The sequence below is a fragment of the Micromonospora sp. NPDC048898 genome (assembly GCF_043198035.1).
Taxonomy (GTDB): Bacteria; Actinomycetota; Actinomycetes; order Mycobacteriales; family Micromonosporaceae; genus Micromonospora.
The window spans coordinates 1-111,397 of sequence record NZ_JBICUF010000002.1 but is presented as its reverse complement, the minus strand read 5'-3'; the positions used below and the strand labels follow the sequence as shown (position 1 = coordinate 111,397).

Sequence of the window (111,397 nt, the reverse complement as noted above, 5' to 3'; positions counted from 1 at the left end):
GGCGGACAGGTCCTCGACACTGATCACCACCCCGACGAACCCGTACGACTTCGTCGGGTCGTGCGCCGGGCGCAGCTCCAGCGGCATCTGGTACTGGTCGCCCAGGTCGACCCGCTGCACGTGGCGACGTTTCGCGAGGTCCCAGAAGTGGATGGCGTGCCCGTAGCGTCGGCCCAGCAGCAACTCACCGACGATGCCGTCCTCGATCATCGACGGGGTGCCCCACTCGCTGGTGACCAGCACGTCCTGGGTCAGGTGCCACCACACGTCGTACGCCAGGAACTGCGGACCCCGGTCGGCCTCCCACGCCCCGCGGACCTCGAACGTGGTGTGGTCCAGGATCGCGATGCCGCCAGGGCCCTCCGCGCCGTCCGCGCCACCGAGGGCGGACAGGTAGATGCCGTCCGGGCCACAGTGCACGGTGTGCGGCCGGGAGTAGCCGGCCCGCTTGGCCAGCTCCTCCGGCCCGATCACCTTGACCACCTGCGGCTGGCGCGGGTCGGGTTGGGTGTCGAGCACGTGGATGCGCGACGACCGCAGGCCGGGCACGATCAGGTAGCGCCGCTCGACGTGTGGGTGCGGTGCGGTCGGGCAGAGCGCGCTGCTGCACGCGTTCCAGCCGAAGTGGTGCAGCTCGTCGCCGAGGTGCGGCAGGTCGGTCCAGCCCACGACCCGGCCGTAGTCGGGGGAGTCGGGGTCGGTGTCCAGCACCACGATGGCGTCCGGGCGGCTGGCCGTCCGGTCGAAGGCCGCCACGTAGGCCAGCTTCTCCGCCGGTGCGGTCACCGCCTCGCGGGGCGAGGGATAGAACGTGGGGTCGGGGGTCCAGCGGGTCATTCGCGGCTCCGCTCGTCAGGTGGTGGGAACGCCGAGTCGGTCGAGCAGGTGCCGGCGCAGCGCGCCGAAGGCCGGGTCGTCCGGCGTACGGGTGGGGGCCAGGTCGACGGGAAGGTCCGCCGCGATGCGGCCCTCGTCCAGGAGCAGGATCCGGTCGGCGAGCAGCAGTGCCTCCTCCACGTCGTGGGTGACGAGCAGGGCCGCGAAGCCGTGCTCGGCGCGCAGCCGGCGCAGCAGGACCTGCATCCGCAGCCGGGTCAGCGCGTCCAGTGCGCCGAAGGGCTCGTCGAGCAGCAGCAGGTCTGGTTCGCGGACCAGGGCCCGTGCGACGGCGACCCGTTGCGCCTGCCCACCGGAGAGCTCGGCCGGCCAGGCGCGGTCTCGTTCGGCGAGCCCGACCTCGGCCAGCGCCCGCTGGATCCGGCCGGAGGTGTCCGCTCCGGACAGCCCGAGCCCGACGTTGGGTGCCACCCGTTTCCAGGGCAGCAGCCGGTGCTCCTGGAAGACCACCGCGGCGGTGCCGTGCACGACGATCTCGCCGCTGGCCTCGCCGTCGAGCCCGGCGAGAATCCGCAGGAGGGTGCTCTTGCCGGAGCCGCTGCCGCCCAGCAGGGCCACCACCTCGCCCCGGGCGATGGTCAGGTCGACCCCGGCCAACACGACTGTCGGCCCGAACGCCCGGTGCACCGAGTGCGCGGTCAACACCGGCGTCGTGCCGGTCAGGTGGCCCGCAAGCCGCGACGCCATGTCAACATCCTCCTCTCCAGGACCCGCAGCGCAAGGTCGGATATCAGCCCCAGCAGCGCGTAGACGACCAGGCCGAGCACCACCACGTCGGTCTGGCTGAACTCCCGCGCCTCCATCATCAGAAAGCCGATCCCGGTCTGGGCGTTGACCTGCTCGCCGACGACCAGGCTGAGCCAGGCCGCGCCGATCGCCAGGCGTAGGCCGAGGAACAGGGAGGGCAGCGCGCCGGGCAGCACCACGTGCCGCAGTCGGGCGGCCTGCCCCAGTCCACAGGTACGGGCGGCCTCCACCAGCCGCTCGTCGATGTCCCGGATGCCGGCGTAGGTGTTGAAGTAGATGGGGAAGAACGCGCCCAGGGCCACCAGGCTGATCTTGAGTGACTCACCGATGCCGACCCAGATGATCAGCAACGGGACCAGGCCCAGGTGCGGCAGCATCCGGGCCATCTGCACCGGTGGGTCGGCCAGGTCGTCGCCGAGGCGCAGCAGACCCGCCACCGTGCCCAGGACCAGCGCCAGGACGCCGCCGATCAGCAGTCCCGCCCCGGCGCGGGTGAGGGAGTCCAGCAGGTGCACGAAGAGCGTCCCGTCCCGCGTCAGCCGCCAGCCGGTGGCCAGGACGTCACTGGGCGCGGGCAGCTTCTCCGGTGCCAGCAGCCCGGTCCGGGCGGCCAACTCCCAGCCCAGGACCAGCGCCACCGGGCTGATCAGCCTTCGGTAGCGTCGGGCCGCCCCCGGGCGTCGCGGCGCGGCGGGCGCGGCGGTCACCACCTCGCTGGGTGCCTCGGCGAGGCCGGTGCGGCTCACTGGAAGACCGCGCTGAATCGGTCGTCGACCCGGGACCGCAGGTCGACCGGGCCGGGAATGAGCTCCAGGGCGACGAAGCTGTCGGTGATCGCCTGGAGCTCGTCGCCGATGGCCGGGGTGACCGGGGCGAGAGGCTTGGCGCTGCGGGCCAGGGCACGGCTGGTGACGTCCTGCGGGATCTTCAGCTCCGGCGCGAGGGTGCTGGCTCGCTCCTCGGGGTGGGCGATCCCCCAGTCGGTCACCTCACGGTAGCGCTGGAGGAACGCCCGGATGTCATCCGACCGCTTGTCGACCGCGCCGGGGGAGGCCAGGACGTACTCGCGGTTGCTGGCCAGACCTGTCGCGTCCGCGAGCACCTGCACCCCCGGCTGCTCGGCCAGGGCGAAGTACGGGTCCCAGATCACCCAGGCGTCGATCTGCCCGCCGTCGAACGCGGGCCGCCCCTCGGCGGGCTTGAGGTACTTGACCTGGATGTCCTTCAGGGTCATGTTGTTCGCCTTGAGGAGCTGGACCAGCAGCCAGTGCACGTTGGAGCCCTTGTTGAGGGCGACCGTCCTGCCCTTCAGGTCGGCGAAGCTGCGGTAGCCCCGATCGGCCTTGACCAGCACGGCCTCACCCTGCGGGATCGGCGCGGAGGTGCCGATGACGGAGAACGGGATCTTCCCGGCCGCGGCGAAGACGGGCGGGGCCTCGCCCACCTGTCCGATGTCGATGGACCCGGCCTTGAGCGCCTCGGTGAGCGCCGGGCCACTCTCGAACAGCGACCACTCCACATCCGGTGCCGCGCCGCGCGCCTTGACCAGGCTGAGGCCACCGAAGCGCTGGTACCCGATCCGGAGTTTGCCCTTGGTGCCGCCCGCGTCGGCGGTCCCGCCGCACGCGCTCACCGCGACCGTGGCGAGCAGCGCCACGGTGGTGAGCGCGGCCGTCAGGAGGCGGCGACGCGGAGGGCGGCTCGTCGACGGGGTGGGCATGGCGGCTCCTCGGGTCGGGCAAGCGGGGGTGGTGGCGCGTCGACAGGCGACGGCACCGGAAGTAGCCTACTAACCCGATAGGTTTTATGGGTAGGCTGTCGGCGCGATCGTCCCACCCCTCAGGAGGTGCCCGCCTCGCCGCGTGCGCCGACCGTCCCCGCTGGAGGAAAGAGCCGCGATGACCCTCACCTTCCACTGGTTCCTGCCCACCAACGGCGACAGCCGGGACATCGTCGGCGGCGGGCACGGCGTGCCGACCGGCGCCGCCGGGGGAGCCCGTCCGGCCAGCGTGGCGTACCTGGGGCAGATCGCCCGCACCGCCGAGCAGCTCGGCTTCGTCGGCGCGCTCACCCCGACCGGCGCCTGGTGTGAGGACGCCTGGCTGAGCACGGCGATGTTGACCGAGGTGACCGAGCGCCTCAAGTTCCTGGTCGCCTTCCGACCCGGCCTGACCTCACCCACCCTCGCCGCCCAGATGGCCTCCACCTTCCAGCGGCTGTCCCGGGGCCGGCTGCTGCTCAACGTGGTCACCGGCGGCGAGTCGCCGGAGCAGCGGGCCTACGGTGACTTCCTGGACAAGGACGCCCGGTACGCGCGGGCCGACGAGTTCCTGCACGTGGTGCACGCGCTGTGGCGCGGCGAGACGGTCGACCACGCCGGCCCCCACGTACGCGTCGAGCAGGCACGGCTGCACCGCCTGCCCGACCCGGTCCCGCCTGTCTACTTCGGTGGCTCCTCCGCCGCCGCGCTGCCGGTGGCGGTGCGGCACAGCGACGTCTACCTCACCTGGGGCGAGCCCCCGGCGCTGGTGGCCGCCAAGCTGGCGCGGGTCCGGGCACTGGCCGCCGACGCCGGGCGCGAGGTGCGCTTCGGCATCCGGTTGCACGTCATCGCCCGGGACACCGCCGAGCAGGCCTGGGCGCAGGCCCGGCGACTGCTCGACGGCATCGCCGAGGCCGACATCCGGGCGGTGCAGGACGGGCTGCGCCGCAGCGAGTCCGAGGGGCAGCGCCGGATGCTCGACCTGCACGGCGGGTCCCGCGACGGCCTGGAGGTCGCACCCAACCTGTGGGCCGGCGTCGGGCTGGTCCGCGGCGGCGCCGGCACCGCGCTGGTGGGCAGCCACACCGAGGTCGCCGACCGGATCGCCGAATACCACGCGCTCGGCATCGACGAGTTCATCCTCTCCGGCTACCCGCACCTGGAGGAGGCGTACTGGTTCGGGGAGGGCGTGCTGCCGATCCTGCGCGACCGCGGCCTGTGGCGACACCCCGACGGACCGCCCGGCGTGGCGGAGAGCAACGATGTGCCGTTTGCCGCGATGCCCACGCCGCAGCCGGCCGCGGCCCACTGACCGGCCGGCCCGGCTGGGTTCTGGCTCGCGGATCATGAAGGTCGCTCGTCAGACCCGTTGTGGCACGAGGGATCTGACGCATCACGAGTGGGCTGTGCTGGCACCGTTGCTGCCGACACAGCCCGTTCGCGGTAGCCAGTGACATGACCTGCCCGACGGCCTGCAGATCGCCGGCCGACCCGTGACCTCTGCCGTCACGGCCACATCCACGCCCTGATCGGGCCCGAGCGGGAGTGGCGGCTCACGGTACGAGATTGACCGTGTGGTTGTCGCTGGGTATGTAGACCTCGCGGAGCCCGACGACCCGCGAGTTGGTACTGCCGGTATTCGAGCACCAACTGAAGGCGGTCTGCGGGACGTAGATGGGTCCGTACTGGCCAGTCCACACCGCGCCGTCGGCGGCCTCGGCATAGTAGTAGGCGTAGCGATTGTTCGTGTTCAGCACGTACGCTTGGCCGCCGTTGTCAATGGTCCACCAGCCCCGGGTTCCCCACGAGGAGCCGTCGGCGTTGCAGCCGGTGTCGTAGTACATGATCGCGACCCAGATCCGAGGGCCGTAGCTGTTGCGGAAATGCAGCTGCATCGCTCAGCCCTCCACGGTCCACGGCGCCGGGCGGCGGCTCAGCGGGGTGTTGATGATGCGGCTGTGGTTGGGGGCGAGACGGGCCCCGGAGGCGGTGGCGGGTGCGGGCCCCGTCGCCTGGCCCGGCCGGACGTTGGTAATGCTCCCGGTGCGGGCCCGGTTCGCCTGCTGGGGGGCGATCCCCGGTGCCGGCGGGGCGCCGAAGCCGCCCGGCGCGTCCGGGACAGTCGGCGCACTGGTGTCATTCGCTGACGCGCCGGCACCGACCGCGGCGATGCCGGCGGCAGTCAGGCCGAGCACGCCGCCGATGCGTAGGAGTACGCGCCTGGTGAACGACGCGTCGGCGGGATCGGGTGGATTAGGATACGGGGAATCTGGCATAAGTTGATCCCTTTCTGACTGCCTTCTCCTGCGGGGCGGATCTGGCCGTTTCGGGCGGTCGTTGATCCGACAGGAGATAAGGATATTGGCGCTTCCGTATCGAGAGTATGACGCCTGTTATGAGCCGGTCCAGAGCTTGGAAGAAAGGGCACAACCCGAAAAATCCCGAATGACCACACTGAATGCCTCAGGCAATTCGCGAACTGTCTGAAATTGGCCTCTCGCATCGTGCGCACGCTCGTCGATCAAGGGCAGAGCGCATGCTTCGATCTCCGATCGGCGCGCTTTTGCTCAAAGTCGCGGCAAATCCCTCGATCGACGCACATTCCGGAGCTAGTGGGCGGGTCGTCGTTGCGGCATTCGCCGCGGCTGTGTGGGCTCGCGGCTAGCCGGGCCGACCGGCCCGGCGTTGGGCGAACCGCCGCGCCAGGAAACTGACCGCGATGCTGCCGGCCGCCATGCCCAGCAGCACCAGAGTCCCGCCAACCACCCACAACCCGCTGTCGTCGGTCGACGCGGCCCGCCACGACCAGGCCGCCGTGAACGCCACGGCCATCACCGGCGCCACCAGCCACGGGCTGAGCCGCGTCCCGGCTAGCGCGGCCAGCAGCACGAGCGTCAACACACAGCCGATCACCTGCCACGGCTCGTACGGGCCGCTGGTCGCGCCGGTCTGCTCGTCGACCGTGTACCGGGTGTCCCAGCCCAGCCAGAGGAGCCACGCCGCGACCGTGGCCGTCGCCAGGAACAGAGCACCGAGCAGTGCCCGGGTACCCCTCGTCGCCGTCATCCGGCGATCATGCCCTGCCCGCCACCGCACCGGTATCCGGCCACCGGCGGCGCTCGGGCGCCGGTGGCGTCCCAGACCAGGACATGGACGACGAACACCTGATCCTTGCCGGGCGGGGCGATGGTCGCGAACCCGACGCGGCCCTCCGAGGTGCGGAAGCAGAAGTCCGCTCCGGGCGTGAACGACGCCCGCGGTGATCCGGAGCCGCCGACGGCGCAGTCTGCGTACGCCCGGCGGGGGCGGTCATGCTCTCACCAGCCCGCACGTCGCCGATGCCGCAGACACGCGGGGACGGCCGACGATCCGTGCCGGACTGTTGCCTTGGTCGGTGGCGATCCTCTACGGTCTGCTCAGCGGTGGGCGGTGCGGTCCGCATCCGACCGGATACCGCCGGTTGCCCGTCGTTCGGGCCGGGATGGTGGAGTCCCGGGTCGACCCGTCGGCGGCGGCTCGGCGGTCGTGTGACTCCAGCTCGTAATCCCGGGTGCGTTGCTGCCCGGCCTGGCTCACTGCGGAGCCGACGACGAGCGGGCACGCTTACCCCACCGGGAGAGCCCCGTGTTCCTCAGTCCGCACGAGCAGGACCGCCTGCTCGTCCACGTCGCGGCCGATGTCGCCCGCCGCCGCCGCGAGCGCGGCCTGCGCCTCAACTATCCCGAAGCGGTCGCGCTGATCACCGCGTTCCTGCTCGAAGGCGCCCGCGACGGCCAGTCGGTGGTCGACCTCATGTCGGCCGGCCGGACCGTGCTCGGCCGCGACGACGTCCAGGACGGCATCCCCGAGCTGCTGAGGGAGGTGCAGGTGGAGGCGACGTTCCCGGATGGCACCAAGCTGGTGACGGTGCACCACCCGATCCCGTGATCCCGGGGGAGATCCTGCCGGCCGCCGGCCCGGTGGAGATCAACGCGGGTCGTCCGGTGACCACCCTGCTCGTGGTCAACACCGCCGACCGACCGGTGCAGGTGGGTTCGCACTACCACTTCGCCGAGTGCAACCCGGCGCTGGCGTTCGACCGGGCTGCCGCCTGGGGGCAACGGCTCGGGGTGCCGGCGGGGACCTCGGTCCGCTTCGAGCCGGGGATCAGCCGCAGCGTCGACCTCGTCCCGTTCGGGGGAGCGCGCATCGTGCCAGGGCTGCGCGGGGAGTGCGCCGGCCCGCTGGACCCGCCGGCCGACGGGTCCCCGGAGTGAGCGCCGTGCGGCGGGACCGCTACATCGACCTGTACGGACCCACGACCGGTGACCGGATCCGGCTGGCCGACACCAACCTGCTGATCGAGGTGGAGACCGACCACTGCGTGGGCGGCGACGAGGCGGTCTTCGGCGGCGGGAAGGTGATCCGCGAGTCGATGGGGCAGTCCCGGGCGACCCGCGCCGAGGGGGCGCTGGACACCGTCATCACCGGTGCCGTGGTACTCGACCACTGGGGTGTCATCAAGGCCGACGTGGGGCTGCGCGACGGGCGGATCGTGGCACTCGGCCGGGCCGGCAACCCGGACACCATGCCCGGCGTCCACCCCGACCTGGTCATCGGCCCGGCCACCGAGGTGATCGCCGGCAACGGGCGGATCCTTACCGCCGGCGCCGTGGACACCCACGTGCACTTCATCTGCCCGCAGATCGTCACCGAGGCGTTGGCCAGTGGCATCACCACGATGGTCGGCGGCGGCACCGGGCCGGCCGAGGGGACCCGGGCCACCACCGTCACCCCGAACGCCTGGCACCTGGCCCGCATGCACGAGGCCCTGGACACGCTGCCGGTCAACGTGCTGCTGCTCGGCAAGGGCAACACCGTCTCCACCGAGGCGCTCTGGGAGCAGTTGCGCGCCGGCGCGGGCGGTTTCAAGCTGCACGAGGACTGGGGCACCACGCCTGCGGCGATCGACGCGTGTCTTCGGGTGGCCGACGCGTCCGGGGTCCAGGTGTCGATCCACACCGACACGCTCAACGAGGCCGGTTTCGTCGCCGACACCCTGCGCGCGATCGGCGGCCGGGCCATCCACTCGTACCACACCGAGGGCGCCGGCGGCGGGCACGCACCGGACATCATCACCGTGGCCAGCGAACCGAACGTGTTGCCGTCGTCGACGAACCCGACCCGGCCGTACACCGCCAACACCCTCGCCGAGCACCTGGACATGTTGATGGTCTGTCACCACCTCAACCCGTCCGTGCCGGAGGACCTGGCCTTCGCGGAGAGCCGGATCCGGCCGTCCACGATGGCCGCCGAGGACCTGCTGCACGACCTCGGCGCGATCTCCATCATCGGCTCCGACGCGCAGGCGATGGGCCGGGTCGGCGAGGTGATCATGCGGACCTGGCAGAGCGCGCACGTGATGAAGGACCGGGTCGGCGCACTGCCGGGCGACGGGGCCGCCGACAACCACCGGGCCCGACGGTACGTCGCGAAATACACCATCTGTGCCGCCATGGCCAACGGGTTGGAGGACGAGGTCGGCTCGGTCGAGCCGGGCAAGCTCGCCGACCTGGTGCTCTGGGACCCGGCGTTCTTCGGCGTACGACCGCACCTGGTGCTCAAGGGCGGCATGATCGCGTACGCCCAGATGGGTGACGCCAACGCGTCGATCCCCACGCCGCAGCCGATGCTGCCGCGGCCGATGTTCGGTGCGTACGGCGCGGCGGCCGCCGCCACCAGCCTGGCCTTCGTGGCACCGGCGGCCCTGGACGCGGGGCTGCGCCTCGACGTGCGACGGCGGGTGGTGCCGGTGCGCGACGTGCGGTCGCGGGGCAAGGCCGACCTGCCGGAGAACAACGCGATGCCGCGCATCGAGGTGGATCCGGACACGTTCACGGTCCGGATCGACGGGCAGGTGGTGGAGCCGGACCCGGTGACCCGACTGCCGATGGCCCAGCGGTACTTCCTGTTCTGATGGCGACACCGAGCATGCTCTTGCTGTTGGCCGACGGACGCTTCCCGGCCGGGGCGCACGCGCACTCCGGCGGTCTGGAGGCGGCCGTCGCCGCGGGCCGGGTCACCGACCTGACCTCGTTGGAGGCGTTCCTGGCCGGGCGGCTGGCCACCGCCGGTCTGGTCGGCGCGGCCTTCGCGGCAGCCGCACACCGGGCAGCGAAGCCCCAGGTCGCCGACGTGTCCACACGGTCGGGCATGCTTGCCCAGCTCGACGGGGAGCTGGACGCGCGTACCGCGTCGCCGACCCTGCGGGCGGTTTCCCGCCGGCAGGGCCGGGCGCTGCTGCGTGCCGGACGGGCCATCTGGCCGGATGCCCCGTTCGGCGACCTGCCCGCGACGCCGGGCGGCGCACACCAACCACTGGTGCTCGGGCTGCTCTGCGCGTCGGCCGGGCTGTCCCGTCTCGAAACCGCCACGGTCGCCGCGTACGGGACGCTGACCGGGGCGGCCAGTGCCGGCGTACGGCTGCTCGGCCTCGACCCGTACCAGGTCCAGGCCCTGCTGGTCGGTCTTGCCGACGCCTGCGACGGCACGGCCGCCGAGGCGGCCCGCGCCGCCGACGATTCACCGGAGCGGCTGCCGGCCGCTGCCGCTCCACTCGCCGACATCCATGCCGAAATCCATGCCACCTGGGAGGTGCGTCTCTTTGCGTCCTGAGACTGTTGTGCCGAGCGCTGTGCCCGCCGTCGAGCCGACCACGCCGCCGGCCGACCCGTTCCACGACGAGAGCGTCCCGCACACCCATCCCGAACCGGGGGTCGACCCGCACCCGCCGCTGGCCCGGGCGGGGCGTGCCCTGCGGGTCGGCATCGGCGGCCCGGTCGGGTCCGGCAAGACGGCCCTGGTGGCCGCGCTCTGCCGTGCCTTCGCCGACGAGCTGCGGCTCGGCGTGGTGACCAACGACATCTACACGACCGAGGACGCCGACTTCCTCAGGCGGGCCGGAGTGCTGGACCCGGCCCGCATCCGCGCGGTGGAGACGGGCTGCTGCCCGCACACCGCGATCCGCGACGACATCGGCGCCAACCTGGACGCCGTGGACGAGTTGGCCGAGGCGGTCGGCCCGCTGGACCTGGTCCTGGTCGAGAGCGGTGGGGACAACCTGACCGCGACCTTCAGCCGGGGCCTTGTCGATCGGCAGATCTTCGTGGTCGACGTGGCGGGAGGGGACAAGGTGCCGCGCAAGGGCGGACCCGGCGTCACCGCCGCCGACCTCCTCGTGATCAACAAGACCGACCTGGCGCCGATGGTGGGGGCGGACCTGGCCGTGATGGACCGCGACGCGCGGGCCCGACGTGGCGACCTCCCGACCGTCTTCCTGTCCATCGTGGGCGACCCGACGGCGAGCACGGTCGCCGACTGGATCCGGCACGAGTTGGCCCACCACGCCGCCTCGCACCCCCTCGCCGTACCGGTCGGCCCGCTCTGATGCGGGCGTCCGCCCGGATTGTCGCTCGGGCCGACGGTCGGGGTGGGACGGTCCTGGTCGAACTACACGGCGAGACGCCACTGCTGCTGCGCCAGACCCCGACCGACGGCGGTGTCGCCACCGTGCACCTCGTCGGCGGGGCGGCCGGGCCGATCGCCGGTGACGATCTGCGCCTGGACATCGAGGTGGGACCGGGCGCGGCCGTCCGGGTGCACACCGTCGCCGCGTCGATCGCCCTACCGGGCCGACCGGGCGCGGTGTCCCGGATGGCGGTGCGGGCGGTCGTGCGGGCCGGGGCCATGCTGACATGGCTCCCCGAACAGTTGGTCGCGGCGGCCGGCTGCGCGCATCTCGCCGAATCCAGAATCGACCTGGCGGCCGGTGCGAGCCTGCGCTGGCGTGACGAGCTGATCTGCGGCCGGTACGGCGAGACGCCCGGCGGGGCCGTCGTGCACACCCAGGTCGACTACGCGGGCCGGCCGCTGCTGCGCCAGTCCCTGGCGGTGGGCCCACAGGCACAGGGCTGGGCCGGGCCGGCGGTGCTCGACGGCGCGCCGGCCACCGGCTCGCTACTGGTGGTCGACCCGTCGCGACCCGCCGAGCCGCCGCACGTCCGGCCCGACGCGGCCGTCGCCCGGCTGCCGCTGGCCGGCGGGCCGGCGACACTGTGGACCGCCACCGCTCCCGACGCGCACACCCTGCGCGCCCACCTCACCGTGTGAGGCGAGGGCGGCCCCACACACGGTGAAGGGCCGGTCAGTCGTGACCGGCCCTTCACCACGTGCGTCGTGGTTGGTGTGTAGCAGGGACCACGTCAGCACGGGATCACAGGGAGAAGGTGCCGATCGCCTTCCAGTTGTACTCGTTGATCCCAGGCTCCCACAGGGTCACCTCGCCGTTGATCTGCGTCGTCCCTGGCGCGTACACCATCATCGAATAGCTCGACCCGTATCCGGAATCCCACTCACTGTTCCACCCGCCCAGTGACGAAGAGATGTACTTGGTCGTGTTGCCGCCGTACGGGTTCCCGGTCACCCGAATCCAGTTCGAGTGGCAGGACCAGGAGTAGAAGATCTGGATGGTGGCGACCTGCTGACCGGTGTAGCGGTCGGTGACCGGTCGCGTGGCGATCTGTGAGGCGTTGGCGTTGCAGCCGGTGGTCGCCGGATCCTTGCCGTCGTAGTAGTTGCCCCCACCGCTGGTGCCGTCGGCCTGGGCGGGTGTCGCGACGGACATCACGAGCGCCACGGTCGTTGCGAGCGCGGCTACGAGCCGATGCGGCACCGTGGCCTTCCTGATCATTGTCAACACGTCGCTTTCCTCTCTGTCCTACCCCGGGGTAGTGGTGCGAACGGGGACGCTGGGCTTGCCTGTCCAGCTTCGGAGAGAGGCGGGTGCGCCGCTATTGACCCGGTGCGTATCTGTGCTCGTGCGGCCTGTGCGACAAAGTCGTACCCCGCTCGTTCAGAACGGCCTGAGCTTGGCGGCGACGGCTGAACGTTGTCGGACACCGAACTTCTTGAGGATGCGAGTCACGTGCGTCTTGGCCGTCTTCTCGGAGATGACCAGGCGGGTGGCGATCTGTTCGTTGGTCAAGCCGTCGGCGATGAGCCCGGCGATCTCGCGCTCTCGGGGAGTGAGCGTGATCAGCAGATCACCGCCCTCGGTGGTGGGCATCAGCAGGATCTCGGCGATGTCGGTCTGTAGGCGCTCACACTGCTCCAGTAGGTCGCGGAGGACGCGGTCGGTGGAGTCGGCGCCGTCGCCTGGACCATGGATCACCGAAGTGATCTTCTCCTTCATGGAGCCCAACGCGTGGCTCACCATCTCGACGACACCGGGAACGGACCCGTGAGTCAGCGAAGTTCGCTCGCCTCGATCGGCGAACCCGGCCATCTCGTGCGCGTCCTCCCGTTCGCGGGCCAGGGCTCGCATCGTCCGACGGGCAAGCCACTCGAACGCCCGGACAACCTCGTCGCCGTAGGCGTCGGGCTGGTAGGTCAGCATCGACGCGAGCCCGGCGACCCGCTGTCCGCCCTCGACGGACTCGAGCAGGGGGACGACGATGGCGTCGCTGGAAAGGCGTTCGTGGTCACCGAAGGTGTGGCCCTTGTGAAGCAGGCGACCGTGGTCGGACGCGTACCGGTAGGCTCGCGCGTTCTTCTTGATCCACGCGGTGAGGCCGTCCGGACCGTAGGCCTGGAAACCGGCGTGCTCGTGCTCGTGCCCGTCGTAGACGTAGGGGATCACCAGCATGTGCTCGTCGCGGAGGAAGGCGATGTAGAAGCTGTCTACCGGTGCGATGGTGGACATCGTGACTCGGACGAGGTTGTAGAGCTTCCGGTGATCGCGCGGAGCGAGATGTCGGATCGAGAAGTCGGCGGTCTCCAGTGCTCGGGCCACGACGAGTGAGAAAGCCCTGCTTCCATCGGTCACGCATTGAGTATGGATGCCCACTCAAAGCGACCAGTCCGCTCCGGCTGCCGGCGAGCGCAGGACGCCGGCGTGCGGGATGATCGTGCCGCGCTGCCCCGCGCTGCTGGTCTGGGTTGGGGCCAGAGGTTGGTCAGGGGGGGTCAGCGGCGGGGGCCACCGGCCGGGCCGGCGTTGGCATGGACGCGTTGGCGGGCCGGGTCGAGACGGCTGATCAGGTCGTCGAGCGCGCCGACCAGGTCGCCGTCCTGCGTCCCACCCGGCTCGGTGGCCTGCGCGATGCCCAGCTCGGCGAGGCTGGCGCGGACCCGCTGGTCGAGGCGGTCGTGCTCGCGTCGGCCCCGGGCCGTGAGGTAGGCGCGGATCCGTCGGCGGTCGATCGGATCGATCCGGCGGAAGACGAGGTTGCGGTCGACCAACTGGTCGACGAGCTTGGTGAGGGTGCCGGGAGGCAGTGACGCCTCGGCGGACACCTCGCTCATCGGGTGGCCCTGGCCGTCGGCGAGCAGGCAGAGCACCCGCCACGCCTCGATGGTCAGCGCGTCGTCGGCCAGGACGGCGCCCAGCCGGCGGGAGAGCAGCCGTTCGGCGCGGGTGAGCGAGCGCAGCAGGTCAGCTGGCGCCCCGGGCACATCTGACATGAAACTCCCTGGTCCGGTGGCTCTGTCATGCTACCCAGTCGTCCCGGTCCGTGGTGAGCTCTGGCCTTCCGTCGTGGGCCGGGCAATCATGTGCACATGTCCGCGCCGGCACCGCCGTGGCTGACCGTCGACCGTGCCGTGGTCAGCATCGCCCTGGTCTACCCGATGCGCGGGCCGGCCGGCATGTTCGGCCCGACCTGCGAGCTGTGTGCGCAACTCGCGGTCGAGGAGATCAACAGGTGCGGCGGGGTGCTGGGCCGGGAGGTGCGGCTGGTGCCGGTCGACGGGGGTGCGCCGCCGGCCGAGGTGGCCGCCGAGGTCGAGGCACTGGTGTCGGTGGGGGCCGTGCAGGGTGTGACGGGGTGGCACATCTCCTCGGTGCGCCAGGCGCTGGCGCCCCGCGTCGCGCATCGGGTGCCGTACGTCTACACCGCACTCTACGAGGGCGGTGAGCGTACCGAGGGGGTCTTCCTGACCAGCGAGACGCCGGACGCCCAACTGTGGCCGGCGATGCGGCTGCTCGCCGGAGAGCAGGGGGTGCGTCGCTGGTTCGTGGTCGGCAACGACTACGTGTGGCCGCGGCGTACGGCGCGGGCGGCCCAGCGGTACGCGCTGCGGTGCGGCGGGCAGGTGGTGGGCCAGCACTTTCTGCCGTTGGACGCGCACGACTTCGACGAGGTGCTGCGCCGCATCGAGCACAGCGACGCCGACGCGGTGTTGATGCTGCTGGTCGGTGCGGACGCGGTGCGGTTCAACCGGGCGTTCGCCCGCTCCGGGCTGGACCAGCGTTGTCTGCGGCTGAGCACCCTGATGGACGAGAACATGCTGCTGGCCAGCGGTGCCGGTGCGACCCGGCGGCTGTACAGCACCGCGGGCTTCTTCGCCGGGCTGGTGACCCAGGAGAACCTCGACTTCCACGGCGAGTTCGCCAGTCGTTTCGGGATCGAGGCGCCGCCGCTGGGCAGCCTGGGGGAGTCCTGCTACGAGGGCGTGATGCTGCTCGCCGCGCTGATCGGCCAGGCCCGCACCCTCGACGTGCGGGCCATCGAGACGGCCGCCGACACCGTGGCGTACCACGGGCCCCGCGGGCGGTTGCGGCTGCGCGGGCGGCACGTACGTCAGCGCATCTACCTCGCCGAGGCCGACGGGCTCGACTTCAGCGTGCTCGCCCAGCTCTGACCGGCGACCGGACGCGACCCTTGACAGCCGTACCCGCTACGGCCCTAAGATACTTCCTGCGTGAAGGATCTGCCCCTGCGGGCAGTCACCACCAATGTGTGTCCCCGATCGGCGAAAGCATTCGCCGACCATTGTGGTGGCAATTTATCCGAGATTTCCAGCGGCCGACACCGTCTTTCCCTGACGGTGTCGGCCGTTTTTTGGCGACCGTGCCGCGCGGCTGGCGGGAAACACTCAATTAAGGGCTGGGAAACACGATCGCAATGATGTCGGTCGACGCTTTCCCTGCCCGTATCCGCTGCGGTGCCCCGGTGGCGTCCACCCGTCGACCCCGGCATCGCCCACCTCAGATCCACCGGACCGCACCGACCGTCCATTCGCCACTTGAGCGCACCGCAGGGGAGAATTGATGTCATTATTCCGGGGCCGCCGCATCCTGGCGGGTGCCATGACCCTGGTCGCCGCGGCCGCGATGACCGCGTGCGGCAGCAAGACCACCGACGCGGGAAGTGCGACAGGCGTCACCGCCGACGTCTCCGGCGACACCGTCAAGGTCGGCCTGCTCAACTCGCTCTCCGGCACCATGGCGATCAGCGAGGTCACCGTCCGCGACTCCATCATGCTCGCCGTCGATGAGATCAACGCGGCCGGCGGCGTCCTCGGCAAGAAGATCCAGCCGGTCGGTGAGGACGGCGCCTCGGACTGGCCCACCTTCGCCGAGAAGGCGGAGAAGCTCATCTCCGAGGATCGGGTCGCCGCCGTCTTCGGCTGCTGGACCTCGGCCAGCCGTAAGGCGGTCAAGCCGGTTTTCGAGAAGAACAAGGCGTTGCTGTTCTACCCCGTGCAGTACGAGGGACTCGAACAGTCGCCCTACATCTTCTACACCGGCGCGACGACCAACCAGCAGATCGTTCCCGGGCTCGACTACCTCAAGGCGCAGGGTGCGAAATCGGTCTATCTGGTCGGCAGTGACTATGTGTTTCCCCGGACGGCCAACAAAATCATCAAGGCGTACGCGGCCGCCAACGGGATGACCGTGTCCGGCGAGGACTACGCACCGCTCGGGTCCACCGAGTTCGGCACGATCGTCAACAAGGTCAAGTCGTCCGGTGCCGACGCCGTCTTCAACACCCTCAACGGTGACAGCAACGTGGCCTTCTTCAAGGAGTACAAGTCGGCGGGCCTGACCGCCACCGCGATGCCGGTGGTGTCGGTGTCGATCGCCGAGGAGGAGGTCAAGGGCATCGGCACCCAGTACCTGGAGGGTCAGCTGACCGCCTGGAACTACTACCAGACCACGCCCGGGGCGGCGAACTCGAAGTTCGTGGCCGCGTACAAGGCCAAGTACGGGGCGGACAAGCCGACGAGTGACCCGATGGAGGCCGCGTACGTGGCGGTGCACCTGTGGAAGGCGATGGTCGAGAAGGCCGGCGCCTTCGACGTGGAGAAGGTCCGCACCGCGTCCGGGGGGATCACCTTCGACGCGCCGGAGGGCATGGTCACTGTCGACGGACCGACCCAGCACATCGCCAAGACCGCCCGGATCGGCAAGATCGGCGCGGACGGTCTGATCACCGAGGTGTGGAACTCCGGCAAGCCGGTGCAGCCGGACCCGTACCTCAAGACCTATCCGTGGGCGAGTGGCCTGAGCTGACGATGCCGGCCCGGGCGGGGCGCGTTGCCGCGCGGTCCGCCCGGGCCACCCGACCAGCAGTACGGAGTACCCACCGTGACAGTCCTCTTCGGTCAACTCTTCACCGGCATCAGCATCGGCGCGGTGCTGCTGCTCATCGCTCTCGGCCTCGCGCTGACCTTCGGCCAGATGAACGTGATCAACATGGCGCACGGTGAGTTCATCATGGCCGGCGCGTACACCACCTATGTCCTGCAACAGAGCATCACCGGGGCCGGTCTGTCACTGGTGGTCGCGCTGCCGGTGGCGTTCGTGGTCGCCGGCACCATGGGCGTCCTGCTGGAGATGCTGCTCATCCGCCGGCTCTACGCCCGGCCACTGGACACCCTGCTGGTCACCTGGGGTGTGTCGCTGATGCTGCAGCAACTGGCCCGCGACGTCTTCGGCAGCCCGAACGTGCAGACCCGCGCTCCCGACCTGCTGACCGGCAACGTGGCGCTGCCCGGTGGGCTGACCATCGCCAACAACCGGCTGTTCATCCTGGCCCTGGCGTTGGCCGCGGTCGCGGCGCTCACCCTGGCGCTGCGGCTCACCCCGCTCGGGCGTCGCATTCGGGCGGTGGTGCAGAACCGCGACCTCGCCGCGGTGTCCGGCATCCCCACCGCCCGGGTCGACCGGACGACCTTCTTCATCGGCTCCGGTCTGGCCGGGCTCGCCGGAGTGGCGCTCACCCTGCTCGGCCCGATCGGCCCCACCATGGGCACCAACCTGATCATCGACGCCTTCCTGGTCGTCGTGGTCGGCGGGATCGGCCAGCTCAAGGGCAGTGTGATCGTCGCCTTCGCCCTCGGCGTGCTGCAGGCCACCGGGGAGTACCTGACCACCCTCAGCGTCGCCAAGGTGATCGTGTTCGTGGCGATCGTCGCGTTCCTCCAGTGGCGGCCACAGGGCCTGTTCACCCTGCGGACCAGGAGCCTCGCATGACCGCCCTCACCCCCGCGCCGCCCAGCGCCGCCGTCCGCCCGGCACCCGCCGGAGCCGAGCCGCCGGGCCCGCCCGCGCGCCGCTCCCGGTTGCGGACAGCGGCCGGCTTCGCGTTCGGCGCGGCCCTGCTGTTCGCCGTGGCACCGCTCGTCCTGTCGGACTTCCGGCTGGCCCTGCTCGCCAAGTACCTCTGCGTCGCCATGGTGGCGGTCGGCATCGGGATCGCCTGGGGCCGGGGTGGGATGCTCACCCTCGGCCAGGGCGTCTTCTTCGGCCTCGGTGGCTACGCGATGGCCATGCACCTCAAGCTCGCCGACGCGGGCCCGGGTGGGATGCCCGACTTCATGCAGTTGTACGGGCAGCTCGACGAACTGCCGCTGTGGTGGCGGCCGTTCGCCAGCCCGTGGTTCGCGCTGCCCGCGACGGTGCTGCTGCCGATGGCTGTCGCGTTCGGACTCGGGTCGCTGGTGTTCCGCCGTCGCGTCCGGGGCGCGTACTTCGCGATCCTCAGCCAGGCGCTCGCCGCGGCGATGGTGATCCTGCTGATCGGGCAGCAGGGCACCACCGGTGGCACCAACGGGTTGACCGACATCAAGGGCTTCTTCGGCTACAACCTCGACGACCCGGTCAACCAGCGGATGGTCTACTTCATCATCGCCGGCACGCTGCTGGCGTTGCTCGCGCTGACCCGCCAACTCATCCAGAGCCGCTACGGGGAGCTGCTGGTGGCGGTCCGCGACGGTGAGGAGCGGGTCCGTTTCCTCGGCTACGACCCGGCGTCGGTCAAGCTCGTCGCGTACGTCGTCGCGGCCGGCATGGCGGGACTGGCCGGTGCGCTGTTCGTGCCGGCGGTGGGCATCATCTCGCCGGCGCTGATCGGCATCGTCCCGTCGATCGAGTTCGTCATCGGGGTGGCGGTGGGCGGCCGGGCCACCCTGCTCGGCCCGGTGCTCGGCGCGGTGGCGGTGGCCTGGGCGCGTACCGCGTTGTCGGAACGCTTTCCCGGCACCTGGACGTACCTGCAGGGTCTGCTCTTCGTGGTGGTGGTGGCGTTCCTTCCCGGCGGCCTGGCGTCGCTGTGGGCGTTGGCCCGCCGCCGCGACGGCGGCACGGACGCCCGCAGGCGTGGGTGGTTACCAACGACTCGGCGACGCGCCGAGCGGGCGGAGGTGCCGGCGGCATGAGCGACGAGCTGCTGGACGGGTTGTCCGTCCGTGACGTGCGGGTCAGCTTCGACGGGTTCACCGCCGTCGACGGGGTCTCGTTGGAGGTGCCCGCCGGTGACATCCGGTTCCTGATCGGGCCCAACGGCGCCGGTAAGACCACCCTGGTCGACGCGATCACCGGCCTGGTCCGGGCCACCGGCTCGGTCCGGTTCGGCGAGCACGAGCTGCTGGGCCGCCCGGTGCACCGGATCAGCCGGTTGGGCATCGGGCGCACCTTCCAGACCTCGACGGTCTTCGAGGAGCTGTCGGTCCTGCAGAACCTCGACATCGCGGCGGGTGCCCGGCGCAGCTGGGCGACCCTGGCCCGTCGTCGCCGGGGCATCCCGGACGAGGTGGCCGAGGCACTGGAGACCATCGGGCTGACCGGGCGGGCCGGGCACCTCGCCGGTACGCTCGCGCACGGCCAGAAGCAGTGGCTGGAGATCGGCATGCTGCTGGTGCAGGACGTCCGGCTGCTGCTGCTCGACGAGCCGGTCGCCGGGATGAGCCACGAGGAACGCGACGCCACAGGTGCCCTGCTGGAGACGGTGAGCCGGGACCGCACGGTGGTGGTGATCGAGCACGACATGGACTTCCTGCGCCGTTTCGCGCGCACCGTCACCGTGTTGCACGCCGGTCGGGTGCTCAGTGAGGGCACGGTGGCGCAGGTCCAGGCGGACCCGCGTGTGCAGGAGGTCTACCTTGGCCACCCGGTCGACGCCGGGTCGGCCCCCACGGTCCTGGAGGCATGATGCTGACGCTGAGCGGGGTGCACGCCGGGTACGGGCGTTCTCGGGTGCTGCACGGGGTGGACCTCACCGTCCCGCCCGACGGAGTGGCCGCCGTGCTCGGCCACAACGGCGCCGGCAAGAGCACCCTGCTGCGGGTCGCGGCCGGGCTGCTGCGCCCGAGTGCCGGCACCATCGAGCTGGACGGCGAGGACGTCACCCGTCTCGGGCCGCACGAGCGGGTGGCGCGGGGCATGGCGTACGTCCCGCAGGGGCAGCAGAGCTTCCCGCACCTGACCGCCGCGGAAAATCTGCAGCTCGTCGCCGACGGGCGGCGCGACGGTGCGGTGGCCACCGCGGAGGTGCTGGACCTGTTTCCGGCGTTGCGCCCGCTGCTGCGGCGCCGGGCCGGGCTGCTCTCCGGCGGCCAACGTCAGCAACTGGCCATCGCCCGCGCACTGATCACCCGGCCGAGGTTGCTGATGCTCGACGAGCCGACCGAGGGCATCCAGCCGTCGGTGGTCGCCGAGATCCAGGAACGGATCGTCGAGCTGACCCGGCAGGCCGGGTTCAGTGTGCTGCTCGTGGAGCAGCACCTGGGCTTCGCGTTGCGGGTGGCGAACCGCTACCACGTGCTGGAGTCCGGCCGGGTCACCTCGCACGGCGACGGGGGTGTCACGGCGGAACGGGAGGTCCGGGCGGCCCTGGCGGTCTGAGCGGCAGGTTTCGCGTCACCGACACACCGGCCTGAACCGGGTGTGGCCCCTTTGCTCCGCACCCGCGGATGCGCAGGGTGGCGCGCGCCGCCGTCCCCACCGGGTCAACCGCCGACCTGGCCCGCCGGACCCGGTCCGGTTCGTAGAATCCCTGCCATGCCGGAGATCGTCGAGTTGCTGGCCTCGCCCGTGCACCGCTTCCTGGGCCGGCCCGCCGACGGCCCGGCGCCGGCCCCACCCGGTGAGCTGGTCGACGCCGTCCGGATCCGGGCCCACCTCGGCATCGTCGGCGACAGGTACTTCGGCCAGCAGGCGCACCGCGACGCCAGCGTCACGGTCATCGCCCAGGAGTCACTGCCGGTCGGCATCGGCCTGGCCGAGGTCCGGCGCAACATCCTCACCACCGGGATCGCGGTGGACGAGCTGATCGGCAGGGTGTTGGTCCTGGACTCCGGAGACGGCCCGGTCAGCCTGCGGGTCAACCGGGCGGCCCGGCCCTGCGCCTGGATGGACGTCACTGTCGGCCCGGGGGCCTGGAAGGCGTTGCGCACCACCGGCGGCATCCGCTGCACGCCACTCACCGACGGGACCCTGCGCGTCGGCTCGATCGAGGCCGTGGTGAGCTGACGCCGTGGTGAGCTGAGGCGGCCGTGGTGAGCTGAGGCGGCCGTGGTGAGCTGAGGAAACGACTCGACGGCAGCGCCCCGGGACCGGCATGGTGTGCACCGGACACCGCCCGGTCGGGCGGCCACGCAGCGCCCGGGGGAAGCCGCAATGAAGCAACCGCCTACCGATCAGCAGATCGACGACCTGACGATCCTGCAGGTCGTGGTGGGCTCCCGGGCGTTCGGCCTGGCCGGCGAGGCCTCGGAAACCCGCGTCGCACCACGAGGGGCCGCTGCCGGAGCAGATGCGGTGGGAGGTGGCTCAAACCACTGCTGTACGCCTTTCGGGCGCGGCTCAACGACCTGGTGGCGGCCAGGCTGGCCGATTCGGCGAGCTGACGCCCCCGCGGCCCGGTGCGTGGTAGAACCAACACGCGCACCGGGCCGCGGAGCTGAGGGCAGCGCCGGGCCGTACCCGGAGGAGGACCTGATCCGAACAGAGGTGGGTGGATTGATTCCGGAGCTGCGGCAGCTCATCGAGGAGCTGCGGGTGGACCTGGCCGACCAGCCGGCGAGCGTGGCGTTCGCCGAGTTCGGCGAGGGTGCCGCCATCGACGCCGTTCCGGTCGGGTTGCCGGACGACCTGCGGGAACTGTTGCTGGTCGCCGACGGGCTGCGTGCCGGTCGGGTCGAGCTGGCGTCCACGGCGACCCTCGCGGGAGTCCAGTACCACCTCGACTACGCGCCGGACTTCTCCTCGATCCCGCAGGACCGGGCGGGCTGGCTGGTGATCGGGACCCGCAGCGACGAGCCGATCTTCATGGACCGTGGCACGGGCGCCATCTGGTATTTCCCACCGACCGGCACCGAGTGGTTCATGTCCGACGCGTTCGAGGAACTAGCCCCCGACCTCTGGTCTTTCGTGGACTACTACGTGCTCGGCCCGGGTTATGCCGAGCTGACCCCCGCCGACGACAGGTGGTTCGCGTTCCTCGACGAGCAGGGCCTGCTCGACATCGACGACGGGGCCTGACCGGGATCAGACCGGGCTGACGTGTGCGGCGAGGACCCGCCAGCCGTGTGGGTCGTCGTGCACCCAGGTCCGGGTGTAGCGCAGCCGCGCCGCGAACGCCGCCCCCTCGAACACACCGGACACCCGGCCCAGGAAGAACGTCACACCGGTCTTGCCGACGACGAGCAGGTCCAACTCCTCCTCGACCAGCTCCTGCACCACCGAGCGACGGTCCCGGTGGGCGGCCAGGTCATCCTGCTTGGTGTAGGCGCGGCCGTCCGGGCCGATGGCGATCAGCTGGTCGACGAGCAACTGGTCGAGGGCGGCCACGTCGCCGGCCCGCTGGGCGTCCTGCAGGGTCCGCTCGGCATCGAGCAACTCCGCCTCGCGTGCGCTGTCCGGCATCGTGCCGTCCTCCCGATCGGTGTCGGCCCGGTGTCACCGTCGGCCCGGGCTGTCCGCATTGTGACAGCCGGCGGGTGGATCGCCGGCGGTGTTCACAGGCTCAGGCGAATCCGTACGACGGTCTCGCCGGGACGGGTGAGCACGGCGACCTCGTCGCAGACCTGCTCCACGATCGCCAGCCCGCGCCCCCGTATCGCGTCGGCGGACGGCATGCCCCGGCCGAACGCCCGTGTCGGCCCCCGGTCGACGACGTCGCAGAACAACTGGCCCGACTCGGCCCAGAGCCGGACCCGGCCGCCACCGGTGGTGTGCTGCAACGTGTTGGTGGCCAGCTCGCTGACCGCGAGTGTCAGCAGCTCCACCCGCTCCGCTGGCAAACCCCGGGCCAGCGCCCCGACGCTGACGAACGCGCGCAGCGCCCGCACGTCCGTCGCGACCTGGTACGACATCGTGTCCGCGAGGCCGGCGGGGACGCTCTGCTCGGCGACGGCCTCCGGTCGCTCGGGCGGCATCAACCCACCATCCGCGGGTCGCCGGTGAACCGCACCACGACCGACCCGGGTGCGGTGGACGTGCGAGCCGCGAAGTGCGCCATCGGGCAGCAGCAACCCTTCTCCTAGCGACAGCTGTTTGTTCACACATCATGTCACCTGTTGGCCCAATGGCCGTCCCGCCCGTTCGGCGGTCGATCCGGCGACGCACGGACACACCGGCCCGTACCCCGGCCCGGTCGCCGCGTGGGTCGGTGAGCCGGGTGTCAATCCGGGGTCGCGTCGGTTGCACGGCCGTATCGGTTGCACGGTCGCGCCGGTTGCACGGCCGCGTGGGTCGGAGGGCCGTGTCGGTCAGGGGGTCGGGTCGAAGGCGATGGACTCGCTCAGCTCGCGCCACCGCGCGTCGGACGCGGCCAGGGCCTCGGCGGCGGCCGTGGCGCCCGCCACGGCGTCGGCGCCGAGCAGCAGCCGCAGGGGCGGGTCGTCGACCTGGGTGATCCGGATGATCGCCTGGGCGGCACGGGCCGGGTCGCCCGGTTGGTTGCCGCTGGCCTGGCGCAGCCGCTGCACGGCCGGATCGATGACCGGCCGGTACGGGTCGCTGATCGGCAACATACTCATCGACGAGCCGGCCCAGTCGGTCCGCAACGCGCCCGGCTCGACGCTGGTGACCCGGATCCCGAACCCCTCGACCTCCTTGGCGAGCACACCGGAGAAGCCGCTGACCGCCCACTTGGCGGACTGGTACGCGCCCAGGCCGGTGCTGGCGACCCGGCTGCCCACGCTGGAGATCTGCAGGATGTGCCCGTGCCCCTGGTCGCGCATCGCGGGCAGGGCCGCGCGGGAGAGATTGACCACCCCGTAGAAGTTGGCCTCGATCTGGGCCCGGAAGTTGTCCTCCGGCATGTCCTCGATCGCGGCGACGTCGGCGTACCCGGCGTTGTTGACGAGGATGTCCAGGCTGCCGAACGTGTCCACGGTGGTTCGGGCGACGGTGTGCGCGGCCGCGGCGTCGGTGACGTCGAGGGCCACCGTCCTGACCTGGTCGCCGTACCTGTCGCGCAGGGCGTCGAGCTGGGCCGGGTCGCGGGCGGTGGCGACCAGGTGGTCGCCGTCGGCCAGCACGGCCTCGGCGAGCGCCCGACCGAGACCCCGGGAACAACCGGTGATGAGCCAGACTCGCGGCACGTGGTCTCCTCCTGGCGGGTGGGCGGGCGCTACGGGCGGATGTCCAGAGCGCCGATCAGGTCGTCGCGCAGGGTGAACCGGTAGCGCAGCTCGATCGGGCTGCCGGGGAAGTCGCCGGACACGCGGGTGAGGACCAGGTACGAGTCGCCCGCCTGCGGTGTGGCCCGCACCGGCTCGGCGGTGTACGAGTAGGCATCCATCGTCTTCTGTCGCCAGGCGCGGATGGAGGCCCGTCCGTCGTAGAGTCGGTCCTCGTCGGCAACGCTCGCGGTGTCCGCGAAGCAGGCGACGAAGGCATCCAGGTCCCGGTCGTTGATGGCCCGGAAGTACCTGTCGAGCACGTCGGGTAGGTCCACCGCCATCTGCTCCTCCTGTGGCACACGGGCCGCCGTCGGGTTCCCGGTCCGACCTCACCGTACGAGAAGGGGACCGCCCCGCGCGGTGCAACGAACAGAACGATCGAGCGGGCGCGCGACGAGGGCTCACCGGCCGTGGCGCCGGTGGGCGTCCAGGTCGGCGGGCGGGGTTTGTCACCGGTCGGCCGGGGTAGGCACGCCTTTCCGAAGTGAAGGGCGGGGGCATGGCCGAGCTGGGGTTCGTCGACAAGGTTGCCGCGCGGGCGGGCATTCCGCCGGAGCAGGCGCGCCCACTGACCGAGGCTGTTCTGCGGACCCTCACCGAGCGCCTCAGCGGTGGTGAGGCGGGCGCGCTGGCCCCCCACCTGGCCGACGAGCTGAGCCCACTGCTGGTCAAGGCCGCGGAGCCGCCCGAGGCGTTCGGCTACGACGAGTTTCTGCGCCGGGTGGCCGACCGCGCCGGGATCGACCGACCCGCCGCCGAGCGGGGTGCCCGGGCCGTCCTGCAGACGATGCACCGGGTGGTCGGGCACCGGGAGTTCGAGGACGCCCTGGCCCAACTCCCGTCGGATCTGCGGGCGCTGGCCCAGCCACTGCCGCACGGCCCCTGACCCACGCGTGCACGGCCGGACGCCCAGGTATCGATGACCGTTCGGTCCCTGGCGTGCCGGGCGCCATGCCGGCTCTACTGTGCGTGACCGTTTGAACGCGCAGTGGTGAGGTCCGGTCGCGCCCGTCCGCGGGCCTTCGCCGCTCCGATGCGAGGAGCGTCCCCTTGGCGTCCGTGCTGTCCCCACGTTCCCTGCTGACCGTCGCGACGACGACGGTCGTCGCCCTGACCACCCTTGCCCCCGTTCCCGCCGCCGCGTCCCCGCGCACCTACCAGGTCGTCGACCTCGGCACGCTGAGCGGGGGAGACGGCGCCGCGACGGCGATGAACGACCGCGGCGACATCGTCGGCTGGAGCACCGTCGCCAGCGGGGCCCGGCACGCCGTGCGCTGGCGCCACGGCGTCATCAGCGACCTCGGCGTGCTGCCGGGTGACACGGATTCCGCCGCCGTGGACGTCAACGAGTTCGGCGACGTGGCGATCACCTCGTTCGGTCCCGACTACCTGACCCGGGCGGTGCTCTGGCGTGACGGTCACCTCCTCGACCTGGGCACCCTGGGCGGGGAGAACAGCGTGGCGATCGGCGTCAACGACCGGCGGCAGGTGCTCGGCACCAGCGAGCCCGCCGGCGACATGCCGCACCGGTTCCTGTGGCGCGACGGCACCTTCACCGACCTGGGTCAGCAGTACTTCTACGAGTTCACCGCCGACTTCAACAACGCCGGTGACGTGGTGGGCGGATGGAACGTGCCGCCGCAGGACTATCCGTGCACCTGTGTCGGCGGTCGCCTGCGCGACGGCGTGCTCACCCAGATCGGCAGCGAGGCCGTCGGCGTCAACAACCGGGGCCAGGTCGTGGGCGCGGCCAACGGGCGGGCCTTCCGCTGGCAGGACGGGACACTTACCGACCTGGGCACCCTCGGCGGCGACTGGAGCCGGGCCACCGCGATCAACGACCGGGGCGTGGTGGTGGGCCGGAGCACCACCACCACGCAGTGGCAGCCGTTTCTCTGGCGCGACGGGGTGATGACCGACCTGACCACCCGGGGCGTGCTGGAGAGCGACGTGATCGAGGACATCAACGTCCACGGTCAGCTCGTCGGCGCCCGGGGCAACCGGCCGGTGCTGTTGCGCTGAACGAGCGGGGCGCTCCGGCCCGGGCGCAGCTGGGCCTGGTCAATGCCATGCGCTGATCCGTAGGACGGAATCTGGAGCCGCTGTCGACGTGGTTGGGCGGAGCAGGCGGCCGCCCAGCGCATTGAAGAACAGCGCAATCCTCCCGCCTACCGCCGTCCGCGTCGGACCGGACCGCCGGATCGATTGCCCGGCCTGCGGGCCGGGGTGCCGCCCTTACCCGCCGAGCCGGCGGGCCGACGGTTCGGCGTGGTGGCTGCGCGCGCGGCGGGTCGACGGCGCGCCGCCACCAGCACGATCGCGGAGACCACGACGACGATCAGGGCCGGGACCAGCCAGGCCGGGAACCCGCCGGACCGCTCCTCGCTGGCGGCGGGCGGAGCGCCGGTCGGGGCCACCGGGCTGTCGGTCGCCGCCGGGGCGGCCGATCCCTCGCCCTCGGCCTGGGCCAGCAGCGCCGGATCCGGCCCCGCCGTGGGCGCCGTCCAGCCGGCCGGCGCGGCCGTGCTGCGCCCCTGGTAGTCGAAGGTGACGGTGCCGCGGACCGTCTCGCCGTCGGAGGCGACGGAGAGGTAGTTGGCGGTGTAGCGGCCCTTCGCTGGCCAGTGCGCGACGGTCACCAGGGCCGGGAAACCGGTGTGGTAGAGCCGTGGCTCGAACACGCCGTTGACCTTGAAGTATTCCGTGACCGGCTTGTCCAGCCGCTTCGGCTCGCCAGAGGACCAACCGCTGTCCACCCGTGAGCCGTTCGGCCCGGTGATGGTGAAGTGCGCGTTCGCGGCCGGCTTCTCGGTGAAGTACAGGGCCAGTTGGGTCAGCGGCTCGCGCACGACGGTGCCGGTCAACGGGGTGGAGGTTGCCAACTGGCCGTGCGCGGACGCCGGGGCGGCGGGCAGCAGCAGCGACACCACGAGCGTCGCGGCCAACGCCGCCACGGCACGGCCCAGGGTGTTACACGCAGTGACCGACCTCGATCGCATTCGTCCATCATGGTCATGTCGCAGCCGTCGAACAAGACGTAGAGTTCTCCTCCCCGACGATCACCTCGCCACCCGTCCCCCTCGCGTCGTTCGGAGCCCGCCCGTGTTCGTCCGCACCCCCACCCCCCGCGCCGCTGCCGCGCTCACCGCCGGTGTCCTCACCGCCCTGCTCGTCGCCGGTTGCGGGCACGACGACGACCCGTCCGCGGCCACCCCCACCGCGCCGACCACGTCCGCCGCCCCACCGAGCGCCGCCACCACCGCGCCCACCCCGACGGCCAGCCCGTCACCCAGCGCACCGGCGGTGGACCGCGAGATCGTCGTGACGATCGCCAAGCGGCGGATCAGTCCGCCGACCGGCCGGATCACCGTGGGTAAGGGACAGCTGGTCCGGATCACCGTTACCTCGGACGTGTCGGACGAGCTGCACCTGCACGGCTACGACCTGGGCGCTCGACTGCCGGCCGGCCAGCCCGGCTCGGTGGAGTTCCGGGCCGACAAGACCGGTCTGTTCGAGGTGGAGACGCACGAGACCGAGCTGGTGCTGTTCCAGCTCGTCGTCCGCTGAGCGAGATGAGCGACCCCGCAACGCTGCTGGCACACGGCGTCGGTGGCCGCCAGGACCTGCCGATCACCCTGCCGCAGCTGGTCGTTGCCGCCGCGCTGACCCTCGTCGTCACGTTCCTCGCGCTGGGCCTGCTCTGGCGCGAACCCCGACTCGACCGGGACGCGACTGGCGGCCACCCGGTGCCGCGACGACTTGCCTTGCTCGTCGACGCACCCACGTTCCGGTGGACGCTGCGCGGGCTCGGCCTGCTCGCCACGGTCTGGTTCTGCCTGGGTCTGCTGGGTGGGCCGGACACCGCGGACAACCCGAGCGCCGGCGCGCTCTACGTGCTGCTCTGGGTCGGGCTGGCCCCACTGTCACTGCTGCTCGGCCCGGTCTGGCGGGCGCTCAACCCGCTGCGTACGGTGCATCTGCTCGTCGCCCTGGCGGCGCGCCGCGACCCGGAGCGTGGGCTTCGGGAGCTGCCAGCCGGTGTGGGGCTGTGGCCGGGTGCCGCCACGCTGTTCGGGTTCGTCTGGCTGGAACTTGTCGCACCCGAACGGGCCACCCTGCCGGTCATCACCGCCTGGCTCGCCGCGTACGCGTCGGTCATGCTGATCGGGGCGGCCCTGTTCGGCGCCGGCTGGTTCGACCGCGCCGACCCCTTCGAGGTGTACAGCACCCTGGTCGGTCAGCTCGCCCCGATCGGCCGTGCCGCCGACGGCGTACTGGTCTGGCGCAACCCGCTCGACGGGATCGCCGGCCTGCGGCCCCGCCCCGGGCTGGTCGCCGTGGTGATCGTGCTGCTGGGCTCGACGATGTACGACAGCCTCTCCAACGCGCCGGGTTGGTTGCGCTTCGGCCAGGAGAACGGCCTGCACCCGGCGGTCACCGGCAGCGGCGGACTGGTAATGGTCATCGCCGCCGTCGCGGTGGCGTACCTGCTCGCCACCGCGGCCGCGGCCCGCATCGGCGGGGCCGACCCGGCCGACGCCCGAGCGGTGCCCGGCGAGATCGCCCACTCGATCGTGCCGATCGCGGTGGGCTACGTGGTGGCGCACTACTACTCGCTGCTGATCCTGGAAGGTCAACGCACCGTCGCGTTGCTCTCCGACCCGCTGGGCACCGGCGCCAACTGGCTCGGCACCGCCGACTGGGAGCCGCACACCGGGCTGGTCACGCCCTCCGGGGTGGCCAGCCTCCAGATCACCGTCATCGTCCTCGGACACCTGGTCGGCACACTGCTCGCCCACGACCGCGCCCTGTACCTGTTCCCCCGGGCCCGGGCGGTGGCCGGTCAGCTCCCGCTGCTGGCCCTGATGGTCGCCTACACCGTCGCCGGCCTACTGCTGCTCTACGCGGGGTAGTCCCGCCCGGCTCCGACCCGTGCGCCATGATGGCCCGTGGACTCCGCACTTCAGCACTACCTGGACGACCTGGTCGCCGCCGCCCGGGAGGTGCTCGGGGCCGACCTGGTCGGCGCGTACGCGGCCGGCTCGGTGGGGCTCGGCGCGTACCAGGCCGGCCGCAGCGACGTGGACGTGGCGTTGGTCAGCGCCGGACCGCTCACCGACGCCGCCAAGCGGACGTTGGTGGCGCGGCTACGGCACGAGGCCCTGCCCTGCCCGGCGCGCGGGCTGGAACTTGTCGCGTACCGGCGGGACGTGGCCGCCTCCGGCACCCCCGAGCCGGGCTTCGAGGTCGAGCTGAACACCGGGTCCGGCATGCCGTTCCGGTGCACCCTCGACCCCGCCGACCGGCCGGTCGGCGACGGCCGCTTCTGGTACGGGCTGGACCGCAGCATCCTGCACCAGAGCGGGCTGCCGCTGCTCGGCCCGCCGGCGGGGGACACCTTCGCCGACCTCGCCCCGGCCGACCTGCGCCGCCTGCTCGTCGACGCGCTGTCCTGGTGGCTGGCCCTGCCGACCCCACCGGACGACAGGCCCGCGCCCGGCACGGAGGACGCCGTGCTCGGCGCCTGCCGGTCGCTGGTGCGCCACCGCGACGGCGTCTGGCTGGCCAAGGTCGCGGCCGGTCAACGGCTGATCGACGCCAGCGACCCGGCCGAGGTGATCGGCCGGGCGGTCGCCGCACGCCACGGCGGCCCCCCGCCCACCGGGGCACAGGCCCGTGCCTTCCAACAACGGGTACGCGACGAGATCGCCGGCTAGGGCGTTGGCCATCGATAGTGGGGTGGCGGGTTGTCCGAGCCGGTACGGGCACGGCGGTTGACGCAGGAAGAAGGCCGTAAGCTGCAACAACTCGTCCGCCGGGGCAAGCACGATTCAGGCTGGGGCCGCCCCCGCAGGAAAGCCGCCTGCACATCAGGCCCTGTGACAGCCTCGACTACAAGACTCTGGTCATATGGACGCTGTTCGGGTCCTCTGGGTAGTCGGCGAACGGCTCGCATGGGGTGAATCCGTACTTCGCGTAGAGCGCCCGCGCCGGCGCGAAATGGTCATCCGCGCCGGTCTCCAGATATAGCCGGGTGAAGCCGCGCTGGCGGGCCTCTGCCAAGACGTGTTGGAGAAGCGCGGAGGCCACTCCCCGCCGCTTCGCGGTCCGGGTGGTCCGCATCGACTTGAGTTCAGCGCTCGTGTCGTCCAGCTTCTTGAGAGCTCCACAGCCCACGAGTTCGTCACCGTCGTAGACTGACCAGAAGGTCACTGCGGGCTGGCGCAGCCCGTCGAGGTCAAGGGCATGCTTACTCTCGGGCGAGCTGACCGCTCGCATTTCATCGAGGTGCTCCTGCAAAAGCGCCTTGATCTTGGGCCCGGACAGGTCATCCACGACGATCTTCATGCCGTGATGGTAGGACGGCCTATGCGGCAGGAGCGTCTCTCGCGCTGCGGAACAGCCCGCTCTCCGACGCAGCCTGAACGACCGGGGCCCTGCCGTCGACAGTCCCTGCCATAGTGGGCATATGCGCTTGATCAAATATGCCACGCGCAGCGGGCCGTGCGACGCTCAGCGGACCGGCGTCGGGTCGAGGTCGCGGACGAGCAGATCCATGGGCGGCCCCCACGGCAGGACCGACGTACCGACCTGCCGCCACCCGTTGCGCGCGTAGATCTCCCGTGCCCGGGAGCGGGGGTCGGAGGCGAGAGTGGCGTACCGCTCCGGCCGGTCGGCGAGCAGTCGGCGCATCAGCTCCGCGCCGACTCCCTCGCCACGGCGCAGCGGGTGGACGATCCACTCCAGGACCGCCAACTTCGGCGCCGCACGGATCCGCGCGGGCGGTTCGGTGGCGGCTCGGGACCACCAGTTACCGGCCGACATGGTCCATCCGTAGGCCGCACCGACCAGGGAGGCGCCTTCGGTGACGGTGACGAGGGTGAAACCGGGTCGGCCGGCCTCGCCGGGGAGGTTGTCGCGGAAACGGGCCACCTGGTCCGGGCCCTCCTCGTACGGCGGCTCGGCGTAGACACATTCGTACAGGTCGACAAGCGGCCCGAAGAAGCGGGCCGCGTCGTGGCCGTGGCTTGTCGCGTAGGTCAGGGCCATGCCCGGATGCTAGCCGCGCACCCGCTCCATCAGCTCGCCGTACACCGGGCGGTGCCGCTCGGTCTCGGGGACGGCATCGGCAACCTGTCGTGCGACTGCCCGGACGATCTCGTTGTGCTGTTCGGCGGGCAGGTGGTCGAGCAGGTCCGCCGCGAGGCGCAGCCCGTCGGGGATGGACCCACTGCGGCACAACGCCGCCGCCTGGTGCAGTTGCACCTGCGTGCGTAGCCGCTGCTGCGACGGCGGGTACAGCTCCAGGGCGCGCTGCTGTGCGACCGCAGCCGCCCGCTGCTCACCGGCGTGGGTGTACACCCACGACTCGGTGTGCCGCAGCCGGTGCTCCGGCCACCCCCACAGCGACTCCACCTCGGCGGTGACGGCGGCGGGCAGAGCTTCCACCTGCTCGGCGAGGGCCCGTACGGAGGCCACCGCGTCCGCATGTCGACCAGCCAGCGAAAGTGCCTGCGCCCGGCCGGCGAGCAGCCCACAGATAGCTGCCGAAGACCTGCCGTCGATCAGTGGTAGGACATCGTCGGCCAGCGCCACCACGCTGGCCGGCGTCCGGCCGTCGTAACAACCGTTCACCACGTCCCAGGCCCGGGTGAGGACCCGGGTCTCCACGTCGCCGGACGCGTCGGCGAAGCGGTGCGCGCTCGCCCGCCACCTGCCGGCGAGCACGGCCTGCCCAGACGCGTTCAGGCGGAGCGCCACGATGACCGCCAGGCGGGCAGCGGCGCGGAGCAGCAGTGGTCGGTGGTGGCCACGATCGGCGGCGATCTGGTGCCGCAACACGGTCAGGTCCCGCCCAAGCTGGGTCACAAGCTCGTCGTGTGGACGACGGTAGTAGCCGCGGCCGTAGTCTGCGACGATCTCAGCCCACTCGTCGAAGTCGAGATCGGCGGCGGCGCCGAGTCCCTGCCGCAGGGTTTCCCAGTCGACGAGCCGATCCACGGCGGGCGCCGCAGCGAGCGCGCCCACCGCCTGGAGGATCGTCCTTCTGCCCATGTCCCGGTCGCCTGGCGGCCTTGTCGCGTACTCCGTTTCCAGTGCGCCGCCAGCCGACAACGCGCGGTCGTAGGCGGCCACCACCAGGGCATTGGCGGGTCGGTCGCCGCGTTCGATCTGCCCGAGGTAGCCGAAGTCGTACGCCGTCAGCTCGGCGAACTTCCGTAGTGACCAACCGGCAGCCTTGCGGCGTTGCCTGAGGGTGTTGCCGAAACCGTCCATGTCACCCTCCGGCGTGTGTGCTGCCGTGTGGGCCCACTGCTCACGGCTGCCACACGCTCAGCGTAGCGGCCACGCTACCCAAGCCGGTCGATCTTCGGTCGGCGCGAATGGGCGCGGCGGATGGCTGCCGGACGGGGCGTGATCTGTCGTAGCCGCTGATTGTGGCGGCCGCCGGGATTTGTGTTCTTGTCGGCCACCACGCAACTCTTGGGGTGGACGCAATGTGCCGATCAAGCGAGGTCCCCGCCGGAACGAAGCTGTTCCTGCTGGCCGGGGAGTGGTTCCCCGAGCCCACCACGCCCGCGCGGCGGGACGAACTGGTGACCGTCGTGGCCATTCGCCCGGACGAGATCAGCGGCCGGGTGTGGGTCCAGGGCCACGCGTGCGTGCGGCACGACCCACCTGACTGCGGCACCGGATCCTGCTTCGAGCACCAGGTGCTCGCCTCGGCCATCCGGGCGAACCTCGCCGGTCAGCGGTGAGCGCTCGACCCGTACACCCGTCTGGCCGGCAGCCCGATGGCCCGGCGGCGGACGGCGAAACGCCGCACACCCCGCTGCGCCCCCTGTGGTCTTGCCGGGCAGACGGACAACACTGGCCCTGCCGCGAGGCACGGCTGCGGCTCGCGGCCGAGTTCGACGGCAACCCGTCGGGGTTGACCATCTATCTGGCCAGCATGTTCTGCGAGGCCGCCCAGGACATCCACCATCTGGACCCGTCGAACGGACCCAGCCCGCGCGAGTTGTTCGACCGTTTCGTGGGCTGGGCTCGAAGGGCCAGGCCGCCGGATAGGCAAGCTGTGTGAGCGCTCCGACGGAGGGCGCGGGGTCAGCGGACCGGGCGGGGCTTGAGCGAGGCGAAGAGCAGGTTGAGCCCCTCCGTCATGGTCGGGTGGGTGATGACCGCGTCGCGCAGGGCGGTCCACGGCATCCCGGCGAGCATGGCCAACTGCACCGAGGTGATCACCTCGCCGGCCTCGGCGCCGAGCAGCGCCGCGCCGAGGATCCGGTCGGTGCTGGTGTCGATGACCGCCTTCCACATGCCCTGGGTCTGGCGCAGGGTGCGCGCCCGGGGGATCGCGGCGACCGGCAGGTGGGCCACCTCGATGTCGTACCCGGCGCGGCGCGCCTCGGTTTCGGTCAGCCCGACCCGGGCCAGCTCCGGGGTGGTGAAGACGGTGTACGGGATGAGCCGGTCGGCGGTGCTGCGCTGTCCTCCCGCCAGGTTCGCCCGGATGATCCGGTAGTCGTCCAGCGAGACGTGGGTGAACTGAGGACTGCCGGCGACGTCGCCGGCCGCCCAGGTCCGCTCGGCGCTGGTGCGCAGGTGCTCGTCGACCTGCACGAAGCCGCGCTCGTCGAGGCGTACGCCGGCCACGTCCAGGCCGAGCCCGTCGGTGACTGGTTCCCGCCCGGCCGCCACCAGCACGTCGTCCCCGGTCACCAGGCTGCCGTCGTCGAGTGTCACCCGGAGGGTGCCGTCCACGTCACGGTCGACGCGGGCGACGGCGATGCCGACGCGGACGTCGATGCCGTCGTCGAGGAAGACCCGCAGCACCGCGTCACTCAGGTCCGGGTCCTCGCGGGGGAGCAGCCGGGGTCCGCCCTCGACAAGCGTCACCGCGCTGCCGAACGACGCGAACATCTGCGCGAACTCCACCCCGACAGTGCCGCCGCCGAGCACCACCAGCCGGGCCGGCAACCGGTCCAGGCGCAGCAGCTCGTCGCTGGTCAGCACCCCGGCCTCGGCCATCCCGGGCACGGACGGCAGATGCGGACGCGTACCCGTGTTGATCACCACGTCGTCGCCGCGCAGCAGCCGCTCAGCACCGTCGGCGAGCGACACCCGTACGGTCCGGGGGCCGACGAACCGGGCCTCGCCGATCACCAGGTGCAGGCCGGAGTCGAGGAACTGCTGCCGGTTGGCGGCCACCATCCCCTCGACGACGTCCTGCTTGTGCGCGCGCAGCAGGTCCACGTCGACCCGTCCGCCCTGCACGCTCAGGCCGAGCGCGGACGCGTCGCGCAGCAGGCGGGCCGCCCGAGCGCTGGTCACCAGGGCCTTCGTCGGAATGCACGCGACGTTGATGCAGCTGCCGCCGATCATGCCGCGTTCGACCATGGCGACCCGCTGCCCGGAGCGGGCGACGTCCATGCTCAACGTCTTTCCGGCCTTGCCGCCGCCCACGACGAGCAGGTCGAACTCCTCAGGTCGGTCGGTCACCGGGCGCTCCTCTCGGTCACCGGGCAGGCCGGCGGCCGCCGCTGGTGCGCGGCGGCCAGCCCAGCCTGCCAGTTGCGGGGAGACCGGCGACCCGGTTCCGGGCAGAATCTCAGCCCGGCCACCGCCGTGCCTTGAACGTGTGATGAAAAGTAGGTCTCCGGACCTTCTACAACCTACTTTTCATCACGTGATCACCGCTGGTCGGCCACGGTAAGGGATCATCGTTGGATGGGTGACATCCCGCTTCAGGTCCGGGCACGGGTCCGCCATGAGCCGGACCGCTCCTACGTGGTGCTTGTCGAAGGACCCGAAGGAAAGGTGCGGGTCGGCGTCACCCGCAGCACGAGGGAGGTGCGCACGGTGGCCCGCGAGGGCGCGGCTCGGCTGTTCGGCGTGCCGCCGGATCGGATCGCCGAGGAGCACCTGGACGTGGTGACCCCGCAGCCACCCTACGGTCGCGACGGGCAGTGGGTGCGGATCGTCTCGGCCGGTGGATCGGCCAGCGCGGACGACCTGGTCGACGTCGGGCGGGCCGGACAGGCGCACTGGTTCGGCCACGAGGGTGCCTGGTTCGTCACGGTGGCCGGTTCCGGCACCGCCATCCACCCCAGCGAGCACCTCGACTTCACCCCCGTCCTCACCGCCGAGGAGGTCGCCGAGCTGCGGAGCTATCTGGCTCGGTCGGCCCAACCTCCCTCGTGAGGTCGGGCCGTCGGCCGACGAGGGCACCGGCCTGGCCGAAGGGCATCCTGGGTTCATCGGCGGCCGGGGTGCGGCTCAGCGGAGCACCAGCAGGTCCAGCGCGTCGACGACCGGGCCGGACGGCGTTCGCGCGGCATCGTTCAACCGGGCGACGCCTGCCGCGTACGCCTCGTCGCTGATCAGCTGCAGAGGAGTGTGCGCCTCGCGGCGAAGCCCGGCGGCGGCGTCGGCGACCGACGGGGCGGTCACCTGTGGAACCGGCTCGCAGCCCGCCATGGTGAACCCGGCGGTGGCGAACGCGGCCTCGACGTCGGCGATGCTCGGGTAGCGGTCCAGCACCGCGACGGCCTCCGGGAACCAGTGGAACAGGCTGATCGCCTCGTGCCGACCGGCGAACGCGGACCGGATCAGCACCGGCGCGCCCGGTTTCAGCACCCGCCGGATCTCTCGGGCAGCCGCAGGGAGGTCGGGAACATGGTGGATCACGGTGGAGAGCCAGACCCCGTCGACACTTCCGTCCCGCAACGGCAGGTCGTCGGCGGCTCCCGGCACGACCGGCCGGAACACCGCACGCTCGCGCATGGCCGCCGAGGGGTCCACCGCCACCACGCCGAGCTCGGGCCACCAGGTGCGGAACGCGTGCGCCCAACTGCCGGTGCCGCAGCCGAGGTCGAGCAGGCGCATCCCGGGGCGGGGCTCGAGGTACCTGCTGATCGCCGTACGCCAGGTCCCGAGATCATCGTCCCGCAGGTGCCGGGACGCCCGGAAGGCGGCTGCGTCCACGTTGTCGTAGGCAATGAGAGCCATGCGCCTACCCAACCTGGCACACGGTGCGGCGAGCAAGGGGGCGAGCGCCGCTTCACACGGGGGCGTCCGCGCGGGGAGCGCGGGCGGTGACCAGATCGAACGTGCGGCCCGCCGGATCCGTGCCCGTCGGCCGGGCGGTCGTCCCGGGCCCGTGCGACTTCGCTGCGGGCCCGGGACGACGGTGGCCGCGTCAGTGCCGGGCCGCGCCGTTCTCGCTGACCGGCTGGCCGAAGGCCAGGAACGGCACAGGAGTCGGGGCGTCCGGCCGGGTGAAGATCCGCTCGGGCTCCTGGATGTGCCCCTCCGGGGCGGTCGTCCGGTCGGTGGGGGCGGCCGCTGGCTCGTCCACAGTGGTCGGCCCGTCGGCGCGTTCGCCATCGGAGCGTTCGCCGTCGGCCGGCTCGGCACCGGACCGGTCGGCCCTCGGCTGATCGGTAACGGACTGCTCGTCGCCGGACTGGTCGGCGTCGGCCCGCCCGTGACCGGTCCGGTCGACGAAGGGCCGGTCGGCGCTCGGCCGGTCGATGCTGGACCGGGTGCCCACCATCGGGTACTCGGCGGTCTCCGGACCACCGGCTGCCGCCGCCATGACCGCGGCGGCGGCGAGGTCGGCCACCCGCTTGGCCTCCCGCTGCACCCGGGCGCGTACCTCCTTGGCGTGCCGTTCGGCGGAGTCCCCGGCGCGACGGGCCTCGTCCAGCCGGGCGTTCTCGGCGGTGAGGTCCCGGCGGACCTCGCTGAGCCGCTGCTGCATCCGCGACAGCTCGTTCTCCAGCGTCTCGCCCTCCTGCTGGATCTCGGCGAGCTGCTGGCGGGCGGTGTCCAGCTCGGCGTGCAGCTCCTCGGCCTCCTGCCGGCGCTCGGCGATCTCCTGCTGAAGGGCGGTGAGCTGCTCCTGGTGCGTGGCGGCCTGCTCGTCGGCCCGGTTACGCAGCTCGGTCACGTGCTGCTGCGCCTCGGCCAGCAGCGCGGCGATCTGCTGCTCGGTGGCGCTGCGCTGCTCGGCCAGCTCCTGCTCGGCGGCGGCCTGCTGCTCGGCGATGTCCTGCTCGGCGGCCGTGCGCCGCTCGTTGACCTCCCGCTCCACGCTGGCCTGCCACTGGGCCATCTCCTGCTGGTTCTTGGAGCGGGCCGACTGGAGTTCCTGCTGGATCTGGGTACGGGCCGACTTCATCAGCGCGTCGGCGGCGACCCGGGTCTGGTTGAGCTGCTGGGCGCTCTGCTCGGTGATCCGTTTCGCCTCGTGCTGGGCGCGCTCGTGTGCGGCCTCACCGTCGGCGCGCAACTGCTCGGCGTGCTCGCGGATCGCGGTCAACTCGGCCTCGGCCAGGGTGCGCCGCTCCTCGTGCGCCTGCTCCTGTTCGGAACGCCGGGTCGCCAACTCCTCGGACAGGTCCTGCCGTGCCTGCGCGGCCCGTTCACGGGTGTCGGCGAGGATCCGCTCCGACTCGCTGCGCAGTTCGTTCGCCCGGTCGCTGGCCGACTCGATGATCATGGCGGCCTGCTTGTCGGCGAGCGTCATGATCTCGGCGACCATCGGGCCCAGATCGTGGATCGAGGCACGGTCCACCTGCACCGGTTGCTCCCGCATCTCGGCCAGCTCGGTGCGCAGGCGCTGCACCTCGGCGGTCAACTCACGGACCTGGACCGCGGAGCGACCGTGCTCGCCGCTCAGCATCGTGATCTGACCGTCGAGCTGCTCCAGGTGCCGATCCACCTGGCGTTTGTCATAGCCGCGCAGGGCGAGCTCGAAGCTCGGCCGGGAGGCCGCATCGTCGCGTGCTGCGTGCGGCTCAGCGCCGATGGACATGCACCATCCTCCGTACGATCGGGGGCGTGAGGGTCGGCGGTCGCCTGCCCCGCGGGCCGTCAGTGTGGCGCAACGCTACCGCCGAGCCGACCGCATGCGAAGTCCCGCCCCACCACGTCTCGCCCAGCCTTCCGCTCCCGCGTCGATCATGGAGTTGTGGTGGGTGACATAGGCCGTGGACCACCACCATTCCGGCACCACAACTCCATGATCGACGCGGTTCGACCGGGCTAGCGGCGGCGGGCCAGCAGGACCGCGTCGTGGATGGTTATCTGCTCGCCGGTCGGGGCGGTGGCTGGGCGGGGGCGGGCGTCGGCGGCCAGCACCTCCCAGTCGGACGGGTCCAGGGTGGCGGCTACGTCCTGCGCGGTGAACATCATGTCCGGCATGTGCATCCGGCGCGCCGACGTCCACAGGTCCGACGGGTGGTGCCCGACGATCAGCAGGACGCCACCGGGCGCCACCGCCTCGGCCAGCCGGGCGAACAACTCGCCCCGCTGCACCGGGGGCAGGTGCATGAACTGCGCGGACACCAGGTCGTACGCCTGCTCGGCCGGTGGCTTGTCGCGCAGGTCGGCGTGGGTGAACTCGATCCGGTCACCGACGCCGACGGTGTCGGCGTGCGCGCTGGCTCGGCTCAACGCGGTGGTGGAGATGTCCACCGCCGTCACCCGCCAGCCCCGCTCGGCCAGCCACACCGCGTCGGCGCCCTCACCGCTGCCCACGTCCAGCGCGCGCCCCGGGGGCAGGTCGGCGACCTCGGCGACCAGTTGTGAGTTCGGCTGGCCACTCCACACCGCGGGCTTGGACCGGTACCGCTCCTCCCACGCCGGCTCCTCGAACGCGGTGGCCACCACCTGCCGGTACGCGGCCACCGCCACGCGGGTGTCCTCGGCGATGAGATCGGCGTTGATCGCCGCGCCGGCGGTCAGGCCGGCGGCGGCGGACGTGATGACCTGACCGCGGATGTCGGCGACGTTGCCGGCCACCCAGACACCCGGCACGCTCGTCGCCCCGGTGGGGTCGGCCGGGATCTGCGCACCGATCACGTGCTCACCCATCGTCACCTCCTCCGGAGCGAGGCCCAGCCCGACCAGCAGGCCGGCGCGGGGAGTCAGCCGCGTCCCGACCACGACGGCGTCCAGCGCCACCACCCGCCCGTCGGCCAGCCGTACGCCGGTCAGCACGTCGTCGGTCACCTCCACGGCGGCGACCGGACCCGGCACCACCGCGATGCTGCGGGCGGCGAGCCGCTCGGCGGTCTCCGCATCCGGTGCGGGAGCGTCGTGCAGCAGGAGCAGCACGTCGGAACTCCACTGTCGCCACATCTCGGCCTGGTGGGTGGCCAGCGGCCCGGTGGCCAGGACGCCGATCCGCCGGTCCCGGACCTCCCAACCATGGCAGTACGGGCAGTGCAGGACGTCGCGCCCCCACCGCTGGGCCAGCCCGGGCACGTCCGGCAGTTCGTCGGTCAGCCCGGTGGCCACCAGCAGTCGACGGGCCCGCACCGAGCTGCTGTCGTCGAGGTCGAGCCGGAAACCGTCGTCGTCGCGGGTCACGGCCTCCACCAGCCCGGCGCGGAACTGCCCGCCGTACTCGGCGACCTCGGCCCGCCCGGCCGCGAACAGCTCGCCCGGCGGCGTCCCCTCGCGCCCCAGGTAGTTGTGCACGTGGCCGGCGGGCGCGTTGCGCGGCTCGCCGGCGTCGATCACCAGCACCGACCGTCGCGCCCGGCTCAGCGCCAGGGCTCCGCTGAGCCCCGCGGCGCCGCCGCCCACCACCACCACGTCGTATGTCTCGTCCACCGGTTCTCCCTCTTACCCTGTCGGCTGAGCCCACCATCCGTCGTCGCCGGAAAAGTGGCAACTATTCTTGCCGTTATGGCAAACGAGGACACCGCCGCGCTGGCGGCCGTCGGCCCACGGCTGCGTGCCCTGCGCCACCAGCGCGGGACCACGCTGACCCAGCTCGCCGACCTGACCGGCATCTCCGTGAGCACCCTGTCCCGGCTGGAGTCCGGCAGCCGCCGGCCCACCCTGGAACTGCTGCTCCCGCTGGCGAGGGCCTACCAGGTGGCGTTGGACGAGCTGGTCGACGCGCCGGCCACCGGCGACCCCCGGATACTCCCCAAGCCGATCGTCATCCACGGCATCACGTTCCTGCCACTGACCCGCCGACCGGGTGGCCTGCGGGCGTTCAAACAGATCTTCCCGCCGGATCCGAGGGCCGGGGAGCGGACCCCGCAAACCCACGAGGGGTACGAGTGGCTCTACGTGCTCTCCGGCCGGTTGCGCCTGCTGCTCGGCGACCGCGACCTGACCCTGACCCCGGGCGAGGTGGCCGAGTTCGACACCCGCGTTCCGCACCTCGTGCTCAACCCCGGGCCTGGGGTCGCCGAGGCCCTCAGCCTCTACGGGCCGCAGGGGGAGCGGCTGCACGTCCGGGCCCGACCGGCCTGATCAGCACGCGATCGGTGAAGTCGGGGCATCCAGGCCGCCGGGACACCCCGACTTCGGCGACCTCGTGGCGCGAGGGCCGGACCGGTTCCCCTCCGGTCCGACCCTCGCGACTGTTCCGCGCTAGGCGCGGGCCCTACGCTGCCGGACGAACAGCAGCAATGTGGCGCCGAGGAGCACCGCCAGCAGACCGGCGGTCATCCAGCCCCCGATCGGGAACGACTCGCCGGTCACCGGGAGCTTGCCCCGCACCGGAATGGTGATGGTGGACTCGGGGGAGACCGGCGCCGGGCCGTCCGGCGGGGTGCCGGTCGCGGTCGCCGTGTTGCGCACCGACCCGTGGTGGTAGTCGGCCCTGCTGACGGTGTAGGTCGCCGAGCAGGTGACGGCGGCGCCCGCCGCCAGGGTCACCGCCCCGTTGGGTGTCCGGTCCGGACCGCAGGTGATCGGGCCGAGGTTCGTCGGCGCGGCCGGCGCGGTGAGGGTGTCGGTGACCGTCACGCCGGTCAGGGCCACCTGACCGGTGTTGGTGACCACGAACTGGAACGGCACCTGCTGGCCCGGTCGACCGATCTTGTCGGTGCTGCTGGACTTCACCACGGTGATCGCCGCACCCCGGGTGGCCGTGACCTCGGCGGTGGCCGGATCGGAGCGTACCGGTCCCGGGGGTTGTTGCCCGGGGATGGTCGGCGGCGTGCCGGTGGCGACGGCGGTGTTGGTGATCCGGCCGGCCGCGATGTCGGCCGCGGTGACGGCGTAGGTCGACGTGCAGGTGGTGCTCGCCCCCGCCGTCAGCGTGACGCTGCCGCTGGCCACCGGCGGCGTGCCGCAGGTGATCGCCCCGGGCGTGCCGGTGCCGGAGAACTCGGTCTCGTCGACCGTCACCGCGCTGAGCGAGGTGTTACCGGTGTTGGTCACCACGAACTGGTATGTGACGGGGTCACCGGCGGCGGACACCACGCTGGGCGTGACCGCCTTGGTGATGGCGATCTCCGGGTGCGGGATGGGAATGTCCAGCGACGACGGCGGGGAGACCGGCGGCGCCCCGAACGGTGGTGTGCCGGTGGCGGTGGCGACGTTCATCAGCGCCGTGCCGGCGAAGTCCTCCGCGGTCGCCGTGTAGGTCGTCCGGCACTGGATGGAGGCGCCCGGCGACAGCGTCACCTCGCCGTTCGGGACGTCCTGCGGACCGCAGGTGATCGGCCCGAGGACGGCACGCTCGGACGGCGGCAGCACGGTGTCGGTGACTGTCACGCCGGTGAGCGTGAGGCCACCGGTGTTGACCACCAGGAAGGTGAACGGCACCTGCTGCCCCGGCGCGGTGATCGCCACCGTCGTGGACGACTTGATCACCTCGATGTCGGCGATGAGCCCCGCCTCGGGGATGGTCAGCGTCGAGGGCGGCGAGTTCACCGGCGTCCCCCCGCCCGGCGGCGTCCCGTGTGCGGTGGCGGTGTCGGTGACCCCGCCGTTGTCGAGGTCGGCCTGCGTGACCGTGTACGTGGCGGTGCAGTCGGTGGACGCGCCGGGGGCGAGTGTGGTGGTCGCACAGGTGATCGGTCCGAGGTTGGCGTTGGAGGAGGGCGGCGCCTGGACGTCTGTGACGTTGACGTTGGTCAGGGTGAGCCCGCCGGCGTTGACCACGTGGAACCGGTAGGGCACCTGCTGCCCGACCGCGCCGATCGTGACGGTCTCGGAGGCCTTGATCACCGAGATCGCGGCGACCAGACCGGTCTCCGGGATCGTCAGTGTGGACGGTGGCGAGTCGATGGGCGTGTCACTGCCCGGCGGGTTGCCGTGCGCGGTGGCGACGTCGACGACCGCGTTGTTGTCCAGGTCGGCCTGGGTGACGGTGTAGGTGGCGGTGCAGGCGGTCGCCGCACCGGGTGCGAGCGTGGTCTGTGGGCAGGTGATCGGCCCGAGGTTCGCGTTCGACGAGGGTGGCGTCTGCGCGTCGGTCACGGTGACGTTGGTCAGCGTGACACCCCCGTTGTTGATCACGAGGAACTGGTAGGGCACCTGCTGCCCGACCGTCGTGATCGACGTGGTGGTGGACGACTTGACCACCGAGATCGACGGGGTGACGTCGGCAGCCGGAATGGTCAGCACGGACTGGTCCGAGTCGACGGGCTCCTCCGTGCCCGTCGGGGTGCCGTGCGCGGTGGCGATGTCGGTCACCTCGTCGTGGTCGAGGTCGGCCTGGGTGACCGTGTAGGTGGCGGTGCACACGGTGGTCTCGCCGGGGGCGAGGGTGGTCTGCGGGCAGGTGATCGGCCCGAGGTTCGCGTTGGACGACGGCGGGTCCTGCACGTCTGTGACGTTGACGTTGGTCAGGGTGACGCCGCCGGTGTTGGCCACCAGGAACCGGTAGGGCACCTGCTGGCCCACCGCGTTGATGGTCGCGGCGGTGGACGACTTCACCAGCGCGATGGCCGGCGCGACCACGTCGCCCGGGATCGTCAACGTCGACGGTGGCGACTGCACGGGTGGGCGGCCGCCGGGTGGGGTGCCCTGCGCGGTCGCGGTGTCGCGTACCGCGCCGAAGTCCAGGTCGGCCTGGGTGACCGTGTACGTGGCGGTGCAGGTGGTCTGCACGCCGGGGGCGAGGGTGGTGGCGACGCAGGTGATCGGCCCGAGGTTGGCGTTCGACGAGGGCGGGGTCTGCACGTCGGTGACGCCGACGTTGGTCAGGGTGAACCCGCCGGTGTTGACCACCTGGAACGTGTACGGCACCTGCTGCCCGACGGTGGTGATCGTGGTGGTCGTGGACGTCTTCACCACCGCGATCGAGGGGACCAGGCCGGTCTCCGGCAGGGTCAGTGTCGAGGGCGGCGAGTCCACCGGCGTGCCGCCGCCGGGCGGGGTGCCGTGGGCGGTGGCGGTGTTGGTGACCTGGTCGTTGTCGAGGTCGGCCTGCGTGACCGTGTAGGTGGCGGTGCAGTCGGTGGACGCGCCGGGGGCGAGTGTGGTGGTCGTACAGGTGATCGGGCCGAGGTTCGCGTTCGACGACGGCGGTGCCTGGACGTCAGTGACGTTGATGTTGGTCAGCGTGAGTCCGCCGGTGTTGACCACGTGGAACCGGTACGGCACCTGCTGCCCGACCGTGGTGATCGACGCGGCGGTGGAGGTCTTCGTCACCGCTATCGACGGGGCCAGCCCCGCCTCGGGAATGGTCAGCGTCGAGGGTGGCGAGGTGACCGGCGGGCCACTGGGCGGCGTGCCCCGCGCGGTGGCGGTGTCGGTGACCGCGTTGTTGTCGAGATCGGCCTGGGTGACGGTGTAGGTGGCGGTGCAGGTGGTGGTCTGCCCGGGCGCGAGGGTGGTCTGCGGGCAGGTGATCGGGCCGAGGTTCGCGTTCGACGACGGCGGCGCCTGCACGTCGGTGATGCCGACGTTGGTCAGGGTCAGGCCGCCGGTGTTGGCGACCAGGTAGCGGTAGGGCACCTGCTGACCCACCGAGCCGATCGACGTGGTGGTGGACGACTTCAGCACGGTGACGGCGGCGGTGAGCCCCTGCGCCGGGATGGTCAGGGTCTCCGGCTCGGAGACGACCGGGGGACCACCGGGCGGGGTGCCCTGGGCGGTTGCCACGTTGGTGACCCCGTCGTTGTCGAGGTCGGCCTGGGTGACGGTGTAGGTGGCGGTGCAGTCGGTCTGCGCCCCGGGGGCGAGGGTGGTGGCGGCGCAGGTGATCGGGCCCAGGTTGCCGTTCGACGACGGCGGGGTCTGTGTGTCGGTGACCGAGATGGTGGTGAGCGGGACGCCGCCGGTGTTGACCACGTGGAACGAGTACGGGACCTGCTGACCGACGCTGGTGATCACCGTGGTGGTCGACGACTTGACCAGGTCGATGTCCGCCGGGGTGCCGCCCGCGCAGGCGAGCGTGGTGCCGAACGGGAAGTAGTGGATCTCGCCGCCGCGGTGGTCCAGCGTACGGGTGATGACGCTGCCCTCGGTGTTGCTGGCCGAGAGGTCGGTGAGGCTGGCGTTGGGGGCGTAGATAGTGCCCTCGACAGTGGCCGCGCCCGGAGTGAGGGTGAGCGCGGTGGCGGTCGGGAAGTTGAACAGGATGTAGGGCGCCTGCGGGCCGCCGATGCCGGCGAAGTTCGGGGCGGTCCAGGCGAAGTCGTTGCCGACGCCGCTGGTGTCCACGTTGACCAGCAGCGGGGTGTCCGCGGCGGGCTGGCTGGCGAAGGTCAGCGTCTGGATGTTGTTCAGGTCGCTCGCGGCGAGGTTGAGCACGTTCGTCACACCGGGGGTCAGGGTGACCACGGCGTTGCTTCCCGCCGGAATCGGCCGGGGCAGCACGTCACCGTTCGGTGTGCGCAGCACCACCGTGTTGTCGCAGGTGGCCAGGCCGATGGTGGTGTCGCGGAAGCTCGCGAAGGCGCCGGCGAAGTTGATCGGGGAGGCGGGCCCGACGCTGGCGACCGGCTGCCGGGTGACCAGCTCGACCCGAGGTGCGGCGTCGTAGTTGTCCGACGGCAGGGTCCGGGTGTTGACCTGGGCGCCGTTGTTGTCGGTGTCCCGGACGAACGTGCCGGTCAGGTCGCCGACCTTGGCGTACCCGCTGTTGAGCACCTGGAGCCGGCTGCCGCCGACGCTGCCGGCGAAGTTCACCCGTCCACCCACGACCAGGGCCGTCGGGTTCGCGTCGCCTGGCACGACGAACGCCCCGGCGGTCGCACCGGCCAGTTGGTAGTTGCCGAAGGTGAGGTCGCCGCCGACGGCGAGGGTGCCCTCGTTCTCGTTGTCGAACAACCCGGCGTCGCCCTCGGTCATCACCCCGAAGCTCAGCGCCTCGGCGACCGGGTTGACCGGCCCGATGGCCTCGGCCGCGACCAGGACCTGGTTCAGCGGGGGTTCGGCTGGCATCGGCGCCAGCAGGGTGTTGACCGCCAGCACGCCGGCGACGGCGACCAGCGCCGCGGCCCGTGACCTGCGGCCACCCCACGAAGAAATCCTCATCACGCCCCCGTTGTGTCCAGTGTGCGAGGGGAGCGTAGCGAGGAGTTTGAGGGCTTATGAGGTTTTTGTCCGAATAGGCCGCCGGTCTCGCGCCAGCGAGGCGCTCGGGCCCGATCGCGGACCACGTCGAACTGCGGGCGCCGTGGCGCCGTGTTTATGATCGACGACCCCGACAGGGGCAGGGCGAACGTGGCCGCCCGGTTCGGCCAGGAGTAAGAGGTGAGGTGCGCGACGGTGATCCGCGAGGCGTACGCCTGCTGGGTGCGCGAGCCCGGCGCGGCGGAGATCCGGCCGGTGTCGCTGCCGACGCCCGGCCCCGAGGACGTGCTCGTCCGGGCCCGCTACTCCGGAGTCAGCCGGGGCACCGAGACGCTCGTCTTCGCCGGCCAGGTGCCCCCCGACCAGTACGCCGCGATGCGCGCGCCGTTTCAGGAGGGTGACTTCCCCGGCCCGGTCAAGTACGGCTACCTCAGCGTGGGCGAGGTCGAACAGGGCCCGCCGGAGCTGCTCGGGCGCACCGTGTTCTGCCTGCACCCGCACCAGAGCGCGTACGTCGTGCCGGCCACCGCCGTGGTGCCCGTACCGGACGGGGTGCCGCCCGCCCGCGCGGTGCTCGCCGGCACGGTGGAGACCGCGATCAACGCGCTGTGGGACGCCGCGCCGCTCGTCGGCGACCGGGTCACCGTGATCGGCGCGGGCATGGTGGGTTGCTGCGTCGCCGCCCTGCTCGCCCGGTTCCCCGGCGTGCAGGTCGAGTTGGTCGACATCGACTCCCGCCGGGCCGGGGTGGCCGGCGCGCTCGGCGTCGGGTTCGCCCAACCGGCCGACGCCAGCGGCGACCGGGACCTGGTCGTGCACGCCAGCGCCAGCGGCGCCGGCCTGCAACAGGCCCTGGACCTGCTCGCGCCGGAGGGCACGGTCATCGAGCTGAGCTGGTACGGCGACCGCCCGGTGCAGGTGTCGCTGGGCGGGGCGTTCCACTCCGGTCGACTCACCGTACGCAGCAGTCAGGTCGGCATGGTCGCTCCCGCCCGGCGGGGCCGGCGCAGCTACGCCGACCGGCTGGCGCTCGCCCTGGACCTGCTCGACGACCCGGCCTTCGACGCCCTGATCACCGGCGCGTCCCGGTTCGCGGAGCTGCCCGACGTGCTCGCCAGACTGAGCACGGGTGACCTGCCCGCCCTCTGCCACCTCATCACCTACGACGACGGGGAGTGACCGTGTTCAGCGTGACCGTTCGGGATCACATGATGATCGCCCACAGTTTCCGGGGCGACGTGTTCGGTCCGGCCCAACGCCTGCACGGGGCGACGTTCGTGGTGGACGCGACGTTCCGCCGCGCCGACCTGGACGCCGACGGCATCGTCGTCGACATCGGCCTGGCCACCGAGCAGCTGCGGGCCGTACTGGGGGAGCTGACCTACCGCAACCTCGACGACGAGCCGGCCTTCGCCGGGGTGAACACCACCACCGAGGTGCTGGCCCGCACGGTCGCCGACCGGCTGGCCGAGCGCGTGCACGCCGGTGACCTGGGCGCGGGTGCCCGCGAGCTGGCGGGAATCACCGTCACCCTGCACGAGTCGCACGTCGCCTGGGCCAGCTACGAGCGGGCACTGTGATCGATGCGGGCCGGGCGGCGCCCTCCGCCGGCTCGGGTAGCACCGGCCGTACGGTGCACGTCGTCCTGCCCGGCGACATCGACGACCCGGCCACACCCAGTGGCGGCAACACCTACGACCGGCGCGTCTGCGCGGGCCTCGGCGAACGTGGCTGGGCGGTGCACGAGCACGCGGTGCCCGGGGCCTGGCCGACCCCCGAGCCGGCCGACCGGGCGGCACTGGCCGGGGTGCTGACCGCCGCGCCGGACGACGCCGTGGTGCTGCTCGACGGCCTGCTCGCCTCGGCCGTGCCGGACCTGCTCGCCCCGCACGCCCGCCGGTTGCGCCTGGTCGTCCTCGTGCACATGCCGTTGGACGACGAGGTGGAGGGCCGGGCGCTGGCCACCGCGCGGGCCGTCGTCACCACGAGCGAGTGGACGCGCCGCCGCCTGCTGCTGCGCCATCCGCTGCGGCCCGACCGCGTCCGGGTCGCCCGACCGGGGGTGACGTCGGCGCCGCCGGTGCCTCCCGGCCCGACCGCCGGGAACCGGCTGCTCTGCGTAGCCGCGGTCACCCGCCACAAGGGACACGACGTACTCGTCGACGCGTTGGCCGTGCTGCCCGAGGTGCCCTGGACACTTGTCTGCGCCGGCACCCTGACCCGGGAACCCGAGCTGGTGCGCCGGCTACGCGACCGGCTCGCCGGCGCGGGCCTCGCCGACCGGGTCCGGCTGGCCGGCCCGCTGACCGGTGCGGCACTCGACTCCGCCTATGCCGCCGCCGACCTGCTGGTGCTGCCCTCCCGGGCCGAGACGTACGGCATGGTCGTCACCGAGGCGCTGGCCCGCGGCCTGCCGGTGCTGGCCACCGAGGTGGGTGGCCTACCCGAGGCGCTCGGCCGCGGCGCCGACGGCGACCTGCCGGGGCTGCTGGTCCCGCCGGACGACCCGGCCGCGCTGGCCGGCGCACTGAGCTGGTGGTGGGGCGACGACGTGCTGCGGGCCCGGCTGCGGCGGGCGGCTCTCGCCCGGCGCGACACCCTGACCGACTGGACGGTGACTGCCGCGTCGCTGGCCGCCGTGCTGGAGGAGGTGGCGCGATGACCGTCGAGGAGACACTGCCGTTCGCCGACTGGCTGCGGCTGCGGGAGCCGGCCGACGCGGCGGCGCGTGCCGAGGACCTGGTGGACGCCGTCCGCCCCCGGCTCACCGGTGCCGCCCCGACGGTGGTCCACGACCTGGGTAGCGGCACCGGCTCGATGAGCCGCTGGCTGGCCACCCGCCTGCCCGGCCCGCAGCACTGGGTGCTGCACGACCGCGACGCCGACCTGCTCGCCCGTGCCGCCGAGGGCATGACCGGGGTGACCGCCGCCGACGGTGCCCCGGTCACCGTGACTGTCCGGTGCGGCGACCTCACCCGGCTCAGCGCCGCCGACCTGGCCGACGGGTCCCTGGTCACCGCGTCCGCGCTGCTGGACATGCTCACCGCCGAGGAGATCGAACGGGTGGTGGCCGCCTGTGTCGGCCGGCCCACCCTGTTCGCCATCTCGGTCACCGGCCGGGTCCGGTTCACCCCGACCGATCCGCTGGACGCGGCGGTCGAGGCCGCGTTCAACGACCACCAGCGGCGTACCGTCGACGGCCGACGACTGCTCGGCCCGGACGCCGTCGCCGCCACCGTCGCCGCGTTCGCCCGACACGGCGTGGACGTGTGGGAACGGCCCAGCCCGTGGCGGCTCGGCCCGGAACAGGCCGACCTGGCCGCCGAGTGGTTCCGGGGTTGGCTGGGCGCGGCCTGCGCGCAGCGCCCCGACCTGGCCGGCCCGGCCCAGGCGTACGCCGAGCGTCGGCTGGCCGACGCGGCGGCCGGCCGGCTCAGCGTGCTGCTCGAACACACCGACCTCCTCGCGGGTGGATGAACTGTTCACGCCCTGGGTACGTGCACTAGGACGTATGGACGATCTTCAAGGGGAGGGCCGGCGTCGATGTTCTGGGCCTGGGCACGAGTGGTCGGCGGGGTGGCTCTGCTCGCCGTCCTGTTGTGGCAGGTGGGCAGCGGCCCGTTCCTCGCCGGGGTGCGGTTGATCGACGCGCCGGCACTGGCCGCCGCGCTGGTCATCGGGGTGCTCACCACGGTCTGCGCGGCGTGGCGGTGGAGCCTCGTCGCCGGTGGCCTGGGCGTGCGGCTGCCGCTGGCGACCGCCGTGGCGCACTGCTACCGTGCCGTCTTCCTCAACGCCACCCTGCCCGGCGGGGTGCTCGGCGACGTGCACCGGGCGGTCCGCCACGGCCGGGACGCCGGTGACGTCAGCCGGGGCATCCGCGCGGTGGTCTGGGAACGTACCGCCGGGCAGGTGGTGCTTGTCGGCGTCGCGCTCGTGGTGCTCGCGGCCTTCCCGTCGCCGGTGCGGCCGTATCTGCCACTCGCCGCCGCGTTGCTGGTCGGGGGTGGGCTGGTGGCAGTGCTGCTGGTCCGGGCCGTGCCGAACGCCGGCCCGTCGCGGTGGGCGCGGGCGCTGCGCACCGCCGGGGCGGACGTGCGGTCCGGGCTGCTGTCCCGGCGCACCTGGCTCGGCGTGCTGATCGCCTCCGCGGTGATGGTCGCCGGTCACCTGGCCACCTTCCTGGTGGCGGCCCGCACCGCCGGATCCGACGCCCCACTGGCACGGCTGCTGCCGCTGACGCTGCTCGCCCTGCTCGCCATGGGCCTGCCGCTGAACGTCGCCGGCTTCGGTCCCCGCGAGGGGGTGGCCGCCTGGGTGTTCGGCGCGGCCGGCCTCAGCGCGGCCGAGGGCGTCGCCACCGCCACCGTCTACGGTGCCCTGATCCTCGTCGCCAGCCTGCCCGGAGCCGCGGTGCTGCTGGTGCGACGGAACCGACATCCGGTCTCCGCCCGGGAAGCCGTCCCCGACGGCGGCTGTTGAGTCGGTGGTGAGGAACACGCGTCGCCGCGCGTCGGTGGCGCCGGACAGAGGAGTCCCATGCCCGAAGCATTGCCGGTCGCCACGATCCGTACGCAGGTCACGGTGCCGTTGACGTTTCCCGATGGCTACACCACGACCGTTCGGGTGTTCTCCTTCAAGGGCCTGGTGGACGCTCGGGAGCACCTCGCTCTCGGCCTGGGCGACTGGGCGGGCGCCCTGGACCGGCTCGCCGCCGGGGGAGAACCGCCGCTGGTCCGCCCGCACAGCGAGTGCCTGACCGGCGACGTTTTCGGCAGCCAACGCTGCGACTGCGGGCCGCAGTTGCGCGAGGCGGTGCAACGGATCACCGAGGCCGGCGGTTTCCTGCTCTACCTGCGGCAGGAGGGACGCGGCATCGGCCTGTACGCCAAGCTCGACGCGTACGCGTTGCAGGACGCCGGGCTGGACACCTACCAGGCCAACGTGGCGCTGGGGCGGGGTGAGGACGAGCGGGACTACACCGGCGCCGCGCAGATGCTTGCCACGTTGGGCGTGCCGCGGATCCGACTGCTGAGCAGCAACCCGGACAAGGCCGTGCAGTTGACCCGACTCGGCGTGGACGTCGCCGAACAGGTGCCCACGAGCGTCTTCCTGTCCCCGGCCAACGCCGACTACCTGGCCGCCAAGGCCGCCAAGGCGGCGGAGATCGTCTCGGCCACGCCCGACCGGCCTGTCGACCGGTGAGCCTCTCGCCGGCGCCGACGCGGCCGTACGTGCTGCTCAGTTGCGCCACCTCGATCGACGGGTACATCGACGACGCCTCTGACCAGCGGCTGCTGCTGTCCAACGACGACGACCTGAACCGGGTCGACGCGGTGCGGGCCAGCTGCGACGCGATCCTCGTCGGGGCCGGCACCGTCCGCCGCGACGACCCCCGGTTGCTGGTGCGTTCCGCTGACCGCCGGGCCGAACGGGTGGCGTGTGGTCGGCCCGCCTCGCCCACCAAGGTCACCCTGACCGCCCACGGTGACCTCGACCCGACCGCCCGCTTCTTCACCGCCGGTGACCCCACCCGGCTCGTCTACTGCGCCACGAGCGCGGTGGAGAAGACCGAGGAACGCCTCGGTCGACTGGCCACCGTGGTGGACGCGGGCGAGCCGGTCGACCCGGCCTGGCTGCTGACCGACCTGTACGCGCGGGGCGTACGGCGGCTGATGGTGGAGGGCGGCGGGACGGTGCACGCCCAGTTCCTGGCCGCCGGTCTCGCCGACGAGCTGCACCTGGTGGTCGCCCCGTTCTTCGTCGGCGACGGCCGGGCGCCCCGGTTCGTCGGCGAGGGGCGCTTCCCCTGGCACCCGGGCCGGCGCGCCCGGCTGGCCGAGGCCCGCCAGATCGGCGACGTGGTGCTGCTGCGCTACGCCCTCTCCGACCGCTGCACCGAAACCTGACGCCACCGTCCTGGTTGATCATGAGGTGGGCGGGTCGTTCGATCTCCGGAGGACCCGCCCACCTCGTGGATCGTCGGTTGTGGCCGTTGGGTAGAGTCCGCCGACAGCCGGAATCGATAGCCTTCTACCATATCGAAGGCGCAGGTGTAGACCTGTCGTGGTGGAAGATCATGGACCCTGAATCAGAGCCGTGTTGTCTAGCATCGTCACCTCGCGCTTCCGTCTGGGTGGGGATGACATGACAACGGACTTTATGCAGTCACGGCTCTGGCTGCGAACACTGGGGGCGGAGGACGCGGGCGTAGGAAGCGAGCAGCGCGATCAACTTCGTGCCGCTTACCTACAATTCAGAAACGTCGTTCGTGATCTTGCCGGCGAGATCGCGGTCTCGATGCCCATGTTCACCGATCATTCAATTGAGCATATAGATGCACTCTGGGACACGGCATCGCTCTTGACGGGCGCTGACTTTCCGATCAATCCGGCGGAAGCTTTCGTCATGGGCGGTGCCTTTCTCCTGCACGACCTGGGAATGGGCCTCGCGGCTTTTCCGGGTGGGATTGACGATGTCGTGAGAGATCCGATATTTGATGACCTGTTTTCCATGGCACTGGCGAAACTGAAGAGTGTCAGTGCCGCCGACTCCGACGAGGATGCCTTACGCAAACTCGCTCGAGAGGACGCAGTGTCGACCGTCCTCCGGCTTCGGCACGCCAAGCAAGCTGAGCGCCTCGTCTCTCAGCGCTTTCGCACCGCTGGGGGCGGGGATTTCCCGTTGCTTGAGAACACGGAGCTACGCAGTGCCTTCGGTGCGGTGATCGGCAGAATTGCGCACAGTCACTGGTTTGATGTGGATGACCTTCCCAATCATTTTCCGAATGTCTTGGGCTCCTACGCGCGGCACCCCGACAGTTGGCATGTCGACGCGCTCAAAATTGCGTGTGTTCTGCGGCTGGCGGACGCCGTGCACATCGACAGCAGAAGGGCTCCCACCTACCTGCACGCGTTTCGTCGTCCCACCGGTGAATCCAGCAAGCACTGGTACTTCCAGCAACGCCTGACAAGGCCAAGGGTCACGGCCGATCGACTCGAATACACATCCAACCAGGTCTTCGAGGTGAGTGAGGCATCTGCATGGTGGCTGGCCTTTGACGCTATCGGCATGATTGATCGCGAGCTCGGCAAGGTCGATGCTCTATGTGCCGACCTGGATAGACCAAGATTCCTGGTAAGGTCAGTCGCGGGTGCAGAGTCCCCGGATCGTCTCGCGCGTTTCATCCCCACGTCAGGGTGGCGCCCCATCGATGCAACGCTACGTGTCTCACAGGTAAGCGATGTCGTCGGTCGGCTCGGGGGTAAGGAGTTGTACGGCAATCGTCCTGAGGTCGCCCTGCGTGAGGCCGTCGCCAATGCCGCCGACGCCGTCCGGGCACGATCGAAGATTTTCGGTGGCAGCGATCTTGCTGTCACAGTGCGCCTGAAAAAAGAGGGCGAGTCGTATTGGCTGACGGTGGAAGACCACGGCATAGGTATGAGCGCCGACAGGTTGGTTGCTGCGCTCACTGACTTTGGCTACTCCCACTGGCAGTCGACTGACATGGCCAGTGAGTATCCCGGACTTATCTCCCGCGGCTTCAAGTCCACCGGGCAGTTCGGAATAGGCTTCTTCTCGATCTTCATGATTGCGGACTACGTCGAGGTGAAGAGCCTGAAGCACTTTGAGGCGGCACACGAAACAAACGTGCTCGTCTTCCCGAACGGGCTGAACACCCGGCCACTGCTCCGGGTGGCGGAAGAATCCGAGCGGCTGCACGGCGGTGGGACCGTGCTCCGGGCGAAATTGAAACATGACCCGTTGTCAGAGGACGGCCTCTTCAAGACCGACATTCTGCACGAATCCAGAACGCAGATGCTTCGGACGCTCCTGCTGGAACTCTGTGCCCTTGCCGACGTGGATGTCCAACTGGATGGGCCGGACGAGGGAGCCGTTACTGAGACATTGTTGCGAGGCAACGATTGGAAGACGCTCCCGCCCCGGGACCTCTTCCGGAGACTGTATCAAAGTAGCGAACTACATCCGGCCGAGCAGGCGATGTACGACGCCTACGAAGAAGTCTTCGCTGAACATGTTCGTGATCTCCGAGACGAGAACGGGGACGTCATCGGGCGGGCTATTCTCGCGTCTGGTCTGGAGTCTGAGACAGTGAAGGATCTCTGGTGGTGGCCGTCCACAAGAGCCAAAATATACGTGGGGGGTTTCTATGCGGACCAGATCTGGGACTGCCTAGGGGCGTTTTGTGGAGCGCCATTAAAGGCAGATCGTTTCTCCGCGTTTCCGGTCGCGAAGACGGACGAACTGAGGCGGTGGGCGGAGTCGCAGGCGGAACTTGTGCGCAGAAGCAAGTTCGCGACCGCGCGAAGCAGGTACGGGGCAGGTGACCTCGCGCGATCGGTCGGAGCCGAGGTTCCGCTACTTCCTTGTGGCTTTGTGGACGGGGGCGAAATTCTCCCGGCTGATCTCGTCGCGATGCTCAGGGAACGCGATGAACTCATCATGATTCCGAGCTGGGAGTTGCACGTTTTCCATCGGGATGACGGCACGGCGGTATATATCGACCAGACCAGAGGTCGGCAGGTCGTCCTTCCTGCCCATGCGATCGTCTACGACTATCCGCACTGGTTTTTCCCGGAAGAGGTGCTCAAGCGGCCCAAGGACGAACGATTTTCTGAGTTTGGCCCGGTGGAGCGAGGGAAGTGGAATCCACGTCGGTGGTGGTATTACGCCGGAAAGGTGGGATCCACCAAGATAATTATCGAAGCTGCTGCGCTCGCCTGGAACTGCGAACCACTGGATCTGGTGGATAGTTTTGAATGCTTGGATCTCGACGAGTCGAGGGACAAGCGCCTCGTGCTCAGATCTGTGGATGGAGTGGGTGAGGCTCGGGTGGACGCGTACCGATTGCGTCGACCCGAGGCTGACGTCTCACCGTCAACGTAACCGCCCAATATCTTCGGGAAGGTCAGTATATGCGCGCCGATGCTGACGATGGACTCGCACTGGTGGACAGTGTGCGGTTGGAGCGATACCGCTACATCTTACGTCAGATTGAAGGTGCTAATCAGAACACCTATCGCTTCCTGGCGCTATATCAGGCTATCGCGACAAGTCTGGCCACCGCGTGTGTCGCACTCTTCCTCGGCTACGGTTCCTGGGGGATTCGGCCAGAATTTGCGCGGGCTGGCCTGATAGCCTTGATGTTTCTGCTGTCACTGGTTGCGGCCTTCTCTGTGGTGCTGATTGTTGCCGGCATATTTACCTGGGTGGACTACCGGCGTGAAGAGTGCCAGCTGGTCAACCTCGTCGCAGGTGACGGATTCCGTTCTCCGCCGCAGTGGAGGGGCTTCCTTCGGTGGTATGAGACATGGATTATTGCGTTTATATTTGCCTCGTTGGCGGCCATGTGGCTGGTAGTGGTGCACCTTCTGTTGCCGATGCTTGACGCAGCTTGACGCAGGCCGATGGGATTGAGGCTCGATGTACGAGGCGGGTTGACGGGACGGGCTCGATGACCGTCAGGCGAGGGTTTGGCGCCGGTCAGCGGCCGGGTGGGCGTACCGACAGGTCGTGGTGGAAGACGTCGCGGGGGTCCCACCGGGCCTTGACCTGTTGCAGTCGCGGGTAGTTGGGGCCGTGGTAGAGGGCGGGCCAGGCCCGGGTGTCGGTGCGGAGGTCGACGTCGGGGTAGTTGATGTACGCGCCGTGCGGGGGTACGCCGCCGGTGTCGGCGTACATGTCCCGGTAGAACTCGCGGATCCAGGCCATGGCGGCGGTGTCGGCGGCCGGGTCGGCCCAGCCCGCGAGGTAGAACAGCAACATCGACGTGTCGCGGTGGCTGGCGGCGGTGGCGGTCGGCGGCACGGCGTTGATCGCCCCGCCGTAGGTGTTGAGACTCAGCGAGCCGGTCAGGAGGCTGTCGTCGGCGCGGGTGAGGTGGCGGTAGGCGACGCGCAACTGGCGGTCGGTCAGGGGTGTGCGGTGGAAGGCGGACTTGACCTTCAGCCGCCAACCCTTGCCGTCGTCGTCACCGTGCAGTGTCGCGGCCAGCCAGGGGAGCGTCTGCGCGGAGACCGTCGGGGTGACGCCGACGCCGTCGCCGAGCGCCACCACCAGCTCGTCGAGCAGGTGTCTGCTGCCGTGCGGGACCTGGCCGGCGAGGGTGTGACCACCGGCCTGCGGGCGGAACAGGAGCAGCTCACCGTACAGGTGTCGTCCCCGCGAGTCGGGTGCGCTGTTGCGGGCGCACCACCTGCCGAAGTTGCCGGCGAGCCGGCAGAAGCCCGCCTCGTCCATGCCGGCCCACGGCCAGGTGACGGTGAAGTCCACCACCCGCGCGGGCGGGGTGGGCAGCGACCGGAACCAGTACCTGGTGACGACGCCGAAGGTGCCTCCGCCGGCGCCGGTGTGCGCCCACCACAGGTCGCGGTGCGGATCCGTCGGCTCCCGGGTGGCGACCACCGCACGGGCGGTGCCGCCGCGGTCCACGACGACCACCTCGATCGCGGACAGGTGGTCGGCCGCGAGCCCGTGCAGGCGGGAGAGCCGACCGTAGCCGCCGCCCGCGACGTGGCCGCCGACGCCCACACCCGGGCACGATCCACCCGGGATGGTCACCCCCCAACCGAGAAAGAGCCGGCGGTACGCCTCACCGAGCGTCGCGCCCGCCTCGACGGCGAAGCCGTACCGTCGCGGGTCGTGGTAGACAGCGGTCAGGCCGGACAGGTCGATCACCATCCGGACCGCCGGGTCGTCCACGAACCCCTCGAAGCCGTGTCCGCCGCCGCGTACCGCCACCCGCCGGCCGGTGCGGACCGCGTCCTGCACGGCGGAGACGACCTGTTCGGTGGAGCCGACCACGCGCACCTCGTCCGGTGTGCCCACGAACCGTCGGTTGCCGCGACGGACGAGGTCCGCGTACCGGGGGTCGTCCGGCACCACCCGGACCGGGCCGAGTGGGGGCGGGCAATCCGTCGGCGCCGCGGAGGCGGAGGCCGGGGACGGACAGAGGACGGCCGCGGACGTGACCGCGCCGGCGCGGAGCAGATCCCTGCGACTGGGCTGATTCATGCAGTCGATCCTGGGTGTCCGCCGTGGACGACGTGCAGTACTTTCGTCACACCGTGTGCCGTGACGAAAATGGGGGTGGCCGTGCTCACCGGCCGGTGTGTCGAGTGCGACGCTGACCTGCCCGGCGGTTCTGGCCGGGGCCGCCCCCGACGCTACTGCTCGCGCCGCTGCCAGGCCCGCGCGTACCGCCGGCGTCGCGACCACGGGCCCACCGCGACGCCGCGTCGCGACCATGGTCCCCCCGGGACCTCGCGTCGCGTCCCCGACCTGCCCGCGCCCAGCGGCGGCGACCCCCGCGACCGGCTGGTTGGCCTCGCCGTCGAGCTGGCCGACTCCGGGGGCCTCGACGCGGTGTCCATGCGGGTGCTCGGCCAGCGCGCCGCGATGCCCGTCCACACCCTGTACCGGCACGTCCGCAACCGGGGCGACCTGCTCGCCGCGATGGCCGAGCGGATCACCGCCGCACGGATGCCCGGCGACGCACCCGGGTGCGACGACCCGCGCCAACAGCTCGAACGGCTGGCCCGCGACGAGTGGACGATGTACCGGCGTCATCCCTGGCTGCTGGTCGTCCTCGCCACCGACCGGCCACCCACCGGGCCGGCCGTCCTCGCCATGGTGGACCGGTTCGTGGCCGCGTTCACCAGCGCCGGCTACGACGCCGCCGAGGCGTTCCGCTCCTACCTGGTGCTCAGCGGCTACATCCAGGGCATGGCCCTGCTCATCCGGCGCGATCCGACAGACACCACCTACCCCGCCTGGTGGTCGGCGACCCGCGTCCGGCTGGAGCGGACCGGCCGCACCCAGCGGCGACCCTGGCTGGTCGCGGCCGGACAGAGCAGCCCCGACACGGCCCTGGACACCTGGTTCCAGTTCGGCCTGCGCCGGCTGCTCGACGGCCTGCTGTCCGGCCCGGCCCGGTAGGGTGGCCGGCGTGCCGAGACTCGTGCAGATCACCCCGGACAACGTGGAAGCCGCCTGCCGGGTGAGCGTGCGACCGGATCAGGAGAAGTTCTCGTCTCCGGTCGCCTGGTCCCTCGCCGAGGCGTACGTGCAGCCCGACATCGCGTGGCCACGGCTGATCGTCGAAGGTGACGAGATCGTCGGCTTCCTGATGGGCTTCTTCGACATCGTGTGGGACCCGGCCCGCCCGGACGACAGGCGCTCGGGCCTGTGGCGGCTGAACATCGCCGCTGAGCACCAGGGACGCGGGTACGGCCGCTTCGCGGTGGGGGCCGTCGACGCCGAGGCGCGCGACCGCGGGCACGACCGCGTGTTCACGACGTGGGGGCCGGGAGCCGATGGCCCGGAGCGGTTCTACCTGAAGCTCGGCTTTCGGCCGACCGGGGAGACCAGCGGCGGCGAGGTCGTCGGGGTACGACACCTGACCGACTGATCAGCGGTGCGGCGTTGCCTGCGTACGATGCGGGGTCGAGTTTCCCTCGTCGCGGCGGAGGTATCGGGCAGATGGCAGGCCAGCACGAGGGTTTCGCCCTCGGCGTCGACCTCGGCACGTCCAACACGGTCGCGGTGCTGCGCTGGCCCGACGGGCGGACCCGCCCGCTGCTGATGGACGGTCAACCACTCAGCCCCTCCGCCGTGTACGCCGACCCGGACGGCACCCTGCACACCGGGTGGGACGCCCGGCGGTTGGCACAGACCGACCCGGGCCGGTTCGAGGCGAACCCGAAGCGTCGGGTGGACGAGCCGACGATCGTGCTCGGCGACCGCTCGTACCCGCCGGCCGACCTGCTCGCCGCGGTGCTGGCGGCGGTCGCGCGGGCCGCGGTGGGCGCCGTCGGCTTCCTGCCCCCGGCCGTGCTCACCTGCCCGGCCGCCTGGGACGCGACGCGGCGGCAGGTGCTCGCCGACGCCCTGCTGCTGGCGGGTTGGCCGCAGGTGGCCGAGCACACCCTCGCCGGGCCGACACCGCCGGGCACCCGGCTGCTGCGGGAACCGGTGGCCGCCGCCCGTTACTACACGCAGGTGCTGCATCGTCCGGTGCCCGTCGGCGACGCGATCGCGGTGTTCGACTTCGGCGGCGGGACGCTCGACGTGGCGGTGCTGCGCAACGAGGGCGCGGACCCGTGGGGTGACTCCGGGTTCAGCGTGGTCGCCGACGGTGGTCTGCCCGACCTGGGCGGGCTGGATCTCGACGCCGCCCTGGTGGGTCGGGTCGGCGAGCTGCTCGGGGAACGCCACGCCGCGCAGTGGGCCCGGCTGCTCCGACCGCAGGACCCGGCGCAGCGCCGCGACCAGGTGCGGCTCTGGGACGAGGTACGAGGCGCGAAGGAGACGCTGTCCCGTTCGACCGTGGCACCTGTCGCGGTGCCGGGGGTGGCCGAAGCCGTCCAGCTCACCCGAGCCGACGTCGAGCGGGTGGCCACGCCGCTGCTGCGCCGCGCGGTGGACCGGGCCCGGGAGGTGATCGCCGCCGCCGGGCTCAGCCCCGACCAGCTTGCCGGGCTGTTCCTGGTCGGTGGCTCGTCGCGGATCCCGCTGGTGGCCCGGATGCTGCACACCGAGCTGGGGGTGGCGCCGACGGTGCTCGACCAGCCGGAGTTGCCGGTGGCCGAGGGCGCGCTGACCGACCTGCCGCTGCGCCGACCGCTGCCGGCGTACGCCGGGCCGCAGCTCGCCCCACCGACCCCGGTGAGTCCGCCCGCGCCGGTCGGGCCGGCAGGGCCGGCTGGGCCGGCAGGGGACGTGCCGACCGTGCCGTCGCAGCCCTGGCCGGGCTCGCCCGCGCCGGCGGGACCGGGCTGGTCGGGTGCTGCGCCGGCGGGAGCGGGCTGGTCGGGTGCCACGCCGGCGGGACCGCCCGCGCCGGGTTGGGCGGGTGCCGTGCCGGCGGGCGCGGCCCGCTGGCGGCGGGCGCGCTGGGTGGTGCTGGGCGCGGTGCTGGCCCTGCTCGGGGTGGGCACCGCCGCGACGCTGTACCTGACCCGGGACCGCTACCCCGATCTGGAGTTCGCGTCGCTGCGCGAACTGTCCCGGCCGAAGGCCGGCGGCGAGCGGCCGGCCGGCATGTGGACGGCGGTGCTCGGCGACCGGGCCTACCTCGGGTTCCCGCTGCCGGACGACCGGCTGGAGGTGGTGGCGGTCGACACCGGCACGGGCGACGAGCTGTGGCGCAGGGCGACCGACGCGCGGGCCGACGACTGGGAGGCGATCATCGCCGTCCCCGGGGCGGTCGCGGTCCTCGCCGACGCACCGGGCGACAACACCCCGCGCCCGCTGGCTGTCCTCGACGGTCGGTCGGGCACGCAACGCTGGCAGCGCACGGTCCGGGGCGACGACGAGATCTACTTCGCCGACGACACGGCGGTGCTTGTGGATCGTGCCGGGGCCCAACTGGTCGGCCTGCGCCTGAGCGACGGCACCCAGAAGTGGACCCAGGCCAACCCCCGCGACCAGTACGACAGCAGCCGCACCGTGGTCCGGCCGGTGGGCAGCGACGAGGCGGCGGGTGGGCCGGCCTTCCTCGACGGCACGCCCCGCAACCCGTGGACGAGCAAGGATCGGCGACTCGTCCAGGTGGGTGCGGACCGGTCCGTGCGGCTGCTCGACATGACCTCCGGCAGGGTGCTGCGCCAGTGGGGCAGCGTCGCCGACCTCGACGATCTGGTGGTCGCCCACGAGGACCGCCTGTACGTGGTCGCCAACGAGGGCGGGTACCAGTTGCTGGCGTACGACCTGGGGTCGGCCGCGGAACCGGTGGTGCTCTACCGCTCCGGCAACGACGAGCAGCGCGCGAAGGCACTTGTGGCGTGCGGTGAGCGGCGGGCCTGCCTGTTGCAGGTGCCGAACAACGACGTCCAGCGCACCGAGGTGGTGGCGGCCACCGAGGGTGAACGCACGGTCCACTGGCCGGCGCCGGGGGTGACCGACCTGGTGCCGGTGGGGGAGCAGGTGCTCGCCCAGCGGGAGTACCCGGAGCCGACAGTCACCCTCTTCGACGCCGCCGGCAAGCCGGTGTTGCGCGACCGGGGTGGGGTGGCGGTCCGGCTGGACGAGGGCAACCTGCTGGTCTTCGCCAAGGCACCCGGCACGGTCGCGGACAACCGCGTACTGGCCGGCGTGTGGGCCGAGTCCGGCGAGGTCGACGAGTTGGGCGAGCTGAAGGAGGTCCGCAGCGCGTCCTGCTCGTGGAACACGCGTGTGATCGCCTGCGGCGCGGACGAGGACTTCGTCCTGTACCGCTTCACCAAGGACTGACCCGCACCCGTGCGGCGCTCACCTCGTACGATACTCCGGTGAATCTTCGGGGTACGGTCCGCGCCGATCGTCCGTTGGTGGTGCTCGCCGTCGGTGAGGAGGCCCGCTACCTCCCGCCCGAGTTGCCGGTGCTGCTGACCGGCATGGGCAAGGTGAACGCCGCCACCGCGGTGGCCGCCGTGCTGGCCGCCGGGCCGCGCCCCAGCCTGCTGCTCAACCTGGGTACGGCGGGTGCGTTGCGCCCCGGGTGGGCCGGCATCCACGAGGTCGCCACGGTGCTCCAGCACGATCTGGACACCGACCTGCTGCGGACGCTCACCGGCGAGACCTACGGTGCGCCGCTGGCCCTGGCCGCCGAGGGAGCGGTGCTGGCCACCGGCGACACGTTCGTGGCCGACGACGCGGCGCGGGACCGGTTGGCGCGCCGCGCCGACCTGGTCGACATGGAGGGGTACGCGGTGGCGTGGGCGGCCGCGCAGGCGGGTGTGCCGTGCCGGCTGGTCAAGCAGGTCAGCGACGAGGCGGGTGACGGCGCGGCGCGCACCTGGCGGGAGTCGGTGGACGCGTGCGCCCGAACCCTCGCCGAGTGGGCCGGCCAACACCTCGCCTGACCGTCGAAGGTCATCCGGTGGGCCGTCGCGGTCCGAGTCCTGCTTTGGTTTCCCGGCTGCCGCTGTGCGGGGCCAGGACGTGGACGGCCAGCGCGAGGGCCACGATCGCGGTGACCAGCACCGGTGGCCAGCCACCGGCCCAGGGCAACAGCAGCAGGGGTATCAGTTGCGACGCCACTCGCCCCCACGGCACGTAGGCGGACAGCAGATAGGCGAACAGCGCCCGGCCGAGCACGAACACCAGGGGTCCGCCGATGATCAGGACCAGCCACCGCACCGGTGTCGTTCCGGTGGGTCGGTCGACGACGAGGTCGAAGGAAGCCGCCGTGACGAGCACGCCGATCAGGAGCACCAGATGGGAGTACGGAGCGACCCGGGTGGACCGGCCGGGCACCGCCGAGGCCGCGCTTTCGAGCAACTCGCCGGCCCGATAGACGTAGATCTGCCACAGCAGCAGCATGATGGCGAACGCGCAGAGCAGCGCGGCGATCCTCAGGCGGTCGAAGTCGCTGCGACTGACTTCCAGGGTGGGCACCAGGATGATGTCGCCGAGGGCCAGGATGACGAACTGCTGGTACCGCTCGCCCAGGTGCGCGGTGGTCCGGTTGTACTGGTCGAGAGGCACCCGGCCGAGCCGCGGTGTGGGGTAGCGCGCCGCCGCGGAGAGCAGGTCGATGGCGATCGCGGTGGTCCAGATCCACCACTGCGCGGTGCCGGCCAGCGCCCCGACGATCCAGAGGACGCCGGACACCAGGAACCAGAACAGGAACCGGGTGGCTCGCGCCATGGCCGAGGGGTGCTGCTGCCGGTACAGGGCGCTGAGCAGGACGATGCCGCGCACCACGTGGGTGCCGACGTAGGCGAGCGCGAAGGCCAGCGACTGCGCTCCGTTGACCATCGGCAGCGATGCCGCCATCCCCACCGATCCGACCATGGCGACCATCAGGATGGCCTGGATGGGGCGCTGTTGCGGGTCGTAGAACTCGGTCGTGGTGGTGGTGACCGACCAGGTCCACCAGATCGCGACCAGCATCAGCGCCACCGTCGCGCCGCGGGCCCAGGATTCCTGGTCGGCGAGCAGCTTCGAGGTCTGTGCGAGCGCGGCCACGAAGACCACGTCGAAGAGCAACTCCAGCAGCGTCGCCCGGGACGACCCGTCCAGACGGCGTACCAACGCCGGGGTGCCTCCGGTGGTCATGCCCGGCCTCCCGCCGTGTCTCCGAGGATTATCGGCGGCCCCGGCGCGGACCGTCCCCGGATCGGGGATTCCCACCGGTCGGGGAGGAGGGCGGCGTCGGTGGACGGGTGCGCCCGGAATCTCGCCGATGGGCCGGTCCGCACCTCGTCCGAGGTCAGTCGTCGTCGGTTCGCCGGACGGTCAGCCCCGGCGTGGTCTCCCGGTCTCCGCCGGGTACGAAGATGTGACCGGCCAGCGCGAGCGCCACGACGGCGGCGACCAGCAGCGGCGGCCAGCCGCCGGCCCACGGCAGCACCAGCAGGGGCGTGAGCTGCCAGGCCTTCCGCCGCCACGGCACGGCACGGCCCACCAGCAGGGCGAACAGGACGCGACCGAGCACGAACAGCGCCGGGCCGCCGATGATCAACACGAGCCACCGCACCGGTGTCGTTCCGGTCGGATGGCGGACGACCATCTCGAACGAGGCCGCCGTGGTGACCACACCGGCCAGCAGGACCAGATGGGTGTACGGAGCCAGCCGTACCGGCCGGTGTGCCCTGGCCTCGGCCGCCACCACCAACTCGCTGGTGCGGAAGACGTAGATCTGCCAGAGCAGCAGCATGGTCGCGAATGCGCAGAGCAGCGCGACGACCCGGAGGAATTCGAGTTCGCCCCGGCTGACCTGCAGGATCGGCAGCAGGACGATGTCGCCGAGGGCCAGGATGACGAACTGCTGGTACCTCTCGCCCAGGTGCCCGGTGATCCGCTTGTACTGGTCGATGGGCACCTTGCCCAGCCGAGGGGTGGGGTAGCGGGCCGCCGAGGCGACCAGGTCGATCGTGATGGCGATGGTCCAGAGCCCCCAGTTCGGCCTGTTCGACAGTGCGCCGGCGACCCAGAAGACGCCGGACACCGTGAACCAGAAGAGAAACCGGGTGGCCCGCTCCCTGGCCGTCTGGTGCCCCTGCCGGTGCAGGACGACGACCAGGATGACGCAGCGGGTCACGTGCGTGCCGACGTACGAGAACACGAAGAGCAGCAGGTGCGCGACGCTGACCATCGGCAGCGCCACCGCCATCCCCACCGAGCCGACCATGGCGATCATCAGGACGGCCTGGATCGGGCGCTGCCGCGGGTCGTAGAACTCGGTGGTGGTCGCGGTGAGTGACCAGGTCCACCAGATGGCTGTCAGCATCAGCAGCACCTTGGCGCTGCCGGCCCAGGTGTGCTCCTCGGTCAACAGTGTCGACAGCAGCGCGAGGGCGGCCACGAAGACGACGTCGAAGAGCAGCTCCAGCAGCGTGGCCCGGGTCGACCCCTCCAACCGGCGTACCAGCGCCGCGTTTTCTCCGGTGGTCATGCCCGGCCTCCCGCCGTGTTTCCGAGATTATCGGCGGCGTCGGCGGGGCCCGTCCCCGGATCGGCGATTCCCACCGGCCGGGGAGGCGACGGCCCGAGGTTGCCACGGCGCCGGACCCGGGGCGATGCTTGGGGGCATCCATCGTGCTCGATTCTCGCGGAGGCTCGGATGCGCCGCTCCCCGCTCGTCGCCCTCGTCCTGACCACCCTCCTGCTCGTCACGCCCAGCACGGCGCGGGCCGCCGTCCCGGACCGGGCCGCCGATGCGGCGGCCACGCTGACCGGGGTACGCACCGCGGGCACCGCCTGGGGGCTCGACCCCGCCACCGGCCGGATGACCCTCACCGTCGACGACACCGTGGCCCCCAGCGAGCTGGCCGCGTTGCGGACGACAGCCGAGCGGGCCGGCGTGCTGCTGCGCCGCGAACCCGGAACGTTGCGCCCCCTGATCGCCGGCGGGCAGGGCATCTACGGCGGTGGCGCGCGCTGCTCCCTCGGCGCGAACGCGCGCAGCGGCAGCACCTACTACGTGATCACCGCCGGGCACTGCACCACCGCCGCCGCCACCTGGTACGCCGACAGCGCGCAGACCACCGTGCTCGGCACCCGCACCGCCACCAGCTACCCCACCAACGACTACGGGCTGATCCGCTACACCGGGCGGATCGCCCACCCGAGCGCGGTCTACACGTACCCCGGTCTGCTGACCATCCACGGGCCCGGCACCGCGTACGTCGGTCAGGCGGTCTGTCGCAGCGGTGTCACCACAGGCGTGCGCTGCGGCACCATCACCGGCCTCAACCAGACAGTCAACTACGCCACCGGCGTGATCTACGGACTGATCCGCACCAACATCTGTGCCGAGCCGGGCGACAGCGGCGGTCCGCTCTACGTGGCCTCCACCGGCACCATCCTCGGCATCCTCTCCGGCGGCAGCGGCAACTGCACCTCCGGCGGCACCACCTACTACCAGCCGATCGGGGAGGTGCTCGCCGCGTACGGGCTGACGTTGCCGTGAGCGTCGAGGTGTGACGTATGACGGGTTGCCCGTCTCGCGCCCGAACACCTAGGCTCGGCGGCGCCCAGGATCCCCGCCGCGAGGACGTGTGCCCCGATGCCGACCGACTCCCCACCTGACGACGCGACAGTCCCGGCGGGCTCCGCGCCGATCGAGGTGGCCGCGGTCGGGGAGACGATGGTGGTGCTCTGTCCCGCGCCGGGTGAGCCATTGGAGCATGCCGACCGGGTCGCCGTCTCGGTCGGCGGCGCGGAATCCAACGTGGCCGGCTACCTGGCGCGGCTGGGGCACCGGGCGGCCTGGGTGAGCCGGGTCGGCGACGACCCCTTCGGCCGGGCCGTCGTCCGGCACGTCGCCGCGACCGGCGTTCGTGTCGACCAGGTCAGCGTGGACCCGGCCGCCCCCACCGGCCTGTACGTCAAGGACCCGGGCCCGGAGGGCACCGCCGTGCACTACTACCGTGCGGGCTCGGCGGCCTCCCGGATGGATCCCGGCACGCTCGCCGCCCCGGGTCTGGCCGGTGCCCGTGTGCTGCACCTGTCCGGCATCACGCCGGTACTCTCCGCCTCCTGCCGGGCGCTTGTCGAGCACGCCGTGGCGGACCGGCCGCTGGCGGGGGCACTTGTCAGCTTCGACGTCAACCACCGGGGCCGGCTGTGGCCCGCCGAGCAGGCAGCCGGGGTGCTGCGCGACCTGGCCGACCGCAGCGACCTGGTCTTCGTCGGGCTGGACGAGGCGGAGACGCTGTGGGGCACCGTCGACCCGCTGGCCGTGCGCCAGCTGTTGCCCGGGCCGGAGACGGTGGTGGTCAAGGACGGCGCGGTGGGCGCCACCGAACTGTGCCGGGACGCCGAGCCGATCTTCGTGTCCGCGCCCCTGGTGACGGTGGTGGAGCCGGTCGGCGCCGGAGACGCGTTCGCGGCCGGCTACCTGGCCGGGCTGCTGCGCGGCCTCGACCCCGTGCGACGCCTGCGCCTCGGACACCTCGTCGCCGCACAGGCGTTGACCAGCAGCGGCGACAACGCCCCGATCCCGCCGTGGGCCTGGTTCGGGCGGCTGATCGACGCCCCCGTCGAGGCCTGGTCACCGCTCGACCTGACCGGCGCCCTGGCGACGACCTGAACCATGCCGTCGCTGTCCGACCGGGCCGGGTCGGTGTTCGACCGGGCCGGGTCGGTGTTCGATCGGGCCGGGTCGGTGTTCGATCGGGCCAGCAGGCAACAGATTCACCGCGATCTCGGATGGAGTGCACCATGACCACAGCGGACTTCGAGCACATCTTCGGCAACGCCCGGGTGATGGCGATCCTGCGCGGCCTGCCGGTCGCCGAGACGGTTCGGCTCGCCGAGCGCGCCTGGGACCTCGGCATCGACGTGGTGGAGGTGCCGGTGGCCACCCCGGACGCCGTACCGTCGCTGCGCGCCGCCGTCGAGGCGGGCACCGCGCGCGGCCGGATCGTGGGCGCGGGCACCGTGCTCGACGTCGAGCAGGTCGCCGCGGCCGCAGACGCGGGCGCCCAATTCACGGTGGCGCCCGGCCTGGACCTCGCGATCGCCGACGCGGCCGCCGCCCGTGGTCTGCCGCACCTGCCCGGTGTGGCCACTCCCACCGAGGCCCAGCAGGCGCTGCGGCACGGCCTCACCTGGCTCAAGGCGTTCCCCGCGATCTCTCTCGGGCCGGCCTGGTTCAAGGCGATGGCCGGCCCGCTGCCGCAGCTGCGCTTCGTCGCGACCGGCGGCCTGGACGCCAGCAACGCCGCCGCCTTCCTCCAGGCCGGCGTACGGGTGGCGGCCGTCGGCTCGGCCCTCTCCGACCCCACCCAACTCGACGCCCTCGCCAAGCTGACCGGCCCCTCCCTCTAACCCTCCCCGCCCCAGCCCCCGCGGGTGCGGGCTGTTGATCATGAGGTTGTAGTCACGACACGCCGCGACGGTCGGCTATAACTCCATGATCGACGGGGCGGCGCGGGGCGGGGAGGGTGGGGTGGGGGAGAGCGGGTGGGTTGATGGCGGGGTTGCGACATGGCGTAAGTGCGTCGGGGGTTGGTGGGCGGTGGGGGTGGGTGTTGCGTCGATGCTGTGCGGCGTACCACTTCTCGACGCAAAGAGGTCATCTTGGCTCTGTCTCGCCGGCGTCGCCGATCCGGGCTGATCGCCCTCGGCACCGCCCTCACCCTGGCGGCCGGGTTCACCCCACCCGCCGCGGGGGCGTCCGCCGCCCCGCCGAACACCCCCGACCGCCCGACCGGCCTTCCCCCGGCAGCCGCCGGACGGGCGGCCACCGTCACGCTGATCACCGGTGACACGGTCACGGTGACCACCGCGGCGGACGGCAGCACCGTGTCGACCGTGCGCCGCCCGGACGGCAGTACGCCGACCTTCCACCGCACCGTGCGCGACGGCGACACGTACGTCTATCCGGACACCGCGCTGTCGTACGTCACCAGCGGTGTGCTGGACCGGCAACTGTTCAACGTCACCGAGCTGATCGCCGACGGCTACGACGACGCCCACACCGACACATTGCCGCTGATCGTCACGATGACCGACGCCGCGGCCCGCGCCCGCACCCGTCCCACGGTCGACGGTGCCGAGCTGGTCCGCCCGCTCGACAGCGTGCAGGGCGCCGCGTTGACGCGCCAACGCGCCACCGCCGACCGGTTCTGGACCGCCCTCACCGCCGGCACCGCCCGGCGTACGGGTGCCGCCCCGACCCTCGCCAACGGCATCGCCAAGGTCTGGTTGGACGGTCGGGTGCGCGCCGACCTGGCCCAGTCCACCGCGCAGATCGGCGCTCCGGCGGTCTGGGCCGAGGGCAACACCGCCGCCGGTGTCGACGTCGCGGTCCTCGACTCGGGCGCCGACGCCGAGCACCCGGACCTCGCCGGTCAGATCGCCACGTCGAGCAGTTTCGTGCCGACGGAGCCGGACATCCTCGACTACAAGGGCCACGGTACGCACGTCGCCTCGACGATCGCCGGTAGCGGCGCGGCGTCCGGCGGGGTCGAGCGGGGCGTCGCCCCCGGCGCCCGGCTGCACGTCGGCAAGGTGCTCAACAGTGAGGGCAGCGGGCAGGACTCCTGGATCATCGCCGGCATGGAGTGGGCGGCCCGCGAGCAGAAGGCCCGGGTCGTCAGCATGAGCCTGGGCGGTGAGGCCACCGACGGCAGCGACCCGATGAGCCAGGCGGTCGACCGGCTCAGCGCCGAGACCGGCGCGCTGTTCGTGATCGCCGCCGGCAACGGCGGGCCGAACAGCATCGGCAGCCCGGGTGCGGCGAACTCCGCGCTGACGGTGGGCGCCGTCGATTCCACCGACCACCTCGCCGAGTTCTCCAGCCAGGGACCCCGTGCCGGCGACGGCGGGCTCAAGCCCGAGATCACCGCGCCCGGCGTGGACATCCTGGCGGCCCGTTCCCACTACGTACGCGGTGGCTCCGGGGACTACACGCTGATGAGCGGCACCTCGATGGCCACCCCGCACGTGGCCGGCACGGCGGCGCTGGTTGCCGCCGCGCACCCCGACTGGACCGGTCAGCGCATCAAGGAGGCGCTGGTCAGCACGGTCAAGGCCACGCCGGAGTACGCCCCGTACCAGGCGGGTGCCGGCCGGGTCGACGCGGTCGCGGCCACGCGGGCCACCGTCTTCGCCACCCCGAGCGCCTACTCCGGCTTCCAGGCCTGGCCGCAGCAGCCGGGGATGACAGTCGACCGGACGGTCACCTACACCAACCTCGGCAGCGCGCCGATCACGTTGAAGCTGGCCCTCGACGCGACCGCCGCGCCGGCCGGCCTCTTCGCTCTCTCCGCCGACCGGGTCACCGTGCCCGCCGGGGGCACCGCCACGGTGACGCTGACCGCCGCCTACGACAGGCTGCCGGCGGAGAAGCAGGTCAGCGGCATGATCATCGCCACCGACGAGGCCGGCGCGATCCGCGGCCGTACCCTCGTCGGCGCCGGCAAGGAGGGCCAGCGGCAGAACCTGACGCTTGTCGCCAAGGACCGCGACGGCAAGCCGCTCGCCGGCAAGGTCATCCTCACCACCGACGGGCTGTTCAGCGCCGTGGACCTGCCCGAGAGCGGCACCGCCACGCTGCGGCTGCCGGTGGCGAGTTGGACCGGCTGGATCTCCGCGGACGTGCGCGGCGCGCACGGGCCACGGTCCAAGGGCATGGCGATGCTCAGCTTCACCGACGTCAACCTGGACCGCGACCGCACCGTCACCCTGGACGCGCGGGAGGCCCGACAGGTGCGGGCCGCGGTGCCACAGGAGGCCACCGCCACCTCGCTGCGGATGGACATCCACCGGTCCACCGCGAACGGCCTCACCGAGAGCCAGGTGCTGCCCAACGACTCGTACGACAGCATGTGGGCCCTGCCGACGAGCCGCAAGGTCACCGACGGGGAGTTCGAGTTCGGTGCCCGGTGGCGGCTCGAACAGCCGGCGTTGACGATCTCGGCCGGCGGCCGCTCGTACGACGATCTGCTGGTCAAGCGGGCGACCCCGGCGCTGCCGGCCGGTCGTCGCCAGTTGGACGCGGTCTACGTCGCCGACACCTCGGCGGCCGGGCTGGCCAAGCGTCCGGTCCGGGACCGGGCGGTGGTGCTCCGGCGCAGTGACACCGTGGACATCGCCACCCAGGCGCGGGCCGTCGCGGCGGCCGGCGCGAAGTTGCTGCTGGTGGTCAACGACGGCGTCGGCCGGCTCGACCCCTGGGACGAGACGCCGTGGAGCCCGGAGAGCCCGGCCCCGGTGACCGTGGCGACGCTCGGTGCCGACGAGGGCGACCAGCTCATCGCGGCGCTGGGGCGTGGGCCGGTGCGGCTGTCCGCCGAGTCGCACCCGGAGACCACCTACCTGTACGACGTGGCACACCACTGGACCGGCACCGTGCCGGCCGACCCCACCTACCGGCCCGCGAAGCGGGACCTCGCCCGGGTCGACGTGGAGTTCCGCAACTACCGGCCGGGCAAGGCGCTGGAGTTCCGCACCGACATCTGGAAGGGCATGGCGTCGAGCAACCAGGAGATCGCCCCGGCGCAGGGCCGGCGCACCGACTGGGTGAGCGCCGACCAGCGGTGGATCGACGACGCGTTCATCGCCGGCGAGACCGGTCAGCACCTGATGGGCGTCACCACCTACCCGGTCGGCAGGCGGAGCAGCGTCGAGTGGTTCGGGCCGATCCAACGGCCCCGGATGGGTGGTAACTACGTGCCGGTCCGCTACCTGGACACGGTCTACCTGCCCGCGCCCGGGTGGGGCGACGGGGGCGGCCACATCGGTGAGGCGTACGCGAACTTCGACATGGTCAACCGGACCACCCTCTACCAGGGCGACAAGGAGTTGAACTGGGGCAACGCCGAATACCTCCAGGTCTCCGGGCTGGCCGCGCAGCGGCTGCCGTACCGGTTGGTGGTGCAGAACGACCGGGCCGCCTGGACCAACCCGTACTCCCGGCAGACCCGCACCGAGTGGGGCTTCACCTCGGCCGCCACCGGCGCGGAGTCGTCGGAGGTGCTGCCGATGATCCAGCTGGACTACCGGGTGGCCATCGACTCCACGGGCAGGGCGTCGCGGCGGGCACCGCTGACCGTGGTCGCCTCCCACCTGCCCGGCGTCCGGGGCACGGTCGGTGCGGTCACCGTCGAGGTGTCCTACGACGACGGGGCGACCTGGCAGAAGCAGCGCCTGACCCGGCACGGGGACGGCTGGCGTACCGCGCTGGCGGCACCGGCCCGGGCCGGCTTCGTGAGTCTGCGCACCACCGCGCGCGACGCCGCGGGCAACACCGTGAGCCAGAGCATCACGCGGGCGTTCGGCCTGCGCTGACGCTCCGGCTGGCCGTCGGTCGGGGTGCCGCGCGCATCCCGGCCGGCGGCCGGTCCGCGTCGGTCCCCGTTTCCCGGTGTACGCGTCGGAGCCGGCCCGACGTCTGGTCAGGACGCCCGCCAGCGGGTGCAATGGGGCCCATGGGATTCCTGAGTACCGCGAGCCTGTTCGTCGCCACCCTGACCACCGGCCTGACCGCCGGGCTGTTCGCCGCCTTCGCGTACGCGGTCATGCCGGGCCTGGGTCGCAGCGACGACCGGACGCTGGTGCTCGCCATGCAACGGATCAACGAGTCCATCCTCAACGGGTGGTTCGCCGTCTGCTTCGGGGGAGCGTTGCTGTTCACGCTGCTGGCGGCGGCGCTGCACCTGGGCGCCGAACGTCGGTCGGCGTTGCCGTGGATCGGTGCCGCGCTGCTGGTGTACCTGGTGGTGCTCGGCGTCACCGCCGTGGTCAACGTGCCGCTGAACAACACGCTGGCCCGCGCCGGCGACGTCGACCGGGTCACCGACCTCGCGGCCGTGCGGCAGCGCTTCGAGACCACCTGGGTACGCGGCAACGTGGTCCGGGCGGTCGCCTCGACCGGCGCCTTCGGGCTGCTGGCGTGGGCGTTGGTGGAGGCGGGCCGGCTGCCCGGCTGAGCCGGTCGTCGGCTCAGCCGGCCGTCTCGGTCGTCGCGGCGGTGTCGCTCGTCTCGGCCGTGCCGGCCCGCTGGAACGCGCGGGCCAGTTGGTCGAGGTCGAAGCCCTCGAAGTGCTGGAGGAACCGGCGGCGTACGGCGGCCAGGTGACTGGGCCAGGACTCCGCCAGGCGGGCGAACCCGCTGTCGGTGAGGACCGCGTTCCAGCCGCGCGCATCCTCCTCGCAGCGTTCCCGCCGGACCAGGCCCTGGGTCTCCAGCCGGATGATGGTGCGGGTCATGCCGCTGAGCGAGAGGTGGCAGGCCGAGGCGAGCTCGTTCATCCGCATCCGCCGGCCCGGCACCTCCGATAGGTTCATCAGGGCGGTGTATTCGGTGAGCGGTAACTGACGGTCTCCGACCATGTCGGTGTCGATCGCGCGGGGCAGCACGTGCATCACCTGACCCAGGGCGCGGACCAGGGCCTCCTCGTCACGATTGAGGGGTTGCAGAGGTTCTGCGGCGGGGTTGGACATCCTCCTATCTTAGTTGCTTGATTGAGCAATTGCTTACTAAGAGTGTGAGCGTGACTATGGGCACTCCATTTGCTTGACCAAGCAATCACCGGCTAGCGTCGGGCCGTCAGCCCAAGTCCCTAGGAAAGGCGCCACCATGACCAGGATCGGGATCATCCTCGGAAGCACCCGCCCGGGGCGTAACGGTGAAGCCGTCGCCCGCTGGGTGCTCGAGATCGCCAAGCAGCGCTCCGACGCGGAGTACGAGCTGATCGACCTGCTCGACTACCAGCTGCCGCACCTCGACGAGGCATACCCGCCCGCGATGGGCCAGTACTCCCAGCCGCACACGCTGCGGTGGGCCGAGACGATCGCCTCGTACGACGGGTTCATCATCGTCACCCCCGAGTACAACCACTCGACCTCGGGTGCCCTGAAGAACGCGATCGACTTCCTGTACGCGGAGTGGAACAACAAGGCCGTCGGCTTCGTCAGCTACGGCTCGGTCGGTGGCGCGCGCGCCGTGGAGCACCTGCGGTTGATCTCCGGCGAGCTGCAGATGGCCGACGTGCGGTCGCAGGTCGCGCTGTCGCTCTTCACCGACTTCGAGAACTTCAGCGTCTTCAAGCCCAACCAGTTCCAGCAGGACGCCCTGACCACCACCCTCGACCAGGTGGTCGCCTGGAGCGCCGCGCTCGCGCCGCTGCGCCAGGCCTGATCGTTTCGCGCACCACCGGAGACGGCCGTGGGATCACTCCCACGGCCGTCTCCGACTACCCTCGTCGCGATGAGCCGAGCCGCCACCGCTGCCCGGTCTCCGCTCTGGCGGGACCGCACCTTCGGCACCTACTGGATCGCGCAGTCGCTCTCCGCGGCCGGCGACTCCTTCGCCTACCTGGCAGTGCCGCTGCTGGTGATCCAGGCCACCGGGTCGGTGGCGCAGATGGGCCTGCTCACCGCCGTCGCGGGCGCGGCGTCCGTCGTCGCCGGGATCTTCGGCGGGGTGCTCGTCGACAGGTACGACCGCCGCACCCTGATGATCGCGGCGGACCTGGCCCGGTTGGTGCTCTACGGCCTGGTGCCACTGGCCTGGCTCGCCGGCCCGCAGGTCTGGCTGCTCTTCGTCGTGCTGCCGATCTGCGAGGCGGCCGGCATGGTGTTCCAGGTCGCGGCGGTGACCGCGGTCCGCAACCTCGTCGACTCCGACCGGATCACCGAGGCCAACGGCCGGTTGCAGGCGACGTACGCGGCGGCGGCCGTCCTCGGGCCGCTGCTGGCCGGCGTGGTGTCGGCCCGCTTCGGCCCGGCGCTCGCCATCGCCGTCAACGCGGCGAGCTTCGCTCTCTCGGCAGCCGGCCTGTGGCTGATCCGACTGCGACCCGCGCGCGCCGACACCTCCGCGCCGGCGACCCGGGAGCGGCCGCTGGCCGAGTTCCTGGCCGGGGCGCGGTTCCTGTGGCGGCAGCCCGTGCTCCGCGCGCTGACCGTCCTGTTGTCGGTCTTCATCTTCCTGACCTACGGCTTCACCGACGTGCTGATCTACCACGTCACCCACGATCTCGGCGGCTCCGAGGGCACCGTCGGCACGGTGCTCGGCCTGGCCGCGCTGGGCACGGTCGCCGGCGCACTGTTGGTGGCCCCGCTGCGCCGCCGGCGCGGCTTCGGCGCGACCTGGATCGGCGCGCACTCGGTCTGTGGGTTCGCGGTGGCGGGCGTCGGCCTCGCGACGAGCGTGCCGGCGGTCACCGCCCTGACCGCGGTGTACCTGTGCTGCCTGAGCATCGGCGGGATCTGTTCGATGTCGCTGCGCCAGGAGATCACCCCCGATCACCTGCTCGGCCGGGTCACCTCGGCGTTCTGGAGCACGCACTACGCCCTCGGGCCGATCGGCGCCGCCACACTGACCTGGGCCGCCGGCCGGTACGGCGTCCAGGCGGTCACGCTCGCTGCCGGAGCGGGATGCCTGCTGGTCGCGGTCGGCGGTCTCTTCACCCCGGTCCGCCGCGCCGGCTCCGTGGCGCGTCGTCAGCCGACCGCAGTCGTGCCGGGCACGGCCGGCCAGCCACCGGCGGACCATCCCTCGACGGCGTGAGGTGGAGCGGTTCGTACGAGCGGCGAACCGGTCGGACAACGGAATTCGGTCAGCGCGCGAGCGCGTCGAGCTCCGCGTCCAGCAGCGTCGCGAGCCGGGCGTGCCGCTGCGGATGGCTGCTCGGGGTCATGCCACGGCTGGGCATCTCCACGGTCATCAGCAGGTAGAGGTGCAGTCGGTAGAGGCCGAGCCGGCGACGCGCCGAGGCGTCCAGCGCCAGCGTGCCGGCGGCGTCGCGGTAGCCGCGCAGCAGCGGATGCTCCGGCTCGTCCTCGATCCGCCGGAAGAGCAGCGGCGAGACCAGGTCCAGCAGCGGGTCGCCGTAGAGGAACCGTTCGCCGTCGACCAGGCCGCGCAGCCGAAGTCGACCCTGCGAGTCGGGCGCGGCCAGCACGTTGCCGTCCCAGCAGTCGAAGTGCAGCAGCGCCGGCCGGTCCACCTCGTCCAGCACGTCGGCGTGCCGTCCCACCAGCTCGTGCAGGCGGTCCGGGGTCACCGGCAGCCGCACGTTCCAGTCGGTCGCGTCGGCGAGCAGCGCGTCGAGCATCGCCGTGAACGCCACCGGCCAGGTCGGCCCGCCGGCCCGGTCGCCGTCGTACCCGAACCGGTCGCCGGTGACCCGGTGCACCGCGGCGAGGGCCACCCCGAGGTCGTACCGTGCCGGGCCGTCGTCGACCGCGACGCCGCCCGCGGCCAGCTCGGACAGCGACCGGCCGGGCAGCAAGGCGGTGACCAACCACTCGCCGTACGCGGGGTCGGTGCCGTGCCGCAACACCGGGGGTACGGGGACCCGCGGGGCGTGTTCCGCGACGAGGCGGAAGTAGCGGGCCTCGGCGGCACAGAGCCCTCGTTCGTAGCGCAGCAGCGGCGTCCCGGCCGGTGGGGCGAGCTTCAGCACCACCCGGCGGTCGTCGTCGAGCCGCACCCACCAGACCGTCGCGTATCCGCCGCCGGCCAACGGCCCGGCGTCCCGCACCCGGGTGTGCGGCCCGAACGACGCGCGGACCAGGTACGCCACGTCGTCGCGGGTGAGCGGACGCTGCGTCGGGCTGATGCCGGTCACGAGACGGTGTCACCCCGTCGGGCACGCGGCGCGAAGCGGGCGACGGGCGGGACGGGACCGGCGGTGTCCCTGCGGACCAGCTCGGCGGGGAGCACCTCGACCCGGGGGGTCGGCACCTCCGCGGCGAGCACCAGGGACATCGCTCGGACTCCCATGTCGACAAGTGGCAGTCGCACGGTGGTCAGCGCCGGGGTCACGTCCCGGGCGATCGGCATGTCGTCGAAACCCACCACCGAGACCTGCCGCGGCACCGCCAGCCCACGTGCGCGCAGGGTGGCGAGCGCGCCGATGGCCATCGAGTCGTTGAGCGCCGCGATCGCGGTCAGCTCCGGGTCGGCGTCGAGCAGTCGGGCGGTCGCCTCCGCGCCGCCGTCGCGGTCGAACTCGGCGTACCGGATGCGCCGCTCCGGCAGGTCACGGCCCTGCTCGCTGAGGGCCTGCCGGAGGCCGGCCAGCCGGTCGGTGGTGGTGGTCAGGATGCGAGGGCCGGCGACCACGCCGATCGCTAGGTGCCCCAGCCCGCACAGCTCCCGTCCGGCGAGGTAGCCGCCGGCCCGATTGTCCGGCATCACCGCGTCGCCGGAGTGCTCGTGTCGACCGATCACGACCACCCGCCCGCCCGTGGCCTCGTACGCGGCGAGCTTCTCGTTGAGTTGCCGGGTGAACGCCTCGTCGTGGTAGCCGGAGCCGGCCAGGATCAGCGCCGCGACCTGGTGGCCGCGCAGCAGCTCCACGTACTCCAGCTCGCGGTCCGGGTCCCGGTAGCTGTTGCAGATCATCAGCAGTCGGCCCCGGTCGGTGGCGACGCGTTGCAGCCCACGGGTGATCTCGGCGAAGTACGGGTCGGAGACGTCGTGCACGATCACGCCCACCGCGCTGCGGTGCGAGCGGGCCAGCAGTTGCGCGTGCGCGTTCGGCACGTACTGCAACTCGGCGACGGCGGCGAGCACCCGCTCGCGCAGCTCGTCGGTGACCGGCTTGCTGCTGGCGTTGATGACGCGGGAGGCGGTGGCGGGTGAGACGCCCGCCCGGCGGGCCACATCGGACAGGGTCGCCATGGCCCGCCCCTTCGATCTGTTGACGGCGTTTCGTCGTGCCGGCTAGCGTCACCGTACCGCAGAGAAAGCCCTTTCCCGCAGGGAGGCACGACCAGCACGACGGAGGGGAAAACCCATGACCCGCAGGTCGATCGGCATCATCGTCAACGGCGTGACCGGACGGATGGGCTACCGGCAGCACCTCGTCCGTTCGCTGCTGGCCATCCGCGAGGCCGGTGGTGTGACGACGGCCGACGGCACGACCATCTGGCCGGAACCGGTCCTGGTCGGGCGCAACGAGACGAAGCTCCGGAAGCTCGCCGATCGGCACGGGCTGACCGACTGGACGACAGACCTGACCTCGGCGTTGGCCCGCGACGACGTCGAGATCTACTTCGACGCCCAGGTCACCCAGCAGCGGGAGAAGGCGATCCGGCGGGCCATCGAGGCCGGCAAGCACATCTACACCGAGAAACCCCTCGCCGAGGACACCGCCGCCGCGCTCGACCTGGCCCGGGCCGCCGACGCGGCCGGCCTGCGCACAGGTGTCGTGCAGGACAAACTCTTCCTGCCCGGCCTGCGCAAGCTCAAGCGCCTCGTCGACGGCGGCTTCTTCGGCCGGATCCTCTCGGTGCGCGGCGAGTTCGGCTACTGGGTCTTCGAGGGTGACTGGCAGCCCGCCCAACGTCCGTCGTGGAACTACCGGGCCGAGGACGGCGGCGGCATCGTCGTCGACATGTTCCCGCACTGGCACTACGTGTTGGAGGAGCTGTTCGGCCGGGTCGCCGCCGTCTCCTGCGTGACCGCCACCCACGTGCCCGAGCGGGTCGACGAGGCCGGTCAGGTCTATCCGGCCACCGCCGACGACGCCGCGTACGCCGTCTTCGAACTCGACGGCGGCATCATCGCGCAGATCAACTCGTCCTGGGGCGTGCGGGTGTACCGCGACGAGCTGGTGGAGTTCCAGGTCGACGGCACCGAGGGCAGCGCGGTGGCCGGGCTGCGCACCTGCCGGGTGCAGCACCGGGCGGTCACCCCGAAGCCGGTGTGGAACCCGGACCTGCCGGCCACCGAGGACTTCCGGGCACAGTGGGCCGAGGTGCCCGACAACGAGGAGTTCGACAACGGCTTCAAGGTGCAGTGGGAGGCGTACCTGCGGCACGTCGTGGCCGGCGAGCCGTTCCGGTGGGACTTCCTGGCCGGCGCGCGCGGCGTGCAGCTCGCCGAGTTGGGGCTGCGCTCGGCCCGCGAGGGCCGTCGAGTCGAGGTGCCGGAGCTGTTCGGGTGAGGGCCGAGGTCGTGCTGCCCGGTGGGCGGCGGCACCGGCTGGCCGGTGGCAGTGGCTTCGCCCGTCCGGCCGCGCCGGCGAGGAGCCGGATCGCGTACGCCGCCGCACACGTGGTCGCCAACCCGGCCGCGGAGAACGTGCCGGGCGCCCCTGCCTCGGTGGACTGGCACACCACGCTCGCGTTCCGGCGGCACCTCTGGTCGTACGGGCTGGGCGTCGCCGAGGCGATGGACACCGCCCAGCGGGGGATGGGGCTGGACTACCCGGCCACCCGGGAGCTGATCCGCCGCAGCGCCGCCGAGGCCCGCGCGATGGGTGGTCGGATCGTCGCCGGCGTCGGCACGGACCAGCTGCCACCGGGCCGGGCGACCCTGACGGCGGTCACCGCCGCGTACATCGAGCAGCTCGGCGACGTCCGCGCGGCCGGCGCCCGGCCGGTGTTGATGTGCAGCCGACACCTGGCCGCCGCCGCCCGCGGCCCCGAGGACTACCTGCGGGTGTACGACGAGCTGCTGAGCGCCACCGACGGGCCGGTGGTGTTGCACTGGCTGGGCCCGATGTTCGACCCTGCGTTGACCGGCTACTGGGGTGCGGTCGACCTGGACGCCGCCGCCGACACGGTCACCGAGCTGATCAAGGCGCACGAGTCGAAGGTGGACGGCATCAAGGTGTCGCTGCTCGACGCCGGCCGGGAGGTCGCGCTGCGCCGCCGCCTGCCCGCCGGGGTGCGCCTCTACACCGGTGACGACTTCCACTACCCGGAGCTGATCCGGGGCGACGAGGTGGGGCACTCCGACGCCCTGCTCGGGGTGTTCGCGGCCATCGCACCGGCCGCCGCCGCCGCGTTGGCCGCCCTGGACCGGGGCGACCTGGCGGCGTACGCCGAGATCTTCGCGCCGACCGTCCCGCTGGCCCGGCACCTGTTCGCGGCACCGACCTGGCACTACAAGACGGGGATCGTGTTCCTGGCCTGGCTGGCCGGGCACCAGGACCACTTCACGATGGTCGGCGGGGCGCAGTCCGGCCGGTCCCCGGCGCACCTGGCGACCCTGCTCTTCCTGGCCGACAGGGCGGGGTTGCTACCGGACGCCGACCTGGCCGCCGCCCGCGCGCGGGCCTTCTTCACGGTGGCGGGTGTGCCTCAGTGAGCCTCGCGCGTTTCTCGTTCAACCAAGCCACCGCCCAGCACTGGCCCCTGCCCGACGTGGTGTCCGGCTGCGTCGCCGCCGGGGTGCCGGGCATCGGGCTGTGGCGCGAGCCGGTCGCGGAGCACGGGCTGGCCCGGTCGGCGAAGCTGGTCCGCGACGCCGGTCTCACCGTCACCTCGCTGTGCCGGGGCGGGTTCTTCTCCGCCGACGACTGGTTGGCGGAGAATCTGCGCGCCATCGAGGAGGCGGTCGCCCTCGGCGCCCCCGAGCTGGTGCTGGTCTCCGGTGGGCTGGCGCCGGGCAGCCGGGACATCGACGGCGCCCGCCGTCGGGTCGCCGACGCCATCGGCGAGCTGGCACCGCACGCCGAGGCCGCCGGGGTACGGCTGGCCATCGAGCCGCTGCACCCGATGTTCGCGGCCGACCGCTGCGTGATCGCCAGCCTCGGCCAGGCGCTGGACATCGCCGAACGGTTCGACCCGACGGTGGCCGGTGTGGTCGTGGACGCGTACCACGTCTGGTGGGACGACACGGTGTACGCGCAGATCCAGCGGGCCGGGCCGCGGATCGCCGCGTTCCAGGTCTGCGACTGGGTGACGCCGCTGCCGGAGGGGGTGTTGCTGGGCCGGGGGCTGCCCGGCGACGGGTGCATCGAGTTGCGTCGGTTGCGCGAGGCGGTGGACGCGGCCGGGTATGACGGCCCGATCGAGGTGGAGGTCTTCTCCGCCCAGATGTGGGCGCGGCCCGGCGCGGAGGTGCTGGACGCGGCGATCACCGGTTACCTGGACCACGTCGTCTGAGCCGCTCGAACGGTGGTGGCCGGAGGCGGTCGGGGCTCTCACCCGGCCCGACCCAGCCGAGGCTGGTTACTGACTAAGCGGCGTGGCCGGCCAAGAGGAGTGGGCACCCTGCTCGCCGCCTTTGCTCTGCACCCGCGGATGCGACGGTTACGGTCCGTGACTGGCGCCTATCCGGGTGCAGAGCAAAGGCAGTCAGGGAGCGTCCTCGGCGCCGTGCGCTCCTGTTCGCTCAGGCGATCTGCTCGTGCGGCGCTTGGTCAGCGTTCGGGGTGGCGGAGTTCTAGGGCCGGGGCCACGTCGATGATGATCACGGTGACGTTGTCGTGTCCACCCTGGTCGATAGCCAAGGCCACGAGTTGGTCGGCGATGTCCCCGGGGTTGCCGTCGGAGTCGAGCACTGCTCGTATCTGCTCGTGTGGCACGTACGAACTCAGCCCGTCAGAACACAACAGGACTCGGTCGCCGGGATGGAGATGGAGAGGCGTCAGGTCGGCCGACCGGCCGTCGTCCCGTCCGTCGAGGAAGCGGGCCAGCTTCTGGGGGAGGTTGGGCACCTCCTTGGCGCCGGCGACGAGGTGTTCGTAGGTGTGATCCGCACTGATCTGGACCATGGCATTGTCGCGGGAGCCGTGGCGTCGGATCAGGTAGGCGCGGGAGTCCCCAACGTTTGCCACGACCGCATGACTGCCGGACCGCAGCAGAGCGACAAGCGTGGTCCCCATCCCCGCCAGCCTCGGACCCTCGCGGATCTTCCGGCGTAACGCCTCGGCTGGGTCGTGTCGAGGGAGTGTCCGTGAGGCTTCGCCCAGGTGTTCGCCCTGCTCCGGGGGCATCGGGAAAATTTGATCTAGGCGTGGCCGACCGATCGTGATCTTATACGCACCGGCGATCCGTAACACCGTGCAAACCGTCGATTAACCGTCGACGGCTTAGGTGGGGGAGCGCTCCCATGAGCGGATCGCGATCGAGGAACAGCTCCACAAGGGAGCCATCGAAAGGAGCCTCGTGGCTACAGGCACGAGCGGAAACAGGCTGCGACGACTAGCGATACCGACGCTTGTCGTCGCCCTGATCACCGGCACAACCGGGGTTGCGGGATCGGCGTCGGCGGCGCCCGGAGGGGCACCGGGCAGCGGCACCGGCTACTTCACCACCGGGCAGGACAAGAAGGTCACCCTGACCGACGGGGCCGATCGCCGACCCGGCGGCCGGAACGCGGGCAGCCAACGGGCCGCGGTGGACGAGACCGGTTCGGGCACGTACGTCGTCGAACTGGCCGAGGACCCGCTGACCGCGTACACCGGCGGTGTGGCCGGGCTGGCGCGGACCCGCCCGGAGGCCGGCAACCGGCTGGACGCGACGTCGGCGCCCTCGCGGGCGTACCGCGGACACCTCGACGCGCAGCGCAAGGCCGTCGCGGACGCCGCCGGCGTCACGGTCAAGGCGGCGTACACCGCAGCCTTCAACGGTTTCTCCGCGAAGCTGACCGCGCAGCAGGCGACCACCCTGCGGGCGGACAAGCGGGTCCGCGCGGTGACCGCCTCGCGGGCCCTGGGCACCCCGACGCCGCCGCCCACCGCGCCGTCGCCGACCGCCCCGAGTGCCGGTGCCCCGGCCGCCACCGCTCCGGCCGCGCCGGAGCGGGCCCCGGCGGGCGCTCCCGCCGGCAAACCGGTCAAGCCTGGCCCCGGTACCGGCGCGGGCATGGTGATCGGTGTCCTGGACACCGGCATCTGGCCGGAGAGCGAGTCGTTCGCCAAGAAGATGCCGGCCCCCTCGACCTGGCACGGCACCTGCCAGACCGGTGTGGCCTTCGTGGCCGAGCACTGCAACGGCAAGATCGTCGGAGCCCGGTACTTCGCCGACACGTGGCTCGCGGACGGCGGCTCGGTGCCCGGCGGTGAGGTGCTGTCCCCCCGTGACATGTCCGGGCACGGCACGCACACCGCCTCCACGGCTGCCGGTCTGCCGATTCCGAACGTCACGATCGACGGTCGGCGCTTCGGCCCCGTCTCCGGGGTGGCGCCGGACGCCCAGATCGCCGTCTACAAGGTGCTCTGGGGCGGCATGGGCTACGACGCCGACATCATCGCCGGTATCGACGCCGCCGTCGCCGACGGCGTGCAGGTGATCAACTTCTCGATCGGCAGTGAACTGGGCGACTGGGAGGCCAACACCCCCATCGGCACCGCGTTCCTCAACGCCACGTTGGCGGGGGTCTTCGTGGCGGCGTCGGCCGGCAACACCGGCATCGTGAGCGGGGCGATCAGCAACGCGGCACCCTGGGTGACCACGGTCGGCGCGGCGGTGACGAACCTCGACGAGGCCACCGTCAAGTTGGGCGACGGCACGAAGCTCGTGGGCGGTTCGCTGGACGCACTGCCCGGCGGCGCCTCGCGGCCGATGGTCTTCGGCGACCAGGCCGGTACGCCGGATCTGGGTGCGGTCTACTGCGAACCGGGCAGCCTCGACCCCGCCAAGATCAAGGGCAAGGTCGTCGCCTGCGCGCTGTCCGACATGTTCGGTTCCGCCGCCGAGATCAAGGCCAAGGGCGGAGCGGCGATGGTGGTGTTCGACCCGGTCGGCAACTACCGGATCAACTCCATCTTCAACTTCCCGGTCGTCTACCTGCCGACCGAGAAGCAGGCCGGCACGCTGTTCAACTACCTGATGCGCCACCCCACCGACGCCACGGTGTCCCTGCGCACCGGCGGTGACGGCTCCAGCGTCCCGGGCGTGCCCAGCGTCGCGGACTTCTCCTCCACCGGCCCTTCCAGCGTGGCCGTCGGCGTCGTCAAGCCGGACCTGGTCGCGCCGGGTTCGGACATCATCGCCGCGGTCTCACCGGCGGGCAACTTCGGGCGGGCGTACGACGCGTACTCCGGCACCTCGATGGCCTCACCGTACGTCGCCGGCGCGGCAGCCGTTCTGCGTGCCACGCATCCGACCTGGTCCCCGGGCCGGGTCGCCTCGGCGCTGCGCACCACCGCCACCGACACGGTCGGCACCAGCAGCCCCCTGGACCAGGGCAGCGGTTTCATCAACCTGGCCGGGGCCACCGATCCCGGGCTGGTCATCGAGCCGACCGCGGCCGACCTGGTCGCCTTCAGCGAAACCGCCGTGCCGGACGGCAAGGAACTCAACCTGCCGGCCATCTCACTGCGCGAGTACGACGGGACCCGCCCGGTCACGCTCACCCGCACCCTGACCAACGTGGGCAAGGAGCGGGAGACCTACCGCTCGTCGGTGTCCGGCCTGAAAGGCATGAAGGTCACCGTGTCGCCGGCATCGGTGACGGTGGCGCCCGGCAAGTCCGCGACCGTCACCATCACGCTGCGCCGCGGCAGCGCGCCCTGGGACCGGTACGTGACCGGGTCGATCGGCTGGCGCGGCAAGGCCCACAGTGCCCGGATCCCGGTCACCGCCCGCCCGTGGGGCGTCATGCCCCGACCGTACGCCGACGACGGGGAGGAGTTCGGCCGGATGACCAGCGGTGTGTCCGGCTTCGTCCAGCCCGGCTTCACCGGACCGTTCGCCGGTCGCAGCACCGGGTACACGCCGATGCAGCGTGCGTCGTACTCGATCCCGGCGGGTGTCTACGGCGGCGTGTTCGACCCGAAGGCCGCTGGGGTGAAGAAGTTCGACTTCACCGTGCCGGCCAACACCGCCGGCATCATTGTCGAGACCAACACCGACGACCCGAACACCAACCTGGACCTCTACCTGTACCGGGGCGACAAGCTGGTCTACAGCAGTGACAGGTACTGGACCAGCACCGAGCAGGCGTACAAGTTCCTGCCCGAGCCGGGGCGCTACACCGCGTACGTGTTCGCACAGTACCCCGGTGGTCCGGTCGTCGACTTCCAGTTCGGCCACGCCATCATCGGCCGCAACGCGAAGTACACGGGTGCCACGCTGACGCTTCCCCGCACCGTGGAGCGCGGCTCGTCGCAACAGTTCACGCTCAAGCCGAACAAGCCGCTGCCCGCTGGCGACTTCTGGGCGTACACCGAGTACAGCAGCACCAACGGAACGGTCATCCCCGGCAACCTCGTCTACACCCAGCAGAGTGCCTGGGAGTAGCGGGTAGCTGACCGTGGGGCGGTGCCGAGCGCACCGCCCCACGGTTCCTCCGGCTCCTGGCCCGGTTAGGTCATGACGCACGCCGGTCGGCGTAGGGTGCGGGTAGGGCGCGCAGGTAGTCCCTCTTACTGTTGGCGTGCACGTCGACGAGGCTCGGTGGGCGGTGAGGGGATCATCATGCCGCGGTCGGTTGATCCGGTTGACCCCAACACCTTGCTCAGCGACGCCCGGCACCGACTCCTGTCACCGAGTGGTTCGGGGCGGCGGATGTCTCGGCAGGAGGTCGCCGAGGCGGTCAACAACTACCTGTGGGTTACCTACGGCATACGAACCTGCCTGGACGGCAACCACGTGGGAAAGCTTGAACGTGGGCAGTATCGATGGCCGCAGAGCGAGACCCGGGAGGCCTTCCGGACGGTACTGAACGCAGCTCACGATGCTGACCTGGGCTTCTACATCAACCGTAGAGAACGCCACGCTGACAACTTCGCGGGCGGGACGCCCCCGGGTGTGGCCGCCGTGGCCGATGAAAACCGCGGCGCCGGGTCGCCGACAGGCGCGGAGATCACGGACACTGGCGATATGAACCGCCGTGAGTTGCTACGCCTGCTTAGCCTGACGGGAACGCTTCTCGCCGCGCCCGTTCCTGGCGGCCAGGTCGATTGGGCGCGCATCGAATCTTCCAGGGACGGATCCAAGCGTCTTTCTTCAGCCACTCTGCGCGAGTTTGAAGGGCTGAACGCCCACCTGTGGACGGTCTTCGGCGCAGCCGGCTCCAAGACGGCAGTGGCACCGTTGGTGAACGGTCAGCTCAGCACGCTCACGGCCAACCTACGCGCCCCTCAGACGACTGCCGTACACCGACGGCTCTGCGAGATCGCTGCCGATTTGCTTCAGTTGGCCGGTGAGATCGCCTTCGACACAAGCGCGTACGACGAGGCGGCCCACTGCTACACCCTGGCCGGAGCGGCTGCTCGGGAGGCGGGTGCCTACGACCTCTGGGCGTGCGCGATGATTCGTCACGCTTTCATCAGCGTCTACGAGCGCGACTTCCGGCAGGCCATGCCGATGCTTGAGGCTGCGGCTGGCCTAGCGGTCAACGGTGACAGCGGGTTGTCGACCCGTCAGTGGGCACATGCCGTGCGAGCGCAGGCGCTCGCGGGCCTGGGACACCTGAATGACTGTCGACGGGCGCTCGGCCAGGCCGAGGAAGTCGAGGCCCTACCTGGGCGGGTCCACAACGGTGGATGGTTGCGTTTCGACGGGTCGCGGCTCGCCGAGGAGAGCGGAGCCTGCTACGCCGAACTGGGGCGCCCGGACCTGGCCGAACCGATTCTGTCCGCCGCGCTGTCGCAGGAGCTCTCCGTACGGCGGCGTGGAACCGTTCTGGCGGATCTCGCGCTGGTCGGGATCCAGCGGGGCGACGTGCATCAGGTTGTGCTTTACGGTGGCGCCGTTCTTGATGTTGCCCGGCAAAGCCGTTCGGGTGTGGTCGCGGCCAAGCTGAATCGGCTTCAGCACCACCTGCGGCCGTTTCTTCGTGACAGTCATGTTCAGAACCTCGACAGACAGATCAGTGTCTTGACAAGGGCATCTAACTGATCGACCAGGGGGAGCAGGTGCAGGTTGAGGAAGCGGGACGAGTCTTCCGCGAGGCGTGGGTTGCTGGAGTCCACAGGCACTACCCCGGCGAGCCGAAGCCGGGCTACACCGCGCCCTGGGAGGATATGCCCGAGTGGGAACGGGAGAGTGCTGCGGTCTGCTTCGAGCAGGTCCGCCACTTCATCGAGCTGGCTCAGGGAGCAACCGCGAACCTGACCCGCGAGCAGAAGGGCCGTTTCGTCGCCCTGTGCTGGATCGCGCAGATCTTCAGGCACTTTCCAAACCCCAAGGCCTCATATGTCGCCGACTGGCCCGACATGCCGGTGTGGCAGCGAGAGACAGACGCGGACATCTTCGAGCACATCGAGCGGCTGGTCAGCTCCTCGTCCTGAGGTGACGGCATGGCCCGCGTCGTCTTGTTTGCGTCTGGTGATTCTCCCGCCGACCGATAAATCTCCCCGCAACCCTCCCCCTTGATCGACGTTCCCGACACGTCCACGATCCGTGATGGTTGACGTGCCGTCAGCGATGTTCCGGTGCGCCGGTGCGGCGGCATGAGCGGTGACGGGACGTGCCTCAGCGAGGGGTGTTCGTGATTACCCGTCGGCGAGAACGAGAGGAACTGCGGCGATGACCGAACCGTCGATGCCCGAGATCCCAACCGTTGTCGTGGCGCAAGTGCCACAGGTCTTCATCCTCATCAGGGAAGAGGCGACAGTCGGATACCTGTTCGACCTTCCCTCCGGCGCGGTGGCGATCCTGGACGGCGCCAGGGAGATCTTCCGATCGGACTCCCTGGCAGACTTCACCAGGTTCTTCGGCCCATTGCTGGACCTGAACATTGCGAGAGTCCGACAAGACCTTTAGACGTAGGAGCTGGCGGCGGCGGGACTGTGGAGCACCCCGACCGACCTGCTCCGGCTCGACCTCGAGATCGCCCGAGCGGTCTCGGGAGACTCGCGGCTGCTCGACCGCGACCTGGCTACCGAGATGTGCAAGCCGCAGATTCCGGGCGGCGGATACGGGCTCGGCACCGAGGTCGAGGACCGCGCCGGGTGCCGGCGTTTCGGACACACCGGGTTGAACGTCGGCTACACCTGCTTCTCGTACGTGTGGCCGGACAGCGGCATCGCGGTCGCGGCGATGACCAACTCCGAGGACGGCTGGGAGACGCTGGTCAGCATCCGCGCCGCCGCGGACCGTCGGTACGCCACACGTGTCACCACCGCACCGCCGGGTGACGTGTCGGGCCGCTACGTCCTGCGCGACGACTATCCGATCGACATCGCGGTCTCCGACGGTCACCTGACCTTCTGCGTCGCTGGCCAGCAACCGGTGGTGCTGCGCGCAGACCCGGACGGTCGCTACCTCCATCCAGGACTCGACCTGGAGATCCGGTTCCTACCGGCCGACGTCCTGGAACTGCGCCAGGAGGGAGTGACCCAGACCGCGAAACGGTCGTGATGGTGATGGACAGCGATTCGATCTTGGTTGCACTACTCTTCCCGCCATGGCCCTGAGTCCAGACCAGTTCTATGACCACGCGATCTCCGTCGCGGACAGCGAACGGCGGCTTCCGCTGGCGGCGGGCATGACCGGATGGGACATCAGCCCATTCGACCAGAACAGGTTACGCGTCGCGCCACTGCGCCCCCCGGTGGTGCCCGACCCCGCCCGACACGGCGAGGATCCGGCGGAGTGCCGCAACTGCCAGGAGCGTGACGAGGGAGTCTGGTTCAACGATCACTGGCGGCTGGCCCGGATCACGGGAGTGGGCGTGCCGCTGGCGCTGATGCTGTACCCGCGCGACCACTACGACATGGCCGACCTCCCCGACGATCTCGCCGCGGAGCTGGGCCTGCTGAGCACGCGAATCGTCCGCCACGTGCAGGCCCTGCCGCACATCTCGCGAGCCCACGTCTACCGCGTCGGAGACGGCGCCGCCCACCTGCACGTCTGGTTCTTCGCGCGGCCCGAGGGCCAGGCGCAGCTCTTCGGATCCTGGCTGGTCGTCTGGGACGACCTCCTGCCGGAGTATCCCGCCGGCATCGCCGAGGCGGACGCCGCGATCGTGGCTGACGCCCTGGTCGCCTCGCACGGGGGCCGTCGATCGGCCACCACCTGACCGACTGATCCTCCGCAGCGCCTGACGAACGCGGGTGGACTAGGGGGACCAGCCTCGTAGCTGTGTCAGCGCTGTCATGCGGGCCGAGTCAACGATCGGACCAGGCGCTGGCCGTCGGGCCATGGACCGAACCCGGTCTTGGAGTCCAGGTGCCCGACCGCGCCCGCGTCGAACAGTTCCGAGCCCCAGTCTCGCGCGTACGCCTCGAACTGCTCGAATGTGGCGCTCGGGTCGTTGCGACTGGCGACCAGGATCGAGCGGAAGGGCAGCGGCTCGCGTGGCACGTGGTCGACGAAACCATCGACGGTCTCGTGCGGGCCCGGAATCCGGTTTGGATCGACGTACGGTGGCGTGACCAGCAGAGCGGCGTGGACGGGACCGACGTGCTGACTGGCCCAGACTGCGACGGTCAGGCATCCCGCACTGTGCGCCACGAGGATCGCCGGCGCACTGGCGGCGCCTATCGCAGCGTGCAGCGCGGCGACCCGTTCGGCGGCGACGTACGGTGGTCCGGGCGGCTCCGGCGCCCACCGGTATGTCGGACAGTCCCTGACCCAGTCGCGCGACCAGTGGTCGGGGGAGGGGACTCCCCGACCGGGCACGACGAGGTAACGCGTCATCCGGGGAGGATAGTGCGACGACCCCGAACCCGCGCGGTGACCATTGCCGGGCCCGGTGCCCAGGGCGGGGTGTACACGTGGGATGGCTATGGCGCCGTGCCAGCTAGCAGCCACCGCCGGACGGGAATTTCCAGCAGCACCCGGTCGGTTCCCGGACTCACCTGGCTGCTGACGTCCCACCCGCCGTACTTGCTGGCGAACGCTTCGACGATCGCGCTCGGGAAGTCACTTCGGTGCACCTGGGCGGCGCCCTCCGCCACGACGGGAGCGTTGCCGCCTTCCAAGGCCAGCGACACGCGCGGGTCAGCCAGGACGTTGCCGACCTTGACACTGCGGCTGTCGCAGCCGATCCACCAGGTCCCAGGGGCGTAGACGAACCAGACCGGCGTGAGGTGCGGGGAGCCGTCGCGCCGCAAGGTACACAGCCAGACGTTCAACTCCCGCGAGAGGCGTAGCTCAACGTCCGTCGGTGGGAGAGCGCGGGGTTCGGTCGCCCGGCAAGTGGATCACGGTTGCCACGCGACCGGGTAGTCCCGCGGCGAACGTGACGCACCGGTCAACGATGTCGTCGAGCAGGTTGTCTCAGGTGCCGTGCGGGCGTCCGATGCCCCACGACGGGCGCCAGGTCGTCGGGGGGAGCGGGGCCAGGCTTGCGACGTGGTCGATCACCGCCCGCAGCCCGGGGTGCGGATTCGCTCGGCGGACAAGAAGCGACAGCGGGTACGCGAGCGTCGGATTCACGATCGGGATGCGGCGTAGGTCGTGGTTCGCCGGCCAGAGGTACCTGTCGCGCGAGCCGACCAGGGTTGCCACGTCGGCGGAGTCCGCGAGGATGTCGAGAAGCACCTCGTCGCCGAAGTGCGGGCCCGCCGCGTCGATGCGCAGGTCGAAGTGGGTCGCGAGTTGGTCGTAGAAGTCCGCCCATTCGCTGCGCGGCGCGATGCCTGGCACCCAGATCCGGTGCCCCCGCAGCCGCTGCGGTGTCAGTGATCGGGCGGAGGCGAGCGGGTGTCTCGGGCCGACGAGGAGTTCCGACGGGGAGTCGAACGCGCGGATCATCCGCACGTCGCGCGGCAGGGCGGCGGGGTCGGTGACCGAGCGGAACGAGGCGTCGATGTCGCCGGCCTGGACGGCGGCGGCCGCCTCGCGCGGGTCGTTGACCCGCAGGGTCACCACGTCGAGGTTGATCTCCGGATGCGACCGCCAGTAGTCGTGCAGGACGACTGCCTGCGCGGATCGCAGGCCGAGCACGTCGATCCGCAGGGCCCGCGAGCCCGGCCTGATCGCGGCGACGGCACGGTCGACCCCGGCGACGACGTCCCGGGCGTGCGGGAGGAACGCCTGGCCGTCGAGTGTCAGCTCGACCCCTCGGGCGGTACGGGTGAACAGCCGGACGTCGAGCTCACGTTCGAGGGCGGCGATCCGCTTCGACACGGCCTGTTGCGTCACGCCGAGCTCGTCGGCAGCCTGTTGCAGTTGACCCAGCTCCGCCGCCCGGACGAACGATCGCACCGCCTCGGTATCCACTGACCCATTGTGCGCACGCACAACCGGTGGTTGTGACTCGCCCGGAAGTCGGTTGTTTGATTCCGCGGCGGTCCGTGCGCTGGGATGCCCGGACCGGAACGTCTGGTGTCAGGAGGGAGCCGCGTGCGCGTGCGATTGGGGACCGACTTCGGCTGGCTGTGGTCGGCGTATGGGGTCAGCGCGTACGGCACGTGGCTCGCCTTCGGCGCGTTTCCGCTGCTGGCGGTGCGGGTGCTGGACTCGTCGGCATTCGCCGTGTCGCTGCTGGAGGCGGCGGGGCTCGCCGTCGCGGCGATCGTCGCCCTCTCGCTCGGGCCGTGGGTCGAGCACCGGGCCAAGCGTCCGGTGATGATCGCGATGGACCTGGTCCGGTTCGCGGCGATGGCCAGTGTCCCGGTCGCGTACCTCCTCGGCGTGCTGTCGTACGGCCAACTGTTGGTTGTCTCGGTGGTCTGCGCGACGGCGAGCATCGCGTTCACCGCCGCCTCCGGCGCGTACCTGCAGCATCTGGTCCGTGGTGAGCATCTCCTGGTGGCGAACGGGAGGTTCGAGGGCACGACCTGGACGGCGATTGCGGCGGGCCCGCCCCTGGGCGGTGCGCTTGTCGGGTTGCTCGGCCCGGTCGCCACCGTCCTGGCCGACGCTCTCAGCTACCTGCTGTCCGCGCTCGCGGTCCTGCGCATCCGGGGCGGCGACGTCGCGGCGCCCCGCGACCGGGTCACCCGGCTGCGCCCGGCCGACCTGCTGCACGGCTGGCGACTCATCCTCGGCGACCGGGTGCTGCGGGGTCTGTTCCTCAACTCGGTGCTGGTCGGCGGCCTCATCATGGCGACCGCCCCGCTGCTGGCCGTTCTCCTGCTCGGCGAGTACCACACGCCGGCCTGGCAGTACGGTCTCGCGTTCGGTATCCCGGCGCTCGGCGGGTTCGTGGGTGCCCGCCTGTCCGCGCGTCTCGTGCACCGCCACGGCCGGCGCCGCGTCATGATCGTCTCCGGGTGGCTGCGCTCGGTGTTCCCCCTCGGTCTCGCGTTCGTCCAGCCCGGCATCCCCGGGCTGGTCACCGTGATCGTCGTCGAGAGCCTGCTGATCACCTGTATGGGCATCTTCAACCCGATCTACGCGACCGAACGCCTGCAACGGACTCCGGTGTCGCACACCGCCCAGGTCCTCAGCACCTGGACCGCCAGCAGCAGGCTCCTGCAGGCTGCCCTGATGGTGATCTGGGGTGTGCTCGCCACCCGCACCAGCCCGCTTGCCGCGATCGCCGTCTCCGGCGTACTCCTGCTCGCCACCCCGCTCCTGCTGCCCGACCGGAAGGACTGGTCGGCCCCGGAGCCGGTCCGGTCGGCCGAGGACGTCCGGGTCGGCCGGGGCGTGAGCGGATGATGGGTGGATGGAGGGACGGGCGTACCTGGAGAAGTACATTGTCGATCGACTGCCGGCCGGTGCTGGTCAGCCGCCGCACGGGCTGACGGTGGACCGTTCGGAGATCCGTGGCGTGGCGGTGGGACTGGTGGCGGCCGGTGCCCTGGCTCAGGAGGACATGGAACGCGTCCTCGCCGACCTGGATCGGGAGTTGGAGCGACGTGGCCGGTTGACCCGCGTCGAGATGCGCGTGTCGACCGAGAAGCGCACGTCGACCGAGGGTCGCGTGTCGTCCGATCAGTGGGCGCCGCTGTCGGTCGAGGCCCGGCAACAGTTGGTGTTACAGCACGGTCGTGACCGCGCGCGGTGGCAGCAGCCGGTTGTCGACCCTGCCCGGTTGCGGGAGGTGATCTCGCTGGCGGGTCGCACGCTGACGCTTGACGCGGTGCCCGCCACGCTGATCAGCCTGGAACGCTGGTCGACGATGGTCGTGGTGAGGCTGGCGTACGCCGGCACCGACGCCCGTGGTCCGGGTTCGCCGGCCAGCATGCACGGCCGATTGAGGCAGTGGCGCGGGTGGGACGACGCGGGAACGCAGTATCGGGCGGGCGGCGGCAGCGGCGAAGGGCGCGGAGGGCTGTTCGTGGAGACGGTGGTCTTCGAACCCGGCCCTCCGGACGAGGCGCGCACGCTGACGCTGGCGTACGACCGGGACGGTGGGTCGGAACGCTTCGCAGTCGCCCTCGGTGGCCCGACGACGCCAGTCTGATCGGGAGCACTGTCGGCTCCGGTTCACCGGTCCTTGCGGAGCAGGACTGTCACCGCCTGGCCGTCGGCCGTGCCGAAGGTGCCGTCGGTGGGATGCCCCAGCGCGGCGCCGAGGGCGCGGACGTGCAGATCGACAACCGCCTCCACCAGGTCGGCCAGCACGGACACCGTGCCGCGGCCCTGTCGCCAACCCGCCACGCACAGGCCGAGGCCGATGATGGCCGCGGGCCACCACAGCAGGCCGAGCGCCAGGTACAGCAGCCCCCAGCCCACCCGTCGGGCGGCTGCGGTGAAGTCGGCCTGGGCGAGGGCGAGCGGGTCCCGGGTCTCCTCGGGCAGCAGCAACCACAGTCGGGGCCAGGCGGCGGCCAGGTCCAGGTCGTAGCAGGCCCGCACCCGTACCGCCGTGGCGAGCATGCGGTCACCGATCCAGGTCGGCCGGTCCGGCTCGGTCAACGCGATCCGGTCGCAGGCACGGGCGAGCGCCTGGGTGTCCGGCAGCGGCCCGGTGGCGCCGTCGGCGGACCGCAACCGGCGTGCCTTGTCCCGCAGGGCGGCCTCGTAGCGGGCCACGGCGGCGTGCCACCGGCGCCGCCGCCGGCGCGTCACCGCCTCGCCGGCCCGGCCCCAGCCCTGGGTCCACAGGGCCAGGACCAGGCGTTCCAGGCTCTGAGTGGCCGTCGCGGCGACGACGCTGGCCAGCACGACACCGAGTACGATCAGCAGCGCGGAGCCGGTGCCCGGGGCCGGTGACCCGAGGGCGAGCCGGTCCACCTCCCGCGCCAGCAGCCACAGGTCCCACCAGTGGGCGTGGCCTAGTCGCACCGCCACGGCGGCCACCGCCACGAACACCACACCGGGCAGCGCCAGGCCGGCGAGCCACCGCTCCGCCAGCTTTCCGCCGAGCGAGGCGATGACCGCGTTCACCGATCCATCCGAAACGTCGGCAGCGGGCAGTCCCACACGGCGCAGCGCGGCGGCGGGCCGGCGTACGGCCGGGGGATCTCCACCCGGTCGCACAGGTCACCGGGGCACACCTGGACGACCTCCGGGCGGCGGCCGTGGATGCCGGCCAGTGGCAGGTAGTGCTGGCCCCGGACGGTCGTGTCGCCACCGACCAGCCCGCCGAGGCGCATCAACTCGGTCACCTCCGCGAGCACCGCGTCCACGCCCTGGTCGGACACCGGCCCGTCCCGCAGCCGCGCCAGGGCCTGGGCTGGTTCCGGACCGAGCAGGTCGCCCACCTGCGCGATGTCCGCGCAGATCCGGGCCAGCCGGGCCGCCCGGTCGCCGTCGAGTCGCCTGTCCGGCGCCGATTGACTCATCGGCTGATTATCTCCTGTCGATGTGGCGCGCGGCTGGCAGGCTGGGGGCAACCGCGACGGGGAGGTGCGCCGGTGGGTCGCTATTCGAGGGATGCCGTGGACCAGTGGCGTCGTGCCGCGGCCGGGCAGCCGCGCGGCGACCGGCGGTGGGCCGAGGCCCAGGTCGAGCTGGGGGCCGCGCTGCTCGACCGGTACCACGCGGGCCAGGCGCGGCAGGACCTGATCGAGGCCACCGTCGTGCTGGAGGCCGCGATCCGCACGATGGCCGACTCCTTTCTGGCCGAGGAGTTGGGTACGCCGCACGGTGTGCGCGCGCTTGCCACGTACACCGACGTGCTGCTGGCCAGAGCGCGGATCGAGAGTGAGCCGGAGCTCCTGGACATCGCCGAGCGGTATCTGCGGTTCGCCGAGGACGCCTCGGCCGACCTCGGCAACAGTGCGGTGCTGGGGCTGAAGACCTGCCAGGTCTATCGGGTCCGGCACGACTTCGACGGCTCGGTCGACACGCTCTACCGGCTGACGGCCATCGCCAAGATGGCCGAGCGGTGGATCAGCGAGGAGCATCTGCCCGTGTTGCGGGGCATTCACGCGGAGGCGCTGTTGCGCGCCCACCAGCTCACCGGTGTGGAGGACTACGTCGACGAGGCGTTGGAGCTGGTGTCCTCGGTGGACACCACCGGGCCCAACCAGGACCAGATCGTCATGCTGCGAGCCCGGTGCCTGCTGGCCCGGGCGGCCGGGACCACCCACACGGCCGATGTCGAACGGGCCGTCGCGATGCTGCGGGACCACAGCCCGCAGAGCATCGACGCACGCTTCCTCGCCGGGCAGACGTTGCTCACCCTGGTCGACCGCACCGGCCGGGCCGAGCTGCTCGGCCAGGCCTGGGAGGAGTTCGCCGCCGCGCTGACCACCGTCGGAGAGCGGCATCCGCACCATCGGACGGCGCTCGCCAGCCTCTCCACAGTCGGCATGAAGACGCACCAGCTGACCGGCGACCTCTCCGCCCTGGAGACGGCCATCGGCCTGCTGCGCCGGGCGCTCGCCCTCTCCGTGCGCGGGGAGCCCAACCACGCGTTGTACTCGGACCAGTTGGGTTACAGCCTCCGGCTGCTCTACGACGCCACCGGCGAGCCCGCCTACCTGCAGGAGGCGCTCGTCCTGCTGCGGCAGGCGCTGGACGCTCTGCCCGCGCGTGATCCGCACCGCGCCGAGACCGGGTTGTCCATCGCCCAGGCGTTGCGGGCGACCTATCTGCGTACCGGTGAGACGGCCCTGCTCACCGAGGCCGCCGAGCGGGCGCGCACCGCCGGCCGCATCGACTCCGGCGCCGTGCCGGTCCGGATCCAGGCCTTCGACAAGGCGGCCTACACGCTGACCGCGCTGGGCCGGTGGAAGGAGGCGACGGAGGCCTTCGACGAGGCCATCACGCTGCTGCCCCGGCTGGCCTCCCGAGGGCGTACCCGACGCGACCAGTACGCCGACCTCGGCTCGACGGCCGGGTTGGCGGCGACGGCCGCCTCCTGCGCCATCGGCGCCGGGCAGCCGGAGCGGGCCCTGGAGCTGCTGGAGCGTGGCCGGGGCCTGCTGCTGCACCAGCGGTTGACGGCGGACGGCGAGTGGGCGGCGCTGCAACGCGCCGACGGGCGCCTGGCGGGCGACTTCCAGCGGATGCGCCGGGACTTCGAAGCGCCCGCCCCCGAAACACCGCGGCCCACCACCTTCGGCCGGGACCGGGAAACCGAGTGGAACGTGCTGCTGGCGACGATCCGGGAGCTGCCCGGCCTGGGCGACTTCCTGCGCCCGCCCAGCGCCCGGCAGTTGCTCGACCAGGTCGACGGCACAGTGGTCGTGCCGATCGCGAGCGAGTTGCGCTGCGACGCGCTCGTCCTGCGGCAGCACCGGGTGACGGTGCTGCCGTTGCCGGATCTGTCGCTGACCGACGCCATGACGCAACTGCGCCTGCTCCAGGAGGCCACCACCACGGCCTACGATCCGGCGGCGGACGCGCGGAGCCGGCTGCGCGCCCAGTCGGTGCTCACCGGCGTACTGGAATGGTTGTGGCATGCCCTCGTCGGGCCGGTCCTGGAGCACGTGGACGCGCCCGGGGCGGCCGGCGAACTACCGCGCGTCTGGTGGTGCCCGGTCGGCCCGCTGGCGTTCTTCCCCCTGCACGCCGCCCAGGCCGGCGCCGGCCGGTCCGCCCTGGACCGGGTGGTCTCCTCCTACACCCCGACCGTGACCGCGCTCGCCCGCAAACGCACCGGGCCGCGCAGGGCCCGGCCCGACGCACGGTCCTGCGTCGTGGCGATGCGCGCCACCCCCGGCGGCCCGGGAGCGCTGCCCAGCGCCGAACGCGAGGCCGCGTCGGCGGCGCGGGCGCTGCCCGGGGCGTGGCTCGGGCTGGACGCGACAGCCACCCGGCAGCAGATCCTGGACCGGCTGGCCGACTCGGCGTACGCGCACTTCGCGTGCCACGCGGTGGCCGATCCGCACGACCCGGCGCAGGGCCGGCTACTCGTCCACGACCACCAGGACAACCCGCTCACCGTGACCGACGTGTCCCAGCTCGACCTGGACGCGGAGTTCGCCTTCCTGTCGGCCTGCGCGACCGCCCAGGCCCCGCCGACCCTCGTCGACGAGTCGCTGCACATCACCGGCGCCTTCCAACTCGCCGGGTTCCGGCACGTCATCGGCACCCTGTGGGAGATCGACGACGCGGTCTCCCTCGCCCTGACCACCGCCTTCTACCAGCACACCGACCCGACCGGGGCGGCGGCGTACGCGCTGCACTCGGCCGTGCGGGGCCTGCGGGACCGCTACCCGCTGGCGCCGACGCTGTGGGCGGCGCACATCCACACCGGCGGCTGAGCGCCGCGCACCGGGCCACCGCCCGTCGGCGTCAGCGGGTGAGCCGGACCAGCGCCCGGGCCTTCTCCGTGTGGGGATGAGTCGGGCCGTGCACGCGTTCGCATGCGGCCAGCGCGGCCCGCGCCTCCCGACCCGCCCGCCGGTCACCCTCCTCGACCAGCAGCAGGGCGAAGAGCGTCCGCATCTCCAGGGTCGCGGGATGGTCGGCGCCTCGGCCCCGTTCACTGTCCGGCAGGGTGTCGGCCAGCAACCGGATCGCCTCGGCCCGCCGGCCCACCCCGTCCAGCGCCCTGGCCAGGGAGTGCTGGGCGTGCAGGCGTACACCGTCGGTGTTGCTCAGGGCGCGCCCGGCGTCGTCCGCCAGCGCCCGGGCGGCGTCGACCGCCTCGGCCGCCCGGCCGTTGTCGAGCAGGACGACGAGCAGGTTGCTGCGGGCCTGCAGCGACACCGGGCTGGTCGGCCCCAACGTCCTGGTCATCCGCTTGACCACGTCCCGCAGGGCACGCTCGGCCTGCTCGCTGCGGCCCTGCAGGTGCTGGATCCCGGCAAGCTTCAGCTGGCAGGTCAGGGTGTCCGCGTCGTCGCGGCCCAGCGTCCGTGCCATGCCGTCGGCGACCCGCCGCAGCAGCGGCTCGGCCTCGTCGAGGCGACCCAGCTCGATCAGCAACCAGCCGAGGTTGTTGCCGCTGCGCAGCGTCTCGGCGTCGGATTCGCCCAGCACCCGGCGCCGGGCCGCGTAGACGTCTCGTTGCACCCGCTCCGCCTCGGCGTGGGAGCCGCGCTGCCAGAGCGCGAAGGCCAGGCTGTGCTTGCTGCGCAGGGTGTCCGGATGCTCCGGCCCCAACGCCGAGCTGCGCAACCCGACGATCTCCTGATAGACGGCCACGGCTTCGGCGACGTCGTTGCCGCGCATCAACTCCTGTGCGTAACGGGACCCCGCCTCCAACGTGCGGGTGTCGGCCGCGCCGTACTGCTCGTGGTAGGCGTGGTATTGCAGCCCGAAGGCGACCGGACCACCGACCGTCTCGGTGGTCGAGCGGCCGCCCTGGGTGACGGTGATCTCGATGACCGGCCCGGACGACGTCGCCTTGGGCGGTGGCTCGTCGTCGCGTCTACGGTTTCGGTTGAACCATCTGCCCACCGCACGACCTCCCGCAGTGTCGACAACCTAACGACCCGTCACCGACAGCAGACTACGCGTCGACGTCAACCGATATCGCCGGCGGCGAGGGAGTATCGACGCTCGCACGTCAGGAGGTGGGCAGTGCACGTCGGTCTGGCGACGAGCGCGGGTAGGGCCGACCGGCCGAACGAGGACTTCGTCGGTGCGGTGCCCGGTGCCGTCGTCCTGCTCGACGGCGCGGGCATCCCCGGAGCCGAGTCGCTCTGCCACCACGGAGTCGCCTGGTACACCCACCGCCTCGGCGGCGCGCTGCTCGGCCACCTGTCGCGCGACGACGGGCGGGACCTCGCGGACGTCCTCGCCACCGTCATCGACGAGATCGCCGCCGAGCACCGCGACACCTGCGACCTCGCGGACCCCAGCAGCCCGCAGGCCACCGTCGTGCTGGCCCGCGCCCACCGGGGCCGCCTGGACTATCTGCTCCTCGCGGACTCCTTCCTCCTCCTCGACCAGGCCCGCGGTGCCCCGCAGGTGATCACCGACGAGCGCGAGGTGCTCGCTCGGCGCGACTGCGCGGCCCCCCTGAGCGGCGTCGCCCGGGGAACGCCGGAGTACGACCACGTGCGCGCCTCCTGCGTCACCGCGCTACGGGCCCGCCGGAACCGACCCGGCGGCTACTGGGTCGCCAAGGAGGACCCGCGCGCGGCGCGGGAGGCGGTGACCGGCAGCCGGTCCCTCGCCGACCTGAACGGCGTCGCGCTGCTCAGCAACGGCGCCAGCCGGATCGTCAGTCCGTACGGTCTGACCGACTGGCCCGGCGTGCGGGACGTGCTCGCCGCCCACGGACCGTCCGAGGTCGTCCGCCGCGTCCGGCAGGCCGAGGCCGACGGCGGCTCCGACGCGCGGTCCCCGGACGACGCCACGGTGGCGTACTGCACGCACCTGTCGCGCTGACGGTCAGCCGCGACGAGGTGCGCTCACCGGGCACTCGGGTTTGGTCTGGCTGACGTACGAACTGGTGGCCACCAACAGGCCCAGGCCCCACAGGGTGTAGGCCGGCAGCACGATGGCCAGGAACCACGCCGCCCCGTCCACGTTGTTGCCGGTGGCCCAGGCGGTCATGCCGCCGATGCCGAAGTAGGTGGTGAGGCCGGCGCCGAGGAAGAAACCGGGGCCGGCCACCAACCAGCGGGGGACCTGTCGGCCGGCGAGCGGCAGCACCCATCTCGGCCAGATCCGACCCCAGCGGTGCACCAACGCCAGCGGCAGCAGCGTGCCCGCGAGGAGCAGCAGGACGATGAAAGTGATCATGAAGGCCCAGGGGATCTCCGGTGCCTTGCTCGACACGAAGCCGTGCACGATCTCGACGACGAAGCGTGCCAGGCAGGCGGCGACCGTCAGGTATCCGGCGAAGAACGCCCACGACGGGGAAGGAGTGTCCCGACCCTGCGGCCGGCGACCGTGGACGCGACCGCAGCTCTGGCAGCCGCCGCGTGCCCGCCGCTGCTCCCCGACGGCGGCGGCGATGGTCACGGCACCGCCGAGGGCGCCACTGCCGCGGGCCAGCAGGGTCACCCAGTCCAGCGCGTCCAGATCCATCCCGAACAGGCCGCCGATGACCATCAGGAGGCTCAGCGGGAACATGAACGAGTACAGGACCAGGGCCACGCCGGACACCCAGCCGAGGGCGGCAAGCGCCCACCGGACCCGGCGGCTCCAGTCTCGTTCGGCACCCGACCTGATCAGCAGGATCGCCGCTGTCGACAACACCGCGGGCACCACGGGAAGCCACCCTCCGGGAAAGAACGACTCACCCGGCTCGGCGAACCGTGGCGCGCCCCGGACAGCCCACCAGGCGTGGACGACCGCGTACGCCGTGACCCACGCGGCGGTGCCCGCGGGAACCCACCCCCGCCAGCCGGCGGTCGTGCGCACGGGCCGTTCTGTCCAGCGGATCATGGACCGATCATCGCTGGCGCCGGCCGGCTCCTCCTCCCCGCCGAAGGGGAACGCCCTGCCTCGGTCGGGGGAGCTGGCGAGGACCGGTCACCGGGTCGACCCCGCACGGAGCGCGCGCCGGGTGCGGTGCCCACCCACGTAAGCTCGGCAGGTTCTGGTGCGTCGTGGCTGGCCGCACGGCGTGCCGAACCACGAACGGGCAGACGCGATGGAGGCGGGGTTGGTGGCAGTCCTACGGGTGACGACTCGCAATGCACGGTTCCAACAGTGGGAGGCGCTGTTGGGCAATCGCACCAAGCGCCAGCGCAGCGGCGAGTTCCTCGTGCAGGGCGTCCGACCCATCAAGCTGGCGATCCACCTCGGGTGGCAGGTCCGCCAACTTCTGTACAACGCCGACGCCCACCTGTCGACCTGGGCGCAGGAGACCCTCGACGCGGCCGGCGCGACAAGGGTCGCCGTCGCCGGCGAGTTGATGGTGGAGCTGGGCGGCAAGGTGGAGGGCGCCCCGGAGCTGCTTGCCGTGGTGGCGTTGCCCGACGACGACCTCGGTCGCATCCCGACAGGCCCCGACCTGCTCCCGGTCGTCTTCGACCGGCCGACCAGCCCCGGCAACATCGGGACGCTCATCCGGTCGGCGGACGCCTTCGGCGCGAGCGGCGTCGTCATCACCGGCCATGCCGCCGACGTCTACGACCCCAAAGCGGTACGCGCCAGCACGGGTTCGCTGTTCTCGGTGCCCGTCGTGCGCGTGCCCGGGCACCGGCCGGTCCTCGACTGGGTCGCGGCCATCCGGGCCGACGTCGAGGTGCGGGTGGTGGGCACCGACGAGAGCGGGGCGGTCGAGGCGGCCGAGTACGACTTCACCCAGCCGACCCTGCTGGTGGTCGGAAACGAGACGTCCGGGCTCAGCTCGGCGTGGCGCGACGCCTGCGACCACCTGATCCGGATCCCCATGGTGGGCATGGCCAGCTCCCTGAACGCCGCCACCGCCGGATCCGTCGTCCTGTACGAGGCGGCACGCCAACGGGCCGGCGGGGGGCGCGTCAGGCGATGAGTCGGTCGAGCAGGTCGAACTGGTCGTACGGCTGGTCGTAGTCGCCGAAGTGCCCGTCGTCGCGCACGATCTGGGTGCCGCCGAGCCGTTCGAACATGGCACGTCCCTGGCGGTCGTCGCAGCCGTACGGATCCTTGCGCGAGTTGACGAAGGAGATGTCGCGCACGTGCGACCGGATCGCGGCCCAGTCGTAGCTCTGCTGCAGGACCGGCTCCTCGCTGGTGTTGGGCGGGGTGCAGTAGCCGGCGACCAGGATCGCCTGGGCAACCGTCACCTCGACGTGCTCCAGGAGAGCCAGGAGGAACGCCGCGCCGCCGGAATGGCCCACCAGGACCGTGTTCTCGTCGAAGCGGTGCGCGCCCAGCACCTTCGGCAGGAACGTGGCGACCGGCTCGACGTTGAGGTCGGGGAGGTGCGGCACCTCGACGGCGTACCCCCGGGCCTCCAACCGCCCGGCCAGCCAGCGGTACCAGCCGACGTCCGGGTTGCCGCCGGTCCCGTGGAAGATGATCGCTGTGCGCCCCACCGTGCCCCCTTCGGATCGAAGGGTCTGATCAAACCACGCCCCGGTGACACCATCAGACCAGCGGCACCTGCTCGGCCCGGTCGCCGTCGCCCCCGGAGTGGACTCCGGCGGGCGTGGCGATCGGGGCGATGACGATCCGGCTGGGCAGCACCGGCGCGTCCCGGCCCGTGCCGCGTCGGTCGCCGCCGGAGGACTGCTCGTGGTAGTCCTGCTCGACGTTGACCGTCCAGACGTCATGCGTACTGCCGGTGGCGATGTTCTCGACGGTGAGCATCGCGGTCAGCATCGAGTGGTCCTGGTTGTTGTAGCGGTGCATGCCGTTGCGCCCCACCGGGTGCACGTTCGGCACCGCGTCGGCCAGCCACGCCCGGATCACGTCCACGTTGTGCTGGTAACGCTCGTCGTACACCGGGTAGGCCTTGGGCATCCGCACGACGTAGCCGGCCTCCACCACGCCGGGCCGGGCCAACCCCAACCCCTCCAGCTCCGCGGTGCCCAGGGCCACGAGGTCGGCATCCGGGGTACGCCACATCTCGTCGTCCTCGAACACGAAGTACTCCAGGCCCAGGCAGGTGCGGCCATCCTTGACGAGGTACGGCGACCAGGAGCCGAAGTTCTGGATCCGACCCACCCGAACCCCCGGGTCGTGCACGTAGATCCAGTTGTCCGGGAACGAGAACTCCGCCGGCACCACCAGCGCGACAGTCAGGAAGTCGCGGTAGCGCAGGTCGGCGGCGCAGGCCAGCACCTCCGGCGGCGCCGCCGGACGCAGGACGGACACCAGCTCCGAGATCGGCATCGACGAGATCACGTGGTCGGCCGCTTCGGTACGCTGCCCGCCCGCGCCGTTGACCGTCACGCTGATCGCCCGCCGTCGGGCCGGATCGCGGTGCACCGCGGTGACCCAGGTGCCCGTCGACACCTGCCCACCGCGGTGGCACACCTGTTCGGCGCAGCGCTCCCACATCATCCCCGGCCCGTACTTCGGGTACTGGAACTCCTCGATCAAACTGGTCACGTCCGTGCGCCGGCGGCTCGGCAGCAGTGCGTTGCGGATCGCCGTGGCCAGCGACAGGTTCTTGATCCGCTGCGCGGCCCAGTCGGCCTGCAACCGGTCGGCCGGCATTCCCCAGACCTTCTCCGTGTACGTCTTGAAGAAGATCGAATACAGTCGCCAGCCGAACCGGGCCGACACCCAGCCCTCGAAGTGCGACTGGTCCCGTGGTGGCCGGAGCCGGGCGCGGGCGTACGAGCCGAGGCAGCGGACCGCCTCGGTCAGCCCCAGGTTGCGCAGCGCGTTCATCGCGCTGAGCGGGTAGTTGAACAGCGCGCCCCGGTAGAAGATCCGGCTCATCCGGGGCCGGGTCAGGAAGTCCTCGTCGGGCAGGATCTCGTGCCAGAACGCCTCCACCCGAGGCACCTTGGTGAAGAACCGGTGCCCGCCGATGTCGAACCGCCACCCGTCGCGTTCCACGGTCCGGCTGATCCCGCCGACCACCTCGTCGGCCTCGAAGACCCGGACCGTCCGGCCGTGCCGGAGCAGCTCGTACGCCGCCGTGAGCCCCGCCGGCCCCGCACCGACGACCACCGTGCCGTGCCGCTCGCTCCCACTGCCGCGTTCCCCGCTTCCCGCCGTCGTGGGAAACGCTCCGCCTGCCCGCTCTGCGTCGAATGTCACTCCTGGTCAACGATCGATTCCGCTCCGGAGTGGCGTCTGGCGGCGGACAACCGGTTGCACGACACTCCGGGGCGGCGGAGATGGGCCGGCGGAGGGGGAGCGGGGGCGGATGCACAGGTGGCGGAGCAGCACGGCGACGGTTGCCGTCCGGTTGGCCGCGGCCGGCGACGCCACGGCGCGCGCGGCTCGTCGGGTGCCGGAGCCCTGGTCGTACGTCATCGGCCTCTTCCTCGGCGCGAAGCTGCTGCTGACCCTGCTCGGGCTGCTGGTCCTGCACGCCTGGGACGGCGTGCCCGGTGCGCCGCCGCCGGACGAGGCGATGATGTGGGCGCAGCAGCGCGAGATCTCCGGGCAGCGGTGGTTCTCCTTCTGGTTCGCCTGGGACGGGCTGCTCTACCTGCGGCTGAGCGAGCTGCCCCTGAATCAGCCCTGGAACGACTTCGGCTTCCCTCTGCTCTACCCGTTCCTGGCCCGGCCGCTCGGCGCCCTGCTCGGCGGCGACAACGCGCTGGCCCTGCTGGTGATCAGCAACGTCGCGTTCCTGCTGGCGCTCTGGTACGGCTACCGGCTGGCCGAGCTGCTGCTCGGCGACGCGCCCGCCGCCCGCCGGTTCACCCGCTACCTCGTGCTGTTGCCGACCGCGTTCCTGTTCCAGGCCGCGCTGACCGAGTCGCTCTTCGTCTGTCTCGCGTTGGCCGCGTTCTACCACGCCGAGCGAGGGCAGTGGCTGCTGGTCGGTGTGCTCGGCTACTTCCTGGCGATGAGCCGCTCCGTCGGCCTGCTCGTCGCACTGCCGCTGGCCCTGGTCCTGCTGCGCCGGCACGACTGGCGGCTCGGCCCGCGTGCCCTGCTCGGCTACCTGCGGATCGGCTGGCCGTTGCTGCTGCTGCCCGCCGGGTGGTTCACCTTCATGGCGTTCTGCCGGTGGCGCGGCGGGGACTGGTTCGCCTACCAGCACGCCCAGCGGATCGGCTGGGGCATCGAGGTGCAGAACCCGGTGCCGGTGCTGCTGAACGGGCTGACCGGGGAGCCGCACGACGCCGCCCGGGCCCTCTTCGCCGTGGCCGTGCTGGCCGTGCTCGTCGCCGGGTTCCGCCGCCGGGACCTGGCCTACCTGGTGTACGGCGTCCTCATGGTGCTGGTGCCGCTGTCGATGGGCCCGGCGGTCTACCGGAGCCTGCTGCGGTACCTGCTCGCCGCGTTCCCGGTGGCCCTGGTGCTGGCCCGGTGGGCCCGGCACGTCGGCGTCGACGTGTGGCTGACCGCGACGCTCGCCGTGGTGCAGGGCGTGCTGTTCGCCCTCTGGCTCACCTACTGGACCCACACGATCATCTGATTGGCGTGGCCGTCGTCGGGGCAGGATGGGGCGATGACCGAGCCGCGGGTGCACCTGGACGACCTCGGGGCCTGGCTGATCAAGGGCAACGCCGACCAGGTCGACCTGACCGCCCGGTTCGCCCGGGATCCGCGGGTGACCAGTTGGTGCGTACGCCCCGGCTACCGGGCGCGGCTGATGGACGCCGGCCAGGCGGTCGTCTTCTGGGCCAGCGGCAGCCGCGGTCGACTGCCCTACGGGGTGTGGGGGATCGGTCGGGTCACCGGGCCGGCCGAGCCGGGGCCGTCCGGGCAGCCCTGGTCGGTGCCCCTGGACCTGCCCATCCTCGCCGAGCAGGACCGGGTGCCCCGGCTGCGGCTACGCGCCGACGAGCGGCTCGCCGCCCTGGAGGTGTTCCGGCAACCGCAGGCGGCCAACCCGTCGTACCTGACCGTGGCGCAGTTCGCGGCACTGCGTACCCATCTGCCGACCTGAGCGCCGCAGGCGGCCGTGCCCGGCGCGGGCCGACGTGCCGGGCCTGTGCGAGGCTGCTCCCCTGCATCTGAGTGGAGGCCCGGTGTTCGCCCTGCCGCTGACCGAGGACGTCGAGCTGCGCCCGCTGGACCCGTGGCGGGCCGAGGAGTTCCTCGCCCACCTGGATCGGGCGCGGGAGCACATCCGGCCCTGGGTGGCGCCGTCGTTCGTCGCCACCGACCTGCCGTCGGCCCGCGCGGTGTTGCAGCGCTACGCCGACAGGTGGGCCAGCGACACCGGCGGCATCTGGGGGCTGTGGTGGCGCGGCACACTTGTCGGCGGCGTCATGTTCGTCTCGTTCGACGTGACCCGGGGCGTCTGCGAGGCGGGTTGCTGGGTGGAGCCGGCCGCGCAGGGCAGGGGAATCGTCGCCCCGGCGATCCGTCGAATCGTCGACTGGGCGGTCCGCGAACGCGGCATCCAGCGGGTCGAGTGGCATACCGTCGCCGACAACATGCGCAGCAGGGCCCTGGCCCGGCGACTCGGCCTGCGCCTCGACGGCACCCTCCGCCAGGTCAGCCCCGGTCCGCACGGCCGCATCGACCTGGAGGTCTGGTCGGTGCTGGCCGACGAGTGGCCCGCCGCGCACGCACCGTCCACTGGCGACCGCGAATAGTTGTCATACCCGTGCGGCACCATGCATTCATGGCCGTCCCCGCGCTCACCCCCCACTCCGACCCGCCGCGTTCCGTGCCGCTGCGTGAGGCGCGCACCCGGTTCAGTCAACTTGTCGCGCTCGCCGAGTTGACCGACGCGGTCACCGTCGTCACCCGCGACGGCGATCCCCGCCCGGTCGCCGCGATCGTCCCCGCCGCGGCCGCCCGCAGCGGCGCGCAGGCCCGCGCCGACGCCGACCGGCTCGCCACTGTCACCGCCGGCTGGGCACGGCGCCTCGAGGAGCAGCACCGACGCAGCAGTCAGCGGCACGCCGCCGAGCTGAGCGCGATCCGGGCGGCGCTGGCGCAGGCGTGGGCCGAGCTGGATCGTCGGGTCGTCCCGGGCAGCGACCCCACGCTGGCCCGGCTGCGCGCGGCGCACAACGACCTGCTCACCGGCTGACCGCCTCCACGCCACCGGGGGGCCGGGCGCCTGTCGCAACGGGTGCACGCCCCGCCGGGCCGGGCGAGCCACGCCGACCACGCAGCGACGTATCCTTCGCCAGTGGGACTGCGGTTTACGACACGCGGATCGGACTCGCCGTGGGTCGACACCGTGTGGACCTGCACGAGCGAGCAGGTCACCACGATGACGTCCGTCGCCGGGGTGCGTTGGGGCCTGGTGTTCTGGGAGCAGGCCGGCCGGGCGCAGACGGCCATCACCGGTCCGGAGACCCGGTCCGGCACGGCGCCGGTGCCGGAGGGCGCGACCTTCACGGGCATCGAGTTCGCCGTGGGCACCTCGTTGCGGGCCGTGCCCACCTCGGCACTTACCGACGGTGGCATCGAGCTTCCCGACACCACGCGTCGGACGTTCCGGCTGGACGGGGAGCGCTGGGAGACGCCCTCTCCCGACGACACCGAGGCTCTGGTCGACCGCCTCGTCCGGGCCGGCACCGTGGTCCGTGACCCGCTCGTCAGCGACGTGCTGCGGGGTCACCGTCCGGCCGTGTCGGGGCGCACCGTCGAACGCCGGTTCCGCGCGGCGACTGGCCTCACGCGGAGCGCCGTCCGGCAGATCGAGCGTGCCCGCACGGCGGCGGAGCTACTGGCCGCCGGCGCCCCGGCCGCCGACGTCGTCGTCAAGCTCGACTATTTCGACGAGCCGCACCTGGCCCGAGCACTGCGCTCCTACGTCGGCCGCACCGCCCGGCAGCTGCGCGAGGGCGCCGGCGGCGCGATCGCCCTCGACCTGGATCACCGCCTGACGTCGTAGACCAGCTTGAGGATCCCGTTCGGGTAACTCTCCGACTCCCGCAGCGTCAGCATGTGCTTGTCCCGATCGGCCCGGCCGAACAGGCTCTTGCCGGCACCGAGCAACACGGGGAAGACGAGCAGGTTGTACTGATCGATCAAGCCCGCGTCGGACAGCCGCCGAGCCAGCTCCGCGCTCCCGTGGATGAAGATGGCGCCGCCGTCGCCCTCCTTGAGCGCGGCGATGTCCCCGGTCGAGCGCAGGATCGTGGTCGGCCCCCACCCGTCGACGATGGCGTCGTCCGACAGTGAGGTCGACACCACGTACTTGGGCAGCTCCTTGTAACCGGCGTGGTCCTCCGAGCCGGGCCAGACCGGCGCGAACGCCTCGTAGCTGCGACGGCCGAACATCAACGCCGTCGTGTCGGCGAGCTCCTCGCCCTTGAGCGACCAGGCTTCCGGCACGAACTCGAGGTCCTTGAACACCCACCCGCCGCTGCGGTGCTCTTCCGTTGGCCCGCCGCCGGGCGAGTCGACGACGCCGTCGAGCGACATGAAGCCGGTGTAGACCAGATTGCGCATCGTGCTGTCTCCTCATGCTTGGGCGAGCTGCCGGGTCCACGCTAGATCGCGCCCGCGGCGGTCGTCTTGGACGAAAACGACAGAGCCAACAGCGCCGTGGCTGGCTCGTCGTCCGTCATCGTGGCCGCCCGACATTCAGCCGGTGGCCGGGTAGGCGTGCGTCTCGGCCGCCTTGAGCGCCACCCAGACCCGTTGACCGGGGAGCAGCCGCAGCTGGGCGGCGGCGGCCGGCGTGACGTCGGCGGCCACCCCGATCGGTCCGTCCACCTGCACGCGCACGTTGTCGCCGTGCCGCTGCACGCCGGCCACGGTGCCCGCCCAGGTGTTGCGGGGGCTGCCCTGCGGGCGGGTCGGGTGCAGGGCCACCGCCGCCGGGCGGAACGCCACGAACGCCTCACCGTCGAGCCGGTCGGCGACGGTGAGGGTCAGCTCCGGCGCGACACGTACCCCGTGCCCCGCAGCCCTTCCTCGATAGAGATTGAGCCCGACGAGCCGGGCGACGTAGTCGGTGCGTGGGCGGGCGGTGACACTCGGCCCGTCGCCCTCCTGCACCACCCGGCCACCCTCGACGATGACCAGCCGGTCGGCCAGCGCGAGGGCGTCCAGCGGGTCGTGGGTGACCAGCAGCGTCGCGCCCGGGTGCGCGGACAGGTGGCGGTGCAACTCCGCGCGGGTGTCCAGCCGGGTGCGCGCGTCCAGTGCGGCGAGCGGCTCGTCCAGCAGCAGCAGTGCCGGTGCCACGGCCAGCGCGCGGGCCAGCGCCACCCGCTGTGCCTGCCCGCCGGAGAGTTGCCGGGGCCGGCGCTGTGCCTGTGCGTCGAGCCCCACCCGGGCGAGCCAGTTCCGGGCCGTGGCACGCGCGGCCCGCCTGTCGACGCCGTGCCGGCGCGGCCCGAAGGCCACGTTGTCCAGGGCGCTGAGGTGCGGAAAGAGCAGATAGTCCTGGAAGACCACGCCGATCGACCGGCGTTCGGTGGGCACCCAGCCGCGGGCCGACGGCCGATCCAGGTCGACACCGTCGAGCGTGACGTGCCCCGCCGTGAGGGGTTGCAACCCGGCCAGCGCGCGCAGCGCGGTGGTCTTGCCGGCGCCGTTCGGGCCGAGCAGCGCGACCACCTCGCCGGGAGCCACCCGCAGCGTGACGTCGAGCTGGAAGGCGCCCCGGTCGACGACGAGCCGGGCGTCGAGCAGCGGAGGCGTCATGCGCCTGTCATCCAGCGATCCCGCAACGCGACCAGGATGCCCACCGACACGACGAGCAGCACCAGGCTGAGCACGATCGCGGACTCCAGGTCGGTCTCCAGTGCCAGGTAGACGGCGAGCGGCATGGTCTGGGTCCGGCCCGGGTAGTTGCCGGCGAAGGTGATGGTGGCACCGAACTCGCCCAACGCCCGTGCCCAGCAGAGCACCGCCCCGGCGGCCAAACCGGGCGCCACCAGCGGCACCGTGACGTGGGTGAAGGTGGTCCACCGGCCGGCGCCCAGCGTGGCGGCGGCCTCCTCGTAGCGGTGGTCCGCGGCGCGTAGCGCGCCCTCCACGGCGATGACGAGGAACGGCATGGCGACGAACGACTCGGCCACCACGACGCCCGTGGTGGTGAAGGGCAGGGTGACGCCGAACGTGGCGTCCAGCCAGCCGCCGAGCAGCCCGCGCCGGCCGAAGACCAGCAACAGCGCCACGCCGCCGACCACCGGCGGCAGCACCAGTGGCACGGTGACCAGCGCGCGGACCAGTCGGCGGCCGGGAAACTCGACCCGGGCCAGCACCCAGGCCAGCGGCACCCCGAGCAGCAGGCAGAGCACGGTGGCCAGGGTCGCGGTCTGCACCGACAGCCGCAACGCGGTCAGCGCCCCCGGCGCGATGAGCCGCTGCGGCAGGGTCGGCCAGGGCGCCCGGATCACCAGACCAGCCAGCGGCAGGACGAGGAAGAGCAACCCCAGTGCGGCGGGGATCAACAGCGCCGCCGGCACCCGCCCTCGCCGCCGGGGGGTCACGTGGTCGAGGACCCGACTCATGGCGCCTGGAAGCCCGCCTCGGCGAGGATGGCCTGCGCCGGCGCCGAGCGGACGTACGCGACGAGGGCTCGCGCGCCGGCCGGATTCGGTGCGTCCTTCAGCGCGACGATCGGGTAGTCGTTGACCGCCCGCGCCGACTCCGGAAACTCCACACCTGTCACGTCGGTGCGCGCGGCCCGTGCGTCCGTGCGGTAGACCAGGGCCGCGTCGACCTCGCCGAGCCGCACCTTGGCGAGCGCGCCCCTGACGTCCTGCTCCAGGGTGACCGGGGTCAGCGCGACGCCGGCCGCGTCCAGGGCGGTGCGGGCGGCCGCCCCGCAGGGCACCTGGTTGGCGCAGAGCGCCACCTTCACGCCGGGCCTACCCAGGTCGGCCAACCCGGTCACCCCGGCCGGGTTGCCCCGGGGCACCGCGATCACCAACTGGTTGCGGGCGAAGACGCTCGGTGCCCCGTCGGCGTTGCCCGCCTCGGTGACAGTGGCCATGTTCGCCGGGGCGGCCGAGGCGAACACGTCCGCCGGCGCACCCTGGTTGACCTGGTTGGCCAGTGCGGAGCTGCCGGCGAAGTTGAGAGTCACGGTGCTGCCCGGGTTGGCGGCCTCGAAGTCCTTACCGATGCGGCTGAACGACTCGGTCAACGAGGCGGCCGCGAACACCGTCACCGTGCCGGTGACCCGCCCGTCGGCGGTGCCACCGGAGGCCCGGTCGCCGCCCGTGCCGCAGCCGGCGGCGGCCAGCGCCAGCACCACGACCATCGCCGTACGCGTCGCCCGCGCGCTCATCCGCCCGACCTTCCCCCGCTCGGGGCGGGTGCGGCCCGCTCCACCACCACCGTGGTCGACTTGATCACCGCGACGGCGACCGAGCCGACCCGCAGATCCAGGGCGTCGACCGCCTCCCGGCTCATCAGCGACACGACGCGGAACGGGCCGGCCTGGATGTCGACCTGGGCCATCACCGTGTCCTTGCGGACGTCGACGACGATGCCGCGCAGCCGGTTGCGGGCCGAGGAGAACTCGGCGCCCACGTCCGGGTCGGCGGCCTGGGCGCGGGCGAACGCGGCCAGGTCGACCCCGTCGATCACCCGGTGGCCGTGCTCGTCACGCCCGGCCGTCAGCCGCCCGGCATCGACCCAACGGCGAATCGTGTCGCTGCTGACACCGAGCAGGTCGGCCGCCGCACCGATCCGGAACATCGTCACCGGCTCACCCTAGCTGCCGCATCTGCGGGCACGAAAGGTCGGATCCCGCCGTGTCTGCGTACTCCCGTGGGTCTTTCCGGCCGCAGGTGCGCAGGGGTGGCTCAGGCGACGCGGTTGTCGTACGTCGCGCGGTTGGCGAGCACGTCGTCCATGTGCGTTTCGGCCCAGCCCTTCAGGCCGCGGATCACCTCGTGCAGGGAGACACCGAGGTCGGTCAGCTCGTAGGTGACGGTGACGGGCACGGTCGGCACCACGGTGCGGGTGATCAGACCATCGCGTTCCAGGGAGCGCAACGTCTGGGTCAGCATCTTCTGACTGACCCCGGCCAGGAGGCGCGACAGCTCCGAGTACCGCAGCGGCCGAGGCGCACCGGCGCAGTCGGCGCCGAACTGGTGCGAGCCGTCGCTGCGCAGCGCGGCCAGCACCAACGTGACCCACTTGTCCGCGATGCGGTCGAGCAGTTTGCGGCTCGGACACTGCGCCAGGAACGCGTCGTATTCCACCCTGGCCTGAGACCTCTGTCGCGCTGCCGCCGTGGTCGCCATCGACCCGCTCCTCCCGCTGCTGGGGCCGTTACGCACCTTCAGGTGCCTACTTCCCGTAGTGAAGTTACACCCCGATAGTGGAGCGGGTAAACGATGCACCGGCACGGCTCGGTGCGACACGAAAGCCAGAGGTAAGAACATGTCCTCCACCTCCCTTCCCGGCGGCACCTGGACGCTGGGAGACCTGACGGTCACCCGGTTCGGCTACGGCGCCATGCAACTGGCCGGCCCCTGGGTCATGGGACCGCCGGCCGATCACGGCGGCGCACTCGCCGTCCTGCGTGCGGCCGTCGAGCAGGGCATCACCCACATCGACACCTCCCAGGCCTACGGGCCGCAGGTCACCAACCAGCTGATCCGGGAAGCGCTGCGCCCGTACCCCGATTCGCTGCACATCGTGACCAAGGTCGGCGCGAACCGCGACCAGCGGGGCGGCTGGCCCCCGGCTCGTGACCCGCAAAGCCTGCGCCGGTCCGTGCACGAGAACCTGGAGACCCTCGGTCTCGACGTGCTCGACCTCGTCAACCTCCGGCTCGGCGATGCCGCGGGCCCGCAGCCCGAATCGGTCGCCGAGGCGTTCGCGACACTTGTCGACCTGCAGCGGGAGGGCCTGATCCGGCACCTCGGAGTGAGCAACGCGACGCCGGAACAGGTCGCCGAGGCGCAGGCCATCGCGCCGATCGTGTGCGTGCAGAACAGGTACAACCTCGCGCACCGACAGGACGACGAGCTGATCGACGCGCTCGCCGAGCAGGGCATCGCCTACGTGCCGTTCTTTCCACTCGGCGGCTTCAGCCCTCTGCAGTCCTCGCTGCTCTCGACAGTGGCCGCTCGGCTGGGGGCGGCCCCGATGTCGATCGCCCTGGCCTGGCTGCTGCGGCGTTCGCCGAACATCCTGCTGATCGCGGGCACCTCGTCCACGACACACCTGCACGAGAACATCGCGGGCGCCGCCCTGCCCCTGTCCGACGACGACCTGGCCGAGCTGGACAAGATCGGCCGCTAACGAACCGGGTGGACCCGCCGACGTTCCGACGGATCCACCCGGTGTCGTCGGCAGTTGCGCGGAACGCCGCGCCGCGCCGGGTGTCGGGGTGTCGGCGCAAGATCGTGCTCGATCAAGGAAGTCAACGCCGTTGCGTTTAGCGCTGTGGCCTGGAGGCAAGCCCTTTGTCGAAGGTTGTGATGGTGGCGTGGAAGGTGTAGGTCTGCGGGGTTACGGGATGTTGGCTGGCGTTCGGGCCGTATTTGCTGGTCGGGTTCTTGCGGGAGCGGGCTTTGACGCGGGGGCGGCGTCGTGCGGGTAGGAGTGCGGCTAGAGCGGCTGAGCCTATGGTGCCGAGGAGGTCGGTTGGGCCGTTGGGAAGGACTCCGCTGGCGGTGGTGATCGTGTTGATAGCGGCCTCTATGAGGATGGTGAAACTGATTCGGTCCATGTCCAGGCCGGGTTGGGTGCAGGTAGCGTCCCCGGCTGCGCGGATGAGGGCTTGGTAGGTGGTGAGTA

General features: G+C 71.7%; 109 protein-coding genes and 3 pseudogenes (1 of these 112 cut by a window edge). 65 read left to right on the top strand and 47 right to left on the bottom strand.

From position 1 onward, the window contains the following. The 4 genes in view from ACGFIQ_RS07430 to ACGFIQ_RS07415 are tightly spaced (at most 15 nt apart) and all read right to left on the bottom strand, a layout consistent with a single transcriptional unit that may run on beyond the window. Positions 1-837, bottom strand: the 5' portion of a protein-coding gene (locus tag ACGFIQ_RS07430) for a selenium-binding family protein (RefSeq protein ID WP_393240662.1). It extends 570 nt beyond the left edge of the window; 837 of the gene's 1,407 nt are visible here — the first part of the coding sequence; it begins with the start codon at positions 835-837; its stop codon lies beyond the left edge, outside the window. A gap of 15 nt (positions 838-852) precedes the next feature. Further along, positions 853-1,584, bottom strand: a complete 732-nt coding sequence (locus tag ACGFIQ_RS07425; protein ID WP_393240659.1) for an ABC transporter ATP-binding protein — start codon at positions 1,582-1,584, stop codon at positions 853-855. Continuing rightward, positions 1,557-2,390, bottom strand: a complete 834-nt coding sequence (locus ACGFIQ_RS07420) for an ABC transporter permease (protein WP_393240656.1) — start codon at positions 2,388-2,390, stop codon at positions 1,557-1,559. Before ACGFIQ_RS07420 ends, ACGFIQ_RS07425 begins: the two co-directional genes overlap by 28 nt. Next, positions 2,387-3,364 (bottom strand): aliphatic sulfonate ABC transporter substrate-binding protein, encoded by a 978-nt coding sequence (locus ACGFIQ_RS07415; RefSeq protein WP_393240654.1) that lies wholly within the window; start codon positions 3,362-3,364, stop codon positions 2,387-2,389. The genes ACGFIQ_RS07420 and ACGFIQ_RS07415 overlap by 4 nt, the downstream gene beginning before the upstream one ends. A 178-nt stretch (positions 3,365-3,542) precedes the next feature. Here ACGFIQ_RS07415 and ACGFIQ_RS07410 point away from each other — a divergent pair, with 178 nt between their 5' ends. Then, the gene (locus ACGFIQ_RS07410; RefSeq protein WP_393240651.1) at positions 3,543-4,718 is read left to right on the top strand and encodes an LLM class flavin-dependent oxidoreductase; all 1,176 of its coding nucleotides are present in this window, start codon (positions 3,543-3,545) and stop codon (positions 4,716-4,718) included. A gap of 241 nt (positions 4,719-4,959) precedes the next feature. Here the strand turns inward: ACGFIQ_RS07410 and ACGFIQ_RS07405 are convergent, their stop codons facing one another. The 3 genes from ACGFIQ_RS07405 to ACGFIQ_RS07395 all read right to left on the bottom strand — a co-directional run bounded on the left by ACGFIQ_RS07405 (position 4,960) and on the right by ACGFIQ_RS07395 (position 6,472). Beyond that, positions 4,960-5,301, bottom strand: a complete 342-nt coding sequence (locus ACGFIQ_RS07405; RefSeq protein WP_393240648.1) for a DUF1036 domain-containing protein — start codon at positions 5,299-5,301, stop codon at positions 4,960-4,962. Positions 5,302-5,304: 3 nt separating this feature from the next. Continuing rightward, positions 5,305-5,682, bottom strand: a complete 378-nt coding sequence (locus tag ACGFIQ_RS07400; protein WP_393240646.1) for a hypothetical protein — start codon at positions 5,680-5,682, stop codon at positions 5,305-5,307. 385 nt (positions 5,683-6,067) lie between these two features. Next, on the bottom strand, positions 6,068-6,472 hold the full coding sequence (locus tag ACGFIQ_RS07395) for a hypothetical protein (protein ID WP_393240643.1): 405 nt from the start codon (positions 6,470-6,472) through the stop codon (positions 6,068-6,070). Positions 6,473-7,030: 558 nt separating this feature from the next. Here ACGFIQ_RS07395 and ACGFIQ_RS07390 point away from each other — a divergent pair. The 6 genes from ACGFIQ_RS07390 to ACGFIQ_RS07365 are packed head-to-tail and all read left to right on the top strand — an operon-like array spanning position 7,031 to position 11,554. Continuing rightward, the gene (locus ACGFIQ_RS07390; RefSeq protein WP_393240641.1) at positions 7,031-7,333 is read left to right on the top strand and encodes an urease subunit gamma; all 303 of its coding nucleotides are present in this window, start codon (positions 7,031-7,033) and stop codon (positions 7,331-7,333) included. Then, the gene (locus tag ACGFIQ_RS07385) at positions 7,330-7,662 is read left to right on the top strand and encodes an urease subunit beta (RefSeq protein WP_357372400.1); all 333 of its coding nucleotides are present in this window, start codon (positions 7,330-7,332) and stop codon (positions 7,660-7,662) included. Before ACGFIQ_RS07390 ends, ACGFIQ_RS07385 begins: the two co-directional genes overlap by 4 nt. Further along, a complete protein-coding gene (locus tag ACGFIQ_RS07380) occupies positions 7,659-9,362 on the top strand; it encodes an urease subunit alpha (RefSeq protein WP_357520768.1) in 1,704 nt (567 codons plus the stop codon). The genes ACGFIQ_RS07385 and ACGFIQ_RS07380 overlap by 4 nt, the downstream gene beginning before the upstream one ends. Next, positions 9,362-10,060, top strand: a complete 699-nt coding sequence (locus ACGFIQ_RS07375; protein ID WP_393240637.1) for an urease accessory protein UreF — start codon at positions 9,362-9,364, stop codon at positions 10,058-10,060. Before ACGFIQ_RS07380 ends, ACGFIQ_RS07375 begins: the two co-directional genes overlap by 1 nt. 19 nt (positions 10,061-10,079) lie before the next feature. Beyond that, complete coding sequence (gene ureG / locus ACGFIQ_RS07370; protein WP_393242147.1) at positions 10,080-10,832, top strand: urease accessory protein UreG; 753 nt, start codon at positions 10,080-10,082, stop codon at positions 10,830-10,832. Next, on the top strand, positions 10,832-11,554 hold the full coding sequence (locus ACGFIQ_RS07365; protein ID WP_393240634.1) for an urease accessory protein UreD: 723 nt from the start codon (positions 10,832-10,834) through the stop codon (positions 11,552-11,554). The genes ureG and ACGFIQ_RS07365 overlap by 1 nt, the downstream gene beginning before the upstream one ends. Positions 11,555-11,657: 103 nt before the next feature. Here the strand turns inward: ACGFIQ_RS07365 and ACGFIQ_RS07360 are convergent, their stop codons facing one another. The 3 genes from ACGFIQ_RS07360 to ACGFIQ_RS07350 form a co-directional block, all read right to left on the bottom strand. After that, positions 11,658-12,068: a DUF2690 domain-containing protein gene (locus ACGFIQ_RS07360; RefSeq protein ID WP_393242144.1), complete on the bottom strand. Its 411-nt coding sequence runs from the start codon at positions 12,066-12,068 to the stop codon at positions 11,658-11,660. A gap of 228 nt (positions 12,069-12,296) precedes the next feature. Then, positions 12,297-13,268 carry a response regulator transcription factor gene (locus ACGFIQ_RS07355; protein ID WP_393240631.1) on the bottom strand — a complete coding sequence of 324 codons (972 nt, stop codon included), beginning with the start codon at positions 13,266-13,268 and terminating at the stop codon, positions 12,297-12,299. Positions 13,269-13,408: 140 nt separating this feature from the next. Continuing rightward, positions 13,409-13,906, bottom strand: a complete 498-nt coding sequence (locus tag ACGFIQ_RS07350) for a MarR family winged helix-turn-helix transcriptional regulator (RefSeq protein WP_393240628.1) — start codon at positions 13,904-13,906, stop codon at positions 13,409-13,411. A gap of 96 nt (positions 13,907-14,002) precedes the next feature. On the opposite strand from ACGFIQ_RS07350, the gene ACGFIQ_RS07345 reads away from it, so the two are divergent. From ACGFIQ_RS07345 to ACGFIQ_RS07310, 8 genes are all read left to right on the top strand, one after another. Then, on the top strand, positions 14,003-15,085 hold the full coding sequence (locus ACGFIQ_RS07345) for a substrate-binding domain-containing protein (RefSeq protein ID WP_393240625.1): 1,083 nt from the start codon (positions 14,003-14,005) through the stop codon (positions 15,083-15,085). 409 nt (positions 15,086-15,494) lie between these two features. Then, positions 15,495-16,739, top strand: a complete 1,245-nt coding sequence (gene urtA / locus ACGFIQ_RS07340) for an urea ABC transporter substrate-binding protein (RefSeq protein ID WP_393240623.1) — start codon at positions 15,495-15,497, stop codon at positions 16,737-16,739. A 75-nt stretch (positions 16,740-16,814) separates the two neighbouring features. Further along, the gene (gene urtB / locus ACGFIQ_RS07335) at positions 16,815-17,702 is read left to right on the top strand and encodes an urea ABC transporter permease subunit UrtB (RefSeq protein WP_393240621.1); all 888 of its coding nucleotides are present in this window, start codon (positions 16,815-16,817) and stop codon (positions 17,700-17,702) included. Continuing rightward, on the top strand, positions 17,699-18,886 hold the full coding sequence (gene urtC, locus ACGFIQ_RS07330) for an urea ABC transporter permease subunit UrtC (RefSeq protein ID WP_393240619.1): 1,188 nt from the start codon (positions 17,699-17,701) through the stop codon (positions 18,884-18,886). The genes urtB and urtC overlap by 4 nt, the downstream gene beginning before the upstream one ends. Beyond that, a complete protein-coding gene (gene urtD / locus ACGFIQ_RS07325; protein WP_393240616.1) occupies positions 18,883-19,659 on the top strand; it encodes an urea ABC transporter ATP-binding protein UrtD in 777 nt (258 codons plus the stop codon). Before urtC ends, urtD begins: the two co-directional genes overlap by 4 nt. Beyond that, positions 19,656-20,351 (top strand): urea ABC transporter ATP-binding subunit UrtE, encoded by a 696-nt coding sequence (gene urtE, locus ACGFIQ_RS07320; protein ID WP_393240614.1) that lies wholly within the window; start codon positions 19,656-19,658, stop codon positions 20,349-20,351. The genes urtD and urtE overlap by 4 nt, the downstream gene beginning before the upstream one ends. A gap of 156 nt (positions 20,352-20,507) precedes the next feature. Continuing rightward, on the top strand, positions 20,508-20,978 hold the full coding sequence (locus ACGFIQ_RS07315) for a molybdenum cofactor biosysynthesis protein (RefSeq protein ID WP_393240611.1): 471 nt from the start codon (positions 20,508-20,510) through the stop codon (positions 20,976-20,978). Positions 20,979-21,467: 489 nt separating this feature from the next. After that, positions 21,468-21,989: an SUKH-4 family immunity protein gene (locus tag ACGFIQ_RS07310; RefSeq protein WP_393240608.1), complete on the top strand. Its 522-nt coding sequence runs from the start codon at positions 21,468-21,470 to the stop codon at positions 21,987-21,989. A gap of 6 nt (positions 21,990-21,995) precedes the next feature. Here ACGFIQ_RS07310 and ACGFIQ_RS07305 read toward each other — a convergent pair whose 3' ends face one another. From ACGFIQ_RS07305 to ACGFIQ_RS07290, 4 genes are all read right to left on the bottom strand, one after another. Continuing rightward, positions 21,996-22,373 carry a nuclear transport factor 2 family protein gene (locus ACGFIQ_RS07305; RefSeq protein ID WP_357063644.1) on the bottom strand — a complete coding sequence of 126 codons (378 nt, stop codon included), beginning with the start codon at positions 22,371-22,373 and terminating at the stop codon, positions 21,996-21,998. Between the two features lie 92 nt (positions 22,374-22,465). Next, entirely contained in the window at positions 22,466-22,885 is a 420-nt protein-coding gene (locus tag ACGFIQ_RS07300) for an ATP-binding protein (protein WP_393240605.1), read from the bottom strand. Positions 22,886-23,218: 333 nt separating this feature from the next. Continuing rightward, positions 23,219-24,055: an oxidoreductase gene (locus ACGFIQ_RS07295; protein ID WP_393240603.1), complete on the bottom strand. Its 837-nt coding sequence runs from the start codon at positions 24,053-24,055 to the stop codon at positions 23,219-23,221. 29 nt (positions 24,056-24,084) lie between these two features. Continuing rightward, positions 24,085-24,417, bottom strand: a complete 333-nt coding sequence (locus tag ACGFIQ_RS07290; protein ID WP_393240600.1) for a nuclear transport factor 2 family protein — start codon at positions 24,415-24,417, stop codon at positions 24,085-24,087. 218 nt (positions 24,418-24,635) lie between these two features. Here ACGFIQ_RS07290 and ACGFIQ_RS07285 point away from each other — a divergent pair, with 218 nt between their 5' ends. Both ACGFIQ_RS07285 and ACGFIQ_RS07280 read left to right on the top strand, forming a co-directional pair. After that, positions 24,636-25,022, top strand: coding sequence for a DUF2267 domain-containing protein (locus tag ACGFIQ_RS07285; protein WP_393240597.1), 387 nt, complete (start codon positions 24,636-24,638; stop codon positions 25,020-25,022). A 173-nt stretch (positions 25,023-25,195) separates the two neighbouring features. Continuing rightward, positions 25,196-26,158, top strand: coding sequence for a hypothetical protein (locus tag ACGFIQ_RS07280; protein ID WP_393242141.1), 963 nt, complete (start codon positions 25,196-25,198; stop codon positions 26,156-26,158). Between the two features lie 146 nt (positions 26,159-26,304). On the opposite strand, the gene ACGFIQ_RS07275 is transcribed toward ACGFIQ_RS07280, so the two are convergent. Continuing rightward, positions 26,305-27,135, bottom strand: coding sequence for a copper resistance protein CopC (locus tag ACGFIQ_RS07275; RefSeq protein WP_393240594.1), 831 nt, complete (start codon positions 27,133-27,135; stop codon positions 26,305-26,307). Between the two features lie 103 nt (positions 27,136-27,238). Between ACGFIQ_RS07275 and ACGFIQ_RS07270 the strand changes: the two genes are divergently transcribed. From ACGFIQ_RS07270 to ACGFIQ_RS07255, 4 genes and pseudogenes are all read left to right on the top strand, one after another. Next, positions 27,239-27,703: a hypothetical protein gene (locus ACGFIQ_RS07270; RefSeq protein ID WP_393240592.1), complete on the top strand. Its 465-nt coding sequence runs from the start codon at positions 27,239-27,241 to the stop codon at positions 27,701-27,703. A gap of 5 nt (positions 27,704-27,708) precedes the next feature. Beyond that, the gene (locus tag ACGFIQ_RS07265) at positions 27,709-29,049 is read left to right on the top strand and encodes a hypothetical protein (protein ID WP_393240589.1); all 1,341 of its coding nucleotides are present in this window, start codon (positions 27,709-27,711) and stop codon (positions 29,047-29,049) included. Positions 29,050-29,085: 36 nt separating this feature from the next. Next, the gene (locus ACGFIQ_RS07260) at positions 29,086-29,853 is read left to right on the top strand and encodes a nucleotidyltransferase domain-containing protein (RefSeq protein WP_393240586.1); all 768 of its coding nucleotides are present in this window, start codon (positions 29,086-29,088) and stop codon (positions 29,851-29,853) included. 30 nt (positions 29,854-29,883) lie between these two features. Continuing rightward, positions 29,884-30,061: pseudogene (locus tag ACGFIQ_RS07255) on the top strand (IS630 family transposase); the annotation flags it as partial. Between the two features lie 33 nt (positions 30,062-30,094). Here ACGFIQ_RS07255 and ACGFIQ_RS07250 read toward each other — a convergent pair. The 3 genes and pseudogenes from ACGFIQ_RS07250 to ACGFIQ_RS07240 form a co-directional block, all read right to left on the bottom strand. Next, positions 30,095-30,484, bottom strand: a pseudogene (locus ACGFIQ_RS07250) (GNAT family N-acetyltransferase); the annotation flags it as partial. 165 nt (positions 30,485-30,649) lie between these two features. Beyond that, the gene (locus tag ACGFIQ_RS07245) at positions 30,650-31,186 is read right to left on the bottom strand and encodes a GNAT family N-acetyltransferase (RefSeq protein WP_393240583.1); all 537 of its coding nucleotides are present in this window, start codon (positions 31,184-31,186) and stop codon (positions 30,650-30,652) included. Between the two features lie 9 nt (positions 31,187-31,195). Next, positions 31,196-32,413, bottom strand: coding sequence for a helix-turn-helix domain-containing protein (locus tag ACGFIQ_RS07240; RefSeq protein ID WP_393240580.1), 1,218 nt, complete (start codon positions 32,411-32,413; stop codon positions 31,196-31,198). 221 nt (positions 32,414-32,634) lie between these two features. Between ACGFIQ_RS07240 and ACGFIQ_RS07235 the strand changes: the two genes are divergently transcribed. Then, on the top strand, positions 32,635-32,895 hold the full coding sequence (locus ACGFIQ_RS07235; protein WP_393240577.1) for a hypothetical protein: 261 nt from the start codon (positions 32,635-32,637) through the stop codon (positions 32,893-32,895). Beyond that, entirely contained in the window at positions 32,835-33,218 is a 384-nt protein-coding gene (locus ACGFIQ_RS07230; RefSeq protein WP_393242138.1) for a hypothetical protein, read from the top strand. Before ACGFIQ_RS07235 ends, ACGFIQ_RS07230 begins: the two co-directional genes overlap by 61 nt. 23 nt (positions 33,219-33,241) lie before the next feature. On the opposite strand, the gene ACGFIQ_RS07225 is transcribed toward ACGFIQ_RS07230, so the two are convergent. Beyond that, positions 33,242-34,636 carry a dihydrolipoyl dehydrogenase family protein gene (locus ACGFIQ_RS07225; RefSeq protein WP_393240575.1) on the bottom strand — a complete coding sequence of 465 codons (1,395 nt, stop codon included), beginning with the start codon at positions 34,634-34,636 and terminating at the stop codon, positions 33,242-33,244. Positions 34,637-34,864: 228 nt separating this feature from the next. Between ACGFIQ_RS07225 and ACGFIQ_RS07220 the strand changes: the two genes are divergently transcribed. Then, positions 34,865-35,338, top strand: a complete 474-nt coding sequence (locus ACGFIQ_RS07220; protein ID WP_393240572.1) for a hypothetical protein — start codon at positions 34,865-34,867, stop codon at positions 35,336-35,338. Between the two features lie 75 nt (positions 35,339-35,413). Here ACGFIQ_RS07220 and ACGFIQ_RS07215 read toward each other — a convergent pair whose 3' ends face one another. The 3 genes from ACGFIQ_RS07215 to ACGFIQ_RS07205 form a co-directional block, all read right to left on the bottom strand. Continuing rightward, positions 35,414-36,145 (bottom strand): class I SAM-dependent methyltransferase, encoded by a 732-nt coding sequence (locus ACGFIQ_RS07215; RefSeq protein ID WP_393240569.1) that lies wholly within the window; start codon positions 36,143-36,145, stop codon positions 35,414-35,416. A gap of 190 nt (positions 36,146-36,335) precedes the next feature. Beyond that, positions 36,336-37,955 (bottom strand): DivIVA domain-containing protein, encoded by a 1,620-nt coding sequence (locus tag ACGFIQ_RS07210; protein ID WP_393240566.1) that lies wholly within the window; start codon positions 37,953-37,955, stop codon positions 36,336-36,338. Positions 37,956-38,185: 230 nt separating this feature from the next. Further along, entirely contained in the window at positions 38,186-39,760 is a 1,575-nt protein-coding gene (locus tag ACGFIQ_RS07205; protein WP_393240563.1) for an FAD-dependent oxidoreductase, read from the bottom strand. 75 nt (positions 39,761-39,835) lie between these two features. Here ACGFIQ_RS07205 and ACGFIQ_RS07200 point away from each other — a divergent pair, with 75 nt between their 5' ends. Continuing rightward, positions 39,836-40,414 (top strand): helix-turn-helix domain-containing protein, encoded by a 579-nt coding sequence (locus ACGFIQ_RS07200; protein WP_393240560.1) that lies wholly within the window; start codon positions 39,836-39,838, stop codon positions 40,412-40,414. A 120-nt stretch (positions 40,415-40,534) separates the two neighbouring features. Here ACGFIQ_RS07200 and ACGFIQ_RS07195 read toward each other — a convergent pair whose 3' ends face one another. Both ACGFIQ_RS07195 and ACGFIQ_RS07190 read right to left on the bottom strand, forming a co-directional pair. Next, positions 40,535-41,494: a hypothetical protein gene (locus tag ACGFIQ_RS07195; RefSeq protein ID WP_393242135.1), complete on the bottom strand. Its 960-nt coding sequence runs from the start codon at positions 41,492-41,494 to the stop codon at positions 40,535-40,537. A 2,616-nt stretch (positions 41,495-44,110) separates the two neighbouring features. Then, positions 44,111-45,253, bottom strand: a pseudogene (locus tag ACGFIQ_RS07190) (choice-of-anchor A family protein); the annotation flags it as partial. A gap of 360 nt (positions 45,254-45,613) precedes the next feature. On the opposite strand from ACGFIQ_RS07190, the gene ACGFIQ_RS07185 reads away from it, so the two are divergent. From ACGFIQ_RS07185 to ACGFIQ_RS07145, 9 genes are all read left to right on the top strand, one after another. Beyond that, complete coding sequence (locus ACGFIQ_RS07185; protein WP_393242132.1) at positions 45,614-46,597, top strand: zinc-binding alcohol dehydrogenase; 984 nt, start codon at positions 45,614-45,616, stop codon at positions 46,595-46,597. A gap of 2 nt (positions 46,598-46,599) precedes the next feature. Next, positions 46,600-46,998 carry a 6-carboxytetrahydropterin synthase gene (locus ACGFIQ_RS07180; RefSeq protein ID WP_357520820.1) on the top strand — a complete coding sequence of 133 codons (399 nt, stop codon included), beginning with the start codon at positions 46,600-46,602 and terminating at the stop codon, positions 46,996-46,998. Further along, the gene (locus tag ACGFIQ_RS07175; RefSeq protein WP_393242129.1) at positions 46,998-48,080 is read left to right on the top strand and encodes a glycosyltransferase family 4 protein; all 1,083 of its coding nucleotides are present in this window, start codon (positions 46,998-47,000) and stop codon (positions 48,078-48,080) included. The genes ACGFIQ_RS07180 and ACGFIQ_RS07175 overlap by 1 nt, the downstream gene beginning before the upstream one ends. Further along, positions 48,077-48,895 carry a class I SAM-dependent methyltransferase gene (locus ACGFIQ_RS07170; protein WP_393240558.1) on the top strand — a complete coding sequence of 273 codons (819 nt, stop codon included), beginning with the start codon at positions 48,077-48,079 and terminating at the stop codon, positions 48,893-48,895. Before ACGFIQ_RS07175 ends, ACGFIQ_RS07170 begins: the two co-directional genes overlap by 4 nt. 66 nt (positions 48,896-48,961) lie before the next feature. Continuing rightward, positions 48,962-49,900, top strand: coding sequence for a lysylphosphatidylglycerol synthase transmembrane domain-containing protein (locus tag ACGFIQ_RS07165; RefSeq protein WP_393240555.1), 939 nt, complete (start codon positions 48,962-48,964; stop codon positions 49,898-49,900). A gap of 57 nt (positions 49,901-49,957) precedes the next feature. Then, positions 49,958-50,623: a GTP cyclohydrolase II gene (ribA, locus tag ACGFIQ_RS07160; RefSeq protein ID WP_393240552.1), complete on the top strand. Its 666-nt coding sequence runs from the start codon at positions 49,958-49,960 to the stop codon at positions 50,621-50,623. Further along, positions 50,620-51,327, top strand: coding sequence for a RibD family protein (locus tag ACGFIQ_RS07155; RefSeq protein WP_393240549.1), 708 nt, complete (start codon positions 50,620-50,622; stop codon positions 51,325-51,327). The genes ribA and ACGFIQ_RS07155 overlap by 4 nt, the downstream gene beginning before the upstream one ends. 238 nt (positions 51,328-51,565) lie before the next feature. Continuing rightward, on the top strand, positions 51,566-54,325 hold the full coding sequence (locus tag ACGFIQ_RS07150) for an ATP-binding protein (protein WP_393240547.1): 2,760 nt from the start codon (positions 51,566-51,568) through the stop codon (positions 54,323-54,325). A 29-nt stretch (positions 54,326-54,354) separates the two neighbouring features. After that, positions 54,355-54,837 carry a hypothetical protein gene (locus tag ACGFIQ_RS07145; RefSeq protein WP_393240545.1) on the top strand — a complete coding sequence of 161 codons (483 nt, stop codon included), beginning with the start codon at positions 54,355-54,357 and terminating at the stop codon, positions 54,835-54,837. Between the two features lie 85 nt (positions 54,838-54,922). Here the strand turns inward: ACGFIQ_RS07145 and ACGFIQ_RS07140 are convergent, their stop codons facing one another. Next, positions 54,923-56,452, bottom strand: a complete 1,530-nt coding sequence (locus ACGFIQ_RS07140; protein ID WP_393240541.1) for an FAD-binding oxidoreductase — start codon at positions 56,450-56,452, stop codon at positions 54,923-54,925. A 69-nt stretch (positions 56,453-56,521) separates the two neighbouring features. On the opposite strand from ACGFIQ_RS07140, the gene ACGFIQ_RS07135 reads away from it, so the two are divergent. The 4 genes from ACGFIQ_RS07135 (at position 56,522) to ACGFIQ_RS07120 (ending at position 61,281) form a co-directional block, all read left to right on the top strand. Further along, on the top strand, positions 56,522-57,376 hold the full coding sequence (locus ACGFIQ_RS07135; RefSeq protein ID WP_393242126.1) for a TetR/AcrR family transcriptional regulator: 855 nt from the start codon (positions 56,522-56,524) through the stop codon (positions 57,374-57,376). Positions 57,377-57,386: 10 nt separating this feature from the next. Beyond that, positions 57,387-57,848, top strand: a complete 462-nt coding sequence (locus ACGFIQ_RS07130; protein ID WP_393240538.1) for a GNAT family N-acetyltransferase — start codon at positions 57,387-57,389, stop codon at positions 57,846-57,848. A 71-nt stretch (positions 57,849-57,919) separates the two neighbouring features. Then, positions 57,920-60,670 carry an Hsp70 family protein gene (locus ACGFIQ_RS07125; RefSeq protein WP_393240535.1) on the top strand — a complete coding sequence of 917 codons (2,751 nt, stop codon included), beginning with the start codon at positions 57,920-57,922 and terminating at the stop codon, positions 60,668-60,670. Between the two features lie 38 nt (positions 60,671-60,708). Continuing rightward, positions 60,709-61,281 (top strand): nucleosidase, encoded by a 573-nt coding sequence (locus ACGFIQ_RS07120; protein ID WP_393240532.1) that lies wholly within the window; start codon positions 60,709-60,711, stop codon positions 61,279-61,281. Between the two features lie 10 nt (positions 61,282-61,291). On the opposite strand, the gene ACGFIQ_RS07115 is transcribed toward ACGFIQ_RS07120, so the two are convergent. Beyond that, entirely contained in the window at positions 61,292-62,479 is a 1,188-nt protein-coding gene (locus tag ACGFIQ_RS07115; protein ID WP_393240529.1) for a low temperature requirement protein A, read from the bottom strand. Positions 62,480-62,633: 154 nt separating this feature from the next. Then, positions 62,634-63,818 (bottom strand): low temperature requirement protein A, encoded by a 1,185-nt coding sequence (locus tag ACGFIQ_RS07110; RefSeq protein WP_393240526.1) that lies wholly within the window; start codon positions 63,816-63,818, stop codon positions 62,634-62,636. A gap of 168 nt (positions 63,819-63,986) precedes the next feature. Here ACGFIQ_RS07110 and ACGFIQ_RS07105 point away from each other — a divergent pair, with 168 nt between their 5' ends. The 5 genes from ACGFIQ_RS07105 (at position 63,987) to ACGFIQ_RS07085 (ending at position 71,304) form a co-directional block, all read left to right on the top strand. After that, positions 63,987-64,835: a S1 family peptidase gene (locus ACGFIQ_RS07105; protein WP_393240523.1), complete on the top strand. Its 849-nt coding sequence runs from the start codon at positions 63,987-63,989 to the stop codon at positions 64,833-64,835. Positions 64,836-64,931: 96 nt separating this feature from the next. Then, the gene (locus tag ACGFIQ_RS07100; RefSeq protein ID WP_393240521.1) at positions 64,932-65,957 is read left to right on the top strand and encodes a sugar kinase; all 1,026 of its coding nucleotides are present in this window, start codon (positions 64,932-64,934) and stop codon (positions 65,955-65,957) included. 131 nt (positions 65,958-66,088) lie between these two features. Then, positions 66,089-66,697 carry a bifunctional 4-hydroxy-2-oxoglutarate aldolase/2-dehydro-3-deoxy-phosphogluconate aldolase gene (locus ACGFIQ_RS07095; RefSeq protein ID WP_393240518.1) on the top strand — a complete coding sequence of 203 codons (609 nt, stop codon included), beginning with the start codon at positions 66,089-66,091 and terminating at the stop codon, positions 66,695-66,697. 252 nt (positions 66,698-66,949) lie between these two features. After that, positions 66,950-70,663, top strand: a complete 3,714-nt coding sequence (locus tag ACGFIQ_RS07090; protein WP_393240515.1) for a S8 family serine peptidase — start codon at positions 66,950-66,952, stop codon at positions 70,661-70,663. Between the two features lie 140 nt (positions 70,664-70,803). Beyond that, positions 70,804-71,304, top strand: a complete 501-nt coding sequence (locus ACGFIQ_RS07085) for a DUF1772 domain-containing protein (RefSeq protein WP_393240512.1) — start codon at positions 70,804-70,806, stop codon at positions 71,302-71,304. Positions 71,305-71,317: 13 nt separating this feature from the next. On the opposite strand, the gene ACGFIQ_RS07080 is transcribed toward ACGFIQ_RS07085, so the two are convergent. Beyond that, complete coding sequence (locus ACGFIQ_RS07080) at positions 71,318-71,818, bottom strand: MarR family winged helix-turn-helix transcriptional regulator (RefSeq protein WP_393240509.1); 501 nt, start codon at positions 71,816-71,818, stop codon at positions 71,318-71,320. Positions 71,819-71,954: 136 nt separating this feature from the next. On the opposite strand from ACGFIQ_RS07080, the gene ACGFIQ_RS07075 reads away from it, so the two are divergent. Together ACGFIQ_RS07075 and ACGFIQ_RS07070 are read left to right on the top strand one after the other, a co-directional pair. Beyond that, complete coding sequence (locus ACGFIQ_RS07075; RefSeq protein ID WP_393240506.1) at positions 71,955-72,515, top strand: NADPH-dependent FMN reductase; 561 nt, start codon at positions 71,955-71,957, stop codon at positions 72,513-72,515. 69 nt (positions 72,516-72,584) lie between these two features. Continuing rightward, the gene (locus tag ACGFIQ_RS07070; protein WP_393240503.1) at positions 72,585-73,889 is read left to right on the top strand and encodes an MFS transporter; all 1,305 of its coding nucleotides are present in this window, start codon (positions 72,585-72,587) and stop codon (positions 73,887-73,889) included. Positions 73,890-73,938: 49 nt separating this feature from the next. Here ACGFIQ_RS07070 and ACGFIQ_RS07065 read toward each other — a convergent pair whose 3' ends face one another. Further along, complete coding sequence (locus ACGFIQ_RS07065; RefSeq protein ID WP_393240500.1) at positions 73,939-74,952, bottom strand: phosphotransferase family protein; 1,014 nt, start codon at positions 74,950-74,952, stop codon at positions 73,939-73,941. Next, positions 74,949-76,010, bottom strand: coding sequence for a LacI family DNA-binding transcriptional regulator (locus ACGFIQ_RS07060; RefSeq protein ID WP_393240497.1), 1,062 nt, complete (start codon positions 76,008-76,010; stop codon positions 74,949-74,951). The genes ACGFIQ_RS07065 and ACGFIQ_RS07060 overlap by 4 nt, the downstream gene beginning before the upstream one ends. A gap of 115 nt (positions 76,011-76,125) precedes the next feature. Between ACGFIQ_RS07060 and ACGFIQ_RS07055 the strand changes: the two genes are divergently transcribed. From ACGFIQ_RS07055 to ACGFIQ_RS07045, 3 genes are read left to right on the top strand one after another with little or no spacing between them, the layout of a single operon-like run. Next, positions 76,126-77,277: a Gfo/Idh/MocA family protein gene (locus ACGFIQ_RS07055; protein WP_393240494.1), complete on the top strand. Its 1,152-nt coding sequence runs from the start codon at positions 76,126-76,128 to the stop codon at positions 77,275-77,277. Next, positions 77,274-78,425: a dihydrodipicolinate synthase family protein gene (locus ACGFIQ_RS07050; RefSeq protein WP_393240491.1), complete on the top strand. Its 1,152-nt coding sequence runs from the start codon at positions 77,274-77,276 to the stop codon at positions 78,423-78,425. The genes ACGFIQ_RS07055 and ACGFIQ_RS07050 overlap by 4 nt, the downstream gene beginning before the upstream one ends. Further along, on the top strand, positions 78,422-79,225 hold the full coding sequence (locus tag ACGFIQ_RS07045) for a sugar phosphate isomerase/epimerase family protein (RefSeq protein WP_393240488.1): 804 nt from the start codon (positions 78,422-78,424) through the stop codon (positions 79,223-79,225). Before ACGFIQ_RS07050 ends, ACGFIQ_RS07045 begins: the two co-directional genes overlap by 4 nt. A 257-nt stretch (positions 79,226-79,482) precedes the next feature. Here ACGFIQ_RS07045 and ACGFIQ_RS07040 read toward each other — a convergent pair whose 3' ends face one another. Continuing rightward, on the bottom strand, positions 79,483-79,899 hold the full coding sequence (locus ACGFIQ_RS07040) for a PP2C family protein-serine/threonine phosphatase (RefSeq protein WP_393240486.1): 417 nt from the start codon (positions 79,897-79,899) through the stop codon (positions 79,483-79,485). A gap of 331 nt (positions 79,900-80,230) precedes the next feature. Between ACGFIQ_RS07040 and ACGFIQ_RS07035 the strand changes: the two genes are divergently transcribed. The 6 genes from ACGFIQ_RS07035 (at position 80,231) to ACGFIQ_RS07010 (ending at position 87,035) form a co-directional block, all read left to right on the top strand. After that, positions 80,231-83,308 carry a S8 family serine peptidase gene (locus tag ACGFIQ_RS07035; protein ID WP_393240483.1) on the top strand — a complete coding sequence of 1,026 codons (3,078 nt, stop codon included), beginning with the start codon at positions 80,231-80,233 and terminating at the stop codon, positions 83,306-83,308. A gap of 267 nt (positions 83,309-83,575) precedes the next feature. Continuing rightward, positions 83,576-84,910: a transcriptional regulator gene (locus ACGFIQ_RS07030; RefSeq protein WP_393242123.1), complete on the top strand. Its 1,335-nt coding sequence runs from the start codon at positions 83,576-83,578 to the stop codon at positions 84,908-84,910. Between the two features lie 17 nt (positions 84,911-84,927). Continuing rightward, complete coding sequence (locus tag ACGFIQ_RS07025; RefSeq protein ID WP_393240480.1) at positions 84,928-85,302, top strand: hypothetical protein; 375 nt, start codon at positions 84,928-84,930, stop codon at positions 85,300-85,302. Positions 85,303-85,540: 238 nt separating this feature from the next. Then, on the top strand, positions 85,541-85,777 hold the full coding sequence (locus ACGFIQ_RS07020) for a hypothetical protein (protein WP_357063489.1): 237 nt from the start codon (positions 85,541-85,543) through the stop codon (positions 85,775-85,777). A gap of 9 nt (positions 85,778-85,786) precedes the next feature. Beyond that, a complete protein-coding gene (locus ACGFIQ_RS07015; RefSeq protein WP_393242120.1) occupies positions 85,787-86,374 on the top strand; it encodes a serine hydrolase domain-containing protein in 588 nt (195 codons plus the stop codon). 46 nt (positions 86,375-86,420) lie between these two features. Continuing rightward, positions 86,421-87,035, top strand: a complete 615-nt coding sequence (locus tag ACGFIQ_RS07010; protein WP_393240477.1) for a hypothetical protein — start codon at positions 86,421-86,423, stop codon at positions 87,033-87,035. A gap of 74 nt (positions 87,036-87,109) precedes the next feature. On the opposite strand, the gene ACGFIQ_RS07005 is transcribed toward ACGFIQ_RS07010, so the two are convergent. From ACGFIQ_RS07005 to ACGFIQ_RS06995, 3 genes are all read right to left on the bottom strand, one after another. Continuing rightward, a complete protein-coding gene (locus ACGFIQ_RS07005) occupies positions 87,110-87,655 on the bottom strand; it encodes an RBBP9/YdeN family alpha/beta hydrolase (protein ID WP_393240474.1) in 546 nt (181 codons plus the stop codon). A gap of 86 nt (positions 87,656-87,741) precedes the next feature. Then, the gene (locus tag ACGFIQ_RS07000; RefSeq protein ID WP_393240471.1) at positions 87,742-88,092 is read right to left on the bottom strand and encodes a pyridoxamine 5'-phosphate oxidase family protein; all 351 of its coding nucleotides are present in this window, start codon (positions 88,090-88,092) and stop codon (positions 87,742-87,744) included. 145 nt (positions 88,093-88,237) lie between these two features. After that, on the bottom strand, positions 88,238-89,182 hold the full coding sequence (locus tag ACGFIQ_RS06995) for a LysR family transcriptional regulator (RefSeq protein WP_393240468.1): 945 nt from the start codon (positions 89,180-89,182) through the stop codon (positions 88,238-88,240). A 129-nt stretch (positions 89,183-89,311) separates the two neighbouring features. Between ACGFIQ_RS06995 and ACGFIQ_RS06990 the strand changes: the two genes are divergently transcribed. Continuing rightward, positions 89,312-90,568: an MFS transporter gene (locus ACGFIQ_RS06990; protein WP_393240465.1), complete on the top strand. Its 1,257-nt coding sequence runs from the start codon at positions 89,312-89,314 to the stop codon at positions 90,566-90,568. Positions 90,569-90,575: 7 nt separating this feature from the next. Further along, a complete protein-coding gene (locus tag ACGFIQ_RS06985; protein WP_393240462.1) occupies positions 90,576-91,316 on the top strand; it encodes a hypothetical protein in 741 nt (246 codons plus the stop codon). Positions 91,317-91,339: 23 nt separating this feature from the next. Here the strand turns inward: ACGFIQ_RS06985 and ACGFIQ_RS06980 are convergent, their stop codons facing one another. Next, positions 91,340-92,242, bottom strand: a complete 903-nt coding sequence (locus ACGFIQ_RS06980) for a hypothetical protein (protein ID WP_393240459.1) — start codon at positions 92,240-92,242, stop codon at positions 91,340-91,342. Beyond that, positions 92,239-92,640 (bottom strand): hypothetical protein, encoded by a 402-nt coding sequence (locus ACGFIQ_RS06975; protein ID WP_393240456.1) that lies wholly within the window; start codon positions 92,638-92,640, stop codon positions 92,239-92,241. Before ACGFIQ_RS06975 ends, ACGFIQ_RS06980 begins: the two co-directional genes overlap by 4 nt. A 72-nt stretch (positions 92,641-92,712) precedes the next feature. Between ACGFIQ_RS06975 and ACGFIQ_RS06970 the strand changes: the two genes are divergently transcribed. Beyond that, on the top strand, positions 92,713-95,511 hold the full coding sequence (locus tag ACGFIQ_RS06970) for a CHAT domain-containing protein (RefSeq protein ID WP_393240453.1): 2,799 nt from the start codon (positions 92,713-92,715) through the stop codon (positions 95,509-95,511). A 31-nt stretch (positions 95,512-95,542) separates the two neighbouring features. Here the strand turns inward: ACGFIQ_RS06970 and ACGFIQ_RS06965 are convergent, their stop codons facing one another. Beyond that, the gene (locus ACGFIQ_RS06965) at positions 95,543-96,652 is read right to left on the bottom strand and encodes a tetratricopeptide repeat protein (RefSeq protein WP_393240451.1); all 1,110 of its coding nucleotides are present in this window, start codon (positions 96,650-96,652) and stop codon (positions 95,543-95,545) included. 123 nt (positions 96,653-96,775) lie between these two features. On the opposite strand from ACGFIQ_RS06965, the gene ACGFIQ_RS06960 reads away from it, so the two are divergent. Next, positions 96,776-97,588, top strand: coding sequence for a hypothetical protein (locus ACGFIQ_RS06960; protein WP_393240448.1), 813 nt, complete (start codon positions 96,776-96,778; stop codon positions 97,586-97,588). A 3-nt stretch (positions 97,589-97,591) separates the two neighbouring features. Here ACGFIQ_RS06960 and ACGFIQ_RS06955 read toward each other — a convergent pair whose 3' ends face one another. Beyond that, the gene (locus ACGFIQ_RS06955) at positions 97,592-98,593 is read right to left on the bottom strand and encodes a hypothetical protein (protein ID WP_393240445.1); all 1,002 of its coding nucleotides are present in this window, start codon (positions 98,591-98,593) and stop codon (positions 97,592-97,594) included. A gap of 220 nt (positions 98,594-98,813) precedes the next feature. Here ACGFIQ_RS06955 and ACGFIQ_RS06950 point away from each other — a divergent pair, with 220 nt between their 5' ends. Continuing rightward, positions 98,814-99,647: a TrmH family RNA methyltransferase gene (locus ACGFIQ_RS06950; protein WP_393242118.1), complete on the top strand. Its 834-nt coding sequence runs from the start codon at positions 98,814-98,816 to the stop codon at positions 99,645-99,647. Here ACGFIQ_RS06950 and ACGFIQ_RS06945 read toward each other — a convergent pair. Both ACGFIQ_RS06945 and ACGFIQ_RS06940 read right to left on the bottom strand, forming a co-directional pair. After that, positions 99,637-100,173, bottom strand: coding sequence for an RBBP9/YdeN family alpha/beta hydrolase (locus ACGFIQ_RS06945; RefSeq protein ID WP_393240443.1), 537 nt, complete (start codon positions 100,171-100,173; stop codon positions 99,637-99,639). The two genes, ACGFIQ_RS06950 and ACGFIQ_RS06945, sit on opposite strands and share 11 nt — an antisense overlap. 52 nt (positions 100,174-100,225) lie before the next feature. Next, positions 100,226-101,761, bottom strand: a complete 1,536-nt coding sequence (locus tag ACGFIQ_RS06940) for an NAD(P)/FAD-dependent oxidoreductase (RefSeq protein ID WP_393242115.1) — start codon at positions 101,759-101,761, stop codon at positions 100,226-100,228. Between the two features lie 199 nt (positions 101,762-101,960). Here ACGFIQ_RS06940 and ACGFIQ_RS06935 point away from each other — a divergent pair, with 199 nt between their 5' ends. The 5 genes from ACGFIQ_RS06935 (at position 101,961) to ACGFIQ_RS06915 (ending at position 105,572) form a co-directional block, all read left to right on the top strand. Further along, on the top strand, positions 101,961-103,187 hold the full coding sequence (locus ACGFIQ_RS06935) for a mannosyltransferase family protein (protein WP_393240440.1): 1,227 nt from the start codon (positions 101,961-101,963) through the stop codon (positions 103,185-103,187). Positions 103,188-103,220: 33 nt separating this feature from the next. Then, positions 103,221-103,661 carry a hypothetical protein gene (locus ACGFIQ_RS06930; RefSeq protein ID WP_393240437.1) on the top strand — a complete coding sequence of 147 codons (441 nt, stop codon included), beginning with the start codon at positions 103,221-103,223 and terminating at the stop codon, positions 103,659-103,661. A gap of 82 nt (positions 103,662-103,743) precedes the next feature. Next, a complete protein-coding gene (locus ACGFIQ_RS06925; protein WP_393240434.1) occupies positions 103,744-104,316 on the top strand; it encodes a GNAT family N-acetyltransferase in 573 nt (190 codons plus the stop codon). Positions 104,317-104,345: 29 nt separating this feature from the next. Beyond that, positions 104,346-104,759, top strand: coding sequence for a type II toxin-antitoxin system Phd/YefM family antitoxin (locus ACGFIQ_RS06920; protein ID WP_393240431.1), 414 nt, complete (start codon positions 104,346-104,348; stop codon positions 104,757-104,759). Positions 104,760-104,861: 102 nt separating this feature from the next. After that, complete coding sequence (locus ACGFIQ_RS06915) at positions 104,862-105,572, top strand: helix-turn-helix domain-containing protein (protein ID WP_393240428.1); 711 nt, start codon at positions 104,862-104,864, stop codon at positions 105,570-105,572. Here ACGFIQ_RS06915 and ACGFIQ_RS06910 read toward each other — a convergent pair. From ACGFIQ_RS06910 to ACGFIQ_RS06885, 6 genes are all read right to left on the bottom strand, one after another. Then, positions 105,554-106,132, bottom strand: coding sequence for a dihydrofolate reductase family protein (locus tag ACGFIQ_RS06910; RefSeq protein WP_393240426.1), 579 nt, complete (start codon positions 106,130-106,132; stop codon positions 105,554-105,556). The two genes, ACGFIQ_RS06915 and ACGFIQ_RS06910, sit on opposite strands and share 19 nt — an antisense overlap. Positions 106,133-106,267: 135 nt before the next feature. Continuing rightward, positions 106,268-107,335: an ABC transporter ATP-binding protein gene (locus ACGFIQ_RS06905; protein WP_393240423.1), complete on the bottom strand. Its 1,068-nt coding sequence runs from the start codon at positions 107,333-107,335 to the stop codon at positions 106,268-106,270. Further along, a complete protein-coding gene (locus ACGFIQ_RS06900) occupies positions 107,332-108,147 on the bottom strand; it encodes an ABC transporter permease (protein WP_393240420.1) in 816 nt (271 codons plus the stop codon). The genes ACGFIQ_RS06905 and ACGFIQ_RS06900 overlap by 4 nt, the downstream gene beginning before the upstream one ends. Continuing rightward, complete coding sequence (gene modA / locus ACGFIQ_RS06895) at positions 108,144-108,929, bottom strand: molybdate ABC transporter substrate-binding protein (RefSeq protein WP_393240418.1); 786 nt, start codon at positions 108,927-108,929, stop codon at positions 108,144-108,146. Before modA ends, ACGFIQ_RS06900 begins: the two co-directional genes overlap by 4 nt. Beyond that, the gene (locus ACGFIQ_RS06890; RefSeq protein WP_393240415.1) at positions 108,926-109,348 is read right to left on the bottom strand and encodes a molybdopterin-binding protein; all 423 of its coding nucleotides are present in this window, start codon (positions 109,346-109,348) and stop codon (positions 108,926-108,928) included. The genes modA and ACGFIQ_RS06890 overlap by 4 nt, the downstream gene beginning before the upstream one ends. A 101-nt stretch (positions 109,349-109,449) precedes the next feature. Then, positions 109,450-109,893, bottom strand: coding sequence for a winged helix-turn-helix transcriptional regulator (locus ACGFIQ_RS06885; protein WP_393240412.1), 444 nt, complete (start codon positions 109,891-109,893; stop codon positions 109,450-109,452). A 139-nt stretch (positions 109,894-110,032) separates the two neighbouring features. Here ACGFIQ_RS06885 and ACGFIQ_RS06880 point away from each other — a divergent pair, with 139 nt between their 5' ends. Further along, positions 110,033-110,899: an aldo/keto reductase family oxidoreductase gene (locus ACGFIQ_RS06880; protein ID WP_393240409.1), complete on the top strand. Its 867-nt coding sequence runs from the start codon at positions 110,033-110,035 to the stop codon at positions 110,897-110,899. A gap of 136 nt (positions 110,900-111,035) precedes the next feature. On the opposite strand, the gene ACGFIQ_RS06875 is transcribed toward ACGFIQ_RS06880, so the two are convergent. Continuing rightward, a partial coding sequence (locus ACGFIQ_RS06875) for a hypothetical protein (RefSeq protein ID WP_393240406.1) occupies positions 111,036-111,397 on the bottom strand: 362 nt, incomplete at its 5' end.

What these genes read in the sequence shown, in the direction of transcription:
- ACGFIQ_RS07425 (WP_393240659.1), bottom strand. Translation starts at nt 1,584, where the DNA reads ATGGCGTCGCGGCTTGCGGGCCACCTGACCGGCACGACGCCGGTGTTG.
- ACGFIQ_RS07415 (WP_393240654.1), bottom strand. Translation starts at nt 3,364, where the DNA reads ATGCCCACCCCGTCGACGAGCCGCCCTCCGCGTCGCCGCCTCCTGACG.
- ACGFIQ_RS07410 (WP_393240651.1), top strand. Translation starts at nt 3,543, where the DNA reads ATGACCCTCACCTTCCACTGGTTCCTGCCCACCAACGGCGACAGCCGG.
- ACGFIQ_RS07405 (WP_393240648.1), bottom strand. Translation starts at nt 5,301, where the DNA reads ATGCAGCTGCATTTCCGCAACAGCTACGGCCCTCGGATCTGGGTCGCG.
- ACGFIQ_RS07400 (WP_393240646.1), bottom strand. Translation starts at nt 5,682, where the DNA reads ATGCCAGATTCCCCGTATCCTAATCCACCCGATCCCGCCGACGCGTCG.
- ACGFIQ_RS07395 (WP_393240643.1), bottom strand. Translation starts at nt 6,472, where the DNA reads ATGACGGCGACGAGGGGTACCCGGGCACTGCTCGGTGCTCTGTTCCTG.
- ACGFIQ_RS07375 (WP_393240637.1), top strand. Translation starts at nt 9,362, where the DNA reads ATGGCGACACCGAGCATGCTCTTGCTGTTGGCCGACGGACGCTTCCCG.
- ACGFIQ_RS07365 (WP_393240634.1), top strand. Translation starts at nt 10,832, where the DNA reads ATGCGGGCGTCCGCCCGGATTGTCGCTCGGGCCGACGGTCGGGGTGGG.
- ACGFIQ_RS07360 (WP_393242144.1), bottom strand. Translation starts at nt 12,068, where the DNA reads ATGTCCGTCGCGACACCCGCCCAGGCCGACGGCACCAGCGGTGGGGGC.
- ACGFIQ_RS07350 (WP_393240628.1), bottom strand. Translation starts at nt 13,906, where the DNA reads ATGTCAGATGTGCCCGGGGCGCCAGCTGACCTGCTGCGCTCGCTCACC.
- ACGFIQ_RS07345 (WP_393240625.1), top strand. Translation starts at nt 14,003, where the DNA reads ATGTCCGCGCCGGCACCGCCGTGGCTGACCGTCGACCGTGCCGTGGTC.
- urtA (WP_393240623.1), top strand. Translation starts at nt 15,495, where the DNA reads ATGTCATTATTCCGGGGCCGCCGCATCCTGGCGGGTGCCATGACCCTG.
- urtC (WP_393240619.1), top strand. Translation starts at nt 17,699, where the DNA reads ATGACCGCCCTCACCCCCGCGCCGCCCAGCGCCGCCGTCCGCCCGGCA.
- urtD (WP_393240616.1), top strand. Translation starts at nt 18,883, where the DNA reads ATGAGCGACGAGCTGCTGGACGGGTTGTCCGTCCGTGACGTGCGGGTC.
- urtE (WP_393240614.1), top strand. Translation starts at nt 19,656, where the DNA reads ATGATGCTGACGCTGAGCGGGGTGCACGCCGGGTACGGGCGTTCTCGG.
- ACGFIQ_RS07315 (WP_393240611.1), top strand. Translation starts at nt 20,508, where the DNA reads ATGCCGGAGATCGTCGAGTTGCTGGCCTCGCCCGTGCACCGCTTCCTG.
- ACGFIQ_RS07305 (WP_357063644.1), bottom strand. Translation starts at nt 22,373, where the DNA reads ATGCCGGACAGCGCACGCGAGGCGGAGTTGCTCGATGCCGAGCGGACC.
- ACGFIQ_RS07300 (WP_393240605.1), bottom strand. Translation starts at nt 22,885, where the DNA reads ATGCCGCCCGAGCGACCGGAGGCCGTCGCCGAGCAGAGCGTCCCCGCC.
- ACGFIQ_RS07290 (WP_393240600.1), bottom strand. Translation starts at nt 24,417, where the DNA reads ATGGCGGTGGACCTACCCGACGTGCTCGACAGGTACTTCCGGGCCATC.
- ACGFIQ_RS07285 (WP_393240597.1), top strand. Translation starts at nt 24,636, where the DNA reads ATGGCCGAGCTGGGGTTCGTCGACAAGGTTGCCGCGCGGGCGGGCATT.
- ACGFIQ_RS07275 (WP_393240594.1), bottom strand. Translation starts at nt 27,135, where the DNA reads ATGCGATCGAGGTCGGTCACTGCGTGTAACACCCTGGGCCGTGCCGTG.
- ACGFIQ_RS07265 (WP_393240589.1), top strand. Translation starts at nt 27,709, where the DNA reads ATGAGCGACCCCGCAACGCTGCTGGCACACGGCGTCGGTGGCCGCCAG.
- ACGFIQ_RS07245 (WP_393240583.1), bottom strand. Translation starts at nt 31,186, where the DNA reads ATGGCCCTGACCTACGCGACAAGCCACGGCCACGACGCGGCCCGCTTC.
- ACGFIQ_RS07240 (WP_393240580.1), bottom strand. Translation starts at nt 32,413, where the DNA reads ATGGACGGTTTCGGCAACACCCTCAGGCAACGCCGCAAGGCTGCCGGT.
- ACGFIQ_RS07235 (WP_393240577.1), top strand. Translation starts at nt 32,635, where the DNA reads ATGTGCCGATCAAGCGAGGTCCCCGCCGGAACGAAGCTGTTCCTGCTG.
- ACGFIQ_RS07220 (WP_393240572.1), top strand. Translation starts at nt 34,865, where the DNA reads ATGGGTGACATCCCGCTTCAGGTCCGGGCACGGGTCCGCCATGAGCCG.
- ACGFIQ_RS07215 (WP_393240569.1), bottom strand. Translation starts at nt 36,145, where the DNA reads ATGGCTCTCATTGCCTACGACAACGTGGACGCAGCCGCCTTCCGGGCG.
- ACGFIQ_RS07210 (WP_393240566.1), bottom strand. Translation starts at nt 37,955, where the DNA reads ATGTCCATCGGCGCTGAGCCGCACGCAGCACGCGACGATGCGGCCTCC.
- ACGFIQ_RS07200 (WP_393240560.1), top strand. Translation starts at nt 39,836, where the DNA reads ATGGCAAACGAGGACACCGCCGCGCTGGCGGCCGTCGGCCCACGGCTG.
- ACGFIQ_RS07195 (WP_393242135.1), bottom strand. Translation starts at nt 41,494, where the DNA reads ATGAACGTCGCCACCGCCACCGGCACACCACCGTTCGGGGCGCCGCCG.
- ACGFIQ_RS07170 (WP_393240558.1), top strand. Translation starts at nt 48,077, where the DNA reads ATGACCGTCGAGGAGACACTGCCGTTCGCCGACTGGCTGCGGCTGCGG.
- ACGFIQ_RS07165 (WP_393240555.1), top strand. Translation starts at nt 48,962, where the DNA reads ATGTTCTGGGCCTGGGCACGAGTGGTCGGCGGGGTGGCTCTGCTCGCC.
- ribA (WP_393240552.1), top strand. Translation starts at nt 49,958, where the DNA reads ATGCCCGAAGCATTGCCGGTCGCCACGATCCGTACGCAGGTCACGGTG.
- ACGFIQ_RS07150 (WP_393240547.1), top strand. Translation starts at nt 51,566, where the DNA reads ATGACAACGGACTTTATGCAGTCACGGCTCTGGCTGCGAACACTGGGG.
- ACGFIQ_RS07145 (WP_393240545.1), top strand. Translation starts at nt 54,355, where the DNA reads ATGCGCGCCGATGCTGACGATGGACTCGCACTGGTGGACAGTGTGCGG.
- ACGFIQ_RS07140 (WP_393240541.1), bottom strand. Translation starts at nt 56,452, where the DNA reads ATGAATCAGCCCAGTCGCAGGGATCTGCTCCGCGCCGGCGCGGTCACG.
- ACGFIQ_RS07135 (WP_393242126.1), top strand. Translation starts at nt 56,522, where the DNA reads ATGGGGGTGGCCGTGCTCACCGGCCGGTGTGTCGAGTGCGACGCTGAC.
- ACGFIQ_RS07125 (WP_393240535.1), top strand. Translation starts at nt 57,920, where the DNA reads ATGGCAGGCCAGCACGAGGGTTTCGCCCTCGGCGTCGACCTCGGCACG.
- ACGFIQ_RS07115 (WP_393240529.1), bottom strand. Translation starts at nt 62,479, where the DNA reads ATGACCACCGGAGGCACCCCGGCGTTGGTACGCCGTCTGGACGGGTCG.
- ACGFIQ_RS07110 (WP_393240526.1), bottom strand. Translation starts at nt 63,818, where the DNA reads ATGACCACCGGAGAAAACGCGGCGCTGGTACGCCGGTTGGAGGGGTCG.
- ACGFIQ_RS07105 (WP_393240523.1), top strand. Translation starts at nt 63,987, where the DNA reads ATGCGCCGCTCCCCGCTCGTCGCCCTCGTCCTGACCACCCTCCTGCTC.
- ACGFIQ_RS07100 (WP_393240521.1), top strand. Translation starts at nt 64,932, where the DNA reads ATGCCGACCGACTCCCCACCTGACGACGCGACAGTCCCGGCGGGCTCC.
- ACGFIQ_RS07095 (WP_393240518.1), top strand. Translation starts at nt 66,089, where the DNA reads ATGACCACAGCGGACTTCGAGCACATCTTCGGCAACGCCCGGGTGATG.
- ACGFIQ_RS07085 (WP_393240512.1), top strand. Translation starts at nt 70,804, where the DNA reads ATGGGATTCCTGAGTACCGCGAGCCTGTTCGTCGCCACCCTGACCACC.
- ACGFIQ_RS07080 (WP_393240509.1), bottom strand. Translation starts at nt 71,818, where the DNA reads ATGTCCAACCCCGCCGCAGAACCTCTGCAACCCCTCAATCGTGACGAG.
- ACGFIQ_RS07075 (WP_393240506.1), top strand. Translation starts at nt 71,955, where the DNA reads ATGACCAGGATCGGGATCATCCTCGGAAGCACCCGCCCGGGGCGTAAC.
- ACGFIQ_RS07070 (WP_393240503.1), top strand. Translation starts at nt 72,585, where the DNA reads ATGAGCCGAGCCGCCACCGCTGCCCGGTCTCCGCTCTGGCGGGACCGC.
- ACGFIQ_RS07060 (WP_393240497.1), bottom strand. Translation starts at nt 76,010, where the DNA reads ATGGCGACCCTGTCCGATGTGGCCCGCCGGGCGGGCGTCTCACCCGCC.
- ACGFIQ_RS07055 (WP_393240494.1), top strand. Translation starts at nt 76,126, where the DNA reads ATGACCCGCAGGTCGATCGGCATCATCGTCAACGGCGTGACCGGACGG.
- ACGFIQ_RS07030 (WP_393242123.1), top strand. Translation starts at nt 83,576, where the DNA reads ATGTCTCGGCAGGAGGTCGCCGAGGCGGTCAACAACTACCTGTGGGTT.
- ACGFIQ_RS07020 (WP_357063489.1), top strand. Translation starts at nt 85,541, where the DNA reads ATGACCGAACCGTCGATGCCCGAGATCCCAACCGTTGTCGTGGCGCAA.
- ACGFIQ_RS07010 (WP_393240477.1), top strand. Translation starts at nt 86,421, where the DNA reads ATGGCCCTGAGTCCAGACCAGTTCTATGACCACGCGATCTCCGTCGCG.
- ACGFIQ_RS07005 (WP_393240474.1), bottom strand. Translation starts at nt 87,655, where the DNA reads ATGACGCGTTACCTCGTCGTGCCCGGTCGGGGAGTCCCCTCCCCCGAC.
- ACGFIQ_RS06985 (WP_393240462.1), top strand. Translation starts at nt 90,576, where the DNA reads ATGGAGGGACGGGCGTACCTGGAGAAGTACATTGTCGATCGACTGCCG.
- ACGFIQ_RS06975 (WP_393240456.1), bottom strand. Translation starts at nt 92,640, where the DNA reads ATGAGTCAATCGGCGCCGGACAGGCGACTCGACGGCGACCGGGCGGCC.
- ACGFIQ_RS06955 (WP_393240445.1), bottom strand. Translation starts at nt 98,593, where the DNA reads ATGATCCGCTGGACAGAACGGCCCGTGCGCACGACCGCCGGCTGGCGG.
- ACGFIQ_RS06935 (WP_393240440.1), top strand. Translation starts at nt 101,961, where the DNA reads ATGCACAGGTGGCGGAGCAGCACGGCGACGGTTGCCGTCCGGTTGGCC.
- ACGFIQ_RS06930 (WP_393240437.1), top strand. Translation starts at nt 103,221, where the DNA reads ATGACCGAGCCGCGGGTGCACCTGGACGACCTCGGGGCCTGGCTGATC.
- ACGFIQ_RS06920 (WP_393240431.1), top strand. Translation starts at nt 104,346, where the DNA reads ATGGCCGTCCCCGCGCTCACCCCCCACTCCGACCCGCCGCGTTCCGTG.
- ACGFIQ_RS06910 (WP_393240426.1), bottom strand. Translation starts at nt 106,132, where the DNA reads ATGCGCAATCTGGTCTACACCGGCTTCATGTCGCTCGACGGCGTCGTC.
- ACGFIQ_RS06905 (WP_393240423.1), bottom strand. Translation starts at nt 107,335, where the DNA reads ATGACGCCTCCGCTGCTCGACGCCCGGCTCGTCGTCGACCGGGGCGCC.
- ACGFIQ_RS06900 (WP_393240420.1), bottom strand. Translation starts at nt 108,147, where the DNA reads ATGAGTCGGGTCCTCGACCACGTGACCCCCCGGCGGCGAGGGCGGGTG.
- modA (WP_393240418.1), bottom strand. Translation starts at nt 108,929, where the DNA reads ATGAGCGCGCGGGCGACGCGTACGGCGATGGTCGTGGTGCTGGCGCTG.
- ACGFIQ_RS06885 (WP_393240412.1), bottom strand. Translation starts at nt 109,893, where the DNA reads ATGGCGACCACGGCGGCAGCGCGACAGAGGTCTCAGGCCAGGGTGGAA.
- ACGFIQ_RS06880 (WP_393240409.1), top strand. Translation starts at nt 110,033, where the DNA reads ATGTCCTCCACCTCCCTTCCCGGCGGCACCTGGACGCTGGGAGACCTG.